The sequence below is a fragment of the Gracilibacillus oryzae genome, assembly GCF_009498735.1.
GTDB lineage: Bacteria > Bacillota > Bacilli > Bacillales > Amphibacillaceae > Gracilibacillus > Gracilibacillus oryzae.
In genome coordinates this window covers 1-115,343 of sequence record NZ_ML762433.1, presented here as the reverse complement: position 1 = coordinate 115,343, position 115,343 = coordinate 1, and the positions used below count along the sequence as shown (strand labels likewise).

Sequence of the window (115,343 nt, the reverse complement as noted above, 5' to 3'; positions counted from 1 at the left end):
AGCTGATGGAAACATGTGAAAATAATTCTCCAGATTCCCCAAGTTGAAACATTGTGTGGATAATGAGAGTAGGTGGTGGAAAAAAACGTGAATCTAATATTCCTGTATTTGAGCAAATTTCCCATAATAGTAATAAAAGCAATGGGGAGGAGATGGTAATAAATTGTTGAAGGTTTACTTTTTTTATTAGTTGAAATATATTATTATGCATGTTAACCTCTTCCTCTCTTATACGGCTATATTATGTTATCGCCCATAAAGTGTGCTCAGGAAAAACAAAAAAACCACCAGATATGGTGGTTTCGCCTGTTTCAAAAATAAAGTTATGCTACTTATATAAAGAACTAACCGATTGCTGCTCATACAATCTGATGATAGCTTCTGCAACTACTGGGCCCACAGTTAATTGGGTGATTTTATCCTTTTGTTTTTCTTCGGATAATAAGATTGTGTTAGTTACGATCAGTTCTTTAACATTGGATTCCATTATTTTATCTACAGCGAGTCCTGATAATACAGGATGAGTGGTACATGCATAAACCTGTTTGGCTCCATGTGCTTCCAATGCTTGTGAGCTTGTAGTAATTCTTCTTCCGGTATCGATAATATCATCGATAATAATGGATGTTTTTCCTTCAACTTCCCCAACTATATTAATGGTCGATGCATTTTCTCTTGGTCCTCTGCGGTCAACAATCGCAATAGGTGCCTTCAATTGATCTGCAAGCTGCCTTGCTCTGGAAACACTGCTATGGTCCGGTGCTACCACAACAATATCTTCTAGTTGCTTCTCCTGTATATAATTACCGATAATGGGGACAGCTGTAATGGGATCTACAGGTATATCAAAAAAGCCTTGAGCTTGTGGGGCATGCAGATCAATCGATATTACTCTGTCCGCACCTGCTTTTTGAATAATGTCTGCTATTAATTTTGCAGTGATTGGTTCCCGAGCGCGCGATTTTCGGTCTTGCCTTGCATACCCGTAATAAGGAATAACTAAATTTACCGACCTTGCTGAAGCCCTTTTTAAAGCATCGGTCATAATAAGTAATTCCATAATGTGATCTTCTACAGGGTCAGAAGTTGATTGGATAACAAACACATCACATCCTCGGATACTTTCTTCAATATTAATCTGAATTTCACCATCACTAAATCTTTTAACAGATGATTCTCCTAGTTCAATGCCGATATGTTGAACGATTTCTTCTGCTAGAGGTGTATTCGAACTTAATGAAAAAACTTTAAGCTTGGTATTATGGTACGAGTCATTCAAGCAAAAGACCTCCTAAATAAAATGTTCTAATGACAAGGCTTGTCATTTTCTGCAATAATTTCATCTCATTTATTATCGCAAATCCAGGAGACGGAAACAAGTTATCACTATTGAAATTTTTGAATTAATGAACAAATTTGTTTTGTCTGTTCACGCAACAATTCTTTGCTATTATCCATACATTCCTGCAGTGATAAAGGTTTGTTTATGATAGAAAAACACCCTGCGAATTTCTGCCTCAATGGATCTATATTATTCCCTAAGCTGCCAGAAAGTAATATCGCGGGTTTTTGATATTTATTCGCTAGATCTGCTACATAACCTGGTGCTTTACCGAATAATGTCTGCTCATCACTCTGGCCTTCACCTGTGATAATGATATCAGCATTTTTAATAGCTTCTTCTAAGTTAGTTGCAGTTGCGATTAATTGAGCACCAGATTCTAGTTTGCCCCCTAATGCTAAAAAAGCAAAGCCTAAGCCACCAGCAGCTCCAGCACCCGGAAAGTCTTTGATAGAGGTGTTCAGCTTTGCTTCAAGTATGTCGGCATATTTTTGAAGTGCTTGATCAAATGTGATAATTTGTGATTCTGATGCCCCTTTTTGAGGACCATAAATAGCGGTGGCTCCGTTTGGACCGCATAATGGATTATCAACATCACAAGCAATTTTGAAGTCAATGGATTTTAATTTTGGATTTAATTCGGTGATATCAACACTTTCTACTGCTAACAAGTCTTTGCCATATGGGCCAAGTTCGTTATGGTTGTTGTCATAAGCTCTCAGTCCAAGAGCTTGCAGCATTCCTAAACCACCATCATTCGTTGCACTGCCCCCTAAACCTGCAATGATAGTTTGACATCCTTTATCGATCGCATCATTGATAGCCTCGCCAATTCCGTATGTAGTCGTATTTTCAGGGTTGCGGTCTTTGTCAGGTACTTGGATAATTCCGGCATGGAGCGCTGTTTCAATTACTGCTGTTTTCTGATTAATTATGGCATAATATGTATTTACAGGTTCTCCAAGTGGTCCAGTTGTCTTTAGATGAATTAACTTTCCTTCCCCCGATGAAAGAATGGCTTCTATTGTACCATCACCGCCATCTGCCATCGGTTTGATTATAACATGGTCATCAGAAATTTCTTTAATAGCGTTTTGCATCGTTTCAGCCACTTCAGTTGCTGTTAAACTTCCTTTATATGAATCAGGAGCAATGACAATGTTCAATATATTCCCTCCTAAATCTGAATATTATATAACTAAATTATACTTGAGAAAGCGTATTCAAACAAGGATGAGAAATTATCTGGAATTGTAAGCACACCTGGAAGATTTTTTTCAAAAGCAGGACTTTAGAAAGTAGAGGAAGATGTTTTCAGAATACCAAAACAATCCGTACAATTTGAATTGTACGGATTACAGTATGATAAATTACTCTTGTCCTTATAGGTTATTTAAACTGTTCTGTTAAAATAGCTTTGACGGAATTTCATTGATTTTCTTAATTCCAATAAAATGATGGTAAAGGCAATGTGGCCATAGACTAAATTTGCAATGAATATTATCCATAAGTAGCTTTCGTTAGGGGCAATCCCGACCATCATATGCTTAATAAATATAAACCAAGCACCGATTACAAACGGAATTTGTAATACAGCTGTTTTTTTCCATTTGTCACCCCATAATAGAAATGGCGTAAAACTAAATATAAACAAGAAAATTACCAGAATACCCATAATTTTCACCCCGTTTAGAATTTTGTAAGTGTTTACATTTATTATAGCATAGTGTTCAAAAAATTGTAACAATTAATTCATAAAATAGACACATTTTAAGAAAAGCTCAAAGCGCCCGTTCTGCCCCGACAAGCTTAAGCGAAACTGCGACGTGGCGATCTTTGCCACAAAGCAGGATCGCTTAAGACCTCGAGGGGCAGGCGCTTGGAGCTAGACATCTCCGTTTATGCTTTCTTTACTTTTTAAAAAGGAGATTGACAAAGAATAAAAAAATCCTTTGGGTAAAGTATACCCAAAGGATAGAACTTGTAATCATCCAGTGTTACGTAAACCTGCTGCAACCCCGTTGATTGTCAGAAGTGCTTCCACTAATAATTCATCATATTGCTCGCTGCCCTCTTCTTCTTTTCTAAGTTGAGAAACAAGTAATACTTGGAGCTGGTTTAATGGATCCACTAATGGATTACGTAATTTGACTGATTCTTTAATATTTGGCTTATGATCAAGTAATTCATCTAAACCAGTAATTTGTAAAACAATATCTTTTGTCAGATTGTATTCTTCCTCTATTTGAGAAAAGATTCGCTGACTGATTTCTTTGTCTTCCATCATATTGGCATATCCACTAGCTGTCTTCAGGTCAGCTTTCGTTAATGCCATTTGCAGATTATTAATGGTTGCTTCAAAGAACGGCCAGTGTCGATACATATTCTTAAATATTTCGAGGTTATTTGTTTCATCTAAATACTTCTTGATACCTGTACCTGCAGCAAACCAAGCTGGAAGCAATTGGCGGGATTGAGTCCATGCAAATACCCAAGGAATAGCACGAAGATCTTCAAATCGATTACTTCCTTTACGCTTCATTGGACGTGAACCGATATTTAAATCACCAAGTTCATGTAGTGGTGTTGCCTGGTTAAAGTATTTAATAAACCCAGGATCTTCAAATACTAATGATTGATATTTTTTTAATGCGTATTCAGAGATCATTTACATTACTTCTTCTTCTTCTTTTGTTGGTTGAGGATCATTTGCTGTTTGATCATTAATACCAACGATACTTGTCATAAGAGTAGATGTCGCCTGTTCTAAGCTTCGATATGCGATATCTTCCAGTAAATAACGTGATGACAGTACTTCCCCTTGTTCAGTGATCTTAACACCATCACCTAATGTAATAGGCGGCTGGGAAAGAATGCTTGAATATAATGATCCGCCACCGCGTCCTAAAGAACCGCCACGACCGTGGAAATATTTCAATTTCACCCCATAGCTTGAGGCGATTTCGTGGATTTCCTGCTGTGCTTTATAAAGTTCCCAATTAGCAGTAATGTTTCCACCATCTTTACTGCTGTCAGAGTAACCTAACATTACTTCCTGCAATTCGCCGCGTGCTTCCAGGTGTTTACGGTATAATGGAATATCGAATAATTGTTTGATCATTCCTGGACCATTCTTTAAGTCATCTATTGTTTCAAGTAATGGTGCGACGTGAATTTTACTCACAACTTTACCATCAGGATATACACGGTATAATCCTGCTTCTTTAGCAAGAACAAGAACTTCAAGCAAGTCACTTACCGCACTAGTCATACTAATTAAGTAAACTTCAATAGCTCTGATACCAAACGTATCTTGAGCACGCTTGATCATGCGGAAAGTATCAATTACTTCCAGTGTTTCAGGAGAGAATTCATCATAGATAGAAATCATTGGACGTGGATTTTCCAAAATTTGAATCAATGTTTTTACTTTATCTTCCTCATTAAGGGAAGAGTAGTCTTCAGTAATATTCACATTTTTCAATACTTCTTTAAGGGCTGACTCATGTTCACCACTATGGTTACGGATATCTAATGAAGCTAAATGGAACCCAAACAAGTCAACCTGTCGAATAACTTTTCTTAATAGCTTGATTGGATTACTCTTTGGATGGTGAAGCTTCATGCTTTCACGAATAAGATATAAATCAGCAAGAAGTTCTTCAGACTTCTGATATCCTCGCTCATCATCATTTGCAGTGTATTCCAATTTCTTTAACATTAAAGATAGCTTTACACGATATACTTCATCTTCTTTATGCCAGCCATTTTCGTTTAGTTCTTTTTGATCTTTCTTAATTGATTCGAGAATTTCATCACTCACATTAACATTCGAATCTGAGTGGCTCATACGATCCTTTAATGTATCTAAAGCTTCATTATATTTTCTCAGTACCAGCTCACGATGGCATTTTAATGTCTCAAAAGTTGTTGTTGCTTTAACATTTGGATTCCCATCACGATCTCCGCCAATCCATGAACCAAAACGTAAGAATGATGGAATATTCCATCTTTGTTTGTATTTTTCATATAGCAAATCTTCTAAATCATCATGAACTCGAGGCAGTACATCAAACAGTACATGGTCAAAATAATAAAGACCATTTGAGACCTCTTTCATAACTGATGGTTTATTCTGTCTGATTTCTTGTGTTTGCCAAAGAATTGTAATTTCATTTGCAATTCTTTCTTTAATCATTTTCTTAGAATAACGCGTTACAGCATAATCCCATGATGTAAGAAGGTTAGCAATTCGTTTATGAATTTGTAAAATAGTTCTTCTGGTTGCCTCTGTCGGATGGGCAGTCATAATTAATTCCAGAGATAATTTTTCAAGTAATTCCGTTATTTGTTCTGGTGTTACATTGTTATCAAATAATTGTTTCACTCCAGCTTCCAGGGAACCTGGTTGAATAATATCAGCATCCTGTGCTTGATACTCACGGCGTCGTCGTGTACGATAGTTTTGCTCAGCGATATTTAATAAATGTAAATGAATCGCAAATGCGCGGATTACATTCTGTCTTGAGCCCGGATCAAGCTCCTTGATTGTTTGTTTGATCTGTTTTTGTGATTCATTATCTTCTGTTTCTCTTACTTTCGTTGAAAGCTCACGAATTTGTTTGACAATATCCAATAAAGGTTCTCCACCTTCGTGAAGTAGTACGTCATCTAATATTTTTGTTAAATATTCTACGTCTTGCAGTAAGGAAACTTTTGATTTTTCGTCAGAAATTGCTCCCATTTATCCCACTTCCTTTCAAATTAATAATTTTTTAATAAGTAATATCGAGCTATTAGAAGTCTTGCTTATGTTATTGGCTGGAGTTGGGTAGAGGATATAACTTCATATGATCGCATAAGAGCTATAAAAAATAGGCACATTAATTATCATATCATGAAATTGTCGAAAATAATAATATTTTTGTTTGAGTTGTGCGAATTGTCAGAATTTCTGGTATGTATGATAGAGTATAGTGAAGGGGATATGTTTCATTATATTCTATTGAAAATATAATCGATTCGCAAAATTTATATAGTAGGTGAATGAATGATGCAACTAACAGGAGTATTACCAGCCGTAAGGAATATGAAAGATTTTGAAAAAATATTAGAAAGTGACTTTCCAATCGTCATCTTACTTGAAACAAGAATTGCACAATTAGGTCAATTAGTTAAACTAATTCGAAATAAAAAAAAGAAGGTATTTGTTCATGTTGATTTAATCAATGGATTAAAGGTCGATCAGTATGGGATGGAATATTTAATTAGAGATATTAAGATTGACGGAGTAATTTCTACAAGAGCTAATGTCATCTCTATGGCAAAAAAGAATAATATTATCGCAATCCAACGATTATTTGCTATTGATAGCTCTGCAATTGACAAGAACTTAGAACTGGTGACAAAAACTCAACCAGATTATATTGAAGTCTTACCAGGGATTGTGCCATCTATCATTATTGACATCGTTGATAAGACAGGGATACCAGTTATCGCTGGTGGTTTAATAAAATCAAAAGAAGATATAGACACTGCGCTTAATAGTGGAGCCAAAGCGATTACTACCTCAAGGTCAAACCTTTGGAAATATTGATTTCTTCAATACAGGGGCTGATTAAATAATTAGTTTGGGGATTAAATTATTTTGTCATATTCCATTGACAGCGTTTTTAAAATGAGATATTGTATATCTTACAAGTTAATAAAACAAAGCATTATGGAGATTTGGAGATCCGGCTAGTTTAGGTTATATGGTTATTCGATAGTTTATTGAATTTTTGCCATATTACCTTTTTAGTCTGGATCTTTTGTTTTGTCAACAGTAAAACGCTTAAATAGAGGAGAATTTGTTTATCAGGTAAATTAATTCAATATGATAGGGAGAACTTTAATTATTGGGGGTTAGGACAATGAGAAAACTGATAAGAGGTATCGTGTTAGGTATCTTATTAATAATGATAGTATCACTTGCAGCTTGCAGTAATAATGAAACCGCTAATACTGGCGATAAATCAAAAGTTGTGAAATTAGCACACAATATGAATGAGGACCATGTTATACACCAGGCGTTAACATCATTTGCAAGCAAAATTGAAGAGAGAACAAATGGAAGTATTACCTTTGAAATTTATCCTAATGGGATATTAGGTAATGAAACCGAAATATTAGAGCAAATTCAAAATGGTTCTGTTGACATGACAAAGGTAAGTGCAGGAGCATTAGAGTCATTTTCCCAAGAATTTTCTATTTTCTCTTTGCCATATATTTTTACAAGTGATGAGCATTATAGAAAAGTAATGGAATCTGATGTTGCCCAGGATATTTATCAATCCACTACAGAAATTGGTTTTAGAGGCCTATCATATTTCGACTCCGGTGCACGCAGTTTCTATACAACGAACAGACCAATAGAAACACCGGAAGATCTTGAAGGATTGAAAATTCGTGTAATGAACAGTAAGACAGCGATCAATATGGTAGAAGCTCTTGGTGGTACTGCAACTCCGCTTTCATATGGTGAAATTTACACTGCATTGCAACAAGGGGTTATTGATGGAGCTGAAAGTAATCCAACTGCTTTAACAACAGGACAGCATGGAGAGGTTACTGACTATTTCTCCTTTACTGAACATACCAATATTCCTGATATTGTTGTTATTAGTGAAAAATTATGGAACAGTCTTACAGAAGAAGAGCAAAAAATATTTGAAGAAGTCGCACAAGAAACTAGGGAAGAACATACAGAACTATGGAATAAAGCATTAGATGAAGCAGTTGAACAGGCAAAGGAAATGGGAGTTACCTTTAACGATGTTAATAAAGAACCGTTTATTGAAAAAGTTAAGCCTTTGCACGAAGAATTTATGAAAGATGAAAATATTGCAGAACTTATGGAACGAATTAATGAGTTAAAATAAACAATTCAAAAAACTATGTTGAATTATTAAAGGGAGGAGAGTTCACTCCATGTCTATCGTATCTAAAATTAAAACAGGGTTGGATCGGATAATTTTATCTGTTGCTTCCATATTATTATTAATATTAGTGTTGGGTGCAATCTGGCAAGTGGTCTCACGTTATGTTCTTGGAAGTCCAAGTACATTTACAAATGAATTATTAGGATTTTTACTGATATGGACTTCGTTATTAGGTGCGAGTTATGCGTTTGGTTCCAACCAACATTTAGCATTGACTTTTGCTACAAATAAATTAAATAAAAAGGGCCAATTGGCAACTACCATCTTTGTTGATTTAATTATTGTATTGTTTGCAGTTGTATTCTTAATAATTGGTGGGATTGATGCTGTAAACATAACGAGCGTACAAACAACTCCTATATTAGGTATCTCTAAAGGGCTTGTTTATTCGATTATACCGATTAGCGGTTTTATCATCATAATATACAAACTTTTAGGGATAAGCAGTTATAAAAAGATCGATCAGGAAGAAGGTGAATGACGATGGATGCAACTTTATTAGCAACTATTGTATTATTCGGAACATTTTTTTTACTATTAATACTAGGTGTGCCTATTTCAGTTGGGGTTGGGGTATCCTCTATATTGGCAGGACTAACGTTAGTTCCATTAGAAATGATAACATTTACGGCAGCACAGAAATTGTTTGGAGGTATTAACAGCTTTACATTACTTGCAATTATCTTCTTTATGCTGTCTGGCAGTATTATGAATAATGGCGGTATTGCGATTCGGCTGATAAACTTAGCCAAGTTATTTGTAGGCAGATTGCCTGGCTCTTTAGCTCATACGAATGTTGTCGGGAACATGTTGTTCGGATCCATTTCCGGTTCAGCAGTTGCTTCAGCGGCGGCGATAGGAAGTGTGATGAATCCATTACAGAAAAAAGAGAAGTATGATCCGGCATTCTCTGCTGCTGTAAATATTGCTTCTTCACCTGCAGGTTTATTGATCCCGCCAACTACTGCTTTTATCGTGTATTCATTGGTAAGCGGGGGAACATCCATTTCTGCACTATTTATGGCTGGTTATTTGCCTGGAATCTTGATGGGACTCTCCATCATGATTGTTGCTTATTTTATTGCTAGAAAAGAAAAGTACCCAATTGCTGAAAAAGTTAATTTCAAACAAGGACTTGCTGTTGTTTTAGATGCCTTACCAAGCTTATCCTTAATTGTTGTGGTAATCGGCGGGATTGTAGCTGGTATTTTTACAGCGACAGAAGCAGCGGCAGTGGCTGTAGTGTACTCCATGATTCTTGCAGCAATTTATCGTGAAATTAAACTTAATCACATTCCAAAAATCTTAAAAGAAACGATCGTCATGACAGGGGTAGTATTGTTTCTTGTTGGGACATCTTCTATTATGTCGTGGGTTATGGCATATGCAGGAATCCCGCAATATATGACAGACTTTCTAATGTCTATATCCGATAATCCGATTATTATTTTATTATTAATGAATGTTATCCTTCTAATAATTGGTACTTTTATGGATATTACTCCAGCTATATTAATCTTTACACCAATCTTCCTTCCTATTGTCACTAATATAGGAATAGATCCAGTACATTTCGGTGTAATTCTTGTTTTTAACCTGTGTATCGGTATTACGACACCACCAGTAGGAAGTGCATTATTTGTCGGAAGCAGTGTAGCGAATGTTCCGATTGAGAGAATAATTAAGCCATTATTTCTCTTGTATATTCCATTAGTTATTACACTTTTCTTAGTAACATATTTTGAATGGATTAGTTTATTTATTCCTAGATTATTAGGCTTATTATAAAAAAGTGAGGTTTAAATTATGATTAAAGAAAAATACTTCAAGGTAGATTCTGCAGAAAATAATACAGTTACATTAAAGGCTGAAGATATTATCGCTCATGTATATGTACTGGAAGAAGACATTGTTCGTGTATATATGCCAGAGGAGAAACATCCATTATTAGAGAAGACTTGGGCAATTACTCCAGGAATGGAGGATATGCCAAAGGAAGGCCGAAATAAGGCTGACCTGTCACCATTCAGCTTACCTGAATTTGAACTCAATCAAACGGATCAGGAAGTTGAAATAATCACAAGTAAATTAAAAGTGAAAATAGAACTTAATGGCCTGAAATTTCATGATCGAAAGACCCAAAGCTATAATTTTAATCAAAGCTTAGGGAATGGCGTATATCACTACCTTGAAAGAACGAGAGATGAATCATATTATGGGTTAGGTGAAAAAGGCGGTCCTTTAAATAAAGCTGGAAAACGATATCGCATGCAAACAATTGATGCTATGGGATATGATGCTGAAAATACGGATCCATTATATAAACATATTCCATACTATGTCACTTACAATAAAAAAACAGAAATTGCATATGGATTGTATTATGATAATTACAGTGATTCTGTCTTTGATTTAGGAAATGAATTAGATAATTACCATGGCTGGTATAAATATTATTATGCTAGCAAAGGTAATTTAGACTATTACTTTATTCTGGGACCACGCATCAAAGATGTTGTAGAGTCATTTTCTAGACTGACAGGTCAAACAATTATGCCTCCGAAGTGGAGCCTGGGTTATTCAGGATCAACAATGACTTATACCGATGAACCTGATGCACAGGAACAATTAAAGAAATTCGTAAATTCATGTAAAGAATTTGATATTCCATGTGATTCTTTCCAATTATCATCTGGATATACAAGTATTGGTGACAAACGGTATGTATTTAACTGGGATTATTCCAAAATTCCAACACCTCATGAAATGGTGGAAGATTTCCATAATAATGAGATTAAATTATGTGCCAATATCAAACCAGCACTATTGCATGATCATCCAATGTATGAAGAACTTGCTGAGAAACAGTATTTCATTTTATCCAAGGACGCAAGTGAACCGGAAACGTCACAGTTCTGGGATGATACTGGTTCATATTTAGACTTCACTAATGAAGGTACTTTCAATTGGTGGAAAGATAAAGTCAAAGAACAATTGTTATCTTACGGAATTGATTCAACATGGAATGATAACAATGAATACGAAATCTGGGATGAAGAAGCATTAGCACATGGATTTGGTGACCAACTGCCGGTAAGTCACATTAAACCAATCCAAACGATGTTAATGATGAAAGCTTCTTATGAAGCACAAAAAGAATTTTATCCTAATATCCGTCCATATCTTATTTCCAGATCAGGGGCAGCCGGATTACAGAAATATGTACAAACATGGTCAGGAGATAACTTTACGGAGTGGAAAACCATTCGTTACAACATAAAAATGGGTCTAAGCTTAAGTATGAGCGGTGTCTACAATTTTGGCCATGATGTCGGAGGCTTCTCAGGTTTAGCTCCTGAACCGGAGTTATTTGTACGTTGGATTCAAAACGGGATATTCCACCCAAGATTCACGATCCACTCTTGGAATGATGATAAAACAGTAAATGTTCCATGGATGTATCCAGAATATTTAGAGTTAATCAGAGGGTTAATGAAGGAACGAGTAAAGTGGATTCCGTTTATGTATCAGGCAGTGCATAAAGCACATAAAGAATATAAACCAATTTTAACACCGACTTTATATCAATTTGACAATGATCCTAACACATTCGCAGAGAATGATGATTTTATTGTTGGAGAGAAGTTATTGATTTGTAATGTTGTAGAAAAAGGGGCAATAGAAAGAGATGTCTACTTACCTGATAACAAGCATGGATGGTATGATGTGAACACTAATGAGTACTATCAAGGTGGTAAGGATATAACAGTAGATGCTCCATTAGAAACTATTCCGATGTTCGCTCAAGCCGGCTCCATTCTGCCGATTAGGGACGGTGAAATCAGCTTCTCTGATACGAAAGAGGAAAGAGGCATCTTAATCTTCCCATACAAGACAAGTGGAGTTACAGAAGAGTGGATTTATGAAGATGATGGGAACACATTGGATTATCAAGAGGGAATCTACACAAATATTAAAGTGAAAATGGAATGCAATGATGACGTGATTGAACTAAACACTGAAGTTGAAGGTAAATACGATCTTCCATTTGATCAAATAACATTGTATCTTCCAGAAAATGAGGAACGACAAATTAAAGTTAATGGTAAAAGTATCAGCGGTCATAAAATTGTTGTCGCAGTTTGATTAGAAAAGCATTTACATTTTCAAACAATTTATAATATGATTAAAGTATCTAAAAGTTAACATTGTGCCGGAGATATGGAGTCCACACAACTAAGTAAGATGTTCCTTGTTATTAAATAGGGGAGCATTACTGGTTGTGTGGATTTTTTATTACTTTAAGGGAGAGCAAGTGTTTGTGATTAGTTTAGATAGAGAAAGAGGGGGTTATCCTTTGGAAAAATATATATTGTCAATTGATCAGGGAACAACAAGTTCAAGAGCTATCATTTTTAATCATGAGGGAACAATTGTTGAAGCAGCACAAATGGAATTTGAACAATTCTTCCCTCAAACAGGCTGGGTTGAGCATGATGCAAATGAGATCTGGACATCTGTGCTGGCTTGTATTGCGGAAGTATTGCGAAAAGCAGATATCGAACCATCACAAATAGCAGGGATAGGAATTACAAATCAAAGAGAAACTGCTGTTGTTTGGGATAAACATACCGGAAAACCAATATATAAGGCAATTGTCTGGCAATCAAGGCAAACGGAAGATATTTGCCGTGAGTTGAGAAATGCAGGATATCAGGAGACTTTCCGCAATAAAACGGGATTATTAATCGATGCATATTTTTCCGGTACAAAGGTGAAATGGATTTTAGACCATGTGGATGGAGCAAAAGAGAAAGCAGCAAACGGTGATTTATTATTTGGAACGATTGATACATGGTTAATTTACAAACTATCTGGCTGCAAGGTTCATGTAACAGATTATTCTAATGCCTCGAGAACCTTAATGTATAACATTTATGATCTGAAATGGGATGAAGAACTGCTTGATATTCTGGATGTTCCAAAAAGCATGTTGCCTGAAGTAAAATCTTCTTCAGAAGTATATGGAGAAACGGTTGACTACCATTTCTATGGACAAAACATACCGATTGCAGGTATTGCAGGTGATCAACAAGCAGCACTGTTCGGGCAGGCTTGTTTTGAGAAGGGAATGGTAAAGAATACGTATGGTACTGGCTGCTTTATGTTAATGCATACAGGAGAAGAACCGGTTCGTTCTGATCATGGCTTGCTAACAACACTTGCTTGCGGTATCGATGGAAAAGTTGAATATGCACTGGAAGGAAGCATCTTTGTCGCAGGTTCTGCCGTTCAATGGTTGCGTGATGGACTTCGTATGTTTAATGATGCCAAACAATCAGAAAAATATACTGAAAGAGTAGAGTCAGCTGACGGAGTCTATATGGTTCCTGCATTTGTCGGTTTAGGTACACCATACTGGGATAGTGATGCAAGAGGGGCAGTTTTTGGTCTGACAAGAGGGACAACGAAAGAACATTTTATCAGAGCAACGTTAGAAGCAATTGCATATCAGACGAAGGATGTATTAGGTGCAATGATAGAGGATTCTGCTATTGATGTGAAATCACTTCGTGTAGATGGCGGAGCTGTTGCGAATAATTTCCTGATGCAATTCCAGAGCGATATTTTAGATGTACCTGTAGAAAGACCGGAAGTTATTGAGACAACCGCTTTAGGTGCTGCCTATTTAGCTGGTCTTGCTGTAGGATTCTGGGAAAACCGAGAAGAAATTACGAAGCAATGGAAAGTGAATAAACAATTTGCAAGTAAAATGAATGATCAGACAAGAGACGATTTATATAGTGGCTGGAAAAAAGCTGTTGAGGCAACACGAGTATTTAAGTAATAAAAATATAAAGATATCGAAGGGACGATAAATCTATGACTTTCTCAAGTTTACAAAGACAAGATACGTACCAGGAAATGAAAAAAACTCCACTTGATATGATCGTTATTGGTGGTGGAATAACAGGAGCAGGGATTGCACTGGATGCCGTTCTGCGAGGATTAAATGTTGCCGTGTTAGAAATGCAGGATTTTGCTGCAGGAACATCAAGCAGATCTACAAAATTAGTTCATGGCGGTTTACGTTATTTAAAACAATTCGAAGTTAAAATGGTAGCAGAAGTAGGAAAAGAAAGAGAGATAGTTTACGAAAATGGCCCACATGTTACCACACCAGAGTGGATGATGTTGCCATTCTATAAAGGCGGTACATTTGGTCCTTTCTCAACAAATGTTGGTTTGCGTGTTTATGACTTCCTTGCGGGCGTAAAAAAATCAGAACGAAGACAAATGTTCAGCAGTGATGTAGCATTAAAGCGCGAGCCTTTACTAAAAAGTGAAGGATTAAAGGGTGCTGGTTATTATGTGGAATACAAAACGGATGATGCACGCTTAACAATGGAAGTAATGAAAAAGGCGGTTGAAAACGGCGCACTGTCATTGAATTACGCCAAAGTGGATAATCTTTTATATGATAATGGAAAAGTGATCGGTGTAAAAGTAGAAGACCAGTTGACTGGTGATTTCCATGATATCGAAGCAAAATATGTCATTAATGCGGCAGGACCTTGGGTTGATACGATTCGCGAAAAGGATAATTCCAAAAAAGGCAAAACACTGCAGCTGACAAAAGGGATTCACTTAGTATTTGACCAATCTAAATTCCCGCTTCAACAGGCTATTTATTTTGATACTCCTGACGGCAGAATGGTTTTCGCTATTCCAAGAGAGGGAAAAACATATGTTGGTACAACAGATACGGTTTATAAAGGAAACATTGCACATCCAACAATGACAGTAGAAGATCGTGACTATGTGATCAATGCCATTCACTTTATGTTCCCTGACCTGAATATTACGGCAGATGATGTGGAATCAAGCTGGGCAGGATTACGCCCATTAATTCACGAAGAAGGGAAAGATCCATCTGAAATTTCCCGAAAAGACGAAATCTTTGAGTCTGGATCTGGATTAATCTCTATTGCAGGCGGTAAATTGACTGGTTACCGTAAAATGGCTGAAGATGTAGTCAATTTTGTTGCAGATAAGATGATTCAAGCAGAAAGAAAAGTATTCCAGCCAAGTGATACAAAGCATCTACCTGTTTCAGGAGGAGAGGTCGGCGGATCAAAAGGATTTGTTCAATTTATGAATGAGCAAATGAAGAAAGGGACTGAGATTGGCTTAACTGAAACACAAGCGAGAAATATCATTCAGAGATACGGCTCCAATGTAACGAAAGTATTTGAATTATATAATGAAGCAAAGACTTCGGACAGCAGCCTTTCTCCATTAACAAATGCGGTACTGCAATACAGTATTCAATATGAAGCTGCTTGTAAACCAGTAGATATTTTTGTTAGAAGAACTGGCGCATTATTCTTCAACATTGACTGGGTAAAACAGGAGAAAGAAGCCGTGATTAATGAAATGCAGACTATTTTCAACTGGTCTGGGGAACAAAAGAAAAAATACACAGACGAGCTTGATCAATTATTATACGAAGCCGTTCATCCAACAGCAGAGTAAAAAACAAAATCGCGAAGTCAGCATTGCTTCGCGATTTTTTCATACTCAAAAGTCAAAAGCGAACGAGAGAGAAGAAACTGCAAATAAAGCAGGTAAACTTAACGAGCTTATGGTTTGGCGATTGGCTATAAGTGGAAATCCCTTTTATACTGATGTAATATAGTATCAAATAAGAAGACGAGGTGAGCCGGAATGAAGAAGATTTATAATGATGTTAATCAGATGGTGGATGAAATGATTGATGGCATAACTACTGCACATTCTGCTTTTTTGAAAAGGCTGCCAAACACAACAGTTATCACAAGAAGTGATGTACGAGTTCAAGGTAAAGTCGGAATAGTAAGTGGCGGGGGCAGTGGCCATGAACCAGCTCATGCCGGATATGTTGGAGAAGGAATGCTTGATGCAGCGGTTGTAGGGGAGGTGTTCACATCACCGACACCTGACCAAGTGTTAGAAGCACTGAAAGCAGTAGACAGTGGAGCCGGTGTTTTATTAATTCTTAAAAACTATACCGGTGATGTAATGAATTTCGAGATGGCGAAAGAAATGGCCGAAATGGAAGGAATCAAAGTAGAACAAGTAGTTGTGAATGACGATGTTGCTGTTCAGGACAGTACCTTTACTACAGGAAGAAGGGGAATTGCAGGAACGGTGTTTGTTCATAAAATAGCGGGAGCTCTTGCCGAAACAGGTGCATCACTTGAGGAAGTGAAATCTATTGCAGAAAAAACGATTAACAATGTTCGTTCAATGGGTGTTGCTTTATCATCCTGTACAGTTCCAGCTGCTGGTAAACCAAGCTTTGTTCTAGAAGATAATGAAATGGAAATCGGAATTGGAATTCACGGCGAACCAGGTATTAAACGTGTTCCAATAGAGAATGCAGACCAGATTACAACAACACTTTTAGAAAAAATTTTAGCAGATATTGATTACAGTAACAGCAACGTGGCAGTAATGATTAATGGATTAGGTTCAACACCAGAAATGGAATTATACCTTGTCAGCCGAAAAGTTAGCCAATTGTTAGAGGAAAAAGAGATTACTATCTATCGAACATGGGTAGGAGAATATATGACATCATTAGACATGGCAGGGTTTTCGATTACCGTATTAAAATTAGATGACCAATTAAAAGAAATGCTGAACAAACCATCGAAAACTATAGCATTTTCTAACTAAAGGAGAATATGATGATTATTTTAACAGTAGAAAAGACGAAAAAATGGATGCGTGAAATTCAAAAACTGATGGAGGAAAATAAAGAGCAATTAACCACATTAGACCAGGCCATTGGTGATGGAGATCATGGCATTAATATGGAACGCGGTTTTCGAGAAGTAATGTTAAAAATTGAAGATACTGATTATGATACAGTAGCAGATGTGCTAAAAAGTGTTGCCATGACATTAACAGCTAAAGTTGGCGGTGCGTCAGGTCCATTGTACGGAACTGCCTTTCTCAAAATGTCAATGGAAATGCAGGGGAAAGAAGTGGATGAAACAGTTTTTAAAGCGGCTGTGAAAGAAGCAGTTGAAGGAATCAAAATGCGGGGGAAAGCTGAAATGGGTGAAAAAACCCTTTACGATGTATGGAACCAGGTAGCTAACTTCTTAGAAGAGGAACCAGTAGAAGATTGGGGAGCATTGCTGGAAGTTTGCCAGGCAACAATAGAAGATACGAGAGAAATGCAAGCAACAAAAGGACGTGCCTCTTATTTAAGTGAACGCTCCAAAGGGCATGTGGATCCAGGTTCCATGTCATCTTTTTATATCTTCCAGGCACTAATGACAGTTGTAGAAACGGAGGATTAATTGTGAATAAAGTAGCGATAGTTATCGTGTCCCATAGTATTTCCATTGGTCAAGGTGTAAAAGATTTAATCAGTCAAGTCATTACGGATGTACCAGTACTTCTTGCCTGTGGTACTGAAAATGATGACATTGGAACAAGCTTTCAATTCATTGGGGAGTGAATCAGAAGGAATCATTTTCTATGATTTAGGCAGCGCAAAAATGAATGCAGAAATGGCAATAGAAATGCTTTCCATCGAAAATTTCACAATAGCGGAGGATATACCTATTGTAGAGGGATCTTATATTGCTGCTGTAGAATCCAACATGGGAAAATCTCAAGCTGAGATAATGGAGAGCTTAGCTAAATTAAGGGCTTCATATACTTAAGAGCTAATACCAAGAAGAGAAGACCAGGATTATCGTTCCGTTTCCATGGTCTTCTTGACTTAACCAATTAAATTTTATAACTTAACAATTGATCCAGATTGACTCCACTCAACACCTAAATCACTAGGTAAACAAAATTGTTCATAACACTGTGTCAGTGTTTCTTCCAGGCCTTCTACAATTCTTAATTTCTTCTCTTCATTTACAGTAATCCATTTCTTGGGAAAATGCGGAACATCTTTAACTGATTGATGCATCCCGTAAATTGCGTTAACATGAGCGCTAGCTGCTTCTGGTCCACATAATACAGTATTACTCCCAGCTAAAATGGTATTAATAATAAATCCGAATTTCGCCAAATGATCCTTCTCTGGATCTTTATATATTTTTTCTTTTCCATCTTTAAACTTTGCGACAATATCGGAACTCTCGATCGTAGGACGATAGGTTATCGTAGCGTGTTCAAATTCTAACGTGTACTCTGGTCTATGTTCATTAGCAACTGCATGTGACGCTAAATAGACCATCTCGACATTATTCTTAGTTAATAAATGCACGGCACATGTGTCAAATGTTTCGATAGGATTGGCGCGATACAATTCAGCAGATAATTGATCAATTTCTGCACTTTGCTCCAATGAATCCCCCGTTAAATATAATAAATGATGCAAAAAGTGAGCGGTAGCATTATTAGCGACACTATCTAAGATCAATTCCCCATCAGAACTTAATTTTTTCCCAGCCCAGCTTGACCTGTTATAATAATCTGCATTTCGCGGCCATAAAACAAGGCCTTTCATCCTGATTGGCCGTCCATACAAGCCTGAAAGTATATCCTCTTTTAATTGCTGGATTGAATCAGTAAAAGACCAGTTAAAACCAATTGCCAGTAATTTGTTCATCCGATCTCTGGTATCGATCATTTCTTGTAAATGTTCCCGGTTTGCTGTTGCAGGTTTTTCACATAGAACATGGCTCCCATTTTCCATTGCAAGACATGCTTGTTGTTTATGTAAATGTATAGGTGTAGAAATTATAGCTAAATCTGCTGAATGTTCCTGATAGAAATCTTCTAAATCAGAATAAACAGGAATATTATGGTCCATTATATCCTGATAATATCTTGAATTTTCAGGGTATAAATCAACAACTCCTGTCAGGTATGCGTTTACATTATTGTCGATGAAAAATTCTCTTGCATAAATATTGCCATACCCAGCAATACCAACCAATACGACGGATACCTTCTTTTCCATAAAAAAACTCCTCACTATTTTAATGTCTTTATTACGTTTTTCTTTTTAACTCTATACAGTATAATAGAAATATATCATAACTTCCTTATTTATGCAGTATAAGAATAGGAAATTAAAAGAATTATAGTGCGAGTTCAAAAAGGAGGATAAAAAGGACCGAGGAGTTCAAGGCGGCGCAGGTTTGAGCAGCGGAACGTATGCTTTTAATATGTGAGCAGCGGATAACCAAGCCAACGAAGAAATACGATGTGTCATTTTTACCGGACTTTTTGAACAACCTCTTATAGATTTAGGGTAATAATGGGGGGAAGTTCATATGCTTAATGAAATAAATCTAGAACCGTTTGGAATTAAATTATATGAAAGTAAACATAGTAAAGGCGATATGGTGGAAAATCATCATCATGTTATCTATCAACTATTATATGCCCTTGAAGGTACAGGTGAAATTATTTTAGATGGAGAACCTCATCCGATTAAGCAAGATTACATGATATTTATTAAACCATTTACACCGCATACTATCATCTCTGATAAAAAGTTAACAATCCTTGTCTTAGCTTTTGATAAGCGTGTAATAGACAATGCAATGTATGAGAAACTGGCTTTAAATAAGACAAAAATTATTGGCTTGAACCCTTTCGACAGCAGTGAAATACGGCAGATTTTACGAGCATTACTGTATGAACAGACAAATGAGACAAATGAACAGGAACTCGCTTTAAAAATCTTTCTGTCACAATTGCTGTTGCTTATGGTTAGAGGTGAAAAGAAAACATCTGCAGCTGATGCGAATGCTCTCAGAGCTGACAGATTGAAGGAATACATTGATTCACATTATTATGAATGGATTCATGCTGAGGACTTAGCAACAAGACTAGGCATTAGTACAAGACATATGAATACGATCTTTAAAGAAAGCTATCAGCTAACGCCAATTCAGTATTTAACAGAGGTAAGGATAGGTCTTGCAAAAAAAATGCTGGCAGAAACAGATAAAGATATTGCCTCCATTTGTTTTGAAGCAGGTTTTGAATCCATTTCCACATTTTATCGTGCTTTTAAAAATATTGTGTCGATCTCTCCAAATAAATATCGCACGAGTCAAAAGAAGTTATAGAATAATTGATTTCCGAAATTAAGAAATTCGTTCTTAGATTAGTAAGACGAATTTTTTTTATTTCGTTACACTGAATCTATCAAAGCAGAAAAGGTAGGGATAATAAATGGCACAACATAAAATTGGTATTATTATGAATGGTGTAACAGGACGTATGGGAACGAATCAGCATTTAATCCGCTCCATTAAAGCAATTAGAGAACAAGGTGGCGTCACATTAAAGAATGATGACACATTAATGCCTGATCCAATTTTAATTGGTCGTAATGAAAAGAAATTGAAAGCGTTAGCAGATGCGCATGGCATTGAACGTTATTCAACAGACTTAGAAGCAGCTCTTGCGGATGATTATAATGAAATTTATTTTGACTCTCAAACAACCGTAAGGCGAGCTGAAAGTATTAAGCAGGCAATCGCTGCCGGAAAACATATTTATTGTGAGAAGCCGACTGCAACCAATTTAGAAGGATCGATTGAACTGGCAAGATTGGCTAACGAAGCCGGTGTAAAAAATGGAGTTGTACAGGATAAGCTGTTTTTACCAGGCTTACTGAAATTAAAAAGATTAATAGACTCTGGATTCTTTGGAGAAATTCTGTCTGTAAGAATGGAATTTGGTTATTGGGTTTTTGAAGGAGATTGGCAAGAAGCACAGCGTCCATCATGGAATTACCGTAAGGAAGATGGCGGGGGAATCATTGTAGATATGTTCGCACACTGGCGCTATGTTATTGACAATCTATTTGGTAATGTAAAAGCTGTTTCATGTATTGGGGCAACTCATATTCCAGAACGAGTTGATGAAAATGGTGAAACATACAAAGCAACTGCAGATGATGCAGCTTACGGAACGTTTGAATTAGAGAATGGGGTTATCGTACAGGCAAATTCATCATGGGCTGTTCGTGTAAACCGTGATGATCTATTAACAATTCAAGTTGATGGTACAGAAGGAAGCGCGGTAGCTGGTTTACGCGACTGTAAAGTTCAGCATCGGGTAAACACACCAAAACCAACGTGGAATCCAGATATCGAGAATCCTTTTGATTTCCAAGCACAATGGCAGGAAGTACCAACAAATGATGTGTTCGATAATGGCTTCAAAGTACAATGGGAGCTTTTCTTAAAGCATGTATTTGCAGATGAAGCATTCCCATGGGATCTGTTAGAAGGAGCAAAAGGTACCCAACTTTCTGATCTTGGTTTGAAATCATGGGAAGAAAGACGCTGGGTAGACGTACCGGAAATTAAACTTTAAGGAGGTCTTCATATGGGAAAATTGTTATTACCAAATAAAGATCGCAAGCTTTATTCTTATGAAACAAAAAATTATACACCATTTGATATTCCTGAAAATAAACCATTTGAAAAAAGAATTGCATACTCAGCAGCACATGTGGTGGCAGATCCATTATCAAGTGCTGACCCGACATTAGATGGTCAGATCGACTGGGACAAAACAATGGAGTATCGCCATTACCTTTGGTCACTCGGACTATCTGTTGCAGAAGCAATGGATACGGCACAGCGGGGAATGGGATTAAATTGGGAAAGAGCAAAAGAACTGATTTCACGCTCTGTAAAGGAAGCAAAGACAGTTGGAGGCACTGTGGCAAGTGGTGTAGGTACAGATCATTTAGCACCAGCTCCAGATGTAACCCTAGAAGATGTGGAAAAAGCATATGAAGAGCAGGTCTCATTTGTTGAGGGGGAAGGCGGAAGAATCATTTTAATGGCAAGCCGTGCTTTAGCAGCATGTGCCAAAGGGCCAGAAGACTATCAGCGGGTGTATAACAAAATTCTGCAAAATGTAAAAGAGCCGGTAATTTTACATTGGCTTGGTGATATGTTTGATCCCGCATTAAAAGGCTATTGGGGCTTTGAAGATGATATTGATAAAGCGATGGAAGTATGTCTGCAAATCATCCGGGATAATGAAGCAAAAGTCGATGGAATTAAGATTTCATTTCTTGATGCCCAAAAAGAAATAGACATGCGCCGTTTATTGCCAGAAAGTGTACGCATGTATACTGGTGATGATTTTAATTATCCTGAACTGATTAAAGGGGATGAACAGGGATACAGTCACGCATTTCTGGGAATATTTGATGCGATTGCCCCAGCGGCAGCGGCAGCAATGCATAAGCTGGATGCAGGTGACTGGACTGCATATGACGCATTACTCGAAAAAACGGTCCCGCTTTCCAGACATATTTTCCAGGCACCGACTTTTTCCTATAAAACAGGGGTTGTCTTTATGGCTTACTTAAATGGCCATCAAGATCACTTCCGCATGATTGGCGGAAAAGAAGGTTCGCGATCTATTGTCCATTTATCTGATTTATTTGTTATGGCAGATGATGCTGGTTTGTTACGTGATCCTGAATTAGCGGAAAATAGAATGAAGCTTGCATTAGAATTAGCTGGTATTGAACAGGAGGAACATTAATGTCTGACGAGTTACTAAGCCGTTTAAGTTTGAATCAAATAACTTTGGATCAGTGGAGTTTAAAGGAAGCTGTTGATGGCTGCCAGCGTCATGATGTACCATGGATTTCTGTTTGGAGACATAAAATACAAGAAATCGGTTTGGAACAGAGTAAAAAATTGATCCAGGATTCTGGTCTGAAAGTGTCAAGTATTTGCCGTGGAGGTATGTTTCCGGCAGCAACTGCCAAGGAACGTGCAGAAAGAATTGATGATAATAAACGTGCCATTGAAGAAGCGGCAGAACTTGGAACAGATACTCTCGTGTTAGTTTGCGGACCAAGTGCTGACCGTGACATTGATACTGCCAGACAGCAGGTAGCAGAAGGGATTGATCAGCTTGTTCCATATGCAAAGGATTATGGGGTAAAGCTTGCGATTGAACCGCTTCACCCGATGTTTGCCGCTGATCGATCTGTTATTAACACAATGGAACAAGCAAACACAATTGCTGAGAATTACTCTCCTGGTGAAGTAGGAGTTGTTGTGGATGTTTATCATGTCTGGTGGGATCCTAACTTGTATCATGAAATTGAGCGTGCGAAAGGCAGAATATTAGGATTTCATGTTTCAGACTGGAAGGTGCCAATGCCAGATATGTTTGCCGGCCGTGCCATGATGGGAGAAGGCGTGATTGAAATTAACCGGATGAGAAAAGCTGTCGAAGAAGCCGGATATCATGGTCCGATCGAAGTGGAGATCATCAACAAGCTATTATGGGAACGTAATGGAGATGAGGTATTAGAAGAAGTTAAACAAAATTTTGCTAAACATGTATAAATGATGATGGATTGTCTGAAAGGCTGTTAAAAGTTACCTTCGTAAATTTTAACAGCTTTTTTTATGGAGAAATAAAAGCAGTTTAAACATCAGAAAGAGCCAGAGGCAGGAGGAGTGAGGAAAAGCCCACTCATGAATTGCGTGAAGAAGTTCATTCCCGCACCTATACTATTTATTTAACTAGGATTTCACTCAGCTCTAACGGGGTGATGGTCCCTTGATGAAAATACAATTGCCACCTCTCATCAATAAACTTCCATATCGAACTGCGAAGGGTGTTACGCTTCCTTGTTTTGTCCACAATATAATAAGTTGTTAAAACAACATCTGTTGCCAATGGGAAAATTTCAAAATTGAACAATTCCATCTCCGTTAATACAACACCATGATTAAGGCATTCCTCCTTATTGCTCATATAACCGGATGACCCGATTTCAAAAAAATCATCTGCAAGAATTTCCGCAAGTTTTCCATGATCTATTCGGACTTCCATATGGATATGGCTTTCCTCTAATTCTCTCAAATGTTCTTTTAAATTTTCCATTATATTCCCCCCCTTCAGCTTAATATCTATTAAAATGCAGCCTTGAAGCAGGTTAACCACCTCAAGACTAAAAATCAATTAACTCAAATTTTGTGGGTGCTCTATTGATACCATATCCAAATCTGCGGCTTTTGCATTTGAGATAACTTGCTGTTCATTTTTACAACCAGGGATAACAGTAGTGACAGCATTGTGTCTTAAACACCATGCTAATGCCCAGCTTGCCATATCCAATCCCTCTGGAACTTCGTGATAAGCAATTTCTTCAACTAACTTAAGTGTTCGTTCCGTTTCAATGCGGTCATGGCGTGAGCGAACATCATTGCTGGTGAATGTAGCGCCTGGCTTATATTTGCCGCTTAAATAACCACTGGCAAGCGGTACACGGGCAAGTACACCAAGATCTTGTTTGATGGCAGATGGATAGATTTTATCTTCAGGGGATCTGTCTAAACGGTTATAAACAACTTGTATCGCTTCTGCACCAACTTCAGTCGCTTTGTCTGTTTGATTACTTTCCACATTGCTTGCAAGAGAAATAGCCAGATGGCGAATTTTCCCTGCTTGCTTTTGTTTGTCTAGCATTGTCCATAGCTCATCATTATTAAATTCTTCATCAGTACAAGAATGTGCCTGATACAAATCAATATAATCTGTTTTCAACGATTTTAAGGAACTATCTAACTGTTTTGCAACTTCTTCTGCAGACCAGTGCCTAGTCCTTTCAAAGTTTCGGTGAAAATGATGGCCGAACTTTGTTGCAAGTATCCAGTCTTCACGGTCATTTCGACTTAAATAATCACCAATAAACTGCTCAGATAAGTGATCCCCATAACACTCTGCTGTATCAATTAAATTAATTCCCTGATGTTTTGCCTGATGTAAAATAGCGTCAACTTCTTGCTGAGTGAAATTTTTCCCCCATTCTCCGCCAAATTGCCATGTTCCAATTCCTACAACAGAAACATTAAGATTTGTTTTTCCTAGACGACGATACTTCATGTTAGGCACCTCTTTCGATTAAGATTAATGCATTGAATTTTAACCTGAAATAAAAACGCTATAGGTCTAGCATACCCAAATTTTAACTCGTTGTCATAATTTAGACAAATAAAATTGAACAAATTGTGAAATGGTGAACAAACTTATTCCAAAATCATCAGATCGTGGTATTATATAAGTGTAAACAAGATAACAAAACACAAAACAATTTGTGAATAATTGAACAAATAAAAAGGAGATGAGTTACATGTTTGTAGAGTTTTTAAGAACCAATAAGTTCGTCGCTGGTTTTCTTGCAATTATTCGTATTTATTTAGGCTATCAATGGATGACAGGAGGTTGGGGTAAAATCACTGGTGGAGGATTTGATGCAAGTGGTTTCTTACAGGGAGCAGTTGAAAAAGCATCTGGTGACCACCCAGCAGTACAAGGCTGGTGGGCAGCATTTCTGGAAAATGTCGCTATTCCAGGAGCAGACATATTTACCTTCCTTGTAATGTGGGGCGAATTTTTAGTAGGGATTGCATTGATTTTAGGAATATTCACAAATTTTGCCGCATTAATGGGAATTATCATGAACTTTGCATTTGTTTTAAGTGGAACTGTAAGTACAAATGGCCAAATGATTTTATTGACAGCTTTCTTATTAGTCGCAGGGTATAATGCCGGCAGATTTGGTTTAGACAGATTTGTCATTCCATTTCTTCGTGAAAAAGTAAAAGAAAGAGTAAGTCAACGTAAAAACACGTTAGCAGGGGCACATTAATTTTATCTGAATATGTGAAATGTTGAACAAAAATTAAAATTAAAAAGGAGAGATTGACATGTTTGTAAATTTATTAAGAGAAAACCGTATTGTTGCTGCAGTTTTAACTTTTCTTAGAGTATATATTGGTTATCAATGGGTAGTTGGAGGCTGGGGAAAAATTACTGGCGGCGGTTTTGATGCTGGAGGTTTTATACAGGGAGCGATTGGCAAAGCCACTGGTGATCATCCAGCAGTACAAGGCTGGTGGGCAGCATTTCTGGAAAATGTCGCATTACCTGGAGCCGATATCTTTACATTCCTGGTTATGTGGGGAGAGCTGTTAGTAGGGATAGCTTTAATATTGGGATTGTTTACTAATTTCGCGGCATTAATGGGAATCATCATGAACTTCGCCTTCTTGTTTAGTGGAACAGTAAGCACAAATGGTCAAATGATTTTGCTCACACTATTTATCCTTGTAGCTGGATATAATGCCGGCAGATTTGGATTGGATCGATATGCGATTCCTTATATCAGAAAAATGTATATGAAAAATAATAATCCAACATATGTAAAGCCAGTAGAAGCTCATTAAAGATAATACCACAACAAAAGCTATGATCAATCGATCATGGCTTTTGTTCATTTAATCAAAAAAAGGCACCCATATTCTCATATGGATGCAAAGGGGGACAATCTATTTTGAATCAAAATACTGTACATACATTCACCCATCTCTACGAGAGAATGAACAGTATATGTACACAACAACTATTATTGTAACCGTTTACAGTATATAAAATTTAGAAAGGGTTTTCAATAGGTAAAAAGAATTAATTTTTTTGTAAAAAAAGTAATTAATAATTTGGATGAGCATTGAATATGCTTGAATAAAGGGTTTTTGTATTTGATTCTTTCTTTGGGGTGAATAAAAATGCGATATTATTATAAAAGAAATCGTTTCTTCAATTTGAAAACTATTCTCTTTTTATTAATTTCTATAAGTATAATTGTACTGGTATTTCTCTTTTTCAGTAATTTATTTGATCCGGAAAAAAAAGCTGCACGTGCTTTGGAACTGTTTTACAGTTATGAACAAGCAGGAGACTATTCAAACTCATGGGAGTTATTTCATTCTCAGATGAAAGATAAATTTGAAAAAAATTATTATATTCAGGAACGGACTTATATGTATAAAGAGAATTTGGGTGTGAGCACGTTTGATTTCAATTATAACATTGTAGAAGAATTACCAAAATGGCGTATGAGTCAGGAATCTGGAGAAATAATGAAGGTATATCATTATACTGTAAGCCAATCATTTCAAGGCAAATATGGCACTTTTACTATTCAGCAACCGGTATATGTCACAATGGAAGGCGAGAAATGGGTGATTTTGTGGAATTATAATTAATTGCTGCCCAAAATTATTGTTCTATAGTTGAAATAATTTACATAACGTCGTATAATATTAACTACCATACTAGTATAAAGAATCGAGGTGTTGAAATGGTTGGACAAGGTCAACGGACAAAAGGTTCTTCAAGAGACTATGTTTACAAAATTATAAAGAACCAGATAATGCATGGTGAAATCTCACCTGGCACCAAATTATCGGAAAAAGAAATATCCGACAAATTAGAAGTAAGTAGAACGCCTGTAAGAGAGGCGTTTTTACAACTTAATCAAGAAGGACTATTAGGTGTTTTTCCACAAATCGGAACAATTGTAACTAAAATTGATTTAAAAGCTGTGGAGGAAGGCCGCTTCGTTCGCGAAAATATTGAAAAGGCGATTGTTTGTGAAGCAGCCAATTCAATGGATGAAGAAGCATTGTTACAAGTTGAAACAAATTTAACATTACAAGAATTTTCCCTGGAAAAAGGTTCATATCAAAGATTGTTTGAATTAGACGATGAATTTCATCGCCTGTTATATAAAGGGTGCGACAAACTTCATACATGGGAAATGGTAAAACGCATGAATATCCAGTTTGACCGATTAAGACTATTAAGACTTGCGGTTAATCATGATTGGAAAATCATCGTATCACAACACCGGCGAATCTTTGAAGCTATTTCTTCCAATGATGTTAACTTAGCAGAAGAGGAAATAATTGCACATCTTCGCTTAGTTGATATCGAAAAAGATGCATTAAAAGCAGATAATCCGAATTTTTTCACATATTAAAAAAAGGAGTTGTGAACAGGTGAAAACAAGTACAATGTATAACATGTGGCTTCAATACAATCCAGTCGAGAGTAAGAATAAGGATATGTGGCAAGAAGTAGCGATACTAAATGATTCGTGTATCGCTACATCAATTAAGAATGAACTAACAATTGCAATTGAAAAGATGTTCCAAGTTAAACCAGCGTATTCTACTAGTAATGATGCAAAAATTGTAATCGGTATCATTGATGAGTTAGGTGAATTGGTAGATAAACAACAGAAGCACAAGTTTGCAGATATTTCAGATGAAAGCTTCCTGATTTCCTATCAAAACGATCAATTACTTGTTACTGGTAAATCAGATAAAGCATTGTTGTATGGTGTATACCATCTATTAAGAGAAGTGCAACATGGCCATGATATTACTAAACTAAATCTCCTCGATCAGCCCAAAAACAGTCTGCGGATGTTAAATCAATGGGATAACCTTGATGGAAGTGTTGAAAGAGGTTATTCAGGTAATTCCATTTTTTATGAAAATGGCAAAATAGTCAAGGACAAATCCAGAATTAAAGATTATGCAAGATTTTTAGCTTCTGTTGGTATTAATGCTATTTCCATAAACAATGTTAATGTATGGAAAGAAGAAACCTATTTTATAACAAAAAAATATTTGCCTGAAATTAAAGAAATCGCTGATATTTTCAGGGCATATGGAATTACCCTTTATCTGAGTATTAATTTTGCAAGTCCTATCGCAATTGATGGATTAGATACAGCGGATCCATTAGATGTCAATGTGAAACAATGGTGGAAGGATAGAGTTCAAGAGATCTGTCACTACATTCCTGATTTCGGCGGATTTGTTGTTAAAGCGGATTCAGAACATCGCCCTGGCCCGTTCACATATGATCGGGACCATGCTGATGGATCGAATATGCTGGCTGAAGCACTTGCTCCATACGGAGGAAAAGTAATTTGGCGCTGTTTTGTTTATAATTGTGTCCAAGACTGGAGAGATAGAAGTACAGACAGGGCAAGAGCCGCATATGATCATTTTAAACCGTTGGATGGTAAATTCCATGAGAATGTTATTTTACAAATAAAAAATGGCCCAATGGATTTTCAAGTCCGTGAACCTGTGTCCCCTTTAATTGGAGCAATGAAAAAAACAAACCAGATCATTGAATTTCAAGTTGCCCAGGAATATACAGGTCAACAACGCGATTTATGCTACCTCATTCCGCAATGGAAAGAAGTGTTACAATTTGATACGTATATAAAAGGGAAAGGTACAACAATTGAAGATATCGTAGCAGGTCGTATTCATCCCTATAAATATAGTGGCATTGCTGCAGTGTCAAATATAGGTAATGATGAAAACTGGACAGGGAATACTTTAGCACAAGCAAATTTATATGGATATGGAAGATTAACATGGAATCCAGAATTATCATCAGAAACAATAGCAAATGAATGGATTCAACAAACATTTACAAGTAATGAAAACGTTGTTAATGTATTGGGAGATATGTTGTTGAATTCTTGGGAAATCTATGAAAACTATACAGCACCACTTGGTGTTGGCTGGATGGTGACACCTAATACACATTATGGTCCCAATATTGACGGATATGAATATTCAAGATGGGGAACCTATCATTTTGCAGACCGTGACGGGATAGGTGTAGACAGAACAAAAGAAACAGGAACTGGCTATACTTCACAATACGAAGAGCCGAATCAATCAACATATAACAATCTTGATTCCTGCCCTGATGAATTACTATTATTTTTCCACCACGTACCATACAAGTATACGTTGAAAAGTGGAAAAACGGTCATCCAACATATTTATGATACTCATTTCTTAGGTTATGAGCAGGTAGAACAATTAGTCCAACAATGGGAAACGATGAAGGATAATATCGACCCATTAAGATATACCAATATTCGGGAACGTTTAGCACTACAGATCAGAAATGCTAGAGAATGGCGTGATCAAATCAATACGTATTTTTACCGAAAATCAGGTATACCTGATGAAAAAGGACGAACTTTTTATTGATTATGAGGGGGGAACAGCATGAAGATGGTTTTTAGGTGGTTTGGTGAGGGCAATGATAGTGTATCACTATCACAAATAAACCAGATACCTGGTGTAGAGGGATTAGTTTGGGCACTTCATGATATCCCGGCAGGAGAAGTATGGACATTGGACCGGATTCAAGAATGGAAGCGAATGGCAGATGGCTATCACTTTCATTTAGATGTTGTAGAAAGTGTCAACATTCATGAATCTATTAAACTTGGAAATTCTGACAGAGATTATTATATTGATAACTATATAGAGACAATAAAAAACCTGTCAAAAGTTGGGGTAAAAGTAATTTGTTATAATTTTATGCCAGTTTTTGATTGGATCAGGACTGACTTATTTGGCGTTTTACCTGATCAATCGACAGCTTTATTCTATGAAAAAGCTAAAGTTGAAAATATGGATCCGCTTGATCTTGTCAGTAAAATTGCAGCAAATCCGGAATACACGATGCCAGGATGGGAACCAGAACGTTTAGAGACATTGAAAGAACTATTTGAAGCATATCAGAATGTTTCAACAGAGGATCTGATGGCGAATCTTCAATATTTTCTTGAGCGTGTTATTCCTGTCTGTGAAGAATTTGACGTCAAATTAGCAATACATCCTGATGATCCGCCATGGGAGATCTTTGGTTTACCGCGTATTGTCACAACAAAAGACAGGCTGATTCAAATTACCAAGTTAGTAGATAGTCAATATAATGGTATTACGTTATGCAGCGGAGCATTAGGTGTAAGAGAAGATAATGATATAGTTGAAATGATTTATGAATTACAAGACCGAATCCACTTTGCGCATATCCGAAATGTCAAATTATTCGAGAATGGAGATTTTATCGAAACATCTCATTTAACCAAAGATGGTTCATTACCGATAGATAGAATCATGAAAGCGTACTGTGATATAGATTATCAAGGGTACGTAAGACCAGATCATGGCCGGCATATTTGGGATGAAGTTTGCCGACCGGGCTATGGGTTATATGACCGTGCAATGGGAATCATGTATTTACTTGGTTTATGGGATGCATTGCAGTTATCAAAAAAGGAGGCCGAATTAAATGTTACCAATTCACTCGAACTTAAAGGGTAAAGTAGCTGTTGTTACAGGGGGTGGTGGTGTTCTCTGTGGCGCAATGGCAATTGAACTGGCACGTCAAGGTATGAAAGTAGCTGTTCTTAATCGAACGTTAGAAAAAGCTGAAAAAGTTGTGGAAGAAATTAGAAACCAGGGCGGTGAAGCAACCGCAATTGCTTGTGATGTATTGAATCGTGAGATGGTAATAGAAGCAGAGGAGAAAGTATACCAAACATATGGTGGTTGTGATGTCTTAATTAATGGAGCTGGCGGAAATCACCCTAATGGTTCTACTACAAATGAAATATTTCAATCAGAGGATATAAAAGAAGAAGCCATTCGATCATTTTTTGACATGACAACGGAAGGTTTCTCCTCTGTCTTAAATTTGAATTTCATTGGGTCACTTATACCAACACAAGTTTTTGCCAAGAGAATGGTGGAGCGAAAAACGACTGTTATTAATATATCTTCCATGAGTTCTGTTAGTCCAATGACAAAGGTACCTGCATACAGTGCTGCAAAGGCGGCGATCAATAATTTTACACAATGGCTTGCTGTTCATATGGCTGAAGCAAATGTTCGTGTAAATGCTATTGCACCAGGCTTCTTTCTAACTGATCAGAATCGCTCGTTACTGACAAATGAAGATGGATCACCAACACCGCGAATGCAAAAAATTATCGACCACACTCCTATGCGAAAATTAGGTGCAGCCGATGATTTACTTGGTACATTACTTTGGTTAGTTGATGAAGAAGCAAGCGGTTTTGTTACAGGAACCTGTATACCTGTTGACGGTGGATTTATGGCATACAGTGGAGTTTAGAACTCTTTTGGGGGAGGAGAAAAAGGATGGCAAAAGAAATACGGGTAAATGTTGACAATGTTCAGCATCTCCCTGACAATTGGAAAAAGTGTATTGGAACAGGGCGATTAGGACTTGCTTTACAACAAGAATATTTGGATCATTTGAAAACAGTTCAACAGGAGATCGGCTTTTCTTATATCCGCGGGCATGGCTTGTTGCATGATGATGTGGGCATCTATCGTGAAATGGAAATTGATGGTGAAATTCGTCCATTTTATAATTTTACTTACATTGACCGGATTTTTGATTCCTTTCTTGATCTTGGATTAAAACCATTTGTGGAAATTGGATTTATGCCGAAGCTACTAGCATCAGATTCACAGACCATTTTTGCATGGGAAGGGAATGTAACGCCGCCGAAGGACTATTTTAAATGGGAAAAACTGATTAGTAAGGTTACCCGGCATTTTATCGAACGTTACGGGGAAGAGGAAGTGTTAACATGGCCTTTTGAAATCTGGAATGAGCCGAATCTTGTGAACTTCTGGAAAGGTGCAGACAAAGAGGAATATTTTAAGTTATATAAAGTCACTGTACAGGCGATAAAGTCAGTTAATAAAGCCATCCAAGTCGGGGGCCCTGCTATATGCGGCGGTTCTGATGAATGGATTACAGATTTTCTTGCATTTTGTAAGCGTGAGAATGTCCCTGTTGATTTCGTATCCCGACATGCTTACACTTCCAGACAACCACATAAAGTGACGGCTGATTATTATTATCAGGAATTAGCAGTACCTGATAAGATGCTGGAAGAGTTTAGCGTGGTGAGACAACTGATTAAAGAATCTGATTATCCGCAGTTACCATTTCATATAACGGAATATAATACTTCCTATAGTCCAATAAATCCTGTTCATGACACAGCATTGAATGCGGCATATTTAGCAAAGATTCTCAGTCAGGGTGGCGACTATGTGGACTCTTTTTCATACTGGACTTTTAGCGATATTTTTGAGGAATTAGATGTACCAAAATCTCAATTTCATGGCGGTTTTGGGTTAATGGGATTAGGTCACGTAAGGAAACCTGCATACCATTTATTCACTTTTTTTAATCAATTGGGAAATAAGCTATTATATCGTGATGAGGAAATAATTGTAACAGAACGAGAAGATGGAAGTATTGCATTAATCGTATGGAATCTAGTAATGGAAAAAGGAGAGAAGCATGATAAAGACATTGTGCTTCAATTACCATTCCCTAACGGTAGTTATTTCCTATCCTCTCAGTCTGTTAGTGAAAAACATGCGAATCCATGGAAAACATGGCAGCAAATGGGGAGGCCGCGTTTTCCACTAAAGTCACAAGTAGAAATGCTTAAGAAAAGTGCGATTCCTTATTTTGAATCAGAACAGTTGGTTGTGAGCGAGGAAGAACTGACGCTTCATCTTACTTTAACCAAAAATGAAGTAAAACTGATAGAATTAATAAAAGTAAAAGACGATTCTGCCACATATCCTGGATTAGACGATCATTTAATTGACTCTTATTAGATTAAGACAAGCAATAAGTCTTCATCCAGATAAAAATTTGTTCATTGATTCAAGCGGTTTTTAGCAAAAACATAATGCGAATATTATAAATACAAGAGAAACTAGCACATTTGCAAATGAATTGCGAATGTGCTAGTTTCTCTTGCGCAGACTGCAGTTATGCAGAAAGATAAGTGCTAGTTGAAGCAAGGCTGATTTTGAATATTGACTGCTAATATAGCTTCCATTTCAGATCTTTAGCTTTATTCCATCGCTCATTTACATCTTCCCAATTGACCACATTCCACCAATTATTAATATAGGTTGCCTTGTCATTTTTATGTTGCAGATAATATGCATGTTCCCAGACATCTAATACTAATAATGGGATCGTATCAGGGATCTGAAATAACTGATGTTTCTCAAAGGACTGTACCCCTAATTTGCCACTTCTGGGAGACCAGTAGAGAATCGCCCATCCATTCCCCTCAACGGAGTTGGCAACAGATGTAAATAATTTTTTAAAAGCATTCCATGATCCAAAGTCTTTTTCGATCTGTTTTAAAATACTGCCAGAAGGCTTTTTTGAACTATTTGGTGTCATATTCCCCCAGAAGATTGTGTGCAAATAATGCCCTGATCCATGAAAAGCTTGTTCTCTTAACCAGTGTTTAATTGGTTCTTTCTTTTCAAGGTATAGTGCTCTCTCAGCCTTATTAAGACCGTCTACATATGATTGATGGTGTTTCGTATGATGCAGACGCATGATTTCTTCACTGATATAAGGTTCTAAGGCATTGTAAGCATAAGGTAATGGCGGCAGCTTATGCTTACCATAAGGTATGCTGTCCATCGCTTTTTGTCTTGTTAAATCAGAAATGAATTTTTCTCCTTCATTTCGTAATTCAACTAAGCGATCCTCACTGGTTTCCGCTTGTTCCATTCCCTTTAGTGCCTGTATTTTTTCCTGCCAATTTTCTACTTGCATAATTGCTTGCCATTTTTCATCATCAGACATTTCTGATGATTGGATCTTACTTTTTAATTTGTCGCCCCATTCAAATAAATGATTAAGATATTCGATGTAATCTTTATCCATGTCATCACCCCATGTAGCATATGTTGCAGTTGCCTAATAAGTGATTAATGGATAAAGTTATCCACCAGGAAACGTATCCACTTTCAATCGAGCAACATTGGCTAACTATGTAGGAATAATTTCCTTATCCGTTGATTTGAAAAATGATTCTATATTGAATGCCGCCATTCCCATAACAGTAGAATGATTGTTTAGTTTTGCAACATTTAATTTGACATCATTTTTATTAAACCCGATGGCATTTTTCTCAATCCGCTTCTCAATAGCTGGCATAATAAATTTAGCTGCCTGCTGGATCGTGTTACCTATAACTACTTGTTCGGGATTAAAGATATGAAGAATGTTCGTAATACCAATCCCTAAATAGTCTCCAAGCTTCTCTAACAACTGGATTGCTTTTGCTTCTCCATTCTCTGCTGCAAAAACGAGTTGCTCAACACTGGCATTTTCAAACCCAATCTTTTCTGCTTCTTCCAACAATGATTTCTCAGAGGCATAAAGTTCCCAGCAGCCTTTATTTCCGCAACGGCACTCTGGTCCGTCTTTCTCTATCGTCATATGACCAAGCTCACCTGAGAATCCCCGTAATCCTTTATACAGCTTTCCATCAAGGATTAGCCCAACTCCAATTCCGAAACTGATACTGGCATATACCAGCTCGGTTGACTCCATTCCAGCTCCATATACTTTCTCTCCATAAGCTCCGGCATTTGCTTCGTTTTCTACGATAATTGGAACACGATAGCGTTCGAACAGAATATCTTTCAGTGCAACTTTTTTCCATCCTAAGTTAGGTGCTAACTGGATTTCTCCTTCTAATGTAACAACACCAGGCACACCAACTCCAATCCCGACAATCCCATATTCTGATTCCGGAATAATAATTATTAACTCATCAATTAATTGATAAAGATGTGTTAACACTATCTCTAAGTCATCGTTCTTAAATTGAACCGTTCTTTCATGGATAATATTTCCTTGAAGATCTGTTACCACCCCAAGAATATGATTTACCCCAAGGTCAATGGAGATAGTAAATCCTGCCGTTTCATTTAACAGCAGCATTACTGGTCTTCTGCCACCGCTTGATTTGCCAGTACCTGATTCATTGATTAGCTTCTCATCTAATAATTCGCTGACAAGTGAAGAAACAGTTCCTTTATTCAATCCAGTAACTTGAGCAACGCTAGCTCTAGAAATAGGAGCATTAGCTTTTATTGTATGTAGCACAAGCGCTTTATTTTCCTTTTTAACAACATGCTGATTCCATGTTTGGCTCACTTTATTCACTCACTCTCTATTGACATATCCTTCATTAGAATCATTCTACCATACAAAAATAAAATATTCTATAATCTTAGTTTATTCGCTAGACAAACTTAGTGGGTCTTGCTATAATGACTAAAGAAATATTAATTATATGAGAAAGAATTTGGAGGCGAGAAAAAATGACATGGTTTGAAAACGTTAACAAAATTCAGTATGAAGGACCTAAATCTAAAAATCCGTTAGCTTTTAAATTTTATAATCCAGAAGAGCAAATTAATGGGCAATCAATGGAAGAGTTCTTGCGATTCGGAATTGCTTATTGGCATACATTTACCGCAGATTTATCTGATCCATTCGGAGCAGGTACAGCACTTCGTAATTGGGATAAATATGATGGAATGGACCGTGCAAAGGCCCGCGTAGAAGCAGCTTTTGAATTTTTCGATAAGATTGGAGCAAAATACTTTTGTTTCCATGATGTTGATATCGCGCCAGAAGGTGATAGTTTAAGAGAATCAAATAAGAATCAAGATACAATTGTAGCGCTGATTAAAGATTATATGAAAGATAGTGATGTCAAGTTACTTTGGAATACAGCCAATAATTTTACAAATCCTCGCTTTGTCCATGGTGCTGCGTCCTCGAATAATGCAGATGTATTTGCCTATTCTGCAGCTAAAGTAAAGAAGCAGTTGGAGATTGGAAAAGAGTTAGGAGGAGAAAATTATGTATTCTGGGGTGGTCGTGAAGGTTACGAAACACTGTTGAATACAGATCTAGGTTTAGAGCAAGACAATCTAGCTCGTTTCTTCCAAATGGCGGTTGATTATGCGAAAGAAATCGATTTTGGTGCTCAATTCTTAATTGAACCAAAACCGAAAGAGCCAACAACACATCAATATGATTTTGATTCACAATCCGCACATGCATTCTTATTAAAATATGGGCTTCAAGATCATTTTAAGTTAAATATTGAAGCAAATCACGCAACACTTGCTGGTCACACATTTGAACATGAGCTTCGCTATGCACGTGTGAACGGTATTCTTGGTTCAGTTGATGCCAATCAGGGAGACCCATTATTAGGCTGGGACACAGATGAGTTCCCTGCAGATATTTATTCTACAACACTCGCAATGTATGAAATTATAAAGAATGGTGGACTTGGTTCAGGTGGCTTAAACTTTGATGCGAAAGTGCGTCGTGGCTCATTTGAACAAGAGGACTTATTCTATGCGCACATTGCTGGAATGGATCACTTTGCTGTTGGTTATAAAGTAGCGAGCCAATTAGTAGAAGATAAAGTGTTTGAAAATATTATTGATGATCGTTATGCAAGCTATAAAGAAGGTATTGGAAAAGATATCGTAGAAGGCAAAGCAGACTTCAAATCATTAGAAGAGTATGCACTAAATCTAAAAGAGATTAAAAACAAATCTGGCCGCTTAGAAGTAATTAAAGCAACAATTAACCAATACTTATTAAATGCATATGCTGAATAATTTTTTACAAAGAAGACTTAGTATCTAACTAAGTCTTCTATCATGCTATTCAAAGAGGTGATCGAATGAGCTATGTAATTGGAGTAGATTTAGGTACAAGTGCTGTGAAACTATTACTAGTAAACAAATCAGGAGAAGTTGTCCATGAAGTCTCAAAGGATTATCCATTAATCCAGGAGAAAACAGGTTATTCAGAGCAGATTCCTGAAGATTGGGTGAAACAAACCATTTCTGGTCTAAAGCAGTTAGTGGAAGAATTTAATGGTGATGCTTCCCAGATTGAAGGGTTAAGTTTTTCTGGACAAATGCATGGTCTTGTCTTGTTAGATGAAAACAACCAAGTACTTCGAAATGCTATTCTTTGGAATGACACAAGAACGACAGCACAATGTCAGGAAATTTATCAAAAAGCAGGGAAAGAGCGTTTTATTAACATAACCAAAAACCTGGCACTAGAAGGGTTTACATTACCTAAGATACTGTGGGTAAAAGAACATGAGCCGGAAATCTTTGCAAAAGCCAAAACATTCGTACTGCCTAAAGATTATGTTCGTTACCGCTTAACCGAAACATTGCATATGGATTATTCCGATGCTGCTGGAACCAGTTTATTAGATGTAGCGAAGAAAGAATGGAGTAAAGAGATTTGTGAAGATTTGGACCTTGATATCTCCATTTGCCCACCATTAATTGATTCACATGAAAATGTTGGTAAAATAACAAAAAATGTAGCTGACGAAACAGGATTGTCTGCACAGACGAATGTGTTCGCTGGTGGTGCTGATAATGCCTGTGGAGCAATTGGATCAGGGATTTTATCTGAGGGAAAGACATTTGCAAGTATTGGGACTTCAGGAGTTGTATTGTCCTATGAACCAACAGGTGAAAAAGATTATGCCGGAAAAGTTCATTACTTTAATCATGGTGAAGAAGATACTTACTATGCAATGGGGGTAACATTAGCTGCAGGGCATAGTTTAAATTGGTTCAAGAAAACATTTGCGAATGAATTATCGTTTGATGAATTATTATCAGACATTGGAGAAGTACCTGTTGGTGCAAATGGGTTATTGTTTACACCATATATTGTCGGGGAACGTACGCCACATGCTGATTCACAGGCAAGAGGAAGCTTTATCGGGATGGACAGTTCCCATACGCTGAAAGATTTTGCGCGTGCTGTGTTAGAAGGGATCACCTTTTCACTGAATGAATCGATTGCGATTTTCAGAGACAATGGAAAAGAGATTGATATGGTTTACTCAATCGGTGGAGGAGCAAAAAATAAAGATTGGCTTCAAATGCAGGCAGATATTTTTAATGCGAAAATTGTCCGCCTAAAGACGGAGCAAGGACCTGGTATGGGTGCTGCAATGCTGGCGGCTTATGGGTCTGGCTGGTTTGGATCACTAAAAGAATGCGCAGATGCTTTCTTAGAAGATGCGGAAACATATGAACCAATTAAAGAGAATGTTAGTCAATATGAGCAATTGTTTACACTATATCGAAAGGTTTATACACAAACAAAAGAACTTAATGACAGTTTAATGATTTATAGAAAATAAATAATTATGATGCTTACAGTAGAGGACTTCTTTAGCAAAGTCCTCTTTTACTATTTACAACAACTCTGCTTTGGTAGGAGCAGCCAAATATAATAATTGTACTTTCCAAATGAATTTATCTATATTATAATAAGTATGTATATCGGATGAACAAAGTTGCTTAGTTAAAATTAAAGCGGTTTCATTTCGGGGATTTAACTATATGCATACATCTGCTTTTTTGACACACTCTTGTTCGGAATAGTGATAGATAAAAAGTCATAAGCTAATTATAAATAGGTTGAGTTGGAGGTGAAATTATGAAACATGCGAATAGTAATCGTCTTTATCAATTCTTAGAATGGGTTATGTGGATGATGTATTTAAATATTTTGTGGATGGCAGGTGTGCTATTGGGAATTGGAATTTTTGGATTATTTCCAGCAATACTGGCCTTAGTTATAACGATTCGCGAATGGCGTATGCAAGGAGACCAGGTAAAATTTACAAAAGTATTTTTTAGTGCCTGGAAACAACATTTTTTTATTGCAAATAGTTTCGGACTTATTTACCTATTAATTGGATATATATTATATATTGATTTTTACTGGATCGTTGATTTACAGAGTAGTCTTAGGGTTTTATTTGTTGTATTTTTCTTTGTGTTTTTGATTATGTATATTGTTTCATTTCTATATGTATTTCCCGTTTACGCACACTTTAAGACGAGTTTTATTAAAACAATTAAACATGCAACGATTCTAGGTATATTTAGTCCCTTTATGACAATTATGATAATTGTTTTAATTATTGGATTACAATATTTATGGAGATGGATACCTGGCTTAATTCCTGTTATAAGCATAAGTGTAATCGCTTTCTTAACTACTAGATTAGCTCTTATCGCATTTGAACAATTTGAGAGCAAGCAGCAATATCTAAATAAAAAAATAAGCAATCAATGACGAAAGGAGATCATAATCATGCTTAAAGTCTTTTTAGTAGATGATGATGTATTTGTGAGGAAAGGAATCCAAACGTTAATTGATTGGAAGAATTATGGGTTTGAAGTATGTGGGGAAGCGGATAATGGAGAGGACGCCCTTGATCTTATTCATCAACTGCGACCAGATCTCGTGATTACTGATATTCGAATGCCAGTTCTCGATGGATTAACGCTAATTGAACGAGTTATTGATGAAGCAGATCACCCACCATCCTTTATATTAATAAGTGGATACAATGATTTTAAATACGCGCAAAGTGCTTTACGTTTTGGTGTACAGGATTTTCTGTTGAAACCCGTTGACCAAGAGGAAATTCACAAGACTTTACAGTGTGTGTCTGCAAAAATAATACAAAAAAATGAGATGGTTGATTACACGAAGAATCAATCTTCTGCTTCTGTGATAAAGAAGTATCTATCTGAAGAAATAAATCAATCAATATCAGCGAGAACTCCACATCCTATCTTAAACTCTAAGCAATTTACTTTTGCTAAAATTGAAGTAAATGGAATGGAATTAGACTATCCTCAACTTGGACCAAGAATAGAGAAGATATTAAATCAGTATAAAGGGGTAGAGACTATTGCATTTTATGAGGATGGAATCGGCTATTACTGTATCGTAGTAACGGACCAATTTTTAGAGCTGAATCAACTGACATTGTATATATTTCTACATAAAATTGAAAGTCAAATTAGTAAGTGTCTGTCTTTACCTGTTATTGTTTATGCAGGTGATACGGTTAGTGATGTAATGGCATTGAGACAATCCTATCATGCAGCTCGGGACCGAATTCAATATAAATATATTTTGGGTGATAAAACACTAATATCTAGTAATTCTGTTGAGAACAAAGAAGTATACTATATTGACATCGAACATTCTCATTATGATCAAATGATAGAATATATGGAGGAAAACAATAAGGAGTTAATAAGAAAACAAGTCCATTTAATGTTGGAGCTGGCAGTTAGTAAGCAGTTAGCAAAAGACGCAGTCCGAACAATTGTTAACAGGATGAATCATGAAGTACTTAAACAGATAAAGGATGCTGACAGATATGATCCGGATATTTCTCATTTTAAGAGGATGGTTATATGGGATCAATATCCATTGACCTTAAATCAACTGGATCAACTTTGGTACAGCTTCTTATCTGAATGCTCAGAGTTATTAAATGAACTTAATAACAATCGAATGAAAGGAACAATTCATCATATAAAAAGATACATTCACAAAAATTATGATCAACCGATTACCATGAAATCAATAGCTAACGAATTTTATATAAACCCTGTTTATATGGGGCAGCTTTTTAAAAAAACATATGGAATTTATTTCAAAGATTATATCTTGAATGTAAGAATTATTGAAGCGAAAAAGTTATTGCGTAAAACTGATATGAAGGTTTATGAAGTTGCTCAAAAAGTTGGTTTTAATAATCCGGATTACTTCGTTACTCAATTTGAAAAGGCAGCAGGAAAAACACCTTCACAATATCGTAAACACTTGATAGATCAATACGGATAGAATGTTATGAAAAAAATACATTTTAATGATATTCGAATACGCAATAAGTTACTTTTGATCTACATGTTCTCCGTATTTTTACCGATTATATTAACTAATATTATATTTTACATTGTTACAACAGAAAATGTGAGAGATCAAAAACTTGAAGATTATGAATTAGCTTTAGAACAAATAGCTACTGGCTTCAGACAAGGCGTAGAAGATGCTGCTGGTATTGCTTCTGTATTATATTCAGATGCATATATTTATCGATTGCTAAATAAGACATATGAAACACCTGTTGAATTTATTGCCGCTTATAATAATAATTTTAGAGATATTAACAAATATACCCCTATTTATTCCTCGGTTGATTCTATACATTTATATACAGACAATCCAACCGTTATCTCGGCTGGTGGTATTTACTTAATAAATCAAGACATGCGTAAAAGTTACTGGTATCAATCAACTGGTAATACTAGAATGAGTTATCCTGTCCTAACTCGAAATGTTTCAGAAACTGGTGTATTGGACCAATTTGTTATTGTACGAGAATTAGATAGCAATCATTCAGCGTCATATGAAAAAATTATGATGATTAATTTAAACGAGCGTTTTATTAAACAGGCTTTTACAAATGTTACATTTGAAGGCCAAGTATATTTAGTAGATGATCGTGACATAGTTCAATATTCAACAGATCAATCTGTAGACTCAGATAATAAGTTAATAAGTTTTGATTCTTTAAATATAAGTGAAGATAGTGTGATAATGGAGGAAAAATACCAGTTGCAGTTTCTGAATAATTGGAGATTGGTTGGTATTATCCCAAGTGAGAACTTAATAACAGAGGTGCAAAATTCTATGTACTCTATCGTTTATTTAGCTTCATGGAATTTTGTGATTCCTACCTTGTTTATTCTATATATTGCCGGGAATATTCACTTTCGTCTGAATACAATTGTTAAACAGATGCGAAAAGTGAAAGAGCAGCAATTCGACATAATTGAAGGCAAAATGTACAAGGATGAAATTGGGGTTTTAGCCTCTGAATTTAATCGTATGACTCGAAAAATTAAAGATTTAATCAATGACGTGTATATTGTCCGTATTCAAAAACAAGAATTAGAACTAGAAAAGAAAGATGCGCAGTTGAAGGCATTACAAAGCCAAATAAATCCACACTTTCTATTTAATGTGCTTGAAACTATCAGGATGCGGAGTGTGTTAAAAAGTGAAATGGAAACAGCTGATATTATTAAATATTTAGCACAACTCTTAAGAACATCGATTACTTGGGAAGATGACTGGGTAACTATAGGCAAGGAATTACAGCTCATCTATGCATTTCTGGAAATACAAAAATACCGCTTTGATAATAAAATGGAGTATGAAATAAATGTAGATGATGGAGTGGAACAAATTTATATCCCTAAAATGATCATTATTCCATTTATAGAGAATGCCAGCATTCATGGGATAGAGCCACTAAAAGGAAAAGGGAAAATTAATATAACTATTCAAAAGTATGAGAATATGATCAAGTGTATTGTAAAGGATAATGGTGTGGGAATAAGAGATGAGAAGTATAAACAAATAATAAATTTTTTAGAAGGCGAAGGAGTAAATGGAAAAAATATCGGTATGCGAAATGTCTCACAACGTTTGAAAATGTATTATGGTCAGGATTATCAGTTAAAGATTAATTCAAATGCCACTGACGGTACGACAATTATTTTAATGATACCAGAAAATAACGACAAGATGAATCCAGGACCTCAGTAAAACCATTCCTGCAGAAAGATTGCAAAAGCCCGAATGATTAGTCATTCGGGTTTAAATTTCCCTCTAAAATGGTTGTTTTTTCTTTGAAAAATATAGCAATACATTGAAAAGTATAGATAAATCTTAACTAACTCATCGTTATGTTTCAATTAATTGAAATCGCTTACATAAGAAAGGGTAAAAGCTAAATTCTTACAAGTTTTAACTAAACTTTAGTGGGTAACATTTCCTTAAGATTCAAGTTAGAATGAAAGAGCTTACAGAAATGCTGTAACGATTTTACAAATTAGAAAGGGGAGTTAGATACTATGAGAAAGCAGTTCATTTGGTTACTAAGTTTATTCGTTGCATTGTTATTTGTAGTAACTGCATGTAGTGATGACAGTGAAGATACTTTGTCAAATGAAGAGGGAAGCGATTCAGATGACGGTGAAGAAGAAAGTGGTGAAGTATTTACTTATAATTTCTTTGATGCATCCGGCCCGGGGGAGGACATTAACACATCAGAAACGACTATAGGAAAAATGTTTGAAGAAGAAACTGGAGTAAATTTCGATATCGAACATATAGTGGGAGATGTTAATCAGAAAATTGGTACAATGATCGCAAGCGGGGAGTATCCCGAACTTCTGAATGCAGAACAATCCACAGACGCAGTTATTGATGCTGGTGGATTTGTAGCATTGAATGATTTAATTGAAGAGCATGCCCCAAATATAAAAAAGATGTATGGACCATACTTAGAATATATGAAACGTGATGATGGTAATATTTATATCATTCCTTCGGGTGCTTCCCATGGATATGTGAAGCCAGCAAATCTTGAGCAAGGTGCCTGGTGGATTAAGCGTGATGTCTTAAAAGAATTGGGTTATCCACAACCAAAAACATTAGATGAATATTTTGGAATAATTGAAGAATATGTCGCAGAAAATCCGCAAATTGATGGAGCAAATACAATTGGATTCACCGCTTTAACTCATGACTGGCGCTTCTTTGCATTATCAAACCAACCGAATCATTTAGCTGGGTTCCCTAATGATGGTGGGATTATGATTGACATGGAAACATTAGAAGCTGATGCTTATCCTGACAACCCAGAGACGGAGCGTTGGTTAAAGAAATTGAATGATATTAATGATAAAGGGTTGTTTGATCAAGAATCATTTACGCAGAATTTTGATGAGTATTTAGCAAAAATTACATCAGGTCGTGTAGTAGGTTTCTTTGATTATCGTTGGCAAGTAGGTCAAGCTCTCGATACTTTATCTGAAGATGAGGATCCATATAACGATTATATGGGATTTCCAATTGTATTTGATGAAGAAATTACAGATCAATATTTAGATCCTGTAGGTTTTGCAGCTTCTCCTGGGTTAGGTATTACAACAGCTGCTTCGGAAGAAGATCAAATACGTATTATAAAATTTTTAGATCATATTGCAAAAGAAGAATCTCAGAAATTAATCACATGGGGTAAGGAAGGCGAAACTTACGAGATAGATGATGATGGCCGCTATTACCGGACGGAGGAACAAATCGACACGACATCAAATACCGAATTTCGTGACTCATTCGGATTTAGTTATTTTGAATGGGGATGGCCTAGAATGAATGGATTATATGAGGATGGTAATGCTGTAGAACCACCGAAACAGCCAGAGGTTGCTTCCTTAATGTATGACGATGGAGATAAAGAGTTTTTAGAAGCATATGAAATTGAAACATTCACTGAATTATTTGCTGAACCTGAAGAACGTCCATGGTATCCAGCGTGGGATACACCAATTGAAACAGGATCACCAGCTCAACTGTATGAACAGCAACTGGACGATTTAATGAAACGCAAATTTCCAGAGATTATTTTCGCAAGTCCAAGTGAATTTGAATCCCAATGGAATGATTTTAAATCAAGTTTTGAAACTTTACCTTACGAAGAATATGAAAACGTCATCACGGAATCCGTTAAGAGAAAAGTAGAAATCCACGAACAAGCACAATAAATGGATGATAGTAAAATAACAAAAACAGGAAGGTGGAAGGAGTGTGTTTCACTTCCTTCCCTTTCCCATATAATCGGCAATTTTCTTACTCTCGGACCATTAGGCACAGATGTTGCCTAATGGTCCGAAGGTAAAAACCAATGGAAAAGAAGGGGGAGTACACATGGCCTCAGAGTCAAATAGCGTATCAAGTACTTTAAATAAAGAGAAGCAAGAAAAAGCAATGAAAGTTTTCTTTAGAAAATGTAAAGAGCAGCAAGCGTTATTATGGATGACAGTTCCATTTGTAATATGGGTATTCGTATTTAAATATTTACCTGTATGGGGATGGACAATGGCTTTTCAAGACTATAAGCCAGCAATTAGTTTCTCGGAACAGGAATGGGTTGGTTTTAAACATTTCTTATTCTTATTTACAGATGAGCGATTTTTAGGGGTATTACGCAATACGCTGGCCCAAAGTCTAATTAATCTTGTGTTAGGATTTATTACTGCTATTACATTAGCTGTTTTAATTAATGAGCTTTCTAATATGAAGTTTAAACGTACCGTACAAACCATTAGCTATTTACCACACTTTTTATCGTGGGTAGTAGCCGCAGCACTTGTCTCTTCTGTATTATCTATTGACGGTATTGTAAACGATATTTTAATGGGATTAGGTTTAATCGACAAGGAGATTCTTTGGTTAGGTGTGGGAGAATATTTTTGGGGAATCTTAGGGGCATCAGAAGTCTGGAAAAACGTTGGCTGGAACGCGATTATTTACTTAGCAGCTATTTCAATGATTGATCAGGAACAATATGAAGCAGCAAAAATAGACGGAGCTTCAAGAATTCAGCGCATTATCCATATAACTATACCAGGTATGAAATCAGTTATTGTTGTTTTGTTAATAATGAATATCGGCTATATTTTAGAAGCTGGCTTCGAGCCCCAGTACTTGCTAGGTAATGGGCAAAACGTTGAGTATTCTGAGAACATTGATGTTTTTGTTATTAAATATGGGATTTCTATGTTTAATTTCTCACTAGCTACTGCTGCAGGTATGTTTAAAACAGTGATTAGTATCGTGTTCTTATTTGCAGCCAATTCATTATCAAAGAAACTCGGCCAAGGCGGATTATACTAGGAGGTGCTCACATTGGCAAAGAATAAAAGGAGTTTTATGCGAACGAAAGAAGATAAAATTTTTGATACTGTAAATATAGTGTTTATGGTTATCTTATGTGTTTTTATGCTATATCCTTTTTTAAATCAAATTGCTATATCTTTAAATGATGCAACAGATTCAGTTAAAGGTGGAATATACTTATGGCCGCGTGAATTTACATGGAATAATTATGAACATGTCTTTGAAAAAGCAGCAATCTGGCAAGCGATATTAACATCAGTATTAAGAACTGTTATTGGTGCTGGTGTGGGTCTATTGTGTACTGCAATGGTAGCATATGCCATTGCTCAGCCGAAATTTATATTTAAGAAATCTGTAACTATCATTTTTATTATGACAATGTACTTTAACGGAGGTCTTATTCCGACATTTCTATTAATGAGAGATTTGCATTTAATTGGTTCTTTCTGGGTATATATTTTGCCCACATTAATTAGTGCATTTAATTTGATAATTATGCGTTCTTTTATTGAAGGACTGCCCAATAGTATCTTTGAATCAGCGAGAATTGACGGAGCCGGAGATTTTCGAATTTTCTTCAAAATTGTATTGCCATTATCATTGCCTGTTTTAGCAACGGTAGCTTTATTCGTAGCTGTATACCAATGGAATCAATGGTTTGATGTTTTCTTATACAACTCTAGTAATCCCAATTTGACTACATTACAATATGAGTTAATGAAGATATTACAAAACTCAAGTACCACATCAAGTGGGGACATGGCTTCGGCATTTGCAAATTCCGCCAGTGGAGATAGTAATATGGTAACACCGAAATCAATTCAGGCAACTATGACTATTGTAGCGAGTGTCCCAATTATTATGGTTTATCCATTTTTACAAAAATACTTCGTGAAAGGTATGACCCTTGGAGCAGTAAAGTGATGCTCTACAAAGCTTGACAAATAAACTATTTGACTTGTCCAGTGAGGAATTGAGTTATTTTCCGATTAGTATCTTAGATTTATAGAACATACGTTAAAAATTAAAATTCTCATGAACAATCCAGGTATGGAAAGTTCATGAGAATTTTATTATGTTACTATTATTGCAACTTTTATAAAAATCGGACTGAAAATGGCATTAACCATCGCCTTATCAATGTTTTGGAAATCAGACAAGGCGATTTCTATTTTATCATAGACGCTAAGCATCCGGATAAGTATTGTTAATTAGGTTTATATATTTTGAAATTACCACTTAAAGCAAGCAGGCTAAAAAAGTACAAGCAATTATCATAGTATCTTCTTTTGCCAGTTCTAAGTGGTGTATTCCAAAATAACTCCATACTTTTTCTCGCATTTTCTCCAGAAGTGGCTAGGGAAGCCATGGCATTCGTTGCAATTAATCCGACAGGGTGTAATGCTTTTTCTTCAAATGGTTCACCATCTATACGATATCTTCTGTAATCTCCAGGGTCTTTATCAACAAAGAAGTTTTGGATTTTTTCATTAACAACGGTTGGACAAGCGTTATCTCTGAACCATTCATAGTCCAGAGCAATATTACATGCTACACGATAAGAGTCACTATAAAAATGACCAAAGCCGCGAATATGATTAGGACTTCCATTATAAAAAGCATATTCAGGAGAAAGACCAGTGACTGGGTGAGCAGACTTCGCTATATATTTTCTGCTTTCTTGAGCTGCCTCTTTCCAAAAAGGACGATCTATCTCATTTGCCCATAATGAAAACAACTCATAAAAATGAGGTAAGTGGTAAGATGGATCAGAAAATTCTACGTTTGGGACAAACTTAATTAGTTTATTTTCACGATTCCACATCGGATATCCATCATTATTTTCGCCTTTGTGAATACAGTAATGCAGTAAATCTTTTGCCTGCTCACTGTAGTTAAACGGTACAGCACCATTCCCCCAACGGTGAGAAGCGAAAAATAAAGCTAGTGCAAAATATTCTTCCCCATCAGGTGCAGGTCCGTAGGAATTTTTCGCGCCATCTGGTGAGCATGACCATGCGAAGTATCCTGCATTTTCTCCTTCTTCCAAATACATATAGGTTTTGGCCCATAGCCACAATTGATCGAAAATGTCTTTTTCATCCATTTGTACTGCCATCATCATCCCATAGGACATTCCTTCCGTTCTAACATCATTATTTCCCGTATCAAGCATATAGCCCATGTTATTATCCATTTGGAAAAAAATTTGTGTCTCAGGATAATTTGCAGTAAACAGTTTATTCCAAGTTTCTTGTTTTCTCCTCTCAATCTCCTCATTGCTGTAACCGTATTCATTTAATGTATTAAGATACTGATTGGAATAATAGGCTCCAATTTTTTTCATTGCTCAATTTTCCCTTCTAAAGTTATTTTTATCTTTAAATTATAACATCTTTGTAAGTTCATTATACAAACTAAGTATATTATTTACTTAATAAAATATAGAACTTTCATAAAATACTATTAAAGAAAAGGATTATTGAAGTCTTCTAAATATTTATTTGTAAAAGAAGCTTATTAACACTCCTACCATTCTAGTATGTTGACAAAAATGCAGACGCAAATTACAATAAGTGCAACGGATAAACAAAGTGGTTTTTCTCAACATAATTACTTTCCTGATTAATCTTAAGAGTTATTAGTTAGAACAAATTCAAGTATGCACTGAAGGGAGGAAGTGTTTTACGGAATAATTTTTTGCAGTATGAGTGACATGCCTGCTAAAAGGTGTAATAGGATTTTACTACAGAATTATGTTGAAATTAGAAGTTGTATATTTTATGACTTTAAATAAAGGAGTTAAAAAAAATGAAAGCGTTTCATAATCCGATTTTACCAGGTTTTTATCCTGATCCCTCGATATGCCGTGTGAAGGAAGATTATTATTTAGTAACATCATCTTTTGCATATTATCCAGGTGTACCTATATTTCATAGTAAAGATTTAGTGAATTGGGAGCAGATAGGGCATGTATTGAGTAGACCCTCACAACTTCCGTTAGATGGCCAAAGACAATCACAAGGTATTTTTGCACCAACCATTCGGTATCACAATGGGATTTTCTATATGATCACTACAAATGTAGGAGAAGGCGGCAATTTTTTTGTTACTGCTACAGATCCTGCTGGTCCATGGTCGGATCCTTATTACTTAAATGCACCAGGAATTGATCCTTCTTTGTTTTTTGATGATGATGGGAAGGTCTACTATCATGGTACGAGACCAGCTCCTGAAGGGGAGAAGTATAGTGGTAACTGGGAGGTATGGCTGCAAGAACTTGATTTAGAGACAAAACAGTTAATCGGAGAGCCGGTTGGATTATGGCGTGGAGCATTAAGGGATGTAATTTGGCCAGAGGGACCACATCTATATAAAATAAACGGGTATTATTATCTATTAATCTCCGAAGCTGGAACAGGTCATCACCATGCTTGCTCGATAGCAAGAAGTGAGAATATAACTGGCCCATATGTTGGTAATCCAGGTAATCCTATACTTACCCATAGACATCTTGGCAGAAGCTATCCCATTGTGAATGTTGGTCATTGTGATTTAGTAGAAACACAAAATGGGGAATGGTGGGCAGTAGGGCTTGCATCCCGAATCTATGGTGGCTATTATCGAAACCTGGGAAGAGAAACATTTTTATTACCAGTAAAATGGGAAGATGAATGGCCAGTATTTAGCCCTGGGACAGGAAAGTTAGAGATGAGTTATCGAATGCCTGATCTACCAGAAACGCATCCGAAGTTCCAGGATGCATGTGAGCATTTTGAAGATGAACAACTTGATTTAAAATGGACTATGCTTCGTACACCAAAAGAGGAGTTTTACAGTCTAAATGACCGCAAAGGTTACTTAAGCTTAAAGCTTAAACCGCAGGAGATAACGGAACTGGATAACCCAAGTTTTATTGGAAGAAGACAACAGCATATTAACTTTGCAGCGTCTACTGCAATGGAGTTTACTCCAAAATCTGATAACGAAGTAGCTGGGATGGTATTACTGCAGAGCAATGAGTACCATTTTAGATTTGTTTATACAAAAGCAGGAGACAAAAAAGTAATCAAGTTAGTAAAATGTGTTGGTGGAATGGAGGAAGTATTGAATGAGCTGCCGATTGATGCTTCCAGAATTTATTTAAAGGTGGAAGCATTAGGGCAAGATTACAGCTTTTATTATGGGATGAGTCCATCAAACTATCAGCCACTTCTAAAAGACGTTGATGGGAGGATTCTAAGTACAGACATTGCAGGAGGATTTGTAGGGGCAGTAATTGGTTTATACGGCAGCTCAAAAAATGCCCCTTCTGATAATAAAGTTCATTATGATTGGTTTGAGTATAGAGGTTTATGAATAGAATTAATATCATTCTTTTGGAAGTCCCAAGTTATTAAAATTGGGGCTTTCTTTTTAATAATCATACAAGGAGCGATAATTAAATATGGTTAATAATTTTAAGAATAGAAGTTACTTTTATATGATGTATGAAGAGGAGGTAAAGGCTTCCCACGAAATAAATTTACAAGGGGAACAACTTATTAACAGAGCTAGACTTACAGGTTGTGTTACCGATGAAGAAATATTACATTTACTCGAAAGGGAGGAGGGATTTCATACATTAGTTCACAGTATTGGTTTTACGGTAAATGGAGATAGGAAAAATAACCAGGACGTAATTATTGTATTGCAAAGTGGAGACAAACAGAAGGATTATAATACTGAAACATTACATAAGATTCCATGTCCCGCAAATGGTACGGAGATCTTACTGAAACTGGATGATTACCAGGTGTCAAAAAACGATAAGACATTTGGAAAAATAACTTTGGAATTTAATCAACTATCAGATAAAGCAAGAGTGAGTATGAAATGCTACCTGAACAAAGGTTACCATGTTCCGGAAGTATCGACAGAACCAGTTGATTACCGTTCAGAGAGATACAAAGCAATGATTAGAAAGTCTTTATTAAGCAAAGGAAATAATTATAGATTAAAAACAGCAATTGAAAAAGCTGAAAACGGAGAGGATATTACGATTGCCTATATAGGAGGTTCCATAACCCAGGGTGCGGGAGCGATGCCAATACATACAAATTGTTATGCCCATAAATCCTATTTAAAAATTAAAGAAATGTTCGGAATTAATGGAGGAGAGAATGTCCATTTTATTAAGGCTGGATTAGGTGGAACCCCTTCAGAACTTGGAGTGATCCGGTATGAACGGGATGTTTTAAGAAATGGAAATGTAGAGCCTGACATTGTTATTGTAGAATTTGGAGTAAATGATGCAGATGATGAAACAAAAGGAATCTGTTATGAGAGTTTGTGCTTAAAGATACTTTCAAATAAAAATAAGCCAGCTGTAGTTCTATTGTTCAGTGTGTTTGTTAATGACTGGAATTTACAGGAGAGACTGTCGCCTGTAGGCATTTTATTATGATCTCCCTATGATAAGTATCAAAGACGCTTTAATAGAGCAGTTTCGTTTAACAAAAGAGGATGGCAATGTAATATCCAAGAGGCAATTTTTCTCTGATATTTATCATCCAACCAATGATGGACACAAAATAATGGCAGATTGCCTTGCTAACTTATTTTCTGAAACAAAAAAAGAAAAGAAGGTGGAAACTGATATCTCACTGGATAAATTACCTGTAATCGGGGATGATTTCCGTGATATACAGTTGCTTGATAGAAAAGATAATAATAATGCTGCTGTTACAATAGAAGTCGGTGGATTTACGGAAACAGATAGCGACTTGCAAACGGCAGAAATGGATTACGATGAATTAGCTAAGCCTCAGTTCCCTTATAATTGGATGCATACAGCTGCATCTGTAACAGACCACTTTAAAATAAGGATAAATAGTAGTAGTCTTATCCTTATTTACAAAGATTCTGCAAGTAAAGAGTTCGGGGAAGCAGAAATTTTTGTCGATGGACAATTTATGAAAACTATTAATCCTCACCTCATAAAATGGACGCATTGCCATGCTGCGATTCTTTATAATGAAAAGGAATGTAAAGAGCGCGAGGTGGAAATAAGGATGACTCCTTCTCATAAAGATAAGTGTTTTACTATATTAGCATTTGGTTATACCGTTTAAGTTTATCTTATGAATGCTCAGCGGAAACTTTTTCCTGACTGGGTTTCTTTGTGTTCGTTTTTTTAAAAAGCATTTTCTCACAGTGCTCACCTTCTGTTAAGCCCTACAGATCAAAGTCTTAATTTATAGTTTACAACCATATCTTTTGCGAACACTTAAACAAACATGCTGATGAATTATCTTTTCTTTCCATTGTAGAAAAGTATAAAAATCTCCTCATCAATAAGAGGATTTCCTAGAGTTGAGAGGGTCAAGAGATAGTCTCTGACAGGTTGTTCCTATGAGCAGGTGATGCTAAACTTTTTCCAAAAGGAGGGAGGGTTAATGAAAAACAAGAGAAAACAGGTCTTATACTTTGTCATTTTCATTATTTGTTTCTCGGTAGTTCTCTTAATGATTATTCAAATAAACAGGGGAACAGTTGAGAAAAAAGCTCGTGATTCTGAAGTGATACGAGCCGGAGATGTAAACGAGATACCAGCACAATCAACTGCCTATCTGGAAGAAGAGGTTATTGTTTTAAGTCATTCTATTGAAAAAACGTACACAATGAAATTACTCATTGACGAGTTCTCTCAAAATACTGAAGTAAACAGTATACGATCTGGAATACAAGTTCCCGATATTTTGGAGGTTACTGATGTAGTTCCGAATACCAACAATCTCTCTGCAGAATATATATCTTTTGAAAAATCGGATGAAGGCATCGAACTAAAAATCAATAATGATGATTCACCAGTTAATTTTAAAAATAATGATGGAAGCAAAGAATTGATTTCCATAAAATTCAGACTGAAAAAGGAGTTGACAGCAGAATTGAGTAAAGAAATTAAAGTGGATGATTTTGAAATTACTGACACTGAAGGAAACACGGAAAAATATAAAGTGGATGGGGCAATAACAAAAGTAATTCGTAATCCACTTGCAAGTTCTATTGGAAAGAGTGCGCCAAACGGAAATCCAATTGTCTCTCACAAATTCGGTGCAGACCCCTATGCACTTGTATTCAATGATCGGGTTTATATTTATAATACGAATGATGTATTGGAATATGATCAGGATGGCAATGTTATAGATAATAGTTATGGAACAATTAACAAATTGTCGATTGTTTCTTCAGCAGATTTAATAAACTGGACAGATCATGGGGTAATTAACGTAGCTGGGAAAAATGGTGCAGCTAAATGGGCAACCCAGTCATGGGCGCCTGCTGTGGCGCACAAAGTTATTAACGGAGAAAATAAATTTTTTTTGTATTTCGCCAATAATGCCAGTGGTATTGGAGTATTAACTAGTGATAGTCCCACAGGTCCGTGGATTGATCCAATTGGTGAACCGCTTATTTCAAGGTCCCATCCTGGTGCAGAGGGTGTAACATGGTTATTTGATCCTGCTGTACTAGTAGATGATGATGGAGAGGATTATATTTACTTCGGTGGAGGCGTACCTGAAGGAGAGGATGCAATGCCTAACACCGCACGAGTGATGAAACTTGGGGATGATATGGTAAGTGTTGTAGGTGAAGCAAATCCAATCCCTGCACCTTTCATGTTTGAAAATGCTGGAATTAATAAGGTTGGGGACACATATTACTATACGTACTGTTCCAATTTCTACAGTGGTTACCGGCCGGAAGGAAGTCCGCCTGCCGGGGAGATCGCTTATATGACTAGTGATCATCCAATGGGACCATGGACATATCAAAGTACCATTTTGAAAAATCCTGGTGAGTTTTTTGGAGTTGGTGGTAACAATCATCATTCCATCTTTCAATTTCATGAGAACTGGTATATAGCTTATCATGCACAAACATTATCTAAAGAAATGGGTATTCCAAAAGGTTACCGGTCCACACACCTCAATAAAGTATTCTTTAATGAAGACGGCTCTATACAAGAAATAAAAGCAGATATGGAAGGAGTAGAACCTGTCAAAATGTTGAATCCATTCATCCGCATAGAGGCAGAAACAATAGCTTGGAATGCTGGAATCCAAGTGGAAACTGTTGTAAATGATGGATTTGAAAATACGATGTCAAGTGACCTGGCAATAACTAACATAGATGACGGAGACTGGCATGCGGTTTCAGAGGTCGATTTCAAGCGGGGTGCTACCCAATTCATTGCTTCAGTATCTAGTTTGACAGATGGTGGTGTGATTGACATTCATTTGGATACACCAGATGGTAAATTAATAGGTACACTAGAGGTCCCAGCAACAGGTGGATGGAATCAGTGGGAAGAAATCAGTACCGAAGTGATTGAGGTAACAGGTATCCACGATTTATATTTTATCTATCGAGGAAAGAACCCTCAAGAATTGTTTAGATTGAATTATTGGTTATTTCAAGAATAAATTATCACTAATAAAGTGAGACTTATGGTCAGTGGGGAGTTTTACAGACGTTTATCGCTGTGATAACCAGATAAGTAAACTCGCAATTATTTTGGTCATGATCAGTAATTGCGAGTTTACCATTGTATAATAACTTTTTATCTAACATTTCTATATCATTTTACAATATTATTAAGGGGAAAATAAGTTCTATTTAGAGGTTGCTAGCTCTCTATATTTATTAGCATTGACACCGGTATAGGATTTGAATTTCTTATAAAACCAATCTAATTCTACATATCCCACCTCGTTAGCAACCTCATAAATCTTCATGTTAGTGTTCTCGAGAAGGTGCTTAGCTCTTTCCATTCGTTGTTTCAGTAGATAATCATTAAAAGTCATCTTCTCCTGATACTTGAATTTCTGTCCCAAATAAGAACAATTATAATTTAACATAACAGAGATTTCTTTTAACGTGATTCTTTTACTTAATGATTCATCTAATGACTCGGCTACGTATTTCTTTACTTGCCCAATAATGTCTTCCGATTGTATATATACAGCATTACTTAATTGCTCTGGGTTCTTAATTAAACTATATCTTTTAAGATTTTGCTTTATGAGAAGTAAACAAGTTCTTAATTCATCTGATTGCACAGGGGCAGGCAAATAATCATTTACCTGAAGATTAAGAGCTTTTCTAATTATGAGAAAATCTTTCGGCCCGCCAATTAGTAAGATTGGAATCAAACTACCTTTACGTAGAATCTCACATAGTTGTATACCTTTATCCTTTAACTCAGTTATATTGATTATTACCAGTGAATAATTCTCCATATTAAATAAGTCTACTGCTCTAGATGAGGTTTCCGCATGGTCTTCTAAAATAAAGCCCAAATCATTCCAATTAAACAATTTTTTTATGGTTTCAGCTGAACGACAATTAGGATCAACAAGTAATACCTTAAACACTAACTATCCCCCCTAATAGAAAATTTGATAAAACATAATGTATGCGTTTTCATTATATGAAATCTTTAAATGAAAAAAAATGTGCAATTCTTTATATTGCACACAGATATTTATAACTTTGCAAAAATAATGTATATGGTTAAAATTTCCAATAAAATAACTAGAATATGACAGGTATAAATACTAGTATACAACAGGTTGTTGGTCGAATAGGCTAGTGCTACATTTTTAATGTACCTATTTATTAAAAAGAGGAGGAGTAGGATCATGAGAAAACAAAAATTGTTATTATCGTTATTTCTATGTTTTTTAGTTTTAATTCTTGCAGCATGCAACGGCAATGATGTAAGCGGTTACAATGAAGAGGGTAAGGAAGAAAGTGTAGCGGAAAATACTGAAAATACCGATACGGAAGATAACACGGATGGAACAGAGGATAATGCTGAGGATGAAATTGAAGTGGATTACTATCAAACGCCTGAAATGGACTTTGATTTAGGTGGAAAAACAATAAAGATTGTGTCTTGGTGGGATATGACTATTCCAGAAGATAATCCAGATAATATACTCCGGCAGGAAAATCTTGAGGCACTAATGGAGAAACATAATTTCCAGGTAGAGTATGTGGCAATTGATTATGGCGAATATCAAGAGAAAGTTACTGCCTCTCTAATTGCTGGTGAACCAATAGGTGATATTGTAAGACTTGGTAAAACATATACAGTACCTGCATTGGTCAAGCAAGATTTATTATGGCCAATCGATGAGTATACGAAAAATACAAATGTTTTTAACCAAAATATGACCAACAATCTTTACACATATGAAGGACGGGGATACGGATTTACAGAGGATCATAAAAATTTAGCTCAAGGTATCTTTTATAATCGTACACTAATGAACCAATTAGGAATGAAACCACTTCAGGAATATGTCGAGGAAGATAATTGGAATTGGGAGACTTTTCTGGAAGTAGCTAAGGAAGCAAACAAAGACACAAATAATGATGGAAAACTCAATATATGGGGTTTGGCGAATTCATCCTTAATGATCCATGCTTTATATTCTAATAATACAGATTTAGTTAATGGAGATCAGCAAAACCTTGATGATCCCGCAACAATTGAAGCATTAGAATTTGAATCACGGCTGGTAACGGAACAGATACCAAGACCTACTGAAGGTGGAGATTGGACGGAACCTGGCCAATTTTTCCGTCAAGGTAATACATTAATGTATGCAGGCGCTGATCACGAAATTGGTGGATTCAGGGAAGATATGCCTGATTATGATATTGGATTCATACCATTCCCTAAAGGTCCGAGTGTTACAGAGTATTATTCAGCTGAAGCTTTATTACAAGCGCTGACTATTCCGAAGTCAGTAGAAAATCCGGAGCAATTGATGTACATCTGGGAAAAAATTAATGATATCGAATCCATTTATGATTATCCAGGTCAAGCAAGTTATGAAACTAATTATACAAATGAAGAAGATATAAACAATCTTCGTATGGTTTCAGAGAACTTATTAGTACTGGATTACAATACTTATCCTAATTTAGGGTACTATGATTTTGTTGCAGAAATAGGTAGTGGTACCTCTGTGTCAACAGTTGTTGAGAAATATAAACCGCTATTCCAATCTGCCATTGATGAAGTTTGGGGAGATTAAGCAAAATAGATCATTTTAAGTGAATCTGAAAAAGGTACTTGTTACTCATCAAGTACCTTGTAATTTTTATTAATGTAACTAAGCTTTGTGCATCGAACTTTTGCTACAGGGGGGAGAAGAGTGAAATTAATAAGATATACCAAGCTGAAAATCCTATTAGTAATAGTAATTATATTAGCTTTAATTTGGGGGTTTTATCCTTTGGATTCAACTAATCCAGGTCAGGTAAAAGCCATCGATGATTTTGAAGCTATTACAAGTGGTTTGGAGGAAGATGGATATGACACTTATGAAATTATATATTCCTCTGAGAAGCGACCAGATGAAATTGTTCGTATTGAAGGAGAGGACTTTATTAGTGCAAGTAATGATGGATTTTTTGTCGAAGAAAACTATGAAGGTTTAGATGGAAGTGCAGTGGTAACACCTGAAGAGGGCTCAATAAAGTGGAATGTACGAATTGACAAGCCAGGGATGTATAACATAAGAATTCATTACTATCCTATGGAAGGAAAGAGCTCTGCTATTGAAAGGGAATTCGCAATAAATGACCAAATCCCATTTAACGGTGCTGGGTTATTGTTATTTGATCGGATTTGGGATAACAGTTATGAAGAAATTCAGATGGACGATAGAGGGAATGAACTGAGACCAAGGCAAATCGAACGGCCTGAGTGGATACTAAAGCCACTAATGGATAGTGAAGGTTATTATGAAGAACCGTATTCTTTTTATTTTGCTTCTGGCGTTCAACAAATTTCTCTGTCATCTTTACGAGAACCAATGGCAATTGATTATATTGAGTTATATCAGGAAGCTTTACCTCTGCCTTACGAAGAAGTAAAAGAAGAATATAATGCTAAAGGGATTGAAAAGACAAAAGACCAATACATCATTATACAAGCAGAAGAAGCGACTAGCAAATCGTCTCCGACGCTATATCCTTTGTCAGATAGATCAAGTCCAACGGTAATGCCTTATCATGTTTCCAAACTGAGGATGAATACAATTGGAGGATTGAATTGGAAGCTGCCAGGTCAATGGATTGAATGGGAATTTGAGGTAGAAAGAGATGGATTATATCAAATAGCACTAAAACGTAAGCAAGATCAACTTCAGGGAGTATATGCAACAAGAAGTATCACTATTGATGGAAAATCTCCATTTGAAGAAATGAAAAGGATTCGATTTAACCATAATATGAATTGGGAAATGGATGTTCTTGGTGAGGAAGAACCGTTTCTGTATCACTTGACGGAAGGGACTCACCGTATTCGAATGATGGTTTCACTTGGGGATATGGCTCCTTTGCTGCAGACAATTGAATCGAGTGTACTTGAGCTTAACGAAATGTACAGAAAAATATTAATGATTACATCAAATACACCTGATCCATTTCGAGATTATCAATTAGATAAACGTATTCCGGATATGCTGGATGTATTTACTGAGCAGGCAGAGACGATTCAAAGCGTTGCAGAGCACTTAGAAAAGTCGACAGGGGAACGAAGTGATAAGGTTGCGGTTCTCCATTCTTTAGTAAGACAATTGAATGATATGGTCGAGAATCCCGATACGATTGCAAGAAGGTTGGATAATTTTAAGGTTAATGTGGGTGGTTTAGGAACATGGATGTTAACGGTTCGCGAACAACCTCTTACACTTGATTATTTAGTCGTTTCTTCACCTGATCAAGAGTTGCCGGATGCGCATGCAACGATTTTAGAAACTGCAGCTCATGAGACTGGTGGACTTCTTGCTTCATATACCGAAGATTATGACAGCATCGGTAATATATCAGAAAAAGAACGTTCTATCACAGTCTGGATTACCACAGGACGAGACCAGGCACAAGTTTTAAAATCGCTGATTGACGATACTTTTACTCCAGAAACGAACATTTCGGTTAATTTAAGATTAGTACCTCCAAATATTCTATTGCCAGCAACATTAGCTGATGAAGGTCCTGATGTAGCACTGCAGATTGGTGAGGATATTCCTGTTAATTATGCCATGAGAAATGCAGCTGCTGATTTGACAGAGTTTGATGATTATGAAGAGATTTCCAGTCGATTTAGAGATAGTGCAATAGTACCTTATGAGTTTGATGGTGGAGTATATGCACTGCCTGAACAGCAAATTTTTCCGATGTTGTTCTATCGTAAAGATATTCTGAACGAACTAGGTTTAACTCCCCCGGAAACTTGGGAGGATGTCTACAATATGATTTCTGTTTTACAAAAACATAATTTAGAGTTCTTTTTGCCAATTGATGATCCACAGGCACAGGAACAAACGAATATGGTACCTAATGCAACCTTTTCGATGCTATTGTACCAAAATGAAGGTAAGTTCTATGAAGATGATCAGAAATCTAGTGCGTTAGACTCTGAAATATCTATGGAACAATTCAAAACATGGACCCAATTTTACACCAATTATAAGTTTCCTTTAATGGCTGACTTCCCTAACCGTTTCCGAGTTGGAGAGATGCCGATTGGTATAGCAGATTATACTACTTATAATATGTTGACTGTACTGGCTCCTGAAATCAAAGGGTTGTGGGATTTTACTATGGTTCCTGGAACAGTAACAGAAGATAGCAGCATTAATCATGAAGTTGCCAGTCATACAACAGCAGTAATGATGCTTGAGAATGCAATAGACAAAAATTCTTCATGGGAGTTTATGAAATGGTGGACAGAGAAAGAAACTCAAATATCTTTCGGTCGGGAAATGGAAGGTTTAATGGGAGAGGCAGCGAGATATCCTACGGCAAATATCGAAGCACTAAAAGAATTACCATGGCCAGTCGAGGATTATAACAATTTGGAGAGCCAATGGCAGTGGGTAAGAGGAATACCACAAGTTCCAGGAGGTTACTTTACAGGTAGACATTTGGACAATGCGTTTAGGAAAGTGGTAAATGCGAATGAAAATCCTAGAGAAGCATTGTCAGATTATATTCTGTATATCAACGATGAAATTGAAGTGAAACGAGATGAATTTAATTTACCGAATTAGGATAGGAGGTGGATGCAAGTGCAATCAAAATCGATAGAACAACCTCTGGAGGAATCCGGTTATCCAGAAAAGCGATCACGTATAGCCTCTTTTTTGAAGGAATTAAGAAAAAATATACATTATTACGTATTGATGGCTCCCTATTTAATTATATTCCTATTATTTACGGTGATTCCGGTAGTTATATCGTTCGGACTTAGCTTTACTTACTTTAATATGCTGGAATTTCCACGATTTATTGGGTGGTCGAATTATTCTCGATTATTTCTGAGTGACGATATTTTTAGTATCGCATTAAAGAATACATTTATGTTTGCGATCATAACTGGACCAATTAGTTATATAGCTTGCTTTATCTTTGCTTGGATAATCAATGAACTTTCGCCAAAGGTCCGAGCATTTATGACGCTGGTGTTCTATGCACCTTCCATTTCAGGAAACGTATTCTTTATCTGGCTGATTATTTTTTCGGGTGATAGCTATGGATACCTGAATGGGATACTTATGAACATTGGATTTATCTTAGAGCCAATTCAATGGTTGAAAGATGAGCAGTATATTCTGGCAGTGGTTATTATCGTTCAACTATGGCTAAGTTTGGGTGCCGGTTTTCTTGCTTTTATCGCAGGTTTGCAAACAATTGACCGTTCTCTTATTGAGGCGGGAGCAATTGATGGAATTAAAAACAGGTGGCAGGAACTATGGTTTATAACTTTACCATCAATGAGACCGATGTTAATGTTTGGGGCAGTTATGCAAATTACACAATCATTTGCAGTTGCCGAAATATCGATCGCTCTTGCAGGTTTCCCAAGTGTTAACTACGCTGCACATACTGTTGTAACGCACTTAATGGATTATGGAACCATTCGTTTTGAAATGGGATACGCATCAGCAATTGCAACGATTTTATTCACTATAATGGTTGGTACTAATATGGTGGTTCAGAGATTACTAAGAAAGGTAGGTGCATGAAAATGGTTTCTAATACAATAAAACTCTTTCGAATGAATAAAAAACTTAACCGGTCGTTTACCGTCACCTTCCTGATGTTCGTGTTTTTAGCATTATTTGGGGCGTTCATGGCACTGCCGCTAGTTTATGCGGTAAATAATGCATTTAAACCATTAGATGAATTGTTTATCTTTCCACCAAGGTTCTTTGTGCGGAATCCGACTTTAGATAATTTCTTTGATTTAGTTTCTTTAATGGGGAATTCCTGGGTGCCTTTATCTAGATACATTACCAACACATTATTTATAACGATCGCAGGTACTGTCGGTCATATTTTACTGGCATCAGCGGCAGCATATCCGCTTGCTAAATATCGATTTTTCGGATCTAAAGCGATTTTTTCAATTGTTGTATTATCATTAATGTTTTCACCACACGTAACTGCAATTCCTAATTATATGGTGATGTCCTGGTTAGGCTGGATAAATACTCAGGCATCTATAATTGTTCCATCATTAGCGTTTCCTCTGGGATTATTTTTAATGAAACAATTTATGGAACAACTGCCAAATGCATTGCTGGAAGCTGCGAAGGTCGATGGAGCAAGTGAATATCGAATATTCTGGAGTATTGTCATGCCTAATGTAAAACCTGCTTGGTTAACATTAATGATACTTCAATTTCCAATGCTGTGGGGAACAGATGGAGGTAACTTTATTTACAGTGAGAACTTAAAAACACTTCATTATGCGCTTGGTCAAATTATACAGGGGGGGATTGCTCGAGCAGGGGTTGGTGCGGCTGTTGCATTATTCATAATGATCGTACCAATTACTCTCTTTATTATTTCGCAAAGCAGCGTAATGCAGACGATGGCGAATTCAGGAATTAAAGATTAAAAAGGAGTTGCAAGTGGAGTGAATAGAATAAAGATATTCAGCAAATTACTAGTTGTTTCCATGATATTCTCATTCATGATTCATATGAAGCCAATCAGTGCAAATGCACACGTTGACGTACCTTCCTATAATTATTCGTTCTGGGGTGATTCCATTGCAGCTCCAGATGCCTTTAAGGCTGCTACTTTAATTCAAGGCGATGATCTGAAATTTGGCGCGTTTAAGGAACCAAACGATTTATTCGTAACAGAAGATAAAACGATCTATGTAATGGATTCAGGCAATAATCGTGTAGTTATTATGGATAAGGAATTCAAGGCCCTGGATGCCATTGATTCTTTTGAAAATGAGAATAAAACAGAAACATTTTCAAATCCACAAGGGATATATGTTACAGAAGATAAGCACATTTTCATTGCTGATACGGGAAACAACCGAGTCGTTCATCTTGATCAACATTATCATTTAGTGGGTATCATCGAAAAACCAGAATCTGAATTATTAAAAGAAGATTACGTTTTCCAGCCAATTCGTGTAGTAGTTGATAATGCTGATAGAGTTTATGTTATGGCAGCAGGAGTATTTGATGGTTTTATGGAATTCAACGTCAATGGTGAGTTTAATACCTTCATAGGTGCTAATCGCGTACAAATTGATCCGATTGAGTTACTGTGGAAACGGTTGTCCACACAGGCCCAACGAAGTCAGATGATGATGTTCATACCAACAGAATTTACTAACCTTGATATAAACAGTGAAGGCTTCATTTATGCAACTAATGGTGATGACAGCAGTGATAAGATAAAAAAGCTAAATGCCAGGGGTACGGATATTCTAAGAAGAGAAGGGTATTACAGCCCTATTGGAGACATTAGATATCCACATGATGTTGGACCCTCTCGACTAATTGATATTGATGTCACTGATAGTGAGGTATATTCTGTGCTTGATTCCAAGCAAGGCCGAATATTTACTTATAATGGCGATGGTCATCTAATGTACGTTTTTGGAGGGCTGGGGAATCAAATAGGCTTATTTCATACTCCAGTTGCGATTGAACGTGTTGATGATAGCTTTCTTGTGTTAGATAAAACAGTTGGCGAAATCACCGTTTTTCGTGAAACAGACTATGGCCATACAATAAATGAGGCAAACAGAAGTTACTATCAGGGAGATGAAGAAAAGGCGTTTCAACTGTACAAGAAAGCGATTGAATTGAATGCAAATCTTGAATTTGCCTACACCGGGATAGGCAAAGCTTTATTAAGACAAGGTGATTACAAAGGTGCAATGGAAAATTTTAAACAAAGTTTGGATCAAAAAAATTATTCGAAAGCATTTCTGCTTTATCGTAAAGAATTGTTAAGAGACTACTTTCCTGCTTTGATGACAATTATATTGGTTTCTGCCATCGGGATGATCGGATTCAGAACATATAGAAAAATGAGGAAGAGAAAGAAGGGGATAGCTATTGAATAGGGAGATGATTAAATACCCGTTTTATCTCATTGTTCATCCATTTAATGGCTTTTGGGATTTGAAGTATGAAATGAATAAAAGGATGAATCTAATTATTTCTTTTGTTATTTTATTTTCGATGGTTGTGACGAACATTCTAAGTACACAATATAGTGGATTTTTGGTTAACATATACAATCCTAATAATATGAATAGTTTACTAGAGATTTTATATGTACTTGTTCCACTTTTGTTCTGGTGTGTTGCGAATTGGTCACTTACAACTTTAATGGATGGGGAAGGGAAGTTTATTGAAATTTTCACATCTACATGCTTTTCATTAACTCCATTAATTATTATTAATTTTCCATGGATTTGGTTAAGCAACTTTGTTTCAATGCAGGAGACCACATTTTACTACTTTTCAAGCACCTTTGCACTTCTGTGGTTTCTCTACTTACTGTTTATTGGCAACATGACAGTACATCAATTTGCTCCAATGAAGTCAGTAGGAACGATCTTACTTACAATTTTGGCAATGGGTTTTATGGCATTTCTCTGTTTATTGTTCTTCAGTCTGATTCAGCAAATAGTTGCATTTTTTCATGTGATTTATCAGGAGATTGTCATTAGGTATTAAGAAAGGAGGGATATGAATGAACATAATGAAGATGGTTCTATTGCTGATGAGTTTTATTTTCTTTATTATAGGGTGTTCTAATTCGGCCTCATCGACTTTGAGAGAAGACAATGAGCAAAATATATATCTTATTACACCTGGAGAGCCTTTGCAGGCAGCATTTACTGACGATCGATTACCTGGTATGAAAGGAATCGTAGAAAATGACCAGTTGCAATTGTTTATTGCAGAGGAAACAGGAAGTATAGCTATTCTTAATAAGAACAGCGGGAAAATCTGGCACAGTAATCCGCCTGAAAGAGAGACAGATACGATAGCTACTGGTGTAAACAAATCCTTATTATCTGCTCAAATGCAGATTGATTTTTATAATAAGTTTAATCAGTTAAACTCTATTAATACTTACTCTGATAGTGTTGCCCATAAGCAGTATAAATTCGAAATAATTCCTAATGGGATTAAAGTTTATTATCAATTTGGTAAGACTGAGAGATCGATAGATGACTTACCACTTATGATAAGCAAAGCCCGGTTTGATGAGTTATCAAGTAAGTTGGATAAAACAGGACAACGATCCATGATGATCGCTTATACAGAGAATCAAGAGACTTCAGCTTATGAAAGGAATGATAGCGCTCTAAATGGGCTTCAATTAGAGAAGGCCTTACAAGCGTTTGGCGATGCTGGTTATACGGAAGAAGACTTGCAACAGGATATGTCAGAATTGAACTTTACCCAGGAAAAATCCTCCACCCGTATCTTTCAAGCTGCTATCGAGTATACTCTGGATACGGATAGTCTCGTAGTAAATGTACCAGTTTCAAGCATTCATTACCCTGAAGACTACCCTGTCAATATGATCTCGCTTATGAATTTTTTTGGAGCAGGAGGGATGGAAGATCAAGGGTCACTGTTTGTCCCTGATGGATCTGGGGCTCTAATTCATTTTAACAATGGAAAAACAGAATATCCATCCTATCAGCAGTCAGTGTATGGAGTGGATTTAGCTCTAAAAGTTCCAGAATCTAACTCGATGGAACAGAAAGTAAGATTACCTGTATTTGGCCTTATTTATGAAAAAGACGCATTATTAGGAATCATTGAGAATGGGGCGTCAGTTGCTAATATTAATGCAGATATTAGTGGCAGATTAAACAGTTATAACTATGTTTACCCAAGTTTTTATGTGATTAACAAAGATGAGGTAACTTTACAGGCGAATGAACAAGAGCGTACTTTACCTAAGTTCCAAGATGTGCCAATGAATACAGATTATACAGTAAGGTATTTATTTTTAAATGGAGATAAGGCATCCTATACCGGAATGGCGAAATCGTATCAGGAATATCTGGTAAGCAGGAAGGAGTTACCACTTGTTCAAGAAGGAAATGAAACGCAAAATCTGCCATTTTATTTAGATCTTGTTGGTAGTATATCTAAACAAAAGCATTTTATGGGTGTTCCATACCGTTCAATAGAACCCTTAACTACATTTGATGAGGCGGAATATATTTTAAGTCAGTTACAGACACAAGAAATTGAAAATATAAATTTAAAGTTTTCAGGTTGGTTTAATGGAGGCATCAATCACAAACTGCCAGACGATATATCAGTTGAAAACACAATTGGTGGAAGTAGAGGGTTAAAAGAGTTTATAACTTTCACTCAAGAAAATAATATAAGCTTATACCCAGATGTTGCTCTTTTATCAGCATATTCAGGTTCTGGTTTCAATATAGAAGCAGAAGCATCAAGAACACTAAGAGGTGTTCCTGCAGCCGTATATCCAATAGATATTACGCTTGATCGAAGGGATAGAACAAAATCACCGTCTTATGTTATCTCTCCAAAATTAGTAGAAGAATATACCGAGGATATGCTTAGTGAGCTAGAGGAATATGAAACAGCGGGAATCTCACTTCGGGATTTAGCTGATCAACTAAATAGTGATTTTAGGGAAAACGAACAAATATATCGTTCTCAGTCCAAAGTTGTTTCAAGAAATACTTTTACCATGATTCAAGATAAAGGTTTAAAGATAATGGCGGAAGGCGGGAATGCTTATGCGCTGCCATACATTTCTAATCTTACCGATGCCCCGATGGGAAATAGTAGATTTAAACTGGAAGATGAAGAGGTGCCATTCTATCAAATGGTGATTCGTGGATATGTAGATTATACTGGGTTACCGTATAACCTTTCTACTTATACAAATATGAAAGAGTATGTTTTGAAATGTCTAGAGTATGGTTCAGGCGTTCATTTTAAATGGATCAATGCGTCTAATTACACCGTAAAAGATACGGAGTTTGATTATTTATACGCTGTAAATTATGAATCATGGTTAGAACAAGCGGTGGAAATCTACAATGAGGTTAACTCGATTCTTAAAAGTGTAGAAAATAAACAGATTAAGTCTCATGAAAAACTGAAAGATGGAGTATATAAAACAGTATACGATAACGATATGTTTGTAGTAGTGAATTACAATCAATCGTCAGTAACAATTGAAGGTAATACTATTGAACCAATGGGTTACGTGTCAGGAGGCGAGAAATGATGAAATAAATGCCAAAATTCAGCTTGACTCCCAAGTCATATGAAGGTCAAAAGGCCTTTTGGGGTGTAATCTTTGTGTTACCTTGGTTACTCGGCTTTGTATTCTTCTTTTTAATTCCGTTGTTAACATCATTAAAATTCAGCTTTAGTTCTATCCAAGCAAGTTCGGAAGGAATGAAGATAACATTTATTGGGTTTAAGAATTATGTTGAAGCTTTAACAGTTAACACAAATTTCAATAGAACTCTAGTTGAATCTATTATAAATATGATTGTAAATATACCATTAATCGTTATATTTAGTTTGTTTTTGGCTGTATTGCTTAATCAGAGGTTCTTTGGCAGGACTTTTGCTAGAGGTATTTTCTTTCTCCCAGTAATACTAGCATCTGGTGTTATTTTAAACTTGGAATCAACAAGCTTAGTACAAGCTGTAAATGAACAGAATGCAAATTCTGGTGGATTGGTTAACGCTTTTGGATCTTTTGAACTTGAAAGAATCATGATAAGGTCTGGTGTAAATGAAACAATTGTAGCCTATCTAACTGGTGCAGTTGATCGGATCTATCAAATCGTAAGTCAGTCAGGTGTTCAGATTCTGATTTTTCTTGCCGGAATCCAAACAGTATCACCTCAATTATACGAAGCAGCAAAGATGGAGGGTGCTACTGGTTATGAGGCTTTTTGGAAGATTACATTTCCATTAGTTAGTCCTCTTATTTTAGTAAATATGATTTATACTATTATTGACTCGTTTTCCAGAAGCCCAATAACTGAATTAGTTATGACAACGGGTTTTGACAACAGTGACTTTGGCCTAAGTTCTGCGATGGCTTGGCTTTATTTTATCGCAATAATGTTAGTCTTGGTTATTAGTACGTATTTCGTTTCTAGAAAAGTTTTTTATCAAGAATAGAGGAGGGATGTAGTATGTTAATGACACGATTACTATCTTTTGAGAACTGGAAGCGTTGGTTATGGTCAATTGTAAGATTTGTTTTAATTGCTGGGTTGTCGTTTGTAATTTTGTATCCAATTCTACAAAAAATAGCTACTGCAATTAAACATAAAAGTGACTTGTATTCTCCAATCGTCGTATGGATTCCAGAAAACTTCACATTAGAAAATTTTAAAAATGCTATTTCAATTATGGATTATTGGGAGACTTTACTTAATACATTTCTACTTTCAAGTACAACAACGATTTTAACTACTGCTTCTTGTGCACTTGCTGGCTATGCATTTGCCAGACTAAGTTTCAAAGGAAGTAAATTACTTTTCGCTGGTGTTATATTAACAATCTTAGTTCCGCCAACAACGATTCTAATTCCTATATATATGAATCTGAAGGATTTTACACTAATGGGTATAATTCCACTACTTACAGGAGATTCTGTAAATTTACTAAACTCTTATTGGCCATTTATTTTGACTTCCATTACAGCTAACTCTCTTAAAGCAGGATTATATATTTTTATATTCCGACAGTTCTTTAGAGGCATCCCAAAAGTTATTGAAGAAGCGGCATATATTGATGGAGCAGGTGTTGGAAAAACATTTTTACGTATCATGTTGCCAAATGCTATACCGGCGATAGTAACTGTAATGCTTTTCTCCTTTGTTTGGCAATGGAATGACAGTTTTTATACGACAACATACCTCACTTCAAGTAATGTAATGGCAACACAATTGTCTTCATTACCACACAACCTGTCAATTCAACTGGAAGGCGGGGTTGCAACAAATAAGGATCCATTCTATATGAGTATGGTACAGGATACGGGGATATTGCTAGCTATCTTGCCCCTTATTATCATCTATTTATTTGTTCAACGTTATTTCGTAGAAAGTATAGAACGTTCAGGGATTGTTGGATAGAATATGTTTACTAGAGCCTTGCGGATAAATTACATCCTCTATCTTCCGCAAGGCATTCTTATACTACGAGAATGGTACTTCTATGATTTTTCCTTCGTTTCCTGATTTTTAAATAAGGAGGCTGTCGTATGAACAGGCAGATTATTTTAACTAAGAGTAAGCGCTTAATGATAAAAATAATAATGGTATGTTCGATATTTTTCATTATCGGTTGCCAATCTACGGAAACATTAGTGAGAAATACTGAAAATCAGAACAGTGAAGAAGAAAATGAGTTAAATCACTCAAGTGAAAGTAATAGCAATAATACTAACGATCAGGTAACAGAAGACGCTGTAGAGTACGAGCATGATAGTATCGAAGAAACTCCTGTACCATCAGTGGAGGAAGATATACCATCTCTTGCCGCAGCTTATGCAGAGTATTTCCCTATAGGAGCGGCGGTAGAGCCGTTTCAAACCACTGGGCTAAAGTCTGAGCTTCTTAAAAAGCATGTCAATTATCTGGTGGCAGAGAATGTAATGAAGCCCGATGCTATTCATCCTTCTGAAGATAAATACAACTGGGAAAATACAGATAAGATTGTAGAGTTTGCTAAAATTAATGGGATGGAACTAAGATTTCATACATTGGTATGGCATACTCAAGTTGGTAATTGGTTTTTCACAGATGCTGAAGGTAAACCGATGGTGGATGAGACCGATCCAGTAAAACAGGAAGAGAACAAGAAATTACTACTAGATCGTTTAGATAGTCATGTTCGAACCATCGTAAGTCGATATAAGGATGATATAAAGTCATGGGACGTGGTAAATGAAGTAATTGAACCAGGAGATCCTGAAGGGATGCGGGCGAGTGAGTGGTACAAAATAGCTGGTCCAGACTTTATTGAAACAGCATTTCGAGCAGCACGTGAAGCAGGTGGCCCAAACATTAAACTTTATATTAATGACTATGGTACAGACAATCCAGCTAAACGTGACCATCTCTATAAGCTAGTAAAAGAATTAATGGACAAGGGAGTTCCTATTGATGGAGTTGGACATCAGACACATATTGATCTTTATGGACCAACTGTTACATCAGTCATTGAATCGATGCAAATGTTTAGTGACCTTGGACTTGATAATCTTGTAACTGAGTTAGATATGAGCATTTATGCTTGGGATGACCACAGTGATTATGGGGAGGAGATACCTGAAGAAATATTACAGAAGCAAGCAGAAAGATATCATGAATTATTTGAAGCATTTAAAGAAAACAAAGAAATTCTTAGCGGTGTTGTTTTTTGGGGTATTGCAGATGACCATACATGGCTTGACTCCTTTCCAATTGAACGAACGAATGCACCACTATTATTTGATAAACAGCTTCATGCAAAGCCAGCATTTTGGGGAGTTGTTGATCCATCAAAATTACCTTAATCTGGCTACGTCAATGCTATCATAAGTTTTTCGAAAATAAATTCACCTATTATTTACTAGGTGAATACCAAGTGATTAACAGGTTGTTGTCAGTATAAGATTGTGCTAAACTCACTCTAACTTTATATCAAATAAAATTAATTCAATAGAAAATAATTATATAGGAGGAATGCTTCCAATGGAAAATACGAAAAGTAACAACTATCCAAAGCTTTACCATGATTATAAGGAGCACTTTTTAATTGGTGCCGCGGTAAATCCTAAGACTATCATCAGTCAACATGAGTTAATCACACGCCATTTTAATAGTGTGACAGCAGAAAATGAAATGAAATTTTTGAGCTTCCATCCATCAGAAAATCAATACACATTTGACCAGGCGGATCAGTTAATCTCATTTGCAAAACAAAACGGTTTAAATGTAAGAGGGCATACACTTGTGTGGCACAATCAGACACCTGAATGGTTGTTTCATAGTCAAGATGGGAGCCTTGTTGATCGCGAGACACTTTTAGCTAGAATGAAAGATCACATTGATACTATAATAACTAGGTATAAGGGAGATATTTATGCCTGGGATGTGGTAAATGAGGTTATTTCTGATAAAGTTGGAGAGTTTCTTCGACCATCAAAATGGCTCGATATTGCTGGCGAGGAGTTTATTGAAAAAGCATTCCTATATGCGCATGAAGCAGATCCAGAGGCTTTGTTGTTCTATAATGATTATAACGAATCTGTTCCGGAAAAACGGGAAAAAATATATAAGTTAGTTAAATCACTAAAGTCTAAAGATGTTCCTATTCATGGAATTGGATTGCAGGCACATTGGAATTTGGAGACTCCATCTCTTGACCATATTCGCAAAGCAATTGAGAGATATGCAAGTCTTAACGTTCAGTTACATATTACGGAACTGGATGTATCCGTTTTCAATTATGAAGATAAACGAACTGATTTGAAATATCCAACAGAAGAGATGATGATTCGACAAGCGGAACGATACGAACAAATCTTTTATTTATTTAAGGACTATAGTGAATACATTACATCTGTTACCTTTTGGGGAGCAGCAGATGATTATACTTGGTTAGATAACTTTCCTGTTAGAAATAGAAAAAATTGGCCGTTTTTATTTGATATAGACCATAATCCGAAACAATCATACTGGAGAGTTTTGGATATCGCACGCTCGTAAATTTCAGTTAGATTGGAGGAATAATTAATGATGAACTCTATAACGATCAAGAATCCAATTGTTTGGGGGGATATTCCTGACCCAAGTGTAATTAGACATGAGGAAACATTTTACATGGTGAGTACTAGTATGCACTCGATGCCAGGGTGTCCTATTATGAAATCGCAGAACCTAAAGGATTGGGAAATTGTAAACTATGTGTTTGATACATTGGAGAATAACGACGCACATAATTTAATTGATGGAGAAAACATCTATGGAAAAGGTTCATGGGCAGCTAGCTTACGTTTTCACATTGATACGTTTTATGTTTGCTTTTCTAGTAATGATATGAATCAGACTTACATTTACCAGACGAAAGACTTGGAGAATGGGGAATGGGAGCGTTATGTCATTAAAGGTCTTCTTCATGATCCAAGTTTATTGTTTGAAAACGAATCTGTTTACGTTATTTATGGTAATGGGGAGATTTGGATTAAAGAATTAACAAACGATGCCAAAACCATAAAGCAAGACGGGATTAATCAAAAACTATTTGAGACTGAGCATGAAGGGATAGGATTAAGGTGTGAAGGGTGTCATGCATATAAGCTAAACGGTTACTATTATTTATTTTTTATCGAGTGGCCATCAAAGGGTAGCGCAAGAAGAAGACAGCTTTGCTATCGTTCAAAAGAGCTTCTTGGTCCATATGAACGTCGAGTAATTCTTGATGATGATGTGGGTTATCACAATAAAGGAGTTGCTCAAGGTGGGATAGTTGATTCACAGCAAGGAGAATGGTTTGCAATACTTTTTCAAGATCACGACGCTGTGGGAAGAATCCCCATTGTTGTACCCGTAACCTGGAAAGAACATTGGCCAGTTTTTGGTGTGGATGGAGCTGTGCCGGAAGAGTTTGAAGCACAATTACCGAAATCAGAGAGTCACTCTCTAGTAAAAAGTGATGAATTTAATAATTCAGAAAATAAACTTGCACTAAATTGGCAGTGGAATCATAATCCAGATAATACATTATGGTCATTAACTGATCGTCCAAATTATTTACGATTAAAGACAGGCTATTTAACCACAAGTGTAGCTGATGCTCGAAATACGTTAACACAACGGACGGAGGGGCCGTCATGTAGTGGAATAACTAAGTTGGATTTTAAGAGAATGAAGCCAGGTGATCGGGCTGGTCTGGTTGCACTTCAATATCACTACGGTTGGATTGGTATCCAAGTACAGAATAATAGTGAATACTACGTCTCCATGTGTGTTAATAATACTGACCGAACAGAAAATTTCATCGAATCTCTTCGTTATATGGCCGATCAAATATTTTTGAAGATCGATTTTAATTTTGAGGATAGTAAAGACACAGCTAATTTCTATTATTCTCCTGACGGGGAAAAGTGGATGCAGATTGGGCAGGAAGTGAAATTATATTATACATTGGATCATTTTATGGGTTGCAGGATGGGCCTATTTAATTATGCAACCAAACAAATTGGCGGTATTGCAGATTTTGATTATTTCCACTATATGTAAAATGATGCGATTAATGATCAACATCTTTATTAGTTGCTACAGTATACCGCAGATTATATAAGATATATTTGAAAGCAGAGATAGCAAAGATTATGAGTATAAGTATCATAAGCAAAATCTCGGAATCTTTTAAATAATTGGCCTGTGAAAAATAAGTTGAAAAAAATGTAATCTAATAGGATAATTAGGAATAATCACTTTTACTAAAATGAAATGGGGTTATTCATTTGTGGAAGTACGAATGGAATAAAGTGAGTTTTTTGCTTCTCTTCATAGTAAGTTCTCAGCTGTTAACAGGATGTGAAGATCAAAAGGATACAGGTACGAATGATTCCCAAACACCTGATAAATTAGAGAAAGCAGTTTATCAGCACGAAGGACTAACAAAATACAATCCACCAATAGAACTTCATTTGGTTAAAGAAACAGGACAGGGATTACGGGATCTCATCGACAATCTTCCTGGGGAAACGTTAGAAGATAACCGTTGGAGCAAGCTCTACAAGCAAGACCTGGGGATAGAAATTATATATGATTGGAAAGCCGAAGGAGATATTTATTACAGAAAATTGGGAAGTGTATTAGCGTCAGGAAACCTGCCAGATGTAGTAAAAGTAAATGCCCAGCAATTAAGACAACTGAATAATGCTGGATTAATTCAAGATTTATCTGAAGTTTATGACAAGTACGCTACACCATTTTCTAAAGAGATTATTAATCAGGAAGGCCCAGCGCCACTGGAAAGTGCGACAATTGACGAAAAGTTAATGGGTATCCCTAATATTCAATCCTCTCTTGATAGTGTAGAGTTTTTATGGATCCGTATGGATTGGCTGGATAACCTAGATCTCGGAAAACCGCAAAATATAGAAGACGTACTAACAATTTCGAAAGCGTTTACAGCAGAGGATCCGGACCAAAATGGCCAACATGATACACTAGGACTTTCGATAACCCAACATTTATGGGATCCAGTTATGGGTTTAACTGGGTTTATGGCCGGGTTTGAAGCTTATCCAAAGATTTGGATAGAGAATAACGATGGCCAACTTGTCTATGGCGGTATCCAGCCGGATGTTAAGGATGCATTGGAAGTACTCCAGGAAATGTATCGAGAAGGTCAGTTGGATAGTGAATTCTATCTAAAAGATGGTGATAGGGTTAAGGAACTAATTGCTGATGGAAAGATAGGGATGCTATACGGAGAACAATGGAGTTCATTTGTAATTGGATCAAGTCGAAATGGTGATCCAACTGTACAATGGCAAGCATTTCCGATTGTTTCTAATGGAGGAGAATTAGCAAAAGTTCCTTTAAAAGTTGATATGAATCAATTTTTTGTGGTGAGAGAAGGTTTTGAACACCCAGAAGCAGTCATTAAAATGATTAATTTACATTTAGAAAAAAATTGGGGTAAGACGGCTGAATACAATAAATATTACAGTAATCCATTTCCCGTATGGCAGCTCTCACCAATAACTCCTTACCCTGCCTTAAAAAATCTGGAGGCATATCGTCAACTCGAAAGAGCAAGGTTATCTGGAGATTATTCGAGATTAGAGGCTGAAGCAAATTCCATCCATAATTATATTACCAGTTACTTAACGCAGGGGGATGATTCTGGTTGGGGCTGGGAACGTAGTTATGGACCAGATGGAGCATTTGCTATATTAGATAGTTATGTAGAAAACAACCAGCTCTTACGTGATAGTTTTATCGGACCGCCAACAACCACTATGATAGAAAAGAAGACTATTCTTGATAATTATATGCATGATACTTTTGTGAATATCATTCTAGGAAATCCTATCGATGATTTTGATGATTTTGTAAATAAGTGGTACAACATGGGTGGTGCAAAATTAACGGAAGAAGTAAACCAGTGGTATACGGAAAATAACTAGATTAGCCAAAACTCTTGGGATTGAAGCATAATGGGGAGACGATTAAATGTATAACATTCCAGTTAATTCATTGCGAAAAACTATTTTTGTAAGGCTTCTTGGTATGTTTTTCATTTTAATCCTTCCAATTATTATACTAGGTATCTATTTATATAATTGGAGTTATAACAATGCAAGTCATGAGATTGCAAGAAATTCAATCAATCAATTAACTACATATTTAGAGGATTTAAATCGTGAAATTGAATGGTTGGAAATTCAGCAATATGATATCTTACAGGAAAGTAAATTAAAGGAAATAGCGTTCACATGGGATACAATGGATAATATTGAAAGAAAGTCAAGTGTACATGATATATTGCACAGGCTGACCTCAATTAAAAATACAAACACCTACATAAAAGATATTTTTATTCATATTCCTTCGATAGATAAAACAATCTCAGCAGTTAATGCTGTACAAGAATTTAAATACTCTCATTATGTTGAATTACTAAACTCAATGCAATCTAACAGAAGAAGAATAATGTTGCATGAGGATACATTATCAGTCAGAGCTTCTGCTATTAGTAATGATATTAATGGTGTGCACGATTTAGTTGTACAAATTGAATTAGATAAGCAAAAGATGAACAATGCGTTAGAATCAATGAACTTATATCCTGATAGTGCAACTTTTCTAATATCTGATAAGTTAGACTTATTGTTAGCTAGTGGTGATGAAATTAAATCTATCGAGCAGAAATATTTCAATGGAAAAAGTGAACTGATCGATAGGATAAATTTAGCGCAAACTGATGACTCCCAATATCAGATTAATCAAGTCTTTTCAGATGAGTTAGGCCTCTATGTTGTGTCCTATATTCCAAAAGAAACAGTTCGAAAGCCATTAACGAAATTTAGTAAATGGGCTTGGATGTTCGCACTTACTTCCATCATTGCAGTTTTTATCTATTCTTATGCTACATTTAAACTCGTACATGGCCCATTACTGCTCCTCGTCAAAGGGTTCAAAAGAATGGAAGAAGGTAATTTGGATAACCCAATTATGCATAATAAAGAAGATGAATTTGGTTTTCTATATGAACGCTATAATGAAATGTTGTTTAAATTGAAAAAACTGATTGATCAGGATTACAAGCAAAAATTAATGATGCAAAAAGCCGAGTTAAAACAATTACAGTCTCAAATCAATCCACACTTTTTATATAATAGTTTTTTTATATTAAATTCATTAGCTAAAACCGAAGATATTGATCGAATGGAATTGTTTACGAAAATGCTTGGGGAATATTTTAGGTTTATAACACGTAATGGAGAAAATAAAGTAACATTAAAAGAGGAAATAAAACACGCAAGAATGTACTCTGAAATTCAAAGTCTCAGATTTTCCAGGAGAATTCTTGTGGAATTCAATGATTTACCGATAGAAATGGAAGAGATTAAAGTACCAAAATTAATTTTACAACCAATTATTGAGAACGCTTACGAACATAGTCTTGAAAAAAAAGCGGAGGAAGGCTTGCTTCGTATAACTTTTGAAAGGGATAATGACGATATTTATATAATAATTGAGGATAACGGAAACAGGATTAGTGATGAAGAGATTAATGAATTAGGTCATCGTGTTGAAAATAAAGATGAACATCAGGAGCTGACCGGAATTATGAATATACATAAACGAATTGTTCTAACGTACGGAGAAGGTAGCGGGTTGATTTTCTCAAGAAGTGATTTGCAGGGCCTTAAGGTCATAATTCGGATGAAGTTAAAGGGAGCCGATTCGGATGTATAGACTTTTAATAGTAGATGATGAAGAAATTATAACAGACGGATTATATGAAGTATTTCATAATTACATACCGGAACAGTTAGATGTATGTAAAGCATATTCCGCACTAGAGGCGTTAGCTTGGATGAAGCGAACGAGAATAGATATAGTGCTTACTGATATCGCTATGCCAGGAATGAATGGGCTGGAGTTAATTGAACAAGTCCAGTCTTATTGGCCAAGATGTAAAGTGATCTTTCTAACCGGTCATAGTAAGTTTGAGTATACTTACCAGGCAATCCAAATGCAAAATGTCAGGTATTTGTTGAAAACAGAGGGCTACGATAAGGTAATGGATACGGTTAACGATGTGGTACATGAAATTCAGCAAACTAATATGGATAATTTGTTATTAGAGCAATCACGTGAGCAAATATATGTTTATCAATTTCTTGCACAGGGTGAATACTTTAGACATTTATTACAAAAGAAGCAAGATGTCAGTGTAGAAAGAGTTCTTATTGTAAATGAATTCAAGAAATTTAATATTAATTTAGATCCCGCAAGAGGTGTCCTTATGGTACTTGGATGTTTAAATTATCCCAGTGAGAAAACATATACTGAAAAAAGTGAGATTCTTTCTTCCCTTAGAACTAAATGGAATTATTACACACATGAAAAGCTAAATAGTATTGAGATTGTTGATAGATATGGTGATATCCTCTGGTTTATCCAACCTTTTAAGAATTCTGATGATAAATTAGATCAACATTTTCCGAAATATTTAGAGGGTACACTTGAACTTATACAAAAAGAATGTTTGAGCTCCCTCAATTTATCGATTACTTTCACATTAAGTGGAGAATTTTGTAAATGGGATAAGATAGCAGAGAATTATGAGCGATTACGTCGAACCCAACATTTAAAAGGAAGTCAAAGTGTTCCAGCTATTTTGTGGGTTAATCAAGACTTAAGAGAAGAAGATCCTAAGCTGGATCAGCTCATTCCAAGTTATAAAATGGAAACAATGAGTACCCACCTTGAAGCTAATCGCGGTAAAGAATTCTTGAATGACTTAGACGAATTGGTTAATTTAGAGTTGTTTAATGGGAGTGCCCATGGAATGATGGAAACGTATTACTCTGTAGCTCTAGTAATATACTCACACATTAACCGACTAGGCTGGTATGACAGGATAAAAAACTCTGAATTGCTGTTGCGACTTGACGATCATTCTTCCATACATGACGCATTTCAATATTTAAGGCAAACAGCTGAAGAAATTGTCATGATTATCCGGGAAGATGAAAGAGATAGAGCCTCTCAAATAATTGAATGCATATGCAATTACATTGAAAAAAACCTTGGTGAGGATCTATCTTTGGTCCGTCTTGCAGAGGTTCATTACTTTAATCCTTCATACCTTTCATACTTCTTTAAACAAGAAAAAGGTATTAACTTATCTGAATATATAGAGAAATGCCGAATAAGGAAAGCTAAAGAATTACTCAGAAGAAGAGATTTGAAAATAAGAGAAGTGGGTAATTCAGTTGGTTATACCTCTGCACATTCATTCACCCGATTCTTTAAAAAAGTCAGTGGGCTTACTCCTAAAGAATACCGGGAGACAATTTTTTAAATTAAACCTAAAGGATGATTCAACTTGAAGCAATAGTTGAATCATCCTTTTTCTCATTAATAACACTTGATACTTTTATAAAAGTTCGATTGCATATTTTGTGTATTATATAGGCTGTGGGAGCAAATACCATACATGCCATAATTGGTACGACCGCAACAATTAGACTAACGGTAACGAGAAGAATAATGGACAACAATGTCGAAGGATAATACATGATGGAAAACATGAAGGAGTTTTTTATTAAGTCTCTTAATGTTAACTCATAGCGAATCATTAAGGGGAATAAGAATATACCCATAAAACTTACGGATATCCCAACTAAAAATAAAAGAGACAAAACGAGTATACTCATAGAATGATCAAGTTCTCCCAAGATACTTAAATCTATAAAGAAAATAATAACAAAAATGATGAAGCCTATTCCTAAGATAAAACTTTTTGTAAAGTGTAATCTGAAATATTGAAAGAAGTGCTTCAATAAATTGATTTCTTTTTTTAAGGTCCAGTCTCTTACAACACTAAACATAGCAGCTGTTGCAGGGAATAGTGTAAATACAGGGATAGAGACAACCAGCCATATTAAGTTCAATAAGATAAAATTTGTAATGGTCTCAAGTGTGGTATACAGTTTTGAATTTATCAAAATGTTTAGATCTCCTTATCATTATTATGTTTACGCTTTCATAAAAGAGGTGAAGTAAAACAGTTTTTATAAATTATAGCATACATAATCAGCTTTAACAAGAATTTCAATAACTACCATTCTAGTATATTGACTAATTATATTGAAGGATTTATAATTAGTATAACGATTAAACAAAGTGTTTTCATCAATTACCAATATTTTTTTACTAACATACTAGTTACACATGAGTGATTGATCTTGTAAGCACTTACTTCAAGGGGAAGGGAGACCAGTAATGGAAGGAGTCGAAAAAAACACAGGATCCAAAATTTCAATTATAGCTGAATGAATCGATTGCGATTTTCAGAGAGAATGGAAAAGAGATTGATATGGTTTACTCAATCGGTGGAGGAGCAAAAAATAAAGATTGGCTTCAAATGCAGGCAGATATTTTTAATGCGAAAATTGTCCGCCTAAAGACGGAGCAAGGACCTGGTATGGGTGCTGCAATGCTGGCGGCTTATGGGTCTGGCTGGTTTGGATCACTAAAAGAATGCGCAGATGCTTTCTTAGAAGATGCGGAAACATATCATCCTATTAATGAAAACGTGGATAAATATGAAAAGTTATTTGTAATGTATCGCGAGATTTATAAGCAAACAAAACCATTAAATGAAAAACTGATGTCATTTAGAAAATAACAGCAAGAAAATGGAAGTGAAAATCATTAGCATCACTTCCATTTTCACTATTTATATCTCTTTAAGGAGTGAGGGCCGAATGATCAATAATCCAATTTTGAAAGGATTTAATCCTGATCCATCCATTCTTCGTGTAAAGGATAACTACTATATTGCAACTTCTACATTTGAATGGTTTCCTGGCGTGCAAATTCACCGTTCAAAGGACTTAGTGAATTGGGAATTAATTGGTCATGCATTAACAAGAAAGTCACAATTAAACATGCTTGGGAATCCTGATTCCGGCGGTGTCTGGGCACCATGCCTAAGTTATCAGAACGGCACATTTTTTCTCGTGTTTACTGATGTAAAAAGTCATCTTGGTCCATATAAAGATACACATAATTATGTTGTAACAGCAACCAATATTGAAGGTCCATGGTCTGACCCAATTTATTTAAACAGCAGCGGGTTTGATCCTTCTTTTTTTCATGATGAAGATGGAAAAACATGGCTGGTTAACTTGAAATGGGATCATCGTAAAGGAAAGAATCCGTTCGGTGGTATCATCATTCAAGAGTATGACAAAGAAAAGAAATGTTTAACAGGACCGATTCGTACTATATTTAAAGGGACAGAGCTCGGACTAACAGAAGGTCCGCATATTTATAAACTTGGTGAGTATTTTTATCTTTTTGTAGCGGAAGGTGGCACCAGATATGAACATGCGGCAACTATAGCAAGGTCAAAAAATTTGTTTGGTCCTTATAATGCCGATCCAGAAGGTCCATTATTGACATCTTCTGCTAATAGAGAATTAACTTTACAAAAAGCCGGGCATGCAAGTTTAGTAGAAAGTGTTGATGGAAATTACTATATTGCACATCTCTGTTCACGCCCCCTTCGCCCGAAGATGAGATGTACACTTGGACGTGAGACTGCACTGCAGGAGGCAGTGTTTACAGAAGATGGTTGGATTCGTTTAGCACAAGGCACAAACAATCCTTTAGATAAAGTGAAAATAGCAAATGAAAAGCTATTGGAAGAAAAGCAGTCATTCATTGAAAATTTTGACCAGAATAAAATCAGCCAACACCTTAATACCTTAAGAGAACCGATCGACAATAGTTGGGCAAGCTTAACAGACAATCCTGGTTCACTAAGATTGTATGGCCGTGAATCGCTCTATTCTAAGCATCAGCAAAGCTTGATTGCACGGAGACAACAAAGCCATAGTTTTACAGCTGAGACGAGTTTTGAATATAATCCGGAAAGTTATCAGCAAATGGCGGGATTAATATATTACTACAATACCCAAAATTATATCTATCTCTCAGCTTCTTACGATGAGGACCTGGAAAAGAGTTTTATTTCAATAATGAGCAGTGATCGTGGGGATTATGAGGAACCATTGAATACACCACTAATTATTGAGGAGAGAGTTAAAAAGTATAAAATGCGGGTGATTGTACAAGAGGATGAATTGCAATTCTATTTAGCGATAAATGAGGGGACATTCAAAGAAATTGGCCCTGTATTAGACGCAAGCAAGATTTCAGATGATTATGTGGAAGCTGAATACTATGGAAAAATGATTGATCAAGCATTTACCGGAGCATTTATAGGAATTTGTGCACAAGATTTAAGTGGAAGAAAGAAATATGCTGACTTTGATTATTTTAAATACGAAGAAAAATAATCAATCTAAACATTTTTAAGCGGATTATTATTTGCATACACTACCATTCTAGCATACCTGGAGAATCTTAAAATTATGGAGGTTGACACAATGACAGCACTTATGAAAGCAGCAGTGTTAAATAAACCACTGGATATGGAAATAAAAAAGGTAAGTATTCCAGAAATAAAAACTGATGAAGCATTAGTGAAGGTAAAATGTATCGGTATTTGTGGTTCAGATGTCCATTATTATGAACATGGGAAAATTGGCCGCTATGAAGTAAAATCACCTTTGATATTAGGCCATGAATTGGCTGGTGACGTAATCGCAATTGGTGAAAATGTAACAAATTTAAAAGTGGGAGATCGTGTTGCTGTTGAACCTGGTGTAACTTGCGGCCGCTGCGAATATTGTAAGTCAGGCAGATATAATTTATGTCCAGATGTTGTGTTTATGGCGACACCTCCAGTTGATGGGGCGTGGGCAGACTATGTTTCGGTACGAAGTGATTTTTTATTTCCCATTCCAAATGACATGAGCTATGAAGAAGGTGCTTTACTCGAACCTTTTTCAGTTGGGATCCATGCGATGAATAGAGGGAAAATCAAGCCAAGTGACCGGATATTGATCACAGGACTTGGCCCAATAGGTTTATTAGCAATTCAAGCAGCTAAAATGTACGGTGTAAAGGAAATTTATGCAACAGATGTAGTGAAATTCAGACAGGATTTAGCCAAAGAATTAGGTGTCACGGCAGTCATCGATCCAACGAAAGAGAATATTGACGAGCGCCTTGATGCTTTAACCAAGGGGAATGGAATTGACGCGGCAATTGAAACATCAGGGAATACATTTGCCATAAATGATGCATTAAAGTCTGTTAAACGTGGAGGCCGAATTGTACTCGTTGGTATGCCTGTAAGTAGTGAAACACCTGTTGATATTACCCATTTAGTAGATTCAGAGCATGATGTTTATGGTTTATTCCGTTATGCTAATACTTATCCTAATGCCATTCAAGCAGTAAGTAAATCTGATTTAGCTATTGAGAAAATAATTACTCATAAATATAAATTAGATGATATTAAAGAAGCGATAGAAAAAGCGCGATTGGAAAAAGAAACGAGCATTAAAATTATGATATATCCTGAATGAAAGAAGGTGTGTGTGACTTTTTTTCACACACTTTCTGCTCTTAAGCAATTCTTTATTTGGCGGTCTTTTAAAGCTGGCAGATCTTTATAAGATATATCAGTCTAACCCCATATGTAAGATGATACTATTGATGTTTAAAACTTCCATAGGCAGATCAAACATTGTATGCTACACTACACAAAAGTATTCAAAGGATATAAGATAGGTAAATATTTTTGGGAAAGAGACATCTACATAAGATGATATCGAAAGAAAATAAAAAAACTACCATTCTAGTATATTGACAAAACCTAAAGAACAAATTATAATAAGTATAACGATTAAACAAAGTACCCTTATGATTTAGAGGAACAACAACTAATTCTCTGTGCACTAACTGACATACTAGTTATACTAGAGTGATTGGATGTTAATTAGATGCTGTGTGCCAATTATTTTATCAATTAATTGTAAGCCCTTTCTTATGCGAGGGAAATATATAAAGGGGGAGTAGTAATGGAGGAAATAGGGAAAAAAACGGATTCTAAACTAACCAATGCTAATATTTCCAGAAACCGAAGATTCAATACATTTAAGAAAGATTGGCAGTTGTATGCGTTGATTTCTTTGCCAATTATTTATCTTATCATTTTCAAGTATGTACCGATGTTTGGAAATATCATCGCCTTTAGAAGATTTATTCCAGGCGGCAGTATCATCGGTGAAGAATGGGTAGGCTTTTATTATTTTAAGATGTTTCTAAGTGATCCTGCTTTCTACAATGTCTTTGCCAACACCTTAATATTAGCTTTCTTGCTATTAATAATAACTTTTCCAGCACCGATCATTTTCGCATTATTATTGAACGAAGTAAAAAATCACATATTCAAACGTTTTGTGCAAACGGCTTCATATCTACCTCACTTCTTTTCTATTGTAGTTGTGGCAGGTATGGTGTTTGAAATGGTTGCATTAAACGGTCCGATAAATGGTTTGTTGGAATTTTTTGGATCTGAGCGGATTAATTTTATTCAGATGCCGGAATGGTTCCGAACTATATTTGTAAGTGTTGAACTTTGGCAAGGTCTAGGCTGGGGCGCAATCCTTTACTTAGCTGCTTTAACTGGGATAAACGAAGAATTATATGAAGCAGCCAGAATTGATGGTGCAAACAGGTGGAAACAAACGCTTCATATAACAATACCAGGGATTATGCCAACTATTGTTGTATTGTTAATTCTAAATATTGGTAACTTCCTGCAAATTGGTTTTGAAAAAGTATTATTACTTTACAACCCGTTGACTTATGAAACAGCTGATGTAATCGCAACATATGTATATCGAATCGGTTTAGAGTCTGGAAGCTTCAGTTATGGTACTGCAATAGGGTTATTTGAATCTATTGTTGGTCTGATATTAGTCTTTGGAGCTAACTATCTGTCACGTCGGATTACAGATAATAGTTTATGGTAGGAGGGATATTATGAAAGATACATGGCAATATAAAACATTTAAAATTTTCAATACTGTTATTTTAATGCTAATTGTAATCGTTACCTTATTTCCGTTCTTTAATATTGTTGCACAGTCTTTTAGTTCGGAAGCGTATATCAATTCCGGCCAGGTAACGTTTTGGCCAAAAGGATTTAATATTGAAACATACAAAGTCATTATGTCGGACAATATGTTTTGGGTTAATTACAAAAATACAGTAATTTACACTGTTGTTGGTACTATTATTTCATTAGTATTATCAACTATGATTGCTTATCCACTTGCAAAAAAACGGTTAAAAGGCCGAAATTTCCTAACAATGTTTTTCGTATTCACAATGTTCTTCAATGGTGGATTAATTCCTAACTACGTACTTGTAACATCGTTAGGCTTTGGAGACTCTATCTGGGCAATTGTTATTCCGAATGCTATAAGTGTTTTTAATATGCTGATTATGAGAACGTTCTTTGCAAATATACCGGAAGAATTAGAAGAAGCTGCCATAATGGATGGTTCCAATACATTTGGAATATTATTTAAAATTATCTTGCCATTATCCAAGCCAATTCTAGCAACGATGATGTTGTTTTACGCAGTAACCCATTGGAATTCGTGGTTTCCTGCCTTCATCTACTTTACTGAAAAAGAGCTGTTTCCTGTTTCCATTTACTTAAGAAATATGATTAAAGGTGCAGAAGCAAGTGTAGGAACAGGTGCAACCAGTGCTGATAACTTAGTTCAGATTTCAGCAAACATTAAATCAGTAACAATGGTATTAACTGTTCTACCAATCCTGTTAGTTTATCCATATATTCAAAAGTATTTTGTTTCAGGGGTTATGCTAGGTTCTGTTAAAGGGTAAAAAAATTGTCTTTAAGAGGATGTTCAAAAAGTCACCAAATGATAAGAGGCGAATCTAGCGGAGCTTCAACTAAGAACCGACACGTCGTGTGTCGAACGTTGAAGTCACCACATCCTGTGGAAGCTCGTTGGTTTGCGAGTCCGCTTCTCACGTATTCAAACCATACGTTCCGAGGCTCCTCACTGCACCGCCTCGACCTTCTTGCTTCTATTTTGCCGACTTTTTGAACCCGCACTTTAAGGGATTATTCAAAAAGTTGTCATTTATGAAGTATCGTAAGCTGATGTTCCTCTAATAGGGCAAAATTCGAACAGGTCTTTAAGGAGGTGATGATAGAGCAAGTTCTTCATGTGATTTTATCAATTCAATCGTTTGATACGTTCGAATAGGAATTTTTCTAATAAGATAGAGGGGGAAAGTAAATGATTAAGCAATCGAAAAAAATAATGTTAGCCTTGATGCTGTTAATTGTTGTTGGTGTTCTTGCTGCATGTAATAATTCGGAATCAACAGATGCAAACAAAGAAGGATCAGAAGGGGAGACTTCAGGTGCTGCAATGGAAGATTATGGGGTAGGCGATACGTTTAAAGCAACTGAACCAGTAACTTTCACAGCACTTTTCAGTGATCACCCAAACTACCCAATTAAAGATGATTGGCTGTTATTTGAAAAAATCAAAGAAATGACAAATGTAACATTAGACACTACAGCTGTTCCAATGAGTGACTATGCTGATAAAAGAAGTTTATTGATTAGTAGTGGGGATGCTCCAAATATTATTCCCAAAACCTATCCTGGTGAAGAGTCTCCATTTGTTTCGTCAGGAGCGATTCTGCCAATTAGTGATTATGTTGATATGATGCCACATTATCAGGATAAAGTGGCGAAATGGGAAATTGAACCTTTCCTTGATGGCTTACGTCAACAAGATGGTAAATATTATGTGCTTCCAGGTTTACATGAGAACGTTTGGCCAGATTACAGTTTAGCGATAAGAACAGATATTTTAGAAGAACTTGGTCTTGAAGAACCTAAAACGTGGGAAGAATTAGAAGTTGTATTAGAAGAGATGAAGAAAGCGTATCCAGAGTCTACTCCTTTCTCTGACCGTTTTAAAATGGAAAGTACTTTAAATATTGCTGCAACTAGCTTTGGTACTAAAGCTGGTTGGGGACTTGCTAATATGTTAGAGTATCAGGAGGATTCAGATGAATTCATTTTTGCCCCAGCAACAGATGAATATCGCAGTATGCTTGAATATTTTAATGGATTAGTAGAAAAAGGCTTATTGGATCCGGAAAGTGTAACGCAAGAAGACGATCCTGCCATTCAAAAATTTACTAATGGAGATTCCTTTATTATTAATACAAATGGTCAAACATTAACACAATATCGTACAACGATGGATGAAACATTAGGTGCAGATAACTATTCAATTAAGAAAATAGTAGTACCAGGCGGCCCTGCTGGTCATTTAATGGCTGGAACTAAATTAGAGAATGGTATAATGTTCCCGGCAACTGTTAAAGATGATCCTAACTTTGAAGCGATGTTGCAGTTTATCGATTGGATGCTCTATAGCGATGAAGGTTTAGAGTTTAATAAATGGGGTGTAGAGGGAGAAACTTTTACAAAAGAGAATGGTGAAAGAATGTTAGCTGATAATGTAACATTCCGTGGAATGAATCCGGAAGCTGAGAACCATCTGCAAATTGATTACGGTTTCTCAGGTGGTAATTTCTCTTATGGTGGACCAACTGAACTGTTACACTCTATGTTTGCTGAAGAAGAAATTGAATTCCAGAATGCTATGCATGAAACAAAAGAAGTTGTTTTACCAGACCCGCCAATTAAATATGATGCACTGCAATTAGAGCGATCTTCGTTGCTTAGTACACCACTTAAAGACCATGTAACTCAGAACACATTAAAATTTATTGTTGGTGAGAGAAGCTTAGACGAATGGGATGCTTACCTGAAAGAATTAGAAGCTAAAAACTTGCAAGGATATGTTGATTTAGCTAATCAGGTATACCAAGAAAATAAATAAGTAATGACAAGAGCATACACGGGGAGACTTTCTTCCCGTGTTTGTTTTTTACTAGAACTGGGGTGTGTAATGGATCTCAACATTCAAGATATCATTAGTGTGTTAATCAATCCAATACAAGAGATTGATGATACTGTAGATATCTTACATTATGGTAACTCAAATAAAACAGTGAAGAAAATTGCAGTATCCTTTATGCCGACACATGAAATAATTGAGAGATGTGCACAGTTAGATGTCGATCTTCTTATTACGCATGAAGGTCTTTTTTACAGTCATACAGATAACCATATTGCTATAGAAAATGCAGTAGCATGGAAAAAGCAAAAATTGATTAAAGAATCCGGGCTGGCTATTTTTCGCTTCCATGATTATATGCACCGATATCAACCTGATCCAATTATGCAGGGGCTTTTAACTTTACTTAAGTGGGATCAGCATGTAAAAGAACATAATACCTATTCTACTGTTGTAGAACTTCCGACAATGTCAGTAGAACAAATTATGACATATTTAAAAGAGATGTTGAATATTTCCTATGTTCGTTTTGCGGGCGATTTATCAACGCAATGTACCAAGGTTGGTTTATTAGTTGGATATAGAGGAGGAATTTCTCATTCCATACCATTATTTGAAGAAGAACAAGTTGACCTTGTGATTTACGGGGAAGGACCTGAATGGGAAACGCCCGAATATGTAAGAGACGCAATTTCTCAAGGTGTTAACAGGTCAATTATCATGTTAGGCCATTTAGAAAGTGAAGAAGCTGGAATGCGATATTTAGCAGAGCAGTTATCTAACCAATTCCCGGATATCGCTGTTAAATTTATGGCAACAGGATCACAAATTAAGGTGAATTAAATATGTCATTTTATATACACCATTAACAGGGAATTCATTGTAAAATAAAAATAAATATATATGAAGGGGACTATTTATTATGAATTCTAATCAATTTACACAAGGTGGTTTTTATCGTTTTTCTAATTATGTTTATTGGTTAATGATATTGAATGTTCTATTTATTGCTAGTAATATTCTATTTTTTATTGCTTTTATTACACTGATTCCTAGTGTATCGAATGCAATCTTTTATTTTATTGCATCAATACCGACAGGCCCGGCAATTGCTGCATTGTGTCATGCGCTTAGTAAACTTGTAAGAGAGAAAGAGGTCGCGCCGGTTGCTGATTTTATCCATGCGTATAGAAATAATTTCAAAGATGTGCTAAAAGTATGGCTGCCGATCTTAATTGTCGCCTTTATTTTAGTGATTGATATTCAATATTTTAATCAGAATCCGACTTTATTTTATCAGATACTTAATGGTATTTTTCTTGTTGCTTTACTTATACTGTCTGTTTTCACATTTTATGCTCTTATTATTACATCACATTATCAATTCAGAATAAGAGATGTCTACAGACTATCCGTTTATTATATTTTTATGCGATTTAAAATTACGTCCGGAAATATATGTATTGTATTTTTAACATTAGTCCTAATGTTCTTTACATCTGATTTTATTATCTTTCTTCTATTTAGTGTTATTGCATGGCTGCTAATGGCTAATACGCAAGGAATCATTGAAGATGTCAAACTGAATTTTGTCAAAGAATCGTAACAATTATAAAGAGAAGGAGCATCCGTTAATGAACAAAAAAATATTATTTAATGATCAATGGGAATTCGCCAAAAGTCCATTGGATATAGAAGATAGTACATCTTTGAACTTTAGTCCTGTTGATATTCCGCATGATTGGTTGATTTATGATTCTCAAAACCTGTACGAGAATAGTATTGGCTGGTATCGAAAGAACTTTACTTACGATATAGAAGAGAAACAGGTACTATTATACTTTGATGGTGTCTATATGGACTCAACACTTTATGTCAATAAACAGTTTGTTGGGGAATGGAAGTATGGCTATTCTTCCTTTGAACACGATATCACAGATTATTTAGCAGCAGGAGATAATGAGATTGTATTAAAAGTAGTTCATCAAAGCCCGAATAGCAGGTGGTACTCTGGAGCGGGAATATACCGCAATGTTTGGCTAAAAACAAGAGATAAAAATCATATCCTCTCAGATGGAACCTATATTACAACATATAGAAAAGGCGAGGACTGGCTAGTGGAAGTGGATACAGAGCTAAGCCTTTATGAAACAGCAACGTTGACACACACTATTTTTTATAAAGATGAGTTAGTTGTAACAACATCTCAAGATATAAATAGAGGACAGCTCAACACACAACAGTTAAAAGTGAATTCTCCCGCACTTTGGAGTATGGATGAACCAAATCTTTATCAGATAGAGACAACTTTACTACTTGGAGAAGAAAAAATAGAAGTGGTTACACAGAATTTAGGCTTCCGTGATATTAAACTGGATCCAAATGAGGGTTTTATCTTAAATGGAGAGAAGATGAAACTGAACGGTGTATGTGAACATCATGATTTGGGGGCGCTTGGAGCAGCTTTTAACGTAAACGCTTTAAAGCGCAGATTGTACATTTTAAAAGAAATGGGTGTTAATGCGATTCGTACTGCTCATAATATGCCTGCAAAAGAATTAATGGAGCTTGCAGATGAAATGGGCTTTGTTATTATCACAGAAGCATTTGATATGTGGGAAAGGTCCAAAACACCTTATGATTATGCGAGGTTCTTTAAAGAATGGGCATACGAAGATGTGAAAAGCTGGGTCAAAAGAGATCGAAACCATCCAAGCTTACTTTTATGGAGTATAGGTAACGAAATTTATGACACCCATGCAGATGAAAGAGGTCAGGAAATTACAAGGAAATTAGTAGATTATGTGAGAGAATTTGATCCAAAGCTGAATGCACAAATTACGATAGGCTCCAACTACATGCCATGGGAAAATGCGCAGAAATGTGCTGATATTGTGAAGATAGCAGGCTATAATTACGCAGAAAAATATTATCACGAGCATCATGAAAAACATCCAGATTGGGTTATCTATGGGAGTGAAACAGCCTCAACTGTGCAAAGCAGAGGTATTTACCATTTTCCTTTCGATAGATCCATTCTTGCGGATGATGATGAACAGTGTTCTGCACTTGGGAATAGTGCAACAAGCTGGGGTGCTAAGTCAACGGAAGCCTGTATTACCGCGGATCGTGATGCTCCATTCTCATTAGGGACCTTTATTTGGACTGGGTTTGATTATATTGGTGAACCAACCCCTTATCATACGAAAAATTCATATCTGGGGCAGATTGATACAGCAACATTCCCAAAAGATTCTTATTATATATATCAAGCAGCATGGACGGATTATAAAAAAAGTCCGATGGTACACATTTTTCCATATTGGGATTTTAATAAAGGGCAAATAATTGATGTCAGAGTTTGTTCTAATGCTCCAAAAGTTGAACTTCAATTTAATGGGGAGACTATAGGAACATTTGATACAGACCATAAAAAAGGAAACCAATTAACTGGCTGGTGGAAACTGCAATATACTACAGGGGAAATAAAAGCGATTGCATACGATGAATCAAACAATATAATTGCAACAGACAGCAGGAAATCGTTTGGAGATGCGAAAAGAATTCAACTTAAGACTGATAAAAATACTTTAACTGCAGACGGAACAGACTTAGCATTTGTTGAAATCAGCATGCTGGATGATGAAGGTAATCTGGTAGAAAATGCGAATAACCGCGTGGAGGTTCATGTATCAGGTGCCGGTCGCTTAATTGGATTAGATAATGGTGACAGTACTGATTATGATTCATATAAAGGGACAAGCAGACGACTGTTTAGCGGAAAGCTGATGGCGATTATTGCAGCTAAGCTGGAGCCGGGAAATATTAAAGTAGAAGTAGCATCAAAGAATTTGAAAACGGAAATTATCGAATTACAAGCGATGAAGACCACCGAAGATTTAACTGGCGTGTCAGCATTAGCAGAAAATCAATCTATCCCTTGTGTAATGGGAAATGAAGGGGAAATACCATTAAGAAAAATGGAGATCATTTCTGAAAGTGGCCAAACCTTTGATCCTGCAAAAACGGAAATGGAAGTAGAAGTAGAGTTATATCCTGCCAATACCTCGTATTCTAATATAGAATGGAGTGTAGTGACAGATACAGGGGTGGAATCAAATATTGCAGAGATTGAGTCTCATGGCCATTCTGCCACAGTGAAAGCATTGGGTGACGGTGAATTCCGTGTTCGCTGCACAAGTACAAATGGGACGGATAAAACAAAACTACTTTCTGAACTGGAATTTAAAGCAACAGGTCTTGGTACCGCCTATAAAGATCCATATGGTTTTATCTCTGCTGGTCTATACGATTTCAGCAAAGGTGATTTAGGTAATGGAAACGAACGAGGTGTTGCAACAAGTCGTGATGGGGAGACACAAGTAGGTTTTTATAACATCGATTTTGGAAGTGATGGCTCAGATCTCATTACGATACCTGTTTTTGCACTTTCGAGTGAACCTTATGAGATGCAAATATGGGAAGGGATTCCAAATGAAGAAGGAAGTGAATTGCTGGCAGATGTTATCTATCAGAAGGAATCTAAATGGAATGTCTATCAGGAAGAAACTTATCGATTAAAAAGGAAATTAAAGGGCATTACTTCTATCTGTTTTGTTTTACAGAATAAAGTGCATATAAAGGGGTTTTCTTTTGAAGAGCAGAACAGAGCATATGAACAAAATGATGCCATAAACATGGACCAAATTTATGGTGATAGCTATCAAATCACGGAAAATGGAGTAGAAGGCATCGGAAATAATGTTACATTAGAGTTTAACAATTTTAATTTTACAGACGGTGCTAATAAACTATTTATTTGTGGACGCTCACCAATAGATAAAAATACTATTCATGTACGCTTTTCTGGTGAAGAGGGTGACATTAACCAAATAGTAGAATTTTATTTTACTGACAAATATGAAGTAAAGGAATTTGATTTAGACCATATTAGTGGCATCCAGAAAGTTAGTTTTGTATTTCTGCCAGGTTCGAATTTTGACTTTGGATGGTTTCGTTTTGAATATAATGAATAACAGCACAGTGTGTTTTAGAAAGAAGCTGAGACAAAAGATTTTACTCATCCCAAAATCTGAATAATAGTGAATTTGTTTAAAACTTTATTCGCATCAATTCTTTTCTTATATAAGTCATTTACGGCTCATAATAGGGATTATATGCAATAACAATATTAGAGTGATTTTTGAAATCTATAGTGTGCAAGGATGTCGCTCCGTCCGGCCACTTCGCTTTCCGTGGGCTCGGCTTCAGCTAACTTTACAAAGAAGGGCACTTTGTAAAGTGGATCTTCACCTCTCGCTGTCCCACAGGAGTCTCCGTGGCCGGCCTACGCTTTAGAGTTTCTCTACAATGTTTGTGACAGGAAATTCGTTTGGCTCCTAGTTATGGACTGCCTTACTAGGGTTCTTGAGATGTTTTCATTTATTTAGTCATAAACATTACTATCAAACTGCTACTTCCTATAAAACATTGTAGTGCCATATTCAAGCGTAGTCCGATTGCGTAGACTCCTGTGGGAACAAGGCGAGCTGAAGATCCACTTGGTGAAGCGGGTTTCTTCAACAAGTTAGCAGACCGCCGTCCCCACGGCATAGAAAACACTACGAAAGTGTTCTTTACTTGAGTAGATGTTTCACTCGTGCCTGTGGTGAAGGCGAAGCAATCGGACGTAGCGGCGTCATTGCACGCTCATAATTTCAACATTAACTTTTATTACTTACTGCGCAAAATCCCTATTATGCGCCATATATTTTTTAAAACATTCGTCTTTTTGGGTGAAACATAATAGTTATGTTCCCCTTATTAGAAAAGAATCACTTTTAATAAGTGGTTCTTTTTTATACATTTGTTATATGACTACAGAACTAACTTAATCTGGATAAGTTATTGCTTTTTAAAATTAATTTATTTATAATAAACTTAATCCATCGATTACACTTAGTTTCAATTAATTTACTGTAAGCGTTACCTAATATGTTAATAACTCGGAAACCGGTTTCCTGGAGTGGTTACTATCTCAAACAAAACGGAGGGGATGGCAGAATGAATAATCATAAGCTTCCAATAAGAGGTGTCTGGTCACGTACCCCAGCTGAAAAATGGGAAGATGCATTAGTTTCAGGTAATGGAAGTCATGGAGTCATGGTATTAGGTGACCCTGTTAATGATACAATAATTGGAAACCATTGCAGGCTTTATTTACCCCAGGGTAATAGTCACAAAATACCGGAGATGGCACCATTTCTGGATGAAACGAGAAAATTAATCAAACTAGAAGGATATAAGGAAGCCATCCATTTTTATTATGAAAAAGCACAAGAATTAGGATACCAAGGACTGACGATGAGTGATCCATTTCATCCCGGCTTTCATTTATATATTGAAGCAGATCATCAAAACTATGATGATTACAAACGAAGCATTGATTACGAAACGGGAGAGCTTTGTGTTTCTTACCAAGTAAATGGGAAGGAGTATAAACGCAGAACATTTGTATCGCAGAAAACTAATATGATTTACCACCAATTAAGTGCAGGTGAGTATAACCTTCATTTAAAACAGTATCAACATAACAAGATGGAACAAGACAGTTTTACTGACGGAAATATATTACATACACAATTTCAATATGTGTACAGTAATGGAGGCTATGATGTTATACTCCAAGTAGAAAGTGACAATCTGACACCTTTAAATAACAGAGCAGGATATCATCTCTATTCAGAATCACCAATATTGATAGCGATGGAAATTGTACCTTATCAGTCATCGAAGGATAGAGCAATAAGGAAAAAGCCACTTCACCAATTGGCAAGCTATGAGGAATTGTACAAATCACATAGTATGGTCCATCAAAATATGTTTAAACGAGTGAATCTTGATTTAGTAACAGATTCTGAGAGAGAAAGGTCTATCGATGACATTGTGGCTGAAGCGAAACAACAGGAAACTATTTCACCAGTTTTGTTAGAAAAAATGTATGATGCTGGCAGATATATGTATATTTGCAGTGCAGGGGAATTAACTCCTAATCTTCAGGGGATATGGACTGGTACATTTGATCCCGCCTGGAGTGGTGATTTTACATTTGATACAAATGTCCAATTATCCATAGCTGCAGCTTTGTCTAGTAATCTATTGGAAGGTATAGAAGGCTTTTTCCGATTAATTAAAGAATTAATACCAGAATTCAGAGAGAATGCTCAAAAATATTATGGATGCAGAGGAATAATGGCAGCAATTCATGCCAGTAATAGCGGGAAGCATTTTCATTGGAATGAAGAATGGCCCCTCCATTTCTGGACATGCGGAGCTGGCTGGTTAGATCATTGGTATTTTGAGTATTATCGTTTTACAGGCGATAAGCTGTTTCTGAAACAGGAAGTTATACCATTGTTAGAGGAAATTGTATTATTTTATGAAGATTTCCTGGTGGATGATCCGGACGGAACCTACAGATTTACTCCGTCTTATTCTGCTGAAAATGGGTGTGCTGATAATGCTGTACAAGATGTGGCTGTCGCAAAACAGGTTTTGCAGAATCTTATTCAAGCATATCGTATTCTGCAACTGGAAAGTGTTGATATCGAAAAATGGGAGTACATGCTTAATAAATTACCTCCATATGAAATAAATGAAGCAGGTGCTTTAAAGGAATGGTTGAGTGAGAAAGAAGAAAACTATAATCACCGGCATTTTTCACATCTTTATCCTATCTTCCAGAGTCGGGAATTCAATGAAGAGTCTCATCCGGAATGGTGGGAAGCATCTCGGGTGGCTTTTGATAAACGATTGGAAGCATGGTTGTTAAATGAGCAGGGTGACACCACTTCCACACATGGCAGAATGCATTCCGCGCTTTGTGCAACACAATTCCATATGCCGGAATTAATTGAGGACATTTTTCATATGCTCGTGAAGAATGATTGTTTTTACACATCTTTAATGATGTCTCATTATGATCATCAGGAAGTTTTCAATGTAGACGGTAACGGAGCATTGCCGCAAGTGATTCATGAAATGCTCGTAGACTATAGCCACAACCGTCTGACAATTCTAGGATCCTTGCCATCATCTCTTGTTAAAGGTGAGATCAGTGGTGTCCGATTGCCTGAGCAAATAACAATAAACCGATTGAACTGGAACCTTCAGAAGAGAAAGGTGGAAGTGGAAATAACAAGTGCAATCGAGCAAAAGGCAGAGATTTATTTACCTTTATATAAGAAAGCAAAATTGAATAGAACTTTTATCAGCTTACAGCCTAACCAAACGAAAACAATAGAAATTAATCTATAAAAGTTAGTGATATTTAACCGCAGAGAATCTGGTTTGTGTACGATTCTAATAAACAGGAGAAGGGGATTGCAGTGAAAAAAATATCGATTAAAGTAAGTTATAAATTACTTGGTATTTACTTAATTGTCACAGCAATTCCTATTATCCTTGTAGGTGCCTATTTGAATTACAGTATACGAGATATCGTGTTAAACAATACGTTAAGTGAAGTGGAAACCAGTGTAGATAAAATGGAAATGCGACTTAATACAATTTTTAACAGAGTTACAAACACATCAGACCTTCTGTATATTAATAATGATTTAAAGACTTTTCTTACAACCGATTATGACTCTTTATTAGAATTATATAATGCTTACAATAGATATCCTGTCTTTGACGAGTTCTTAAAATATTATGACGAGATTGAAGACATTCACTTTTTTATGAATAGAGACAGAATAACAAATTCTTATTTTATTCATGCGGACAGCACAGTGAAAGAAAAGCAGTGGTATAATGAAGCTGTATCAAAAAATGGAAAAATTTCCTGGGTCTTTCTGCAAAATCATTGGACAGAACTGCACTACTTAGCATTAACTCGAGCAATTTACAGTACATCAAATGAGTTACTTGGGGTTTTGGTAATCTATGTTGCGCCGGATATGTTAAAAACTGTCGTAGAGGGTGAACCATATAATACATTTATCACGCTTGACAAAGAATTAATTGTTTATCATAAGAATCCACAACATATCGGGAAGCATCCGGATTTTTTCCAACAATCAAATGAAAACGGTAACAACTATCTCGTGGATAGACAGTATGAAGGTGAAGAAGTGAAGGTAAATGTTCAGGAGATTATCCCGGAAAAATCACTTGATAATACATTTCAAATTTCCACCATTATTCCAGTAGAAGAAATTATGCAAAAACCGAATGCCATCTTTACAAGAGGTTTTTTCATTGTTACAGGAGCGCTGACTGTTTCTGTCATACTAATCGGCATTTTTATCAGAAGCTTTTATCGCCGTATTCAGCAACTAAGAAATACCATGTTTCAAGTTGCAAAAGGAAATTTTCAGATTGAGCAGTCAATTAAAGGTAGTGATGAAATCAGTCAGGTATATCATGATTTAAAAACAACGTCTAAAAGTGTCCAAAAAATAATAGATGAGGTATATATTCATAAAATAAAAGAAGAAAAATGGAAGCGAAAGCAAAAAGAAATGGATTTTAAGATGTTGGCATCTCAAATTAACCCCCATTTTCTTTATAATACACTGGAGACTATTCGAATGAAGGCACTGATGAATAAAGATCCGGAAGTAGCCAAAATAATCAAGATGTTAAGTAAAATGATGCGCTCTGCCCTTGAAAGAACTGACAGGCCAGTACCCATTGAGGAGGAACTTCAGCTTGTTGAATATTATTTAGAAATTCAACAAGTAAGATTTGGTGATAAATTGTCCTATGATATTTGTATGGAAGAAAGCGTAATGGCTTACAAGATATTTCCACTGCTGATTCAGCCAATTGTTGAGAATGCAATCATTCATGGACTGGAGAACCGTGAAGGAAAAGGTTTTGTTCAAATTACTTTATCTAGTGAAAATCAATATCTTATTATTCAAGTAACAGATAACGGTGTTGGTATAGATAAGAATAAACTTACACAAATAAAAGAGCGGATGAATGATGAGAACTACCAATCAGATGGAAACAGAATTGGATTACACAATGTTCAACAGCGGATAAAACTTTATTATGGTGATTCATTTGGTTTGGAGATTGAAAGTATTTATGGATTAGGGACAACAATGACATTAAAACTGCCAAAAAGGAATCATTAGCATTGCAGGGGAGGTTATCACCATGTTAAAAGTGCTTTTTATTGACGATGAACCAATTATTCGTGAAGGTCTTTGCTCCATTATTGACTGGAAAGAGCATGGTTATAGAATTATAGGTACTGCAAAAAATGGAAAAGAAGGATTGCAATATATTCAAAAATTGAAACCGGATGTTGTTTTCGTGGATATAAAGATGCCAGGATTAAGTGGGATAGAGATGGTAGCACAAGCAAAGCAGATGGGGAGTTCAGCTAGATTTGTAGTTCTCTCCGGCTATTCTGATTTTACTTATGCTCAGGAATTGATTCGGCTGGGGATCGAATCCTATTTATTGAAACCTGTTGATGAAGAAGAACTAATCCCTTTAATAGTAAATTTAAAAATGAAATGTTTAATTGATAGGAAAATTGATACGCAATTGGGACAATATGAGAAAATAAAAGAATATCAGGAATGGAAAGACATCCTGCACGGGAACATGGAAAGAGTTGAGCAAACATTAAGAATATCTTATGAAAATGAACCGATTATAATGGCAAGCTTTGACTCCTTGCTGTTTGACGACTGGGAAATTGTCCAATATAAAATAGACCAGTCAGACTTCATTGAAACAAAGATAATCACTTTAGAAAATCAAATGTGTATTCTGTTTATCACTGATAACATAGATGCCGCATTAACATCTCTAAAGGTAATGAAAAAAACGATAACGAATCATGTTGGAGTGGAAATAAAGGCTCAATTTATTGATCGCACTATCACTTTAAACAAGTTACCATTCGGTTTTGAACAACTGCAATTGCTTCAAAATTACAGTTACTGTTTTGATGATAAAACAATAGTGAAAGAATCCTTGATAAAAAAGCCAGTTAACAAATATATATTAAGTGAAAAGTTAGCAAGTATGATTTGCCGCACATTAGAATTCGAAGACTACCACCAATTGGATCTTTACTTTACAGAAATACAAACATATTATCAAACGAACATGCTTAAAAAAGAAAAAATTCGAGCAGACTGGTTGGATTTTATCAAATTAATCATCAGTAAGCTGAAAAAAAATCATCCCGAGATATCCTTGCCAGCAAATGAAACTCTCGTAGAGATGATCTATCAATCTGTAAGCTTGGAAGCGTTGTTAAAGATGACAAAACAAGAACTGTTAAAACTATCAAGTACGGTAAATGGTTTTGTTTGTACATCAGGCAATACGATTGAGAGAATTACTCAGTATGTAGAACAGTACCATTATAAAGATCTAAGTTTGAAAGTTATAGCTGAGCTATTTAAATATAATCGATCATATATAGGGAAGAAATTCAAACAAAGTACTGGTGACTATTTCCATGTGTATCTAGATAAAGTAAGGCTGGAAAAGGCAAAAGAACTGCTCAAGATACCAGATATGAAAGTATATCAAGTATCAGAGAAAGTAGGGTACTCCAATAATGATTATTTTTACAAGAAATTCAAGAAATATACCGGAGTTAGTCCAAAAGAATATCAAAAACAACAGCTGAATAAAGAGCTTACTGTTTAACAGGGGGAATATCTATGTCTCAAACAATTGCGGAGCGGCCGCTATATACGGCTATTCAATATATCTATCAATTTATGATGATTAATATTTACTTTATGTGTGCGAATATTTTGTTTATACTGGCATTTATCTTTTTTGAACTGACTCTTGCCAACATGATCATTTTTTATGTTGCTCTCCTGCCAGCTGGTCCAGCATTGGCCGCAATATTTGCCACTATGGGGAAACTGACACGTGAAAAAGAAATTAGTCCAACAAAAGATTTTTGGCTTTATTATAAAAAGAATTTTGGAATATCGATGAAATATTGGCTAGTAAAATGGACCATCCTTGCAATGTTGCTGGTTGATTTACGATATGCAAACATAAATATGAAATGGCTTACACCGATATTGATCATTCTCATTATTATTTTCCTGTTTATTATGTTATATGCATTTCCGATCCTCACAAGGTTTGAAGTGAAATTTAAAAACCTTTGGATTGTCTCAATCTATGCGAACTTCAAGTTTTTTAAATCAACACTTCTTAACTTGTCGTCATTTGTGGCATTAACCATTATCTATTTATTCGCACCAGGGATATCCATTTGGTTTTGCATGAGTATTGCCTCATTTTTTATCATGTTTAATTTGCGAAAACCACTTGAAATAATGGAAAAAGACTTGACACAATCTAAATAGAGGGAAGGGTGTTTTTATGAAGAAGAAAAGATATATTTTCCTGCTCCTATTCGTAATTAGTGGATTAGCCTTTTCGCTATTTATTCTTTCCAATCAATCGCAGCCAACAGATGCGAAAGAAGAGAAAGAGACAGTTATCGATAATTTTGAGGAGATAGGCTCTATTACCGTAAGAGCAAATGAAAATGTTGAATTAATGCAAAATCAAGATGGCTGGAAGCTTAAACATGCAGACAGAGAGCAGAATGACGAAAAAATAGCCCAGTTTATAGAGACAATGAAGAACTTGGAAGGAAAAGAAACAACCATTGCGAAAAAGACAGTCAACCTTGACTTTCCAAAGGTAACAGTCGTTTTTGAGAATGATAATGGTTCTATCCAGCAAGTCTCCATTGGTCAGATGAGTCCAGCACAAAATGAATATTATGTTCATCATAAAGAAAAGGATAGAATTTATTTAGTTGATAGAGCCGCTGTCGAAACAATACCACTTAAACCTGGCACTTTATTAGATAGCAATATAATAAGTATTAAACCTGAACAAGTCAATGAGATATTCATTGATAATGGTACAGAGAAAATTGAGTTAACACAAGATTCTCCTTTTAGTGTAGAGGAAGCAATGGCTCATATTAGTGGCTGGTATGTGAAAGAACCATTTCACAGTATGTATAGTGTGAAATATTCAAGGATGGAGGCAATTCTTACTGGGTTAAAAAACTTAAAGAAAGTGGATATAGTCGAAGACAACAGCTTATTGGGAGAAGTGGATTTTCGAATTACGTTTAGAACAGATAATCATTCCGAAACATTACTTATTGGTAATCCAGCAGCAAATCAGCATTATTATGCCAAATTAGAAGGAACGGAAGAAGTATTTACAATTGAAACAAGAGAACTAGACCCATTTAGTGTTCCTTCATTTGATTTAATTGATCATTTTGTACACATTCTTCCATTACAAGCAGTAAATGGTTTAAAAGTGGAGAGCTCAACCTTTAATTGGACAATAACATCCCATACGAAAGGGGAAAAAGAAACATCTGTTTATACAGTTAATAACAAAGAAATACCAACGGATGTCTTAAGAGAAGCGTATAAAGGATTAGCAGGTTTGTCTTTCGATAAAAAAGCAGAGGGTATGCAAGAATATGGAGAAAGGGAACTAACAATAACTTATATGACAGAGAATGACAATGAATCTTCTGATAAGATTGACTTCTATTCGATTGATGATCAATATTTTGTTTTCCAGAAAAATAATGAAGGGATAGACTTCATTATAGAGAAAGCAAAAGTATATCAAGCACTTGAAGGGATCAATCAGATTTTACCAGAATAACCTTGATTAATAAGCAGGCACCAAAACCAGTGTCTGCTTTTTCTTTTTAGAGAATGTCCAAAAGTCACCAAATGATAAGTGGTTTAGACGATTTTTAGAAAATTCATGCGAAGTGCTCTTTTTTACCACTCCATTTTACATGAATTTATGTCTCTTTTATATGGTTCAAAAGGAAAACGGTTTCTAATATAATAATAATCAGGAAAAGCGCTTACAAATATAGACTGTCAGGTTAGGAGAGAAGGAATATGAGTAGAGAAAACAATGCAACAAGCGCACAACCGAATCTACCTGAACCACCCCCACCTGTGGAGAGACAGATAAGGATCGGAACAGATTTATTAAAGAAGAAACGTCACTCAAAAGATCCTAAAGGGAAAGGTTTCTGGAAACGGGCAAGTAAACAGAAAGCCTTGCTATTAATGTCATTGCCATTCGTTATTTGGCTGGTTGTTTTTAAATATATTCCGATTGGCGGATGGCTCATGGCTTTTCAGGATTTCAAACCACAGTTTGGATTTTTCGAGCAGGAATGGGTAGGCTGGAAGCACTTTAAGGATTTATTCAATGAGCCTATGTTCTATACAGCACTGGAGAACACTCTGGGTATGGGGATATTGGGGCTTGTTTTCGGTACAGCATCCGCTATTATTTTTGCCTTATTATTAAATGAATTACGGTTTCATGCATTGAAGAAATGGACACAAACTATTTCTTACTTACCGCATTTCGTATCATGGGTAATTGTAGCGAACATTGTGATCACAATGCTGTCACAAGATGGCGCAATCAATAACATATTAGTCAGTTTAGGCTTAATTGATCAGCCTATCAATTTTATGGCAAGACCAGATATGTTCTGGGGCATCGTAACATTATCAGATGTTTGGAAAGAGACTGGATGGAATGCAATCATTTATTTAGCTGCAATGGCTGGTGTTGATCCACAGTTATATGAAGCAGCAAAGGTAGACGGTGCCAGCAGATTACGCCAAATGTGGCATATTACGTTGCCAAGCATACGTTCCGTGATTATTGTTTTATTAATTTTAAACATCGGTAATTTGATCAACATTGGATTTGAGAAACAAATGCTTTTAGGAAATAACATTGTGATGGAAAAAGCATTAGTAATTGATTTATATGCTTTAGATTATGGTATCGGGATGTTCCGTTATTCATTTGGTACAGCAATCGGTATATTTAAATCTGTCATCAGTGTCATTCTTATTCTGATATGTAACAGTGTCGCCAAGCGTATTGGAGAAGGCAGAGTATTTTAATGAGAACACATGGAAAGGAGAGGAATACACCAAATGAAAAAATGGACTGTTTTTGATATAGGTTTGACCCTGTTTATGATATTTGTACTTGTTATTACTCTTTACCCCTTCTTAAATATACTTGCTGTATCCTTAAACGATGCAGTAGATACAGCTCGTGGCGGCATTCATATTTGGCCAAGAGAATTCACTATAGCAAACTACCAGGAAATATTCGGCAGTAATGATCTTTTGTTTCAAGCCTTTATCATGTCGATTATAAGGACAGTTGTAGGGACGATTACTGGCATTATTGCAAGTACGATGCTTGCTTATACATTGAGTAGAAGAGATTTTGTACTAAATGGGTTTGTTGGTCTGTTGCTTGTATTAACAATGTTTATTAGTGGTGGGCTGATTCCGGATTATATGTTAATTCGCAGCCTTGGATTAATCAATGATTTCTCTGTGTACATTTTGCCAATGCTTCTTACAGCATTTAATGTAATTGTCATCCGTTCCTTTATGGATAACTTGCCAGTTGCATTAGAAGAGTCGGCCAAAATAGATGGAGCGAACGATTTTGTCATCTTCAGCAAAATAATAATCCCCCTGTGTATGCCAGTAATTGCAACGATTGCATTGTTTTTAGCGGTAGCTCAGTGGAATAGCTGGTTTGATACGTATCTTTATGCGAGAGGAAATGAAGCATTGACTACGCTTCAATTTGAATTAATGAAAATTCTCGACAATGCAAGCCTTTCAAGTGGAGACATTAATTCCCAAAATGCTGAAGTAATCGCAGGGCAGACAAATCCACAGTCAATAAAGATGGCAATTACAATAATTGCAACTGTACCAATACTACTTGTTTATCCATTCTTACAAAAATATTTTGTAACAGGTTTAACATTAGGTGCAGTAAAAAGCTAAGGTATTAATTTATATTAATATACAAATTTCAGAGAAAATGGAGGGGTAAAATTATGAAAAGAAAGCTATCAAATTGGGCACTGCTATTAATCATTTTACTAGGTATATTTGTGCTCGCAGCATGTAATGATGAGGAGACAAGTTCAGAAGATGACAGTAACACTGATAATGAAGAACCTTCAGCAGAAGACCCGTTAACATTGACATTCTTTAGTGCAGATGGAACAGAAAAAGAATTCAATGATCCCGTAGCACAGAAGATTACCGAAGAAACAGGTATAAAGCTAGAATTAGATTATCCTGTTGGGGGAAATGATGAAGCGATTCCACTAATGATTGCCAGTGGAGATTATCCTGATTTAATTTTTGCAAAAGGTGATATTGGTAAGTTGATTGAAGCTGGTGGTGTTATAAAATTAAATGATTTAATTGAAGAAAAAGGGGATAACCTCAAAGCAATGTATGGTGATCAACTAAATCGTCTACGTAACTCTCTTGAAGATCCAAGCATCTATACAGTCGGGACTTATGGAGTGGAAAATGCATTCTGGGAAACAAGCGGGACTTTCCAGATTCAAATGGATGTATTACGAGAACTTGGTTATCCAGAGATTCGTACATTAGAAGAATTCGAAGCAGCATTAACGGAATACTATGAAAAATATCCTGAGATCGATGGGCAGAAAACGATTCCTCTATCTCTCCTTGGCAGTGATTGGCGCTGGTTAATAACTGTCGGAAATCCGGCCGGTTTTGCAGCAGGAAAGCCGGATGATGGGCAGTGGGCTGTTAATGATGATACAGGTGAAGCAACCTATAAATTTCTATTACCAGAATTTAAGGAATACTTTAAATGGTTGAATGGTATGAATGCAAAAGGTTTACTTGATCCTGAATCTTTTACACACACATATGATACGTATATTTCCAAATTGTCTTCAGGCAGAGTATTAAGTATTGCGGACCAGAGTTGGAACATTGGTGATGCAGATAAGGCTCTTGTTGCAGATGGTAAGGAATGGAAAACTTATGCGCCATTACCAGTGACTTTAAACGAAGATATCAAATCACAAGGCTTAAAAGATTATGGATTTGCAGGTGGATGGGGAATCGCTATTTCATCTACTAGTGAACATCAAGAGGAAGCTTTCGAATTTTTAGATTGGATGGCTTCAGAAGAGGCACAAATTCTTGTCAATTGGGGAATTGAAGGAGAAAACTACGACATTGTTGATGGCAAACGTGTAATGCAGGAAGATGATAGAGAAAGAATGAATACGGATAAGGATTATGGCAAGGAAACAGGTGTTGGTTATTATGTATATCCATTCCCGCAATGGGGCAATGGTGCAGTAGACTCAACAGGCCAATCCATTTCACCAAATACTGAACAGGATATTATTGATAACTTCAACAGTGCCGAAAAAGAAGTATTGAAGGAATATGAAATGGAAAATTGGATAGATTGGTTCCCTTCACCAGAAGAACTAGAAAGATCGAAACACGGTACTGTATCAAACTACACGATTCCAGCAGGAAGTGATTTGCAAATTATTCAACAAAAAGCGGATGATTTAACCGAACAACAAATCACACAAGCAGTTCTTGGAGACCCGGCGAATTTTGACCAGGCATGGGATAAAATGATCGCAGACTTAGAAGCAATGAATATTGAGCAAGCGAACCAAGAAATGACGAAAATGGTGCAAGACACGATGGAGCTTTGGGGTACGAAAGAATAAAGAGATTGATAAGCCTGATTCATTCTACCGGATCAGGCTTCCTTTATTGAATGGGAGGATTAGATTATTAATCTATAATCAAATAAAAAGAAATGGCATATGACAGTTTCAAAAGAAATAGATTGGTAGATAAATACATCTTTCAGTTTGCCAGTAAGACTAAAAAAATAGTTTATTAATGAACATATGAGTCACCTGCAAAAACAACGCTATCTTCTTATGAAAATAAAGACAAAGTTTGTCTTTATTAGACAAACTTTATGTAAATTTTAATAGATATGGTTGAAATAAATAATATAAAATGATATCATTTCAGTATGTTCGATGGATGAACTAAGTGAAATACCGAAAAGGAAACCGGTTTCCGCGTAAATTTGGTGAGTATTAGAAATAGCTACCTAATATTCATTCAATGAAATATCCAGTTTATTAAATTAATTAAATTAATTAAGGAAGGTGCCTTGTATGTTAAAGAAAACAACAAAATTAATGGTCTTACTACTCATAACTGCTGGTCTGCTTATTGGATGCAGTTCTGGGGAGGAAGAGAATACAAATCCTGATGCGACAACATTAAGTTTTTGGAATCGTCTACCTGAGCTTACAACTCATTTCGAAAGCTTCATCGCATCCTTTGAGGAAGAACATCCGGATATTAATATTGAAATGCAAACTCTTGGTGCATCTGGTAACCAGCAATATCAAACAGCAATTAAAAATAATGAATTACCAGATATTTTTGTAACCGCTAACGTTACATCTTTAAAAAACCTTGTAGATCAAGAGTTGTTACACAATCTGAATGATGTGGTCACACCAGAGGTCAAGGAACAGTTTTATCCTGGAGTATGGAGCGAAAACTTGACTACAATTGGTGAAGATATTTATCAGCTTCCATTAAACTCAGGAAAAAGTGCTGTATTAATGTACTATAATAAAGATGTATTAAGTGAATATGGAGTCTCAGAAGGTCAGATTCCAACGACATGGGATGAGTTAAGAGAGGTTGGTAAAGACATTTATGAACAATCAGGTGGAGGAACTTATGGATTGATTATGGGTGCTGAAGCAACTTGGTTATCAGATATGACCATTAACCAAATGGCGACCAACATTACCCCAGAAGTACATCCTTCTATTGATGTGGCTCGTAGAATAAACTATAAAACTGGTCAACCTGATTTTGTTAATGATGGGAGTACACAAACGATAGAATATTTGAAGCAATTAATGGATGAAAACGTTCTATCCCCTTCAAGTATTGAATATAACGAACCAACAGCTATTGCCAATTTCGCAGCTGGAAAATCAGCGTTCTATTTTGATGGCAACTGGGCAGGGTCAGTTTTAATGAATGAAGAAGAAGGACCAGGCTTTGAGAATTGGGGAGTTGCTCCAATGCCAACAGAAGATGGAGGGACTTATTACAATGACATGGCCGCTAAAGAAGGGCTAATGGTTTCTAACAACACTGAGCACTGGGAAGAAGTGCAAACTTTCTTAAATTACTTTATCGAGAACGGTTACAGAGATGTCATAGTAGCTTCAGGAGCACATGAGCCACCAGTGGATATAGAAGTTACTGACCCACCATTTGAACAGTATAATAAAATTAATGAACTTTCGAATCAATTAAGTGTTGCTACACCTAATATTTATAAACAGAACAACAGCACGATTGGTTTCATTCAAGATTATCAAGGTGGTCTCTCTTATAGTGCAGGATCTATTTTAGCTGGTTACATGCAGGGAGAAGTTACAGACCCAGTTGCTGAGCTGGAAGAAGCACAACAACAGGCTATGGAAGTATTTAACGAAAATTTAAATAAATATGAGGATGTAAGTGAATCAGATTTTGTTTTTGATGATTGGGTTCCCTTTGAGCCGTATACAACCGAATAAACAAGAACTTTAACAATAAAATAGGACGAGCTTGTAGACTGTTCTCGTCCTATTTTTTTACAGGAGGGAGAAAAACGATGGCTGCAAAAAATAGCAACTTATCAAAGTTTAAGAGAAGCAGACAGATTTGGGCTTATATATTTATCATGCCTCAAGCTATTGTGTTTTTAGGCTTGTCATTGTACCCGATTATAATGAGTTATGTATATTCCTTATACTCCTGGGATGGTGCTAGTCCATTAACAAATTTTATTGGATTTGATAACTATATTGAATTATTTCAAACATCCCGTTTCTGGTCTGCATTGCTTGCTACAGTTATCTATATGATTGGAACTACAGCATTAGGTGTAGGATCTTCTCTGTTATTAGCTATTGTACTAAATGCTAATAACATGAAGGGGAAAGCATTTTACAGGACTATTTATTTTATTCCAGTTATAGCAACTACCGCTATCATTGGGGTAATTATGAAAAACATTTTTGGAATTGATGGAACTGTGAATCAATTGCTGCAATATATTGGACTGGTTGATCAACCAATTTCCTGGCTAAATACGTCTACTTTAGCCATGCTGCTATTAATTTTAATCGGAACATGGAAGAACTTAGGGATTAACATGATTTATTGGCTCTCAGGTTTACAGGCGATTCCAACAGACCTTTATGAGTCGGCACAGCTTGATGGTGCAGGCTTTTGGAAAACATTGTTTCATATTACGCTGCCATTGTTAAAACCAATATTAGTAGTTATTTTACTTCTTTCTGTAGTAAGCGGTATGAATGCCTTTGATTTAGTTAAAACATTTACAAATGGTAATCCTTATCACACAACAGAAACTTTAGACTTGTATGTATTTAACTATGCCTTTGGCGGTGGTCTTACAGGGGCAACAACAAGAATGGGCTATGCTTCTGCTGCAGGTGTTATGCTGGGAATGTTCACCTTGTTGATAAGTGGAATATTTGGACTTATTTCCGTGTATACAAGAAGAAAAATAAATAAAGAAACTGGCTAATATGGAGAGGAGAGGCAAATATGATTATTACTAGTAAAATTGTAAAATATATTATCCACTTTATTTTGCTTTTAATCGGCTTGATCTGGATATTCCCTTTTATTTGGATGGTATTGGGTTCTTTCAGATCAAACACAGATTTTATTGTCTCAGGGAACCCGATTCCGAGTGAACTAAATTGGGATAACTATACAAGAGCGTGGGTTGACGCGAACTTTAGTGGCTACTTTGTTAACACAGTAATCATGACAGTAGCAACAGTGGCAATTGTTGTTCTACTATGTGCCTTAACTGGCTATGCCCTTGGAAGGGTGGACTTCCCAGGGAAAAAAACAATTCTGGCGATCGTAGTAGGGATTATGTTTATTCCAAAAGGTTATACAATTATTCCCTTGTATGAATTAGTAGATCAGCTAGGATTAACCAACTCCTTATTTGGTATAATTCTGGCGGAATCCTCTGGTGCACACACCTTATTTGTGCTCTTATTTACATCCTATTTTGCAACGCTTCCAAAAGAAATGGAAGAAGCGGCGATTATGGATGGTTGCGGCTTTGTCAGAACGTTTTTTAGTGTTATGCTACCTTTAGCAAAACCTATTATTGCAACAACGGTAATTATGCAATTTATTTGGACTTGGAGTTCCTTCCTGGTTCCAACTGTTTTAACGATCTCCAAGCCTGAGTTAAGAACATTGGCAGTAGGTATGCAAAACTTTGTGGGGCAGTACTCAACAGACTGGGCAGGTATGGCTGCAGGTGCTACCATCTCATTGCTACCAGTGTTAATCGTGTTTATTCTTATGCAACGTTACTTTATCGAAGGAGTTGCGGGAGCTATCAAACAATAATCATTTAACTCTGTTTTTTTAAAGTAATGGATGGACCTCCTAATTCAGAGTGTTCATCCTTCCTTTTGAAAATATCAATAATATCATATGAATACAGAGGAGGACTTAATATGATTAATGAAAACTTGCCAAAGATTTGGTATGGTGGTGACTATAACCCCGAACAATGGGATGAAGCCACGATTCAGGATGACATGCGAATGTTTAAATTAGCAGGGATTGATGTTGCTACCGTTAATGTTTTTTCATGGGCACTTATTCAGCCAGATGAAGTAACCTATGATTTTAGTGGTTTGGATGAAACGATTGATCGCTTGTATCAGAACGGGGTGTATGTATGTTTAGCTACAAGTACAGGAGCACACCCTGCGTGGATGGCGAAACGTTATCCAGACGTTCTTCGGGTAGACTTTGATGGAAAAAAGAGACGATTTGGCGGCAGACATAACTCCTGTCCAAACAGTCCAACTTACCGTAAATATGCAGAAAAGATTGCAGCAAAATTGGCTGAACGGTACAAAGACCACCCTGCAGTTTTGATTTGGCATGTGTCTAATGAGTATGGTGGTTATTGCTATTGTGATAATTGTCAGAAAGCATTTCGTGTTTGGCTTAAAGAGAAATATGGTAATTTGGAAGCGGTTAATGAATCGTGGAATACACGTTTTTGGGGACATACTTTTTATGAATGGGATGAAATTGTTGCCCCGAATGGATTAAGTGAGGAATGGCAGGGTGGTCAAAACACCAATTTTCAGGGGATTTCACTGGATTATCGCAGATTTCAGTCTGATAGTTTGTTAGATGCATATAAATTAGAGAGAGATGCATTGAAACAAGAAACACCAAATATACCAGTAACCACTAACTTAATGGGGTTATATCCTGAATTGGATTATTTCAAGTGGGGGAAAGAAATGGATGTTGTATCATGGGATAACTATCCTTCATTTGATACACCTGTTAGTTTGACAGCGATGACACATGATTTGATGCGCGGATTAAAAAGTGGTCAGCCATTTATGTTAATGGAGCAAACACCAAGTCAGCAAAACTGGCAGCCATATAACGCATTGAAACGTCCAAACGTCATGAGACAATGGAGCTATCAGGCAGTGGCACATGGGGCAGATACTGTTATGTTCTTTCAATTAAGACGGTCAAGAGGTGCTACAGAGAAGTTCCATGGAGCGGTAATTGAACATGTGGGACATGAAAACACCCGTGTGTTCCGTGAATCGGCCCAGCTTGGCAAGGAATTGGGTCAGCTAGAGCATCACTTGTTGGACAGTCGTGTACCAGCGCGGGTTGGAATTGTATTTGACTGGGAAAATCGCTGGGCGATCAATCTTTCAAGTGGACCATCTGCAGCTCTTGATTATGTTAAAGAAGTGCATAAATATTATGATGCCTTTTATCAGCGTAACATACCAGTGGATATGATTAGTGTGGAAGAGGATTTAGAAAAATATGATATTGTGATTGCTCCTGTTCTTTACATGGTTAAAGAAGGGCACGCAGATCGGCTCAAGAAATTTACTAAGAATGGCGGTACCTTTGTAACGACATTTTTCAGTGGGATTGTAAATGAAAACGATCTCGTTACGCTTGGTGGTTATCCAGGTGAACTTAGAGACCTGCTTGGTATTTGGGCAGAAGAGATTGATGCACTCGATCCATCTATTTTTAATCAAATTGTGATGAATAATTCGGAGGGAGCTTTATCTGGCGAATATAAATGCAACCTGTTATTTGATTTGATACATGCCGAAACAGCAGAAGTGTTAGCGACCTATGGATCTGATTTTTATCAGGGAATGCCAGTCTTGACGAAGAATCAATATGGGAACGGACATGCCTATTATGTGGCTTCAAGTCCAGAGCAATCCTTTGTCCAGGATTTTGTTGTTACCATCAGTGCAGAGAAAGGAATAGAAGGTACCTTGGCATCTGATCAAGGAGTAGAAGTAGCAATTCGTCAGAAAGAAGATAAACAAATATTATTTGTTATGAATCATAATGCTGACACTGCTACTTTTAACACAGGAAATACAAAATGGCAGAACATGCTGACAGGTGAACTTTATCAAGGAATTACAGAAATCGATGCAAAAGAAACGTTCATATTAACTAAATAACGGGGGGAAATGCAATGAAATTTACAGATGGTAACTGGATGGTGCGTGAAGGTTTTAGGATCCATTTTCCAAGAATAATCCATGAAGTGGTGGAGGCTGATGGTTCTGTTACACTTTATGCACCATGTAAATTTATCAATCATCGTGGTGATACATTGGATGGACCATTATTGACCATTAAGATATCAGCTCCACTAGAAGACGTAATACGGATTCAGACATGGCACTTTAAAGGTGGAAAGGCAAAATATCCGAACTTTGAGGTAACAGAAGTTGGAACAAACTCGATCCAAGTAGAAGATAATGAAGACAATGTTCGGTTTGTCAGTGGTGGTTTAACCTTAACTGTTTCCAAGCATAATTTTGATTTGTCTTTTGACAATAACAATGGAAGGTTAACGGATGTAGATGGAAAAGGCTTAGCATGGATAGATCGTCCCGAAAAGAAAACATATATGCGCGGTCAATTACGACTTGGAGTAGGTGAGCAGATTTATGGCTTAGGCGAGCGATTTACTCCTTTTGTGAAAAATGGACAAAGCGTTGATATTTGGAACAAGGATGGAGGAACAAGCTCAGAACAATCTTATAAAAATATTCCATTTTTTCTAAGCAGTAAAGGATATGGCGTTTTTGTCAATCATACAGAAGAGGTAAGCTATGAGCTGGGATCTGAGACAGTTTCAAGAACTCAGTTCAGTGTAGAAGGGGAATACTTAGACTATTATTTTATTAATGGGCCGACACCAAAAGAAGTGGTGAGCCGCTATACAGACTTGACAGGTAAACCAGCCTTACCGCCTGCTTGGTCATTTGGTTTATGGCTTTCAACATCTTTTACAACAGATTACAATGAAGAAACAGTCAATCACTTTGTAGATGGAATGGCAGAGCGCGGTATTCCGCTCAGTGTATTTCATTTTGACTGCTTCTGGATGAAGGAATTTGAATGGAGCAATTTCATTTGGGACCGTCGTAATTTTCCTGACCCAGAAGGCATGCTGCGCCGACTGAAAGAAAAAGGGTTGAAAATCTGTGTTTGGATCAATCCATATATTGCCCAAAAATCTGTCCTCTTTGATGAAGGAATGGAGAACGGATACTTAATAAAGAAATCAAACGGAGATGTCTGGCAGTGGGATCTATGGCAAGCCGGTATGGGCATTGTTGACTTTACTAATCCTGATGCATGCCGTTGGTTCCAGGATAAATTAAAGGTATTACTCGATATGGGAGTTGACTCCTTTAAGACTGACTTTGGGGAGCGAATTCCTACAGATGTAGTTTATTATGATGGGTCAGATCCGCAGAAAATGCATAATTATTATGCCTGCAAATACAATGAGGTAGTATTTGACTTATTGAAAGAAGAAAAAGGCGAAGACGAAGCGGTTGTATTTGCCCGTTCTGCAACAACTGGCGGTCAGAAATTCCCTGTACACTGGGGAGGAGATTGTGATTCAACGTATGATGCAATGGCTGAAAGTTTACGAGGCGGCTTATCCTTGACAACATCTGGGTTTGGTTACTGGAGCCATGATATAGGCGGTTTTGAGAATACGGCAACACCTGATGTGTTCAAACGTTGGACAGCATTTGGTTTACTTTCCAGTCACAGCCGGTTCCACGGCAGTTCATCCTACAGGGTGCCATGGAATTTTGATGAGGAAGCTGTGGATGTCGCACGTCATTTTACAAATCTTAAAAACAGCCTGATGCCTTATTTATATGAGCAAGCAGTTAGAAATAGCAAGACAGGAATTCCAGTAATGCGTTCAATGGTCATGGAATTTCCAGAAGACCCTTTATGTCACACATTGGATCGTCAGTATATGTTAGGTGATTCTATTCTTGTTGCCCCAATTTTCAATGAAGAGGGGATAGGTTCCTTCTATTTACCAAAGGGTAATTGGACGCACCTTTTAACAGGTGAAGTTGTTGAAGGAGGGACATGGATAAATCAGAAATATGATTATTTCAGCCTGCCACTATTTGTCCGTCCGAATTCGATTTTGCCAATCGGAAAAAGTGAAGAAACGCCGGTTTATGACTACAATGATGGAGTGACATTTAAGATATACCAAATAGAGGAAGACAAAACTATTGAACGTAAATTAGTAGATTCTGCAGGAAAAGAAAATGGCTCTATTACAGTAAGTCGAAAAAAGGATGAGTTGGAAGTAACTGTTGAAGGTGTAGATAAAGACTATCATATTGAATTAGTTGGTAAAGAGAAAATAAGTCCTAACCGTGGAACTGGAAAGTCTAGAATTGATTTATCGCAGCGCTAACCATCTTCATCTACAGGTAAAGACGAGTCAAAGAAACTTAGGCGCAGTTATGTAAGCCCCGCTTCAGCATTTCATGTCATGGCACTCGCTTATCCTTTCTCTCAAGGCATTGAGAGGAGGTACGAATGCCATGACGATTCTTATTTATGATCTTGAATCATAATATAAGTCTAAATAAAACAAGAAAGCTTGAAATAACCCACCGATACTTTTAAAAAAATAATTGAATGGTAAACGCAATCTTTTAAGTCTTTTATATAAAGGCTGAAAATAATATAATAGTAAAAAGTAGTATAAATATAGCTGTAGAATGGAGAGGTTGTATGCTTTTAAAACCAAAACAAAAATTAGTTTTTATCGGTGATTCGGTTACAGACTGTGATCGTGCTAAGCCTCATGGTGAAGGACTGTTTCAGGCACTCGGAAATGGGTACGTTTCCATAGTTGATGCTTTTTTACAGTCATCATATCCTGAGTTAGGGATAAGAGTAGTAAATAAAGGGACATCTGGTAACACTGTCCGTGATTTAACAGACAGATGGGAAGAAGATGTTATCGAACAAAAACCTGATTGGTTAAGCGTTATGATTGGTATTAATGATGTTTGGCGGCAATATGATTCACCAATGCAGATTGAACAACATGTCTATATTGAGGAATACAAAGACAAGTTAACAGAATTAGTCGTTCGTTCCAGAAAAAATACTGAAAATATAGTTTTAATGACACCTTTTTTTATTGAACCTAATAACCAAGATGCAATGAGGAATACGATGGATCAATATGGAGAAGTTGTCAAAGCTATTGCGAATGAGCATGATTGTATCTTTGTCAATACGCAAGAAGCTTTTAATAAAGTATTAGAAGATTTGTATCCGGCAAGTATAGCATGGGATCGTGTTCATCCAAATCAAACAGGTCATGCTGTATTAGCTAAAGCATTTTTACGTGCAATCGAATTTGATTGGCAGAAATAATAAAAACGAAACGGAGCAAAATTTGTTTGTCCATATTGTAATCCGGGCGATTGAAATCGTCCGGATTATTTGATTCCCGAGAACTGTATTTATTATTCCGTTTCTATTAACTATTTGTGTCTTAACCTCTTTACAAGAGGAATGACAATAGCAAAAATAATCCTGTAGCGATAACGGCAGAAATCATGGCTGGCAACAATTTATACTTGGCATAGTCCATTGCATTTATTTCCAGTATCCCTGCAATTGTATTGTTGTTATCACTAAGGGGTGAGGCAAAAGAACCAAATGACCCGCTTGCAAACACAGCTCCGATTACTAGTGGTAAATTTGCATCGCCCGCCTGAGCAAGTGATATCCCCAATGGCATCAATATCCCCCACGTTCCCCATGATGACCCGATAAAATAGGAGATAAATGCACCTATGATGAACATTACCGGTGGAATAAAGGATGAAGGAATCCAGCTGACATTATTTGTTACGAATTCAGATAATCCTAAATCCTCTGTTACGGAGGATAGCCCCCATACAACTGATAGCAATAAGATAACAGACATCAAATTGTTACCAGACTCAATAAACTCATGAATCATTGTTTTCAGAGAATTTTTTTGAAACAACAACATGACAATCGTAATTAACAATGTAATAAATAGTGCGACAACCATTGCCTGCAAGACATCTGCTTCGATAAATGCTTCAAATAAATGATACCCTTGTGAAAATCCGTCCAACCATGTCAGGAATAGTGTAAGAATGATCACTAAACTGACAGGGATAATTAGATTCCATGGCTTTGACTGTTCTACTGTATCTTTATTGTCCGTTTTCACATTATCTGACTCGTTTGTTATGGGAATATTATTCTTAGATGAATGACGAAATATAACAAAAATTGTTCCTATAATAATCATAGAAATAGCAAAGAAATTAAATGGAATACTTTGCAAATAAAGACTGTAAGGATCAGCATCTATATTTTGATTTTGCAATCCCATTTCAATAACAGAAACCATATACCCAACGAAAGCTGTGGCAATAGGAATAAGGACAATTACTGGCTGTGTACTTGTTTCGATCATAAAAGCCAATTCTTTTTTTGTCATATTAATTTTTGACAGTAATGCTTTCATAATTGGGGCTATCGTAACAATCCGGAAACTTGGAGCACTGAATGTACCTAAAGTAGAGAGCCATGTGACGATTAATGCCTCTTTTTTTGTATCTATTTTATTTGATGCAAAATCGACAAATCCTTTTATTCCTCCCGATATTTTAATGATTCCTACTAATCCGGAGAACATATAAAGGAATACAATGATCTTTATATTATTTATATCTGTCAGGCTGTCAACAATGTAGTTAATTGATTGTTCAATGCCACCTATAATAGATGGTTTAACTAAATAGGAACCAAGAATCAGTCCAATTGTTAAACCAGGGAAAACCTGTTTCGTTTTCA

Annotated in this window: 83 protein-coding genes and 3 pseudogenes (1 of these 86 running past the window's edge); 72 read left to right on the top strand and 14 right to left on the bottom strand. The window is 36.2% G+C overall.

Features of this window, described 5'->3' with window-relative positions; translation table 11 throughout:
* The 5 genes and pseudogenes from F9U64_RS13770 to ppc form a co-directional block, all read right to left on the bottom strand.
* A protein-coding gene (locus F9U64_RS13770; protein WP_153404630.1) for an ABC transporter permease crosses the window boundary here: on the bottom strand, nt 1-211 show its 5' portion. Its footprint begins 566 nt before the window's first position; the window shows 211 of its 777 coding nt (coding positions 1-211); the start codon lies at nt 209-211; its stop codon lies beyond the left edge, outside the window.
* 117 nt (nt 212-328) lie between these two features.
* The gene (locus F9U64_RS13765; RefSeq protein ID WP_153404627.1) at nt 329-1,279 is read right to left on the bottom strand and encodes a ribose-phosphate diphosphokinase; all 951 of its coding nucleotides are present in this window, start codon (nt 1,277-1,279) and stop codon (nt 329-331) included.
* 107 nt (nt 1,280-1,386) lie between these two features.
* Nucleotides 1,387-2,508, bottom strand: coding sequence for a glycerate kinase (locus F9U64_RS13760; protein WP_153404624.1), 1,122 nt, complete (start codon nt 2,506-2,508; stop codon nt 1,387-1,389).
* A 227-nt stretch (nt 2,509-2,735) separates the two neighbouring features.
* Nucleotides 2,736-3,017, bottom strand: a complete 282-nt coding sequence (locus tag F9U64_RS13755) for a spore morphogenesis/germination protein YwcE (protein ID WP_153404620.1) — start codon at nt 3,015-3,017, stop codon at nt 2,736-2,738.
* A 312-nt stretch (nt 3,018-3,329) separates the two neighbouring features.
* Nucleotides 3,330-6,086 (bottom strand): annotated as a pseudogene (gene ppc, locus F9U64_RS13750) (phosphoenolpyruvate carboxylase).
* A 306-nt stretch (nt 6,087-6,392) separates the two neighbouring features.
* On the opposite strand from ppc, the gene F9U64_RS13745 reads away from it, so the two are divergent.
* The 10 genes and pseudogenes from F9U64_RS13745 (at nt 6,393) to dhaM (ending at nt 18,044) form a co-directional block, all read left to right on the top strand.
* A complete protein-coding gene (locus tag F9U64_RS13745; RefSeq protein WP_153404617.1) occupies nt 6,393-6,938 on the top strand; it encodes a glycerol-3-phosphate responsive antiterminator in 546 nt (181 codons plus the stop codon).
* Nucleotides 6,939-7,254: 316 nt separating this feature from the next.
* Entirely contained in the window at nt 7,255-8,262 is a 1,008-nt protein-coding gene (locus F9U64_RS13740; protein WP_153404614.1) for a TRAP transporter substrate-binding protein, read from the top strand.
* A gap of 49 nt (nt 8,263-8,311) precedes the next feature.
* The gene (locus F9U64_RS13735; protein WP_153404611.1) at nt 8,312-8,803 is read left to right on the top strand and encodes a TRAP transporter small permease; all 492 of its coding nucleotides are present in this window, start codon (nt 8,312-8,314) and stop codon (nt 8,801-8,803) included.
* Between the two features lie 2 nt (nt 8,804-8,805).
* Nucleotides 8,806-10,110: a TRAP transporter large permease gene (locus tag F9U64_RS13730; RefSeq protein ID WP_153404670.1), complete on the top strand. Its 1,305-nt coding sequence runs from the start codon at nt 8,806-8,808 to the stop codon at nt 10,108-10,110.
* Between the two features lie 18 nt (nt 10,111-10,128).
* The gene (locus F9U64_RS13725) at nt 10,129-12,468 is read left to right on the top strand and encodes a glycoside hydrolase family 31 protein (protein ID WP_153404608.1); all 2,340 of its coding nucleotides are present in this window, start codon (nt 10,129-10,131) and stop codon (nt 12,466-12,468) included.
* 211 nt (nt 12,469-12,679) lie between these two features.
* Entirely contained in the window at nt 12,680-14,170 is a 1,491-nt protein-coding gene (glpK, locus tag F9U64_RS13720) for a glycerol kinase GlpK (protein WP_153404605.1), read from the top strand.
* Nucleotides 14,171-14,205: 35 nt separating this feature from the next.
* Nucleotides 14,206-15,858, top strand: a complete 1,653-nt coding sequence (locus F9U64_RS13715) for a glycerol-3-phosphate dehydrogenase/oxidase (RefSeq protein ID WP_153404603.1) — start codon at nt 14,206-14,208, stop codon at nt 15,856-15,858.
* Nucleotides 15,859-16,050: 192 nt separating this feature from the next.
* On the top strand, nt 16,051-17,043 hold the full coding sequence (dhaK, locus tag F9U64_RS13710) for a dihydroxyacetone kinase subunit DhaK (RefSeq protein ID WP_153404601.1): 993 nt from the start codon (nt 16,051-16,053) through the stop codon (nt 17,041-17,043).
* A gap of 11 nt (nt 17,044-17,054) precedes the next feature.
* Nucleotides 17,055-17,675: a dihydroxyacetone kinase subunit DhaL gene (gene dhaL / locus F9U64_RS13705; RefSeq protein ID WP_153404599.1), complete on the top strand. Its 621-nt coding sequence runs from the start codon at nt 17,055-17,057 to the stop codon at nt 17,673-17,675.
* Between the two features lie 2 nt (nt 17,676-17,677).
* Nucleotides 17,678-18,044: pseudogene (gene dhaM, locus F9U64_RS13700) on the top strand (dihydroxyacetone kinase phosphoryl donor subunit DhaM).
* A gap of 74 nt (nt 18,045-18,118) precedes the next feature.
* Here the strand turns inward: dhaM and F9U64_RS13695 are convergent.
* Nucleotides 18,119-19,300: a Gfo/Idh/MocA family protein gene (locus tag F9U64_RS13695; protein ID WP_153404597.1), complete on the bottom strand. Its 1,182-nt coding sequence runs from the start codon at nt 19,298-19,300 to the stop codon at nt 18,119-18,121.
* Nucleotides 19,301-19,616: 316 nt separating this feature from the next.
* On the opposite strand from F9U64_RS13695, the gene F9U64_RS13690 reads away from it, so the two are divergent.
* From F9U64_RS13690 to F9U64_RS13675, 4 genes are all read left to right on the top strand, one after another.
* Nucleotides 19,617-20,420 (top strand): helix-turn-helix domain-containing protein, encoded by an 804-nt coding sequence (locus F9U64_RS13690; protein ID WP_153404595.1) that lies wholly within the window; start codon nt 19,617-19,619, stop codon nt 20,418-20,420.
* Between the two features lie 106 nt (nt 20,421-20,526).
* Nucleotides 20,527-21,678 (top strand): Gfo/Idh/MocA family protein, encoded by a 1,152-nt coding sequence (locus F9U64_RS13685; protein ID WP_153404593.1) that lies wholly within the window; start codon nt 20,527-20,529, stop codon nt 21,676-21,678.
* 12 nt (nt 21,679-21,690) lie between these two features.
* Entirely contained in the window at nt 21,691-22,869 is a 1,179-nt protein-coding gene (locus F9U64_RS13680; RefSeq protein WP_153404591.1) for a dihydrodipicolinate synthase family protein, read from the top strand.
* The gene (locus tag F9U64_RS13675) at nt 22,869-23,687 is read left to right on the top strand and encodes a sugar phosphate isomerase/epimerase family protein (protein WP_153404589.1); all 819 of its coding nucleotides are present in this window, start codon (nt 22,869-22,871) and stop codon (nt 23,685-23,687) included. The genes F9U64_RS13680 and F9U64_RS13675 overlap by 1 nt, the downstream gene beginning before the upstream one ends.
* 172 nt (nt 23,688-23,859) lie before the next feature.
* Here F9U64_RS13675 and F9U64_RS13670 read toward each other — a convergent pair whose 3' ends face one another.
* Both F9U64_RS13670 and F9U64_RS13665 read right to left on the bottom strand, forming a co-directional pair.
* Entirely contained in the window at nt 23,860-24,231 is a 372-nt protein-coding gene (locus F9U64_RS13670; RefSeq protein ID WP_228275724.1) for a nuclear transport factor 2 family protein, read from the bottom strand.
* 78 nt (nt 24,232-24,309) lie between these two features.
* A complete protein-coding gene (locus F9U64_RS13665) occupies nt 24,310-25,233 on the bottom strand; it encodes an aldo/keto reductase (RefSeq protein ID WP_153404587.1) in 924 nt (307 codons plus the stop codon).
* 247 nt (nt 25,234-25,480) lie between these two features.
* On the opposite strand from F9U64_RS13665, the gene F9U64_RS13660 reads away from it, so the two are divergent.
* From F9U64_RS13660 to F9U64_RS13625, 8 genes are all read left to right on the top strand, one after another.
* Entirely contained in the window at nt 25,481-25,999 is a 519-nt protein-coding gene (locus tag F9U64_RS13660; RefSeq protein WP_153404586.1) for a DoxX family protein, read from the top strand.
* Nucleotides 26,000-26,057: 58 nt separating this feature from the next.
* Nucleotides 26,058-26,576 carry a DoxX family protein gene (locus F9U64_RS13655; RefSeq protein WP_153404584.1) on the top strand — a complete coding sequence of 173 codons (519 nt, stop codon included), beginning with the start codon at nt 26,058-26,060 and terminating at the stop codon, nt 26,574-26,576.
* Between the two features lie 339 nt (nt 26,577-26,915).
* Complete coding sequence (locus F9U64_RS13650) at nt 26,916-27,395, top strand: hypothetical protein (RefSeq protein ID WP_153404582.1); 480 nt, start codon at nt 26,916-26,918, stop codon at nt 27,393-27,395.
* Between the two features lie 95 nt (nt 27,396-27,490).
* Nucleotides 27,491-28,171 (top strand): GntR family transcriptional regulator, encoded by a 681-nt coding sequence (locus F9U64_RS13645; protein ID WP_153404580.1) that lies wholly within the window; start codon nt 27,491-27,493, stop codon nt 28,169-28,171.
* Nucleotides 28,172-28,205: 34 nt separating this feature from the next.
* The gene (locus tag F9U64_RS13640; protein ID WP_153404664.1) at nt 28,206-30,221 is read left to right on the top strand and encodes an alpha-glucuronidase family glycosyl hydrolase; all 2,016 of its coding nucleotides are present in this window, start codon (nt 28,206-28,208) and stop codon (nt 30,219-30,221) included.
* A gap of 18 nt (nt 30,222-30,239) precedes the next feature.
* Nucleotides 30,240-31,346 carry a mannonate dehydratase gene (uxuA, locus tag F9U64_RS13635; RefSeq protein WP_153404578.1) on the top strand — a complete coding sequence of 369 codons (1,107 nt, stop codon included), beginning with the start codon at nt 30,240-30,242 and terminating at the stop codon, nt 31,344-31,346.
* Nucleotides 31,315-32,160, top strand: coding sequence for an SDR family oxidoreductase (locus F9U64_RS13630; RefSeq protein ID WP_153404575.1), 846 nt, complete (start codon nt 31,315-31,317; stop codon nt 32,158-32,160). The genes uxuA and F9U64_RS13630 overlap by 32 nt, the downstream gene beginning before the upstream one ends.
* A gap of 26 nt (nt 32,161-32,186) precedes the next feature.
* Nucleotides 32,187-33,695, top strand: coding sequence for a GH39 family glycosyl hydrolase (locus F9U64_RS13625; RefSeq protein ID WP_153404572.1), 1,509 nt, complete (start codon nt 32,187-32,189; stop codon nt 33,693-33,695).
* Nucleotides 33,696-33,906: 211 nt separating this feature from the next.
* On the opposite strand, the gene F9U64_RS13620 is transcribed toward F9U64_RS13625, so the two are convergent.
* A complete protein-coding gene (locus tag F9U64_RS13620) occupies nt 33,907-34,773 on the bottom strand; it encodes a superoxide dismutase (protein ID WP_153404570.1) in 867 nt (288 codons plus the stop codon).
* Nucleotides 34,774-34,878: 105 nt separating this feature from the next.
* Nucleotides 34,879-36,054, bottom strand: a complete 1,176-nt coding sequence (locus F9U64_RS13615) for an ROK family transcriptional regulator (RefSeq protein WP_153404567.1) — start codon at nt 36,052-36,054, stop codon at nt 34,879-34,881.
* Between the two features lie 167 nt (nt 36,055-36,221).
* Here F9U64_RS13615 and xylA point away from each other — a divergent pair, with 167 nt between their 5' ends.
* From xylA to F9U64_RS13575, 8 genes are all read left to right on the top strand, one after another.
* A complete protein-coding gene (gene xylA / locus F9U64_RS13610) occupies nt 36,222-37,544 on the top strand; it encodes a xylose isomerase (protein ID WP_153404565.1) in 1,323 nt (440 codons plus the stop codon).
* A 65-nt stretch (nt 37,545-37,609) separates the two neighbouring features.
* Nucleotides 37,610-39,109, top strand: coding sequence for a xylulokinase (gene xylB, locus F9U64_RS13605; protein WP_153404563.1), 1,500 nt, complete (start codon nt 37,610-37,612; stop codon nt 39,107-39,109).
* A gap of 299 nt (nt 39,110-39,408) precedes the next feature.
* Nucleotides 39,409-40,053, top strand: a complete 645-nt coding sequence (locus F9U64_RS13600) for a YesL family protein (RefSeq protein WP_153404560.1) — start codon at nt 39,409-39,411, stop codon at nt 40,051-40,053.
* Between the two features lie 18 nt (nt 40,054-40,071).
* The gene (locus F9U64_RS13595) at nt 40,072-41,625 is read left to right on the top strand and encodes a response regulator transcription factor (protein ID WP_153404558.1); all 1,554 of its coding nucleotides are present in this window, start codon (nt 40,072-40,074) and stop codon (nt 41,623-41,625) included.
* 6 nt (nt 41,626-41,631) lie between these two features.
* The gene (locus F9U64_RS13590) at nt 41,632-43,395 is read left to right on the top strand and encodes a sensor histidine kinase (RefSeq protein WP_153404555.1); all 1,764 of its coding nucleotides are present in this window, start codon (nt 41,632-41,634) and stop codon (nt 43,393-43,395) included.
* A gap of 308 nt (nt 43,396-43,703) precedes the next feature.
* Nucleotides 43,704-45,398, top strand: coding sequence for an ABC transporter substrate-binding protein (locus F9U64_RS13585; RefSeq protein WP_153404552.1), 1,695 nt, complete (start codon nt 43,704-43,706; stop codon nt 45,396-45,398).
* Nucleotides 45,399-45,561: 163 nt separating this feature from the next.
* Complete coding sequence (locus tag F9U64_RS13580) at nt 45,562-46,530, top strand: ABC transporter permease (RefSeq protein ID WP_153404550.1); 969 nt, start codon at nt 45,562-45,564, stop codon at nt 46,528-46,530.
* Nucleotides 46,531-46,566: 36 nt separating this feature from the next.
* Nucleotides 46,567-47,457 carry a carbohydrate ABC transporter permease gene (locus F9U64_RS13575; RefSeq protein ID WP_153404661.1) on the top strand — a complete coding sequence of 297 codons (891 nt, stop codon included), beginning with the start codon at nt 46,567-46,569 and terminating at the stop codon, nt 47,455-47,457.
* Nucleotides 47,458-47,740: 283 nt separating this feature from the next.
* Here F9U64_RS13575 and F9U64_RS13570 read toward each other — a convergent pair whose 3' ends face one another.
* Nucleotides 47,741-48,880 (bottom strand): family 8 glycosyl hydrolase, encoded by a 1,140-nt coding sequence (locus F9U64_RS13570; RefSeq protein ID WP_153404547.1) that lies wholly within the window; start codon nt 48,878-48,880, stop codon nt 47,741-47,743.
* Between the two features lie 464 nt (nt 48,881-49,344).
* Between F9U64_RS13570 and F9U64_RS13565 the strand changes: the two genes are divergently transcribed.
* The 4 genes from F9U64_RS13565 (at nt 49,345) to F9U64_RS13555 (ending at nt 55,001) form a co-directional block, all read left to right on the top strand.
* Nucleotides 49,345-50,892 (top strand): glycoside hydrolase family 43 protein, encoded by a 1,548-nt coding sequence (locus tag F9U64_RS13565; RefSeq protein WP_153404545.1) that lies wholly within the window; start codon nt 49,345-49,347, stop codon nt 50,890-50,892.
* A 124-nt stretch (nt 50,893-51,016) separates the two neighbouring features.
* On the top strand, nt 51,017-51,979 hold the full coding sequence (locus tag F9U64_RS23065; protein WP_228275723.1) for an SGNH/GDSL hydrolase family protein: 963 nt from the start codon (nt 51,017-51,019) through the stop codon (nt 51,977-51,979).
* Nucleotides 51,980-51,986: 7 nt separating this feature from the next.
* Entirely contained in the window at nt 51,987-52,646 is a 660-nt protein-coding gene (locus F9U64_RS23060; protein ID WP_228275722.1) for a hypothetical protein, read from the top strand.
* 324 nt (nt 52,647-52,970) lie between these two features.
* Nucleotides 52,971-55,001: a glycoside hydrolase family 43 protein gene (locus F9U64_RS13555; protein ID WP_228275721.1), complete on the top strand. Its 2,031-nt coding sequence runs from the start codon at nt 52,971-52,973 to the stop codon at nt 54,999-55,001.
* 189 nt (nt 55,002-55,190) lie between these two features.
* On the opposite strand, the gene F9U64_RS13550 is transcribed toward F9U64_RS13555, so the two are convergent.
* Nucleotides 55,191-55,952, bottom strand: a complete 762-nt coding sequence (locus tag F9U64_RS13550; protein ID WP_153404540.1) for a helix-turn-helix domain-containing protein — start codon at nt 55,950-55,952, stop codon at nt 55,191-55,193.
* A 267-nt stretch (nt 55,953-56,219) separates the two neighbouring features.
* Between F9U64_RS13550 and F9U64_RS13545 the strand changes: the two genes are divergently transcribed.
* The 15 genes from F9U64_RS13545 (at nt 56,220) to F9U64_RS13475 (ending at nt 78,503) form a co-directional block, all read left to right on the top strand.
* On the top strand, nt 56,220-57,626 hold the full coding sequence (locus F9U64_RS13545) for an ABC transporter substrate-binding protein (RefSeq protein ID WP_153404537.1): 1,407 nt from the start codon (nt 56,220-56,222) through the stop codon (nt 57,624-57,626).
* A gap of 129 nt (nt 57,627-57,755) precedes the next feature.
* Nucleotides 57,756-60,650: an extracellular solute-binding protein gene (locus tag F9U64_RS13540; protein WP_153404659.1), complete on the top strand. Its 2,895-nt coding sequence runs from the start codon at nt 57,756-57,758 to the stop codon at nt 60,648-60,650.
* Between the two features lie 18 nt (nt 60,651-60,668).
* Nucleotides 60,669-61,625, top strand: a complete 957-nt coding sequence (locus F9U64_RS13535) for a carbohydrate ABC transporter permease (protein ID WP_228275719.1) — start codon at nt 60,669-60,671, stop codon at nt 61,623-61,625.
* Between the two features lie 2 nt (nt 61,626-61,627).
* Nucleotides 61,628-62,503, top strand: a complete 876-nt coding sequence (locus F9U64_RS13530) for a carbohydrate ABC transporter permease (RefSeq protein ID WP_407647327.1) — start codon at nt 61,628-61,630, stop codon at nt 62,501-62,503.
* A 75-nt stretch (nt 62,504-62,578) separates the two neighbouring features.
* Nucleotides 62,579-63,982, top strand: a complete 1,404-nt coding sequence (locus F9U64_RS13525) for a hypothetical protein (protein ID WP_228275726.1) — start codon at nt 62,579-62,581, stop codon at nt 63,980-63,982.
* Nucleotides 63,975-64,601 carry a YIP1 family protein gene (locus F9U64_RS13520; protein ID WP_153404527.1) on the top strand — a complete coding sequence of 209 codons (627 nt, stop codon included), beginning with the start codon at nt 63,975-63,977 and terminating at the stop codon, nt 64,599-64,601. Before F9U64_RS13525 ends, F9U64_RS13520 begins: the two co-directional genes overlap by 8 nt.
* A 16-nt stretch (nt 64,602-64,617) precedes the next feature.
* Complete coding sequence (locus F9U64_RS13515; protein WP_153404484.1) at nt 64,618-67,161, top strand: DUF5696 domain-containing protein; 2,544 nt, start codon at nt 64,618-64,620, stop codon at nt 67,159-67,161.
* Between the two features lie 8 nt (nt 67,162-67,169).
* The gene (locus tag F9U64_RS13510; protein ID WP_153404481.1) at nt 67,170-68,075 is read left to right on the top strand and encodes a carbohydrate ABC transporter permease; all 906 of its coding nucleotides are present in this window, start codon (nt 67,170-67,172) and stop codon (nt 68,073-68,075) included.
* A gap of 14 nt (nt 68,076-68,089) precedes the next feature.
* Nucleotides 68,090-69,037, top strand: a complete 948-nt coding sequence (locus F9U64_RS13505; RefSeq protein WP_153404478.1) for a carbohydrate ABC transporter permease — start codon at nt 68,090-68,092, stop codon at nt 69,035-69,037.
* Nucleotides 69,038-69,165: 128 nt separating this feature from the next.
* Entirely contained in the window at nt 69,166-70,461 is a 1,296-nt protein-coding gene (locus F9U64_RS13500) for an endo-1,4-beta-xylanase (protein ID WP_228275718.1), read from the top strand.
* A 178-nt stretch (nt 70,462-70,639) separates the two neighbouring features.
* Entirely contained in the window at nt 70,640-71,656 is a 1,017-nt protein-coding gene (locus F9U64_RS13495; RefSeq protein ID WP_153404475.1) for an endo-1,4-beta-xylanase, read from the top strand.
* A gap of 30 nt (nt 71,657-71,686) precedes the next feature.
* Nucleotides 71,687-73,189, top strand: a complete 1,503-nt coding sequence (locus F9U64_RS13490; RefSeq protein ID WP_153404650.1) for a glycoside hydrolase family 43 protein — start codon at nt 71,687-71,689, stop codon at nt 73,187-73,189.
* A 227-nt stretch (nt 73,190-73,416) separates the two neighbouring features.
* Entirely contained in the window at nt 73,417-75,093 is a 1,677-nt protein-coding gene (locus F9U64_RS13485; RefSeq protein WP_228275717.1) for an extracellular solute-binding protein, read from the top strand.
* 46 nt (nt 75,094-75,139) lie between these two features.
* Nucleotides 75,140-76,888: a sensor histidine kinase gene (locus F9U64_RS13480; RefSeq protein ID WP_153404473.1), complete on the top strand. Its 1,749-nt coding sequence runs from the start codon at nt 75,140-75,142 to the stop codon at nt 76,886-76,888.
* On the top strand, nt 76,881-78,503 hold the full coding sequence (locus tag F9U64_RS13475; RefSeq protein WP_153404469.1) for a response regulator: 1,623 nt from the start codon (nt 76,881-76,883) through the stop codon (nt 78,501-78,503). Before F9U64_RS13480 ends, F9U64_RS13475 begins: the two co-directional genes overlap by 8 nt.
* A gap of 19 nt (nt 78,504-78,522) precedes the next feature.
* On the opposite strand, the gene F9U64_RS13470 is transcribed toward F9U64_RS13475, so the two are convergent.
* Nucleotides 78,523-79,149: a YesL family protein gene (locus tag F9U64_RS13470; protein ID WP_194287374.1), complete on the bottom strand. Its 627-nt coding sequence runs from the start codon at nt 79,147-79,149 to the stop codon at nt 78,523-78,525.
* 323 nt (nt 79,150-79,472) lie between these two features.
* Between F9U64_RS13470 and F9U64_RS13465 the strand changes: the two are divergent.
* The 23 genes and pseudogenes from F9U64_RS13465 to F9U64_RS13355 all read left to right on the top strand — a co-directional run.
* Nucleotides 79,473-79,832 (top strand): annotated as a pseudogene (locus F9U64_RS13465) (FGGY-family carbohydrate kinase); the annotation flags it as partial.
* Nucleotides 79,833-79,911: 79 nt separating this feature from the next.
* Nucleotides 79,912-81,510 (top strand): glycoside hydrolase family 43 protein, encoded by a 1,599-nt coding sequence (locus F9U64_RS13460; protein ID WP_153404460.1) that lies wholly within the window; start codon nt 79,912-79,914, stop codon nt 81,508-81,510.
* Between the two features lie 90 nt (nt 81,511-81,600).
* Nucleotides 81,601-82,647: an NAD(P)-dependent alcohol dehydrogenase gene (locus F9U64_RS13455; RefSeq protein ID WP_153404457.1), complete on the top strand. Its 1,047-nt coding sequence runs from the start codon at nt 81,601-81,603 to the stop codon at nt 82,645-82,647.
* 495 nt (nt 82,648-83,142) lie between these two features.
* Complete coding sequence (locus tag F9U64_RS13450) at nt 83,143-84,099, top strand: ABC transporter permease (RefSeq protein WP_153404453.1); 957 nt, start codon at nt 83,143-83,145, stop codon at nt 84,097-84,099.
* A gap of 10 nt (nt 84,100-84,109) precedes the next feature.
* Nucleotides 84,110-84,982, top strand: coding sequence for a carbohydrate ABC transporter permease (locus F9U64_RS13445; RefSeq protein WP_153404450.1), 873 nt, complete (start codon nt 84,110-84,112; stop codon nt 84,980-84,982).
* Nucleotides 84,983-85,404: 422 nt separating this feature from the next.
* Entirely contained in the window at nt 85,405-87,033 is a 1,629-nt protein-coding gene (locus F9U64_RS13440) for an ABC transporter substrate-binding protein (RefSeq protein WP_194287373.1), read from the top strand.
* A gap of 69 nt (nt 87,034-87,102) precedes the next feature.
* Nucleotides 87,103-87,894 carry a Nif3-like dinuclear metal center hexameric protein gene (locus F9U64_RS13435; protein WP_153404447.1) on the top strand — a complete coding sequence of 264 codons (792 nt, stop codon included), beginning with the start codon at nt 87,103-87,105 and terminating at the stop codon, nt 87,892-87,894.
* Nucleotides 87,895-87,973: 79 nt separating this feature from the next.
* Nucleotides 87,974-88,657, top strand: coding sequence for a YesL family protein (locus F9U64_RS13430; RefSeq protein WP_153404444.1), 684 nt, complete (start codon nt 87,974-87,976; stop codon nt 88,655-88,657).
* Between the two features lie 28 nt (nt 88,658-88,685).
* Entirely contained in the window at nt 88,686-92,087 is a 3,402-nt protein-coding gene (locus tag F9U64_RS13425) for a glycoside hydrolase family 2 TIM barrel-domain containing protein (protein ID WP_153404441.1), read from the top strand.
* A gap of 1,027 nt (nt 92,088-93,114) precedes the next feature.
* On the top strand, nt 93,115-95,367 hold the full coding sequence (locus F9U64_RS13420) for a glycosyl hydrolase family 95 catalytic domain-containing protein (RefSeq protein WP_153404438.1): 2,253 nt from the start codon (nt 93,115-93,117) through the stop codon (nt 95,365-95,367).
* 71 nt (nt 95,368-95,438) lie between these two features.
* On the top strand, nt 95,439-97,199 hold the full coding sequence (locus F9U64_RS13415) for a cache domain-containing sensor histidine kinase (RefSeq protein ID WP_228275716.1): 1,761 nt from the start codon (nt 95,439-95,441) through the stop codon (nt 97,197-97,199).
* A gap of 22 nt (nt 97,200-97,221) precedes the next feature.
* On the top strand, nt 97,222-98,739 hold the full coding sequence (locus F9U64_RS13410) for a response regulator transcription factor (RefSeq protein ID WP_153404435.1): 1,518 nt from the start codon (nt 97,222-97,224) through the stop codon (nt 98,737-98,739).
* Nucleotides 98,740-98,753: 14 nt separating this feature from the next.
* Nucleotides 98,754-99,422 carry a DUF624 domain-containing protein gene (locus F9U64_RS13405; protein ID WP_153404432.1) on the top strand — a complete coding sequence of 223 codons (669 nt, stop codon included), beginning with the start codon at nt 98,754-98,756 and terminating at the stop codon, nt 99,420-99,422.
* A 16-nt stretch (nt 99,423-99,438) separates the two neighbouring features.
* Nucleotides 99,439-100,764: a DUF4340 domain-containing protein gene (locus tag F9U64_RS13400; RefSeq protein ID WP_153404429.1), complete on the top strand. Its 1,326-nt coding sequence runs from the start codon at nt 99,439-99,441 to the stop codon at nt 100,762-100,764.
* 422 nt (nt 100,765-101,186) lie between these two features.
* Nucleotides 101,187-102,047 (top strand): ABC transporter permease, encoded by an 861-nt coding sequence (locus F9U64_RS13395; RefSeq protein WP_228275725.1) that lies wholly within the window; start codon nt 101,187-101,189, stop codon nt 102,045-102,047.
* 33 nt (nt 102,048-102,080) lie between these two features.
* Nucleotides 102,081-102,959 (top strand): carbohydrate ABC transporter permease, encoded by an 879-nt coding sequence (locus F9U64_RS13390; protein ID WP_153404423.1) that lies wholly within the window; start codon nt 102,081-102,083, stop codon nt 102,957-102,959.
* 53 nt (nt 102,960-103,012) lie between these two features.
* Nucleotides 103,013-104,701: an ABC transporter substrate-binding protein gene (locus F9U64_RS13385; RefSeq protein ID WP_153404421.1), complete on the top strand. Its 1,689-nt coding sequence runs from the start codon at nt 103,013-103,015 to the stop codon at nt 104,699-104,701.
* A gap of 465 nt (nt 104,702-105,166) precedes the next feature.
* On the top strand, nt 105,167-106,603 hold the full coding sequence (locus tag F9U64_RS13380; protein ID WP_153404418.1) for an ABC transporter substrate-binding protein: 1,437 nt from the start codon (nt 105,167-105,169) through the stop codon (nt 106,601-106,603).
* Nucleotides 106,604-106,680: 77 nt separating this feature from the next.
* Entirely contained in the window at nt 106,681-107,622 is a 942-nt protein-coding gene (locus tag F9U64_RS13375; RefSeq protein WP_153404415.1) for a carbohydrate ABC transporter permease, read from the top strand.
* A 20-nt stretch (nt 107,623-107,642) separates the two neighbouring features.
* Nucleotides 107,643-108,473, top strand: coding sequence for a carbohydrate ABC transporter permease (locus F9U64_RS13370; protein WP_153404412.1), 831 nt, complete (start codon nt 107,643-107,645; stop codon nt 108,471-108,473).
* Between the two features lie 110 nt (nt 108,474-108,583).
* Nucleotides 108,584-110,611, top strand: coding sequence for a beta-galactosidase (locus F9U64_RS13365; protein WP_153404409.1), 2,028 nt, complete (start codon nt 108,584-108,586; stop codon nt 110,609-110,611).
* Nucleotides 110,612-110,625: 14 nt separating this feature from the next.
* Entirely contained in the window at nt 110,626-112,902 is a 2,277-nt protein-coding gene (gene yicI / locus F9U64_RS13360) for an alpha-xylosidase (RefSeq protein WP_153404406.1), read from the top strand.
* Nucleotides 112,903-113,225: 323 nt separating this feature from the next.
* Nucleotides 113,226-113,879, top strand: a complete 654-nt coding sequence (locus F9U64_RS13355; protein WP_153404404.1) for an SGNH/GDSL hydrolase family protein — start codon at nt 113,226-113,228, stop codon at nt 113,877-113,879.
* Between the two features lie 130 nt (nt 113,880-114,009).
* Here F9U64_RS13355 and F9U64_RS13350 read toward each other — a convergent pair.
* The coding region (locus F9U64_RS13350; protein WP_153404401.1) for a Na+/H+ antiporter NhaC family protein at nt 114,010-115,343 on the bottom strand (1,334 nt) is incomplete at its 5' end.

What these genes read in the sequence shown, in the direction of transcription:
- F9U64_RS13755 (WP_153404620.1), bottom strand. Translation starts at nt 3,017, where the DNA reads ATGGGTATTCTGGTAATTTTCTTGTTTATATTTAGTTTTACGCCATTT.
- F9U64_RS13745 (WP_153404617.1), top strand. Translation starts at nt 6,393, where the DNA reads ATGATGCAACTAACAGGAGTATTACCAGCCGTAAGGAATATGAAAGAT.
- F9U64_RS13740 (WP_153404614.1), top strand. Translation starts at nt 7,255, where the DNA reads ATGAGAAAACTGATAAGAGGTATCGTGTTAGGTATCTTATTAATAATG.
- F9U64_RS13735 (WP_153404611.1), top strand. Translation starts at nt 8,312, where the DNA reads ATGTCTATCGTATCTAAAATTAAAACAGGGTTGGATCGGATAATTTTA.
- F9U64_RS13730 (WP_153404670.1), top strand. Translation starts at nt 8,806, where the DNA reads ATGGATGCAACTTTATTAGCAACTATTGTATTATTCGGAACATTTTTT.
- F9U64_RS13725 (WP_153404608.1), top strand. Translation starts at nt 10,129, where the DNA reads ATGATTAAAGAAAAATACTTCAAGGTAGATTCTGCAGAAAATAATACA.
- F9U64_RS13715 (WP_153404603.1), top strand. Translation starts at nt 14,206, where the DNA reads ATGACTTTCTCAAGTTTACAAAGACAAGATACGTACCAGGAAATGAAA.
- dhaK (WP_153404601.1), top strand. Translation starts at nt 16,051, where the DNA reads ATGAAGAAGATTTATAATGATGTTAATCAGATGGTGGATGAAATGATT.
- dhaL (WP_153404599.1), top strand. Translation starts at nt 17,055, where the DNA reads ATGATTATTTTAACAGTAGAAAAGACGAAAAAATGGATGCGTGAAATT.
- F9U64_RS13695 (WP_153404597.1), bottom strand. Translation starts at nt 19,300, where the DNA reads ATGGAAAAGAAGGTATCCGTCGTATTGGTTGGTATTGCTGGGTATGGC.
- F9U64_RS13690 (WP_153404595.1), top strand. Translation starts at nt 19,617, where the DNA reads ATGCTTAATGAAATAAATCTAGAACCGTTTGGAATTAAATTATATGAA.
- F9U64_RS13685 (WP_153404593.1), top strand. Translation starts at nt 20,527, where the DNA reads ATGGCACAACATAAAATTGGTATTATTATGAATGGTGTAACAGGACGT.
- F9U64_RS13680 (WP_153404591.1), top strand. Translation starts at nt 21,691, where the DNA reads ATGGGAAAATTGTTATTACCAAATAAAGATCGCAAGCTTTATTCTTAT.
- F9U64_RS13675 (WP_153404589.1), top strand. Translation starts at nt 22,869, where the DNA reads ATGTCTGACGAGTTACTAAGCCGTTTAAGTTTGAATCAAATAACTTTG.
- F9U64_RS13670 (WP_228275724.1), bottom strand. Translation starts at nt 24,231, where the DNA reads ATGGAAAATTTAAAAGAACATTTGAGAGAATTAGAGGAAAGCCATATC.
- F9U64_RS13665 (WP_153404587.1), bottom strand. Translation starts at nt 25,233, where the DNA reads ATGAAGTATCGTCGTCTAGGAAAAACAAATCTTAATGTTTCTGTTGTA.
- F9U64_RS13660 (WP_153404586.1), top strand. Translation starts at nt 25,481, where the DNA reads ATGTTTGTAGAGTTTTTAAGAACCAATAAGTTCGTCGCTGGTTTTCTT.
- F9U64_RS13655 (WP_153404584.1), top strand. Translation starts at nt 26,058, where the DNA reads ATGTTTGTAAATTTATTAAGAGAAAACCGTATTGTTGCTGCAGTTTTA.
- F9U64_RS13650 (WP_153404582.1), top strand. Translation starts at nt 26,916, where the DNA reads ATGCGATATTATTATAAAAGAAATCGTTTCTTCAATTTGAAAACTATT.
- F9U64_RS13645 (WP_153404580.1), top strand. Translation starts at nt 27,491, where the DNA reads ATGGTTGGACAAGGTCAACGGACAAAAGGTTCTTCAAGAGACTATGTT.
- F9U64_RS13640 (WP_153404664.1), top strand. Translation starts at nt 28,206, where the DNA reads ATGTATAACATGTGGCTTCAATACAATCCAGTCGAGAGTAAGAATAAG.
- uxuA (WP_153404578.1), top strand. Translation starts at nt 30,240, where the DNA reads ATGAAGATGGTTTTTAGGTGGTTTGGTGAGGGCAATGATAGTGTATCA.
- F9U64_RS13630 (WP_153404575.1), top strand. Translation starts at nt 31,315, where the DNA reads ATGTTACCAATTCACTCGAACTTAAAGGGTAAAGTAGCTGTTGTTACA.
- F9U64_RS13625 (WP_153404572.1), top strand. Translation starts at nt 32,187, where the DNA reads ATGGCAAAAGAAATACGGGTAAATGTTGACAATGTTCAGCATCTCCCT.
- F9U64_RS13620 (WP_153404570.1), bottom strand. Translation starts at nt 34,773, where the DNA reads ATGGATAAAGATTACATCGAATATCTTAATCATTTATTTGAATGGGGC.
- xylA (WP_153404565.1), top strand. Translation starts at nt 36,222, where the DNA reads ATGACATGGTTTGAAAACGTTAACAAAATTCAGTATGAAGGACCTAAA.
- xylB (WP_153404563.1), top strand. Translation starts at nt 37,610, where the DNA reads ATGAGCTATGTAATTGGAGTAGATTTAGGTACAAGTGCTGTGAAACTA.
- F9U64_RS13600 (WP_153404560.1), top strand. Translation starts at nt 39,409, where the DNA reads ATGAAACATGCGAATAGTAATCGTCTTTATCAATTCTTAGAATGGGTT.
- F9U64_RS13595 (WP_153404558.1), top strand. Translation starts at nt 40,072, where the DNA reads ATGCTTAAAGTCTTTTTAGTAGATGATGATGTATTTGTGAGGAAAGGA.
- F9U64_RS13590 (WP_153404555.1), top strand. Translation starts at nt 41,632, where the DNA reads ATGAAAAAAATACATTTTAATGATATTCGAATACGCAATAAGTTACTT.
- F9U64_RS13585 (WP_153404552.1), top strand. Translation starts at nt 43,704, where the DNA reads ATGAGAAAGCAGTTCATTTGGTTACTAAGTTTATTCGTTGCATTGTTA.
- F9U64_RS13580 (WP_153404550.1), top strand. Translation starts at nt 45,562, where the DNA reads ATGGCCTCAGAGTCAAATAGCGTATCAAGTACTTTAAATAAAGAGAAG.
- F9U64_RS13575 (WP_153404661.1), top strand. Translation starts at nt 46,567, where the DNA reads ATGCGAACGAAAGAAGATAAAATTTTTGATACTGTAAATATAGTGTTT.
- F9U64_RS13570 (WP_153404547.1), bottom strand. Translation starts at nt 48,880, where the DNA reads ATGAAAAAAATTGGAGCCTATTATTCCAATCAGTATCTTAATACATTA.
- F9U64_RS13565 (WP_153404545.1), top strand. Translation starts at nt 49,345, where the DNA reads ATGAAAGCGTTTCATAATCCGATTTTACCAGGTTTTTATCCTGATCCC.
- F9U64_RS23065 (WP_228275723.1), top strand. Translation starts at nt 51,017, where the DNA reads ATGATGTATGAAGAGGAGGTAAAGGCTTCCCACGAAATAAATTTACAA.
- F9U64_RS23060 (WP_228275722.1), top strand. Translation starts at nt 51,987, where the DNA reads ATGATAAGTATCAAAGACGCTTTAATAGAGCAGTTTCGTTTAACAAAA.
- F9U64_RS13555 (WP_228275721.1), top strand. Translation starts at nt 52,971, where the DNA reads ATGAAAAACAAGAGAAAACAGGTCTTATACTTTGTCATTTTCATTATT.
- F9U64_RS13545 (WP_153404537.1), top strand. Translation starts at nt 56,220, where the DNA reads ATGAGAAAACAAAAATTGTTATTATCGTTATTTCTATGTTTTTTAGTT.
- F9U64_RS13530 (WP_407647327.1), top strand. Translation starts at nt 61,628, where the DNA reads ATGGTTTCTAATACAATAAAACTCTTTCGAATGAATAAAAAACTTAAC.
- F9U64_RS13525 (WP_228275726.1), top strand. Translation starts at nt 62,579, where the DNA reads ATGATTCATATGAAGCCAATCAGTGCAAATGCACACGTTGACGTACCT.
- F9U64_RS13515 (WP_153404484.1), top strand. Translation starts at nt 64,618, where the DNA reads ATGAACATAATGAAGATGGTTCTATTGCTGATGAGTTTTATTTTCTTT.
- F9U64_RS13510 (WP_153404481.1), top strand. Translation starts at nt 67,170, where the DNA reads ATGCCAAAATTCAGCTTGACTCCCAAGTCATATGAAGGTCAAAAGGCC.
- F9U64_RS13505 (WP_153404478.1), top strand. Translation starts at nt 68,090, where the DNA reads ATGTTAATGACACGATTACTATCTTTTGAGAACTGGAAGCGTTGGTTA.
- F9U64_RS13500 (WP_228275718.1), top strand. Translation starts at nt 69,166, where the DNA reads ATGAACAGGCAGATTATTTTAACTAAGAGTAAGCGCTTAATGATAAAA.
- F9U64_RS13495 (WP_153404475.1), top strand. Translation starts at nt 70,640, where the DNA reads ATGGAAAATACGAAAAGTAACAACTATCCAAAGCTTTACCATGATTAT.
- F9U64_RS13490 (WP_153404650.1), top strand. Translation starts at nt 71,687, where the DNA reads ATGAACTCTATAACGATCAAGAATCCAATTGTTTGGGGGGATATTCCT.
- F9U64_RS13480 (WP_153404473.1), top strand. Translation starts at nt 75,140, where the DNA reads ATGTATAACATTCCAGTTAATTCATTGCGAAAAACTATTTTTGTAAGG.
- F9U64_RS13475 (WP_153404469.1), top strand. Translation starts at nt 76,881, where the DNA reads ATGTATAGACTTTTAATAGTAGATGATGAAGAAATTATAACAGACGGA.
- F9U64_RS13460 (WP_153404460.1), top strand. Translation starts at nt 79,912, where the DNA reads ATGATCAATAATCCAATTTTGAAAGGATTTAATCCTGATCCATCCATT.
- F9U64_RS13455 (WP_153404457.1), top strand. Translation starts at nt 81,601, where the DNA reads ATGACAGCACTTATGAAAGCAGCAGTGTTAAATAAACCACTGGATATG.
- F9U64_RS13450 (WP_153404453.1), top strand. Translation starts at nt 83,143, where the DNA reads ATGGAGGAAATAGGGAAAAAAACGGATTCTAAACTAACCAATGCTAAT.
- F9U64_RS13445 (WP_153404450.1), top strand. Translation starts at nt 84,110, where the DNA reads ATGAAAGATACATGGCAATATAAAACATTTAAAATTTTCAATACTGTT.
- F9U64_RS13440 (WP_194287373.1), top strand. Translation starts at nt 85,405, where the DNA reads ATGATTAAGCAATCGAAAAAAATAATGTTAGCCTTGATGCTGTTAATT.
- F9U64_RS13435 (WP_153404447.1), top strand. Translation starts at nt 87,103, where the DNA reads ATGGATCTCAACATTCAAGATATCATTAGTGTGTTAATCAATCCAATA.
- F9U64_RS13430 (WP_153404444.1), top strand. Translation starts at nt 87,974, where the DNA reads ATGAATTCTAATCAATTTACACAAGGTGGTTTTTATCGTTTTTCTAAT.
- F9U64_RS13425 (WP_153404441.1), top strand. Translation starts at nt 88,686, where the DNA reads ATGAACAAAAAAATATTATTTAATGATCAATGGGAATTCGCCAAAAGT.
- F9U64_RS13420 (WP_153404438.1), top strand. Translation starts at nt 93,115, where the DNA reads ATGAATAATCATAAGCTTCCAATAAGAGGTGTCTGGTCACGTACCCCA.
- F9U64_RS13410 (WP_153404435.1), top strand. Translation starts at nt 97,222, where the DNA reads ATGTTAAAAGTGCTTTTTATTGACGATGAACCAATTATTCGTGAAGGT.
- F9U64_RS13405 (WP_153404432.1), top strand. Translation starts at nt 98,754, where the DNA reads ATGTCTCAAACAATTGCGGAGCGGCCGCTATATACGGCTATTCAATAT.
- F9U64_RS13400 (WP_153404429.1), top strand. Translation starts at nt 99,439, where the DNA reads ATGAAGAAGAAAAGATATATTTTCCTGCTCCTATTCGTAATTAGTGGA.
- F9U64_RS13395 (WP_228275725.1), top strand. Translation starts at nt 101,187, where the DNA reads ATGTCATTGCCATTCGTTATTTGGCTGGTTGTTTTTAAATATATTCCG.
- F9U64_RS13390 (WP_153404423.1), top strand. Translation starts at nt 102,081, where the DNA reads ATGAAAAAATGGACTGTTTTTGATATAGGTTTGACCCTGTTTATGATA.
- F9U64_RS13385 (WP_153404421.1), top strand. Translation starts at nt 103,013, where the DNA reads ATGAAAAGAAAGCTATCAAATTGGGCACTGCTATTAATCATTTTACTA.
- F9U64_RS13380 (WP_153404418.1), top strand. Translation starts at nt 105,167, where the DNA reads ATGTTAAAGAAAACAACAAAATTAATGGTCTTACTACTCATAACTGCT.
- F9U64_RS13375 (WP_153404415.1), top strand. Translation starts at nt 106,681, where the DNA reads ATGGCTGCAAAAAATAGCAACTTATCAAAGTTTAAGAGAAGCAGACAG.
- F9U64_RS13370 (WP_153404412.1), top strand. Translation starts at nt 107,643, where the DNA reads ATGATTATTACTAGTAAAATTGTAAAATATATTATCCACTTTATTTTG.
- F9U64_RS13365 (WP_153404409.1), top strand. Translation starts at nt 108,584, where the DNA reads ATGATTAATGAAAACTTGCCAAAGATTTGGTATGGTGGTGACTATAAC.
- yicI (WP_153404406.1), top strand. Translation starts at nt 110,626, where the DNA reads ATGAAATTTACAGATGGTAACTGGATGGTGCGTGAAGGTTTTAGGATC.
- F9U64_RS13355 (WP_153404404.1), top strand. Translation starts at nt 113,226, where the DNA reads ATGCTTTTAAAACCAAAACAAAAATTAGTTTTTATCGGTGATTCGGTT.